The sequence below is a fragment of the Thalassotalea agarivorans genome, from assembly GCF_030295955.1.
Classification (GTDB): Bacteria; Pseudomonadota; Gammaproteobacteria; order Enterobacterales; family Alteromonadaceae; genus Thalassotalea_D; species Thalassotalea_D agarivorans.
Genome location: NZ_AP027363.1, coordinates 922,742 through 1,038,084 on the forward strand (window position 1 = coordinate 922,742; position 115,343 = coordinate 1,038,084).

Annotated in this window: 111 protein-coding genes, 3 tRNA genes and 4 pseudogenes (2 of these 118 running past the window's edge); 80 read left to right on the top strand and 38 right to left on the bottom strand. The window is 40.9% G+C overall.

Annotated elements, in window-relative coordinates:
• The 6 genes from QUD85_RS04315 to QUD85_RS04340 form a co-directional block, all read left to right on the top strand.
• Positions 1 to 874, top strand: partial view of an ABC transporter permease subunit gene (locus tag QUD85_RS04315; RefSeq protein WP_245732038.1) — the 3' end only. Its footprint begins 1,370 nt before the window's first position; the window shows 874 of its 2,244 coding nt (coding positions 1,371-2,244); the start codon falls outside the window, past its left edge; it ends in the stop codon at positions 872 to 874.
• Positions 875 to 895: 21 nt separating this feature from the next.
• A complete protein-coding gene (gene pstA, locus QUD85_RS04320; RefSeq protein ID WP_093327617.1) occupies positions 896 to 2,530 on the top strand; it encodes a phosphate ABC transporter permease PstA in 1,635 nt (544 codons plus the stop codon).
• Positions 2,531 to 2,568: 38 nt separating this feature from the next.
• The gene (gene pstB, locus QUD85_RS04325) at positions 2,569 to 3,393 is read left to right on the top strand and encodes a phosphate ABC transporter ATP-binding protein PstB (RefSeq protein WP_093327223.1); all 825 of its coding nucleotides are present in this window, start codon (positions 2,569 to 2,571) and stop codon (positions 3,391 to 3,393) included.
• Between the two features lie 23 nt (positions 3,394 to 3,416).
• The gene (phoU, locus tag QUD85_RS04330; RefSeq protein ID WP_093327224.1) at positions 3,417 to 4,109 is read left to right on the top strand and encodes a phosphate signaling complex protein PhoU; all 693 of its coding nucleotides are present in this window, start codon (positions 3,417 to 3,419) and stop codon (positions 4,107 to 4,109) included.
• Between the two features lie 182 nt (positions 4,110 to 4,291).
• Entirely contained in the window at positions 4,292 to 4,972 is a 681-nt protein-coding gene (locus QUD85_RS04335; protein ID WP_093327226.1) for a TIGR00153 family protein, read from the top strand.
• Positions 4,973 to 4,983: 11 nt separating this feature from the next.
• Positions 4,984 to 6,246: an inorganic phosphate transporter gene (locus QUD85_RS04340; protein ID WP_093327227.1), complete on the top strand. Its 1,263-nt coding sequence runs from the start codon at positions 4,984 to 4,986 to the stop codon at positions 6,244 to 6,246.
• An 83-nt stretch (positions 6,247 to 6,329) separates the two neighbouring features.
• Here the strand turns inward: QUD85_RS04340 and cobA are convergent, their stop codons facing one another.
• Positions 6,330 to 7,124 carry a uroporphyrinogen-III C-methyltransferase gene (gene cobA, locus QUD85_RS04345; RefSeq protein WP_093327229.1) on the bottom strand — a complete coding sequence of 265 codons (795 nt, stop codon included), beginning with the start codon at positions 7,122 to 7,124 and terminating at the stop codon, positions 6,330 to 6,332.
• Between the two features lie 354 nt (positions 7,125 to 7,478).
• Here cobA and csrA point away from each other — a divergent pair, with 354 nt between their 5' ends.
• From csrA to QUD85_RS04385, 8 genes and pseudogenes are all read left to right on the top strand, one after another.
• A complete protein-coding gene (csrA, locus tag QUD85_RS04350; protein ID WP_093327230.1) occupies positions 7,479 to 7,673 on the top strand; it encodes a carbon storage regulator CsrA in 195 nt (64 codons plus the stop codon).
• A 179-nt stretch (positions 7,674 to 7,852) separates the two neighbouring features.
• Positions 7,853 to 7,945: transfer RNA gene (locus QUD85_RS04355), tRNA-Ser, on the top strand.
• A 69-nt stretch (positions 7,946 to 8,014) separates the two neighbouring features.
• Positions 8,015 to 8,091 (top strand) — tRNA-Arg (locus QUD85_RS04360).
• Between the two features lie 63 nt (positions 8,092 to 8,154).
• A tRNA-Arg gene (locus QUD85_RS04365) sits at positions 8,155 to 8,231 on the top strand.
• 136 nt (positions 8,232 to 8,367) lie between these two features.
• Positions 8,368 to 8,451 (top strand): annotated as a pseudogene (locus QUD85_RS04370) (alkylphosphonate utilization protein); the annotation flags it as partial.
• A gap of 103 nt (positions 8,452 to 8,554) precedes the next feature.
• A complete protein-coding gene (locus QUD85_RS04375; protein WP_245732039.1) occupies positions 8,555 to 10,585 on the top strand; it encodes a hypothetical protein in 2,031 nt (676 codons plus the stop codon).
• A 341-nt stretch (positions 10,586 to 10,926) separates the two neighbouring features.
• Entirely contained in the window at positions 10,927 to 11,778 is an 852-nt protein-coding gene (locus QUD85_RS04380) for a hypothetical protein (RefSeq protein WP_093327232.1), read from the top strand.
• Positions 11,779 to 12,288: 510 nt separating this feature from the next.
• Entirely contained in the window at positions 12,289 to 12,777 is a 489-nt protein-coding gene (locus tag QUD85_RS04385; protein ID WP_093327234.1) for a hypothetical protein, read from the top strand.
• 211 nt (positions 12,778 to 12,988) lie between these two features.
• Here QUD85_RS04385 and QUD85_RS04390 read toward each other — a convergent pair whose 3' ends face one another.
• Entirely contained in the window at positions 12,989 to 14,842 is a 1,854-nt protein-coding gene (locus tag QUD85_RS04390) for a DUF5666 domain-containing protein (protein ID WP_093327236.1), read from the bottom strand.
• 506 nt (positions 14,843 to 15,348) lie between these two features.
• Here QUD85_RS04390 and QUD85_RS04395 point away from each other — a divergent pair.
• The 10 genes and pseudogenes from QUD85_RS04395 (at position 15,349) to QUD85_RS04440 (ending at position 24,024) form a co-directional block, all read left to right on the top strand.
• Positions 15,349 to 15,903 carry a LysR family transcriptional regulator gene (locus tag QUD85_RS04395; RefSeq protein ID WP_093327238.1) on the top strand — a complete coding sequence of 185 codons (555 nt, stop codon included), beginning with the start codon at positions 15,349 to 15,351 and terminating at the stop codon, positions 15,901 to 15,903.
• Positions 15,904 to 17,029: 1,126 nt separating this feature from the next.
• Entirely contained in the window at positions 17,030 to 17,617 is a 588-nt protein-coding gene (locus QUD85_RS04400; protein WP_093327240.1) for a hypothetical protein, read from the top strand.
• Between the two features lie 189 nt (positions 17,618 to 17,806).
• Positions 17,807 to 18,142 (top strand): zinc ribbon domain-containing protein YjdM, encoded by a 336-nt coding sequence (locus tag QUD85_RS04405; RefSeq protein WP_093327241.1) that lies wholly within the window; start codon positions 17,807 to 17,809, stop codon positions 18,140 to 18,142.
• A 208-nt stretch (positions 18,143 to 18,350) separates the two neighbouring features.
• Positions 18,351 to 18,602, top strand: a pseudogene (locus QUD85_RS04410) (zinc ribbon domain-containing protein YjdM); the annotation flags it as partial.
• Between the two features lie 18 nt (positions 18,603 to 18,620).
• Complete coding sequence (locus QUD85_RS04415) at positions 18,621 to 19,337, top strand: SIMPL domain-containing protein (RefSeq protein WP_093327243.1); 717 nt, start codon at positions 18,621 to 18,623, stop codon at positions 19,335 to 19,337.
• A gap of 471 nt (positions 19,338 to 19,808) precedes the next feature.
• The gene (locus tag QUD85_RS04420; RefSeq protein WP_093327245.1) at positions 19,809 to 20,066 is read left to right on the top strand and encodes a type II toxin-antitoxin system Phd/YefM family antitoxin; all 258 of its coding nucleotides are present in this window, start codon (positions 19,809 to 19,811) and stop codon (positions 20,064 to 20,066) included.
• Positions 20,054 to 20,353, top strand: coding sequence for a type II toxin-antitoxin system RelE/ParE family toxin (locus QUD85_RS04425; protein ID WP_093327247.1), 300 nt, complete (start codon positions 20,054 to 20,056; stop codon positions 20,351 to 20,353). Before QUD85_RS04420 ends, QUD85_RS04425 begins: the two co-directional genes overlap by 13 nt.
• Before the next feature lie 469 nt (positions 20,354 to 20,822).
• Positions 20,823 to 21,083 carry an OadG family protein gene (locus QUD85_RS04430; protein WP_093327248.1) on the top strand — a complete coding sequence of 87 codons (261 nt, stop codon included), beginning with the start codon at positions 20,823 to 20,825 and terminating at the stop codon, positions 21,081 to 21,083.
• A gap of 16 nt (positions 21,084 to 21,099) precedes the next feature.
• On the top strand, positions 21,100 to 22,881 hold the full coding sequence (gene oadA, locus QUD85_RS04435; protein WP_093327250.1) for a sodium-extruding oxaloacetate decarboxylase subunit alpha: 1,782 nt from the start codon (positions 21,100 to 21,102) through the stop codon (positions 22,879 to 22,881).
• 9 nt (positions 22,882 to 22,890) lie between these two features.
• On the top strand, positions 22,891 to 24,024 hold the full coding sequence (locus tag QUD85_RS04440) for a sodium ion-translocating decarboxylase subunit beta (protein ID WP_093327251.1): 1,134 nt from the start codon (positions 22,891 to 22,893) through the stop codon (positions 24,022 to 24,024).
• A 268-nt stretch (positions 24,025 to 24,292) separates the two neighbouring features.
• Here QUD85_RS04440 and pdxH read toward each other — a convergent pair whose 3' ends face one another.
• The 8 genes from pdxH to QUD85_RS04480 all read right to left on the bottom strand — a co-directional run bounded on the left by pdxH (position 24,293) and on the right by QUD85_RS04480 (position 29,993).
• Positions 24,293 to 24,946 (bottom strand): pyridoxamine 5'-phosphate oxidase, encoded by a 654-nt coding sequence (gene pdxH / locus QUD85_RS04445; RefSeq protein ID WP_093327253.1) that lies wholly within the window; start codon positions 24,944 to 24,946, stop codon positions 24,293 to 24,295.
• A gap of 151 nt (positions 24,947 to 25,097) precedes the next feature.
• Positions 25,098 to 25,277, bottom strand: a complete 180-nt coding sequence (locus QUD85_RS04450) for a PA3496 family putative envelope integrity protein (RefSeq protein WP_093327254.1) — start codon at positions 25,275 to 25,277, stop codon at positions 25,098 to 25,100.
• 156 nt (positions 25,278 to 25,433) lie between these two features.
• A complete protein-coding gene (locus QUD85_RS04455) occupies positions 25,434 to 26,033 on the bottom strand; it encodes a cytochrome c3 family protein (RefSeq protein ID WP_093327256.1) in 600 nt (199 codons plus the stop codon).
• Between the two features lie 9 nt (positions 26,034 to 26,042).
• Positions 26,043 to 26,534 carry a nitrate reductase cytochrome c-type subunit gene (locus QUD85_RS04460; RefSeq protein WP_093327258.1) on the bottom strand — a complete coding sequence of 164 codons (492 nt, stop codon included), beginning with the start codon at positions 26,532 to 26,534 and terminating at the stop codon, positions 26,043 to 26,045.
• 10 nt (positions 26,535 to 26,544) lie between these two features.
• Complete coding sequence (napA, locus tag QUD85_RS04465) at positions 26,545 to 29,040, bottom strand: nitrate reductase catalytic subunit NapA (protein WP_093327259.1); 2,496 nt, start codon at positions 29,038 to 29,040, stop codon at positions 26,545 to 26,547.
• A 20-nt stretch (positions 29,041 to 29,060) separates the two neighbouring features.
• A complete protein-coding gene (locus QUD85_RS04470) occupies positions 29,061 to 29,318 on the bottom strand; it encodes a chaperone NapD (RefSeq protein WP_093327261.1) in 258 nt (85 codons plus the stop codon).
• Positions 29,315 to 29,833 carry a ferredoxin-type protein NapF gene (gene napF / locus QUD85_RS04475; protein WP_093327262.1) on the bottom strand — a complete coding sequence of 173 codons (519 nt, stop codon included), beginning with the start codon at positions 29,831 to 29,833 and terminating at the stop codon, positions 29,315 to 29,317. The genes QUD85_RS04470 and napF overlap by 4 nt, the downstream gene beginning before the upstream one ends.
• Before the next feature lies 1 nt (position 29,834).
• Positions 29,835 to 29,993, bottom strand: a complete 159-nt coding sequence (locus QUD85_RS04480) for a periplasmic nitrate reductase, NapE protein (RefSeq protein ID WP_093327264.1) — start codon at positions 29,991 to 29,993, stop codon at positions 29,835 to 29,837.
• A gap of 188 nt (positions 29,994 to 30,181) precedes the next feature.
• Here QUD85_RS04480 and QUD85_RS04485 point away from each other — a divergent pair, with 188 nt between their 5' ends.
• The 4 genes from QUD85_RS04485 to QUD85_RS04500 are packed head-to-tail and all read left to right on the top strand — an operon-like array spanning position 30,182 to position 34,557.
• Entirely contained in the window at positions 30,182 to 32,254 is a 2,073-nt protein-coding gene (locus tag QUD85_RS04485; RefSeq protein WP_093327266.1) for a GNAT family N-acetyltransferase, read from the top strand.
• 30 nt (positions 32,255 to 32,284) lie between these two features.
• A complete protein-coding gene (locus QUD85_RS04490) occupies positions 32,285 to 33,169 on the top strand; it encodes an ABC transporter ATP-binding protein (protein ID WP_093327267.1) in 885 nt (294 codons plus the stop codon).
• A complete protein-coding gene (locus QUD85_RS04495) occupies positions 33,170 to 34,174 on the top strand; it encodes an ABC transporter permease (RefSeq protein WP_093327268.1) in 1,005 nt (334 codons plus the stop codon).
• Positions 34,174 to 34,557, top strand: a complete 384-nt coding sequence (locus QUD85_RS04500; RefSeq protein ID WP_093327270.1) for a YbaN family protein — start codon at positions 34,174 to 34,176, stop codon at positions 34,555 to 34,557. The genes QUD85_RS04495 and QUD85_RS04500 overlap by 1 nt, the downstream gene beginning before the upstream one ends.
• A gap of 335 nt (positions 34,558 to 34,892) precedes the next feature.
• On the opposite strand, the gene QUD85_RS04505 is transcribed toward QUD85_RS04500, so the two are convergent.
• Positions 34,893 to 35,477 (bottom strand): DUF4202 domain-containing protein, encoded by a 585-nt coding sequence (locus tag QUD85_RS04505; RefSeq protein ID WP_093327618.1) that lies wholly within the window; start codon positions 35,475 to 35,477, stop codon positions 34,893 to 34,895.
• A 175-nt stretch (positions 35,478 to 35,652) separates the two neighbouring features.
• Here QUD85_RS04505 and QUD85_RS04510 point away from each other — a divergent pair, with 175 nt between their 5' ends.
• Positions 35,653 to 37,290, top strand: coding sequence for a CTP synthase (locus tag QUD85_RS04510; protein WP_093327274.1), 1,638 nt, complete (start codon positions 35,653 to 35,655; stop codon positions 37,288 to 37,290).
• A gap of 95 nt (positions 37,291 to 37,385) precedes the next feature.
• Entirely contained in the window at positions 37,386 to 38,678 is a 1,293-nt protein-coding gene (eno, locus tag QUD85_RS04515; RefSeq protein WP_093327275.1) for a phosphopyruvate hydratase, read from the top strand.
• Positions 38,679 to 38,741: 63 nt separating this feature from the next.
• On the opposite strand, the gene QUD85_RS04520 is transcribed toward eno, so the two are convergent.
• Complete coding sequence (locus QUD85_RS04520) at positions 38,742 to 39,269, bottom strand: flavodoxin family protein (protein ID WP_093327277.1); 528 nt, start codon at positions 39,267 to 39,269, stop codon at positions 38,742 to 38,744.
• A gap of 189 nt (positions 39,270 to 39,458) precedes the next feature.
• Between QUD85_RS04520 and QUD85_RS04525 the strand changes: the two genes are divergently transcribed.
• The 10 genes from QUD85_RS04525 (at position 39,459) to rpoS (ending at position 46,851) form a co-directional block, all read left to right on the top strand.
• Positions 39,459 to 40,070: a hypothetical protein gene (locus QUD85_RS04525; RefSeq protein WP_093327279.1), complete on the top strand. Its 612-nt coding sequence runs from the start codon at positions 39,459 to 39,461 to the stop codon at positions 40,068 to 40,070.
• A 326-nt stretch (positions 40,071 to 40,396) separates the two neighbouring features.
• Positions 40,397 to 40,714 carry a cell division protein FtsB gene (gene ftsB, locus QUD85_RS04530; protein WP_093327280.1) on the top strand — a complete coding sequence of 106 codons (318 nt, stop codon included), beginning with the start codon at positions 40,397 to 40,399 and terminating at the stop codon, positions 40,712 to 40,714.
• Positions 40,714 to 41,418, top strand: coding sequence for a 2-C-methyl-D-erythritol 4-phosphate cytidylyltransferase (gene ispD, locus QUD85_RS04535; protein ID WP_093327282.1), 705 nt, complete (start codon positions 40,714 to 40,716; stop codon positions 41,416 to 41,418). Before ftsB ends, ispD begins: the two co-directional genes overlap by 1 nt.
• Positions 41,415 to 41,903 carry a 2-C-methyl-D-erythritol 2,4-cyclodiphosphate synthase gene (ispF, locus tag QUD85_RS04540; protein ID WP_093327284.1) on the top strand — a complete coding sequence of 163 codons (489 nt, stop codon included), beginning with the start codon at positions 41,415 to 41,417 and terminating at the stop codon, positions 41,901 to 41,903. Before ispD ends, ispF begins: the two co-directional genes overlap by 4 nt.
• Complete coding sequence (truD, locus tag QUD85_RS04545; RefSeq protein ID WP_093327286.1) at positions 41,903 to 42,943, top strand: tRNA pseudouridine(13) synthase TruD; 1,041 nt, start codon at positions 41,903 to 41,905, stop codon at positions 42,941 to 42,943. The genes ispF and truD overlap by 1 nt, the downstream gene beginning before the upstream one ends.
• A 7-nt stretch (positions 42,944 to 42,950) precedes the next feature.
• Positions 42,951 to 43,703, top strand: coding sequence for a 5'/3'-nucleotidase SurE (gene surE, locus QUD85_RS04550; protein ID WP_093327620.1), 753 nt, complete (start codon positions 42,951 to 42,953; stop codon positions 43,701 to 43,703).
• Entirely contained in the window at positions 43,700 to 44,356 is a 657-nt protein-coding gene (locus QUD85_RS04555; RefSeq protein WP_093327287.1) for a protein-L-isoaspartate(D-aspartate) O-methyltransferase, read from the top strand. The genes surE and QUD85_RS04555 overlap by 4 nt, the downstream gene beginning before the upstream one ends.
• Positions 44,353 to 44,931 carry a YqaA family protein gene (locus tag QUD85_RS04560; RefSeq protein WP_093327288.1) on the top strand — a complete coding sequence of 193 codons (579 nt, stop codon included), beginning with the start codon at positions 44,353 to 44,355 and terminating at the stop codon, positions 44,929 to 44,931. The genes QUD85_RS04555 and QUD85_RS04560 overlap by 4 nt, the downstream gene beginning before the upstream one ends.
• A 19-nt stretch (positions 44,932 to 44,950) precedes the next feature.
• Positions 44,951 to 45,781, top strand: a complete 831-nt coding sequence (locus QUD85_RS04565) for a peptidoglycan DD-metalloendopeptidase family protein (protein WP_407705092.1) — start codon at positions 44,951 to 44,953, stop codon at positions 45,779 to 45,781.
• A gap of 125 nt (positions 45,782 to 45,906) precedes the next feature.
• Positions 45,907 to 46,851 carry an RNA polymerase sigma factor RpoS gene (rpoS, locus tag QUD85_RS04570; protein ID WP_093327291.1) on the top strand — a complete coding sequence of 315 codons (945 nt, stop codon included), beginning with the start codon at positions 45,907 to 45,909 and terminating at the stop codon, positions 46,849 to 46,851.
• A gap of 42 nt (positions 46,852 to 46,893) precedes the next feature.
• On the opposite strand, the gene mutS is transcribed toward rpoS, so the two are convergent.
• Entirely contained in the window at positions 46,894 to 49,449 is a 2,556-nt protein-coding gene (gene mutS / locus QUD85_RS04575; protein WP_093327292.1) for a DNA mismatch repair protein MutS, read from the bottom strand.
• Positions 49,450 to 49,729: 280 nt separating this feature from the next.
• Between mutS and recA the strand changes: the two genes are divergently transcribed.
• Positions 49,730 to 50,755, top strand: a complete 1,026-nt coding sequence (gene recA, locus QUD85_RS04580) for a recombinase RecA (RefSeq protein WP_093327293.1) — start codon at positions 49,730 to 49,732, stop codon at positions 50,753 to 50,755.
• 58 nt (positions 50,756 to 50,813) lie between these two features.
• On the opposite strand, the gene fghA is transcribed toward recA, so the two are convergent.
• Both fghA and QUD85_RS04590 read right to left on the bottom strand, forming a co-directional pair.
• Positions 50,814 to 51,650 (bottom strand): S-formylglutathione hydrolase, encoded by an 837-nt coding sequence (gene fghA / locus QUD85_RS04585; protein ID WP_093327295.1) that lies wholly within the window; start codon positions 51,648 to 51,650, stop codon positions 50,814 to 50,816.
• Complete coding sequence (locus QUD85_RS04590; RefSeq protein WP_093327296.1) at positions 51,647 to 52,768, bottom strand: S-(hydroxymethyl)glutathione dehydrogenase/class III alcohol dehydrogenase; 1,122 nt, start codon at positions 52,766 to 52,768, stop codon at positions 51,647 to 51,649. The genes fghA and QUD85_RS04590 overlap by 4 nt, the downstream gene beginning before the upstream one ends.
• Before the next feature lie 159 nt (positions 52,769 to 52,927).
• Between QUD85_RS04590 and metA the strand changes: the two genes are divergently transcribed.
• From metA to QUD85_RS04620, 6 genes are all read left to right on the top strand, one after another.
• Positions 52,928 to 53,872: a homoserine O-acetyltransferase MetA gene (metA, locus tag QUD85_RS04595; protein WP_093327298.1), complete on the top strand. Its 945-nt coding sequence runs from the start codon at positions 52,928 to 52,930 to the stop codon at positions 53,870 to 53,872.
• Positions 53,873 to 57,571 (top strand): methionine synthase, encoded by a 3,699-nt coding sequence (gene metH / locus QUD85_RS04600; RefSeq protein ID WP_093327300.1) that lies wholly within the window; start codon positions 53,873 to 53,875, stop codon positions 57,569 to 57,571.
• Positions 57,572 to 57,959: 388 nt separating this feature from the next.
• Positions 57,960 to 59,042: a 3-deoxy-7-phosphoheptulonate synthase gene (locus tag QUD85_RS04605; RefSeq protein ID WP_093327302.1), complete on the top strand. Its 1,083-nt coding sequence runs from the start codon at positions 57,960 to 57,962 to the stop codon at positions 59,040 to 59,042.
• The gene (gene tyrA / locus QUD85_RS04610) at positions 59,042 to 60,175 is read left to right on the top strand and encodes a bifunctional chorismate mutase/prephenate dehydrogenase (RefSeq protein WP_093327303.1); all 1,134 of its coding nucleotides are present in this window, start codon (positions 59,042 to 59,044) and stop codon (positions 60,173 to 60,175) included. The genes QUD85_RS04605 and tyrA overlap by 1 nt, the downstream gene beginning before the upstream one ends.
• A gap of 11 nt (positions 60,176 to 60,186) precedes the next feature.
• Positions 60,187 to 60,672, top strand: coding sequence for a thioredoxin family protein (locus tag QUD85_RS04615; protein WP_093327305.1), 486 nt, complete (start codon positions 60,187 to 60,189; stop codon positions 60,670 to 60,672).
• Positions 60,653 to 61,102, top strand: coding sequence for a nuclear transport factor 2 family protein (locus tag QUD85_RS04620; protein ID WP_093327306.1), 450 nt, complete (start codon positions 60,653 to 60,655; stop codon positions 61,100 to 61,102). The genes QUD85_RS04615 and QUD85_RS04620 overlap by 20 nt, the downstream gene beginning before the upstream one ends.
• 8 nt (positions 61,103 to 61,110) lie before the next feature.
• On the opposite strand, the gene QUD85_RS04625 is transcribed toward QUD85_RS04620, so the two are convergent.
• The 3 genes from QUD85_RS04625 to QUD85_RS04635 form a co-directional block, all read right to left on the bottom strand.
• Positions 61,111 to 61,314 (bottom strand): helix-turn-helix transcriptional regulator, encoded by a 204-nt coding sequence (locus QUD85_RS04625; protein WP_093327308.1) that lies wholly within the window; start codon positions 61,312 to 61,314, stop codon positions 61,111 to 61,113.
• On the bottom strand, positions 61,311 to 61,724 hold the full coding sequence (locus QUD85_RS04630) for a hypothetical protein (RefSeq protein WP_093327309.1): 414 nt from the start codon (positions 61,722 to 61,724) through the stop codon (positions 61,311 to 61,313). Before QUD85_RS04630 ends, QUD85_RS04625 begins: the two co-directional genes overlap by 4 nt.
• 114 nt (positions 61,725 to 61,838) lie before the next feature.
• The gene (locus QUD85_RS04635) at positions 61,839 to 62,018 is read right to left on the bottom strand and encodes a hypothetical protein (protein WP_093327311.1); all 180 of its coding nucleotides are present in this window, start codon (positions 62,016 to 62,018) and stop codon (positions 61,839 to 61,841) included.
• A 146-nt stretch (positions 62,019 to 62,164) separates the two neighbouring features.
• Between QUD85_RS04635 and QUD85_RS04640 the strand changes: the two genes are divergently transcribed.
• Entirely contained in the window at positions 62,165 to 62,626 is a 462-nt protein-coding gene (locus QUD85_RS04640) for a hypothetical protein (RefSeq protein ID WP_143047905.1), read from the top strand.
• 30 nt (positions 62,627 to 62,656) lie between these two features.
• Here QUD85_RS04640 and QUD85_RS04645 read toward each other — a convergent pair whose 3' ends face one another.
• The 4 genes from QUD85_RS04645 to QUD85_RS04660 all read right to left on the bottom strand — a co-directional run bounded on the left by QUD85_RS04645 (position 62,657) and on the right by QUD85_RS04660 (position 67,419).
• Positions 62,657 to 63,256, bottom strand: a complete 600-nt coding sequence (locus QUD85_RS04645; protein WP_093327314.1) for a hypothetical protein — start codon at positions 63,254 to 63,256, stop codon at positions 62,657 to 62,659.
• An 11-nt stretch (positions 63,257 to 63,267) separates the two neighbouring features.
• The gene (pheA, locus tag QUD85_RS04650) at positions 63,268 to 64,470 is read right to left on the bottom strand and encodes a prephenate dehydratase (RefSeq protein ID WP_177168827.1); all 1,203 of its coding nucleotides are present in this window, start codon (positions 64,468 to 64,470) and stop codon (positions 63,268 to 63,270) included.
• 162 nt (positions 64,471 to 64,632) lie between these two features.
• Positions 64,633 to 65,025, bottom strand: a complete 393-nt coding sequence (locus QUD85_RS04655) for an MAPEG family protein (protein ID WP_093327316.1) — start codon at positions 65,023 to 65,025, stop codon at positions 64,633 to 64,635.
• A 9-nt stretch (positions 65,026 to 65,034) separates the two neighbouring features.
• Positions 65,035 to 67,419, bottom strand: coding sequence for a penicillin acylase family protein (locus QUD85_RS04660; protein WP_093327318.1), 2,385 nt, complete (start codon positions 67,417 to 67,419; stop codon positions 65,035 to 65,037).
• 113 nt (positions 67,420 to 67,532) lie between these two features.
• Between QUD85_RS04660 and QUD85_RS04665 the strand changes: the two genes are divergently transcribed.
• The 8 genes from QUD85_RS04665 (at position 67,533) to QUD85_RS04700 (ending at position 75,454) form a co-directional block, all read left to right on the top strand.
• Positions 67,533 to 68,759, top strand: a complete 1,227-nt coding sequence (locus tag QUD85_RS04665) for an aminotransferase class V-fold PLP-dependent enzyme (protein ID WP_093327320.1) — start codon at positions 67,533 to 67,535, stop codon at positions 68,757 to 68,759.
• Entirely contained in the window at positions 68,752 to 69,204 is a 453-nt protein-coding gene (sufU, locus tag QUD85_RS04670; RefSeq protein WP_093327321.1) for a Fe-S cluster assembly sulfur transfer protein SufU, read from the top strand. The genes QUD85_RS04665 and sufU overlap by 8 nt, the downstream gene beginning before the upstream one ends.
• Positions 69,197 to 70,147 (top strand): XdhC family protein, encoded by a 951-nt coding sequence (locus QUD85_RS04675; protein ID WP_093327323.1) that lies wholly within the window; start codon positions 69,197 to 69,199, stop codon positions 70,145 to 70,147. Before sufU ends, QUD85_RS04675 begins: the two co-directional genes overlap by 8 nt.
• The gene (locus tag QUD85_RS04680; RefSeq protein ID WP_093327324.1) at positions 70,148 to 70,759 is read left to right on the top strand and encodes a nucleotidyltransferase family protein; all 612 of its coding nucleotides are present in this window, start codon (positions 70,148 to 70,150) and stop codon (positions 70,757 to 70,759) included. It abuts the gene before it with no gap.
• Positions 70,756 to 71,220, top strand: a complete 465-nt coding sequence (locus QUD85_RS04685) for a (2Fe-2S)-binding protein (protein WP_093327326.1) — start codon at positions 70,756 to 70,758, stop codon at positions 71,218 to 71,220. The genes QUD85_RS04680 and QUD85_RS04685 overlap by 4 nt, the downstream gene beginning before the upstream one ends.
• A gap of 8 nt (positions 71,221 to 71,228) precedes the next feature.
• Complete coding sequence (locus QUD85_RS04690) at positions 71,229 to 73,481, top strand: xanthine dehydrogenase family protein molybdopterin-binding subunit (RefSeq protein ID WP_093327327.1); 2,253 nt, start codon at positions 71,229 to 71,231, stop codon at positions 73,479 to 73,481.
• Between the two features lie 76 nt (positions 73,482 to 73,557).
• Positions 73,558 to 74,106: a DUF2058 domain-containing protein gene (locus QUD85_RS04695; RefSeq protein WP_093327329.1), complete on the top strand. Its 549-nt coding sequence runs from the start codon at positions 73,558 to 73,560 to the stop codon at positions 74,104 to 74,106.
• A gap of 34 nt (positions 74,107 to 74,140) precedes the next feature.
• Positions 74,141 to 75,454 (top strand): tetratricopeptide repeat protein, encoded by a 1,314-nt coding sequence (locus QUD85_RS04700; RefSeq protein WP_093327330.1) that lies wholly within the window; start codon positions 74,141 to 74,143, stop codon positions 75,452 to 75,454.
• A gap of 30 nt (positions 75,455 to 75,484) precedes the next feature.
• Here the strand turns inward: QUD85_RS04700 and QUD85_RS04705 are convergent, their stop codons facing one another.
• Complete coding sequence (locus QUD85_RS04705; protein WP_177168828.1) at positions 75,485 to 76,186, bottom strand: DUF3313 family protein; 702 nt, start codon at positions 76,184 to 76,186, stop codon at positions 75,485 to 75,487.
• Positions 76,187 to 76,359: 173 nt separating this feature from the next.
• Between QUD85_RS04705 and QUD85_RS04710 the strand changes: the two genes are divergently transcribed.
• From QUD85_RS04710 to QUD85_RS04740, 7 genes are all read left to right on the top strand, one after another.
• On the top strand, positions 76,360 to 76,722 hold the full coding sequence (locus QUD85_RS04710; protein ID WP_093327333.1) for a glutaredoxin family protein: 363 nt from the start codon (positions 76,360 to 76,362) through the stop codon (positions 76,720 to 76,722).
• Positions 76,723 to 76,815: 93 nt separating this feature from the next.
• Entirely contained in the window at positions 76,816 to 77,817 is a 1,002-nt protein-coding gene (gene msrP / locus QUD85_RS04715) for a protein-methionine-sulfoxide reductase catalytic subunit MsrP (protein ID WP_093327335.1), read from the top strand.
• 11 nt (positions 77,818 to 77,828) lie between these two features.
• A complete protein-coding gene (gene msrQ / locus QUD85_RS04720) occupies positions 77,829 to 78,443 on the top strand; it encodes a protein-methionine-sulfoxide reductase heme-binding subunit MsrQ (RefSeq protein WP_093327336.1) in 615 nt (204 codons plus the stop codon).
• A 109-nt stretch (positions 78,444 to 78,552) separates the two neighbouring features.
• Entirely contained in the window at positions 78,553 to 79,932 is a 1,380-nt protein-coding gene (locus QUD85_RS04725; RefSeq protein WP_093327338.1) for an amidohydrolase, read from the top strand.
• A 15-nt stretch (positions 79,933 to 79,947) separates the two neighbouring features.
• Positions 79,948 to 81,165 carry an amidohydrolase family protein gene (locus tag QUD85_RS04730; RefSeq protein WP_093327339.1) on the top strand — a complete coding sequence of 406 codons (1,218 nt, stop codon included), beginning with the start codon at positions 79,948 to 79,950 and terminating at the stop codon, positions 81,163 to 81,165.
• Positions 81,166 to 81,297: 132 nt separating this feature from the next.
• Entirely contained in the window at positions 81,298 to 82,164 is an 867-nt protein-coding gene (locus tag QUD85_RS04735; protein ID WP_177168829.1) for a D-hexose-6-phosphate mutarotase, read from the top strand.
• A gap of 26 nt (positions 82,165 to 82,190) precedes the next feature.
• Positions 82,191 to 82,709: a TlpA family protein disulfide reductase gene (locus tag QUD85_RS04740; protein WP_093327343.1), complete on the top strand. Its 519-nt coding sequence runs from the start codon at positions 82,191 to 82,193 to the stop codon at positions 82,707 to 82,709.
• 2 nt (positions 82,710 to 82,711) lie between these two features.
• Here the strand turns inward: QUD85_RS04740 and mutH are convergent, their stop codons facing one another.
• Positions 82,712 to 83,386, bottom strand: a complete 675-nt coding sequence (mutH, locus tag QUD85_RS04745; RefSeq protein WP_093327344.1) for a DNA mismatch repair endonuclease MutH — start codon at positions 83,384 to 83,386, stop codon at positions 82,712 to 82,714.
• A 136-nt stretch (positions 83,387 to 83,522) separates the two neighbouring features.
• On the opposite strand from mutH, the gene rppH reads away from it, so the two are divergent.
• The 5 genes and pseudogenes from rppH to QUD85_RS04770 all read left to right on the top strand — a co-directional run.
• Positions 83,523 to 84,041 carry an RNA pyrophosphohydrolase gene (rppH, locus tag QUD85_RS04750; protein ID WP_093327346.1) on the top strand — a complete coding sequence of 173 codons (519 nt, stop codon included), beginning with the start codon at positions 83,523 to 83,525 and terminating at the stop codon, positions 84,039 to 84,041.
• 123 nt (positions 84,042 to 84,164) lie between these two features.
• Positions 84,165 to 86,435 carry a phosphoenolpyruvate--protein phosphotransferase gene (gene ptsP / locus QUD85_RS04755; RefSeq protein WP_093327347.1) on the top strand — a complete coding sequence of 757 codons (2,271 nt, stop codon included), beginning with the start codon at positions 84,165 to 84,167 and terminating at the stop codon, positions 86,433 to 86,435.
• Positions 86,436 to 86,437: 2 nt separating this feature from the next.
• Complete coding sequence (locus tag QUD85_RS04760; RefSeq protein WP_093327349.1) at positions 86,438 to 87,235, top strand: sulfite exporter TauE/SafE family protein; 798 nt, start codon at positions 86,438 to 86,440, stop codon at positions 87,233 to 87,235.
• A gap of 80 nt (positions 87,236 to 87,315) precedes the next feature.
• Positions 87,316 to 88,143, top strand: a complete 828-nt coding sequence (gene lgt, locus QUD85_RS04765; protein WP_093327350.1) for a prolipoprotein diacylglyceryl transferase — start codon at positions 87,316 to 87,318, stop codon at positions 88,141 to 88,143.
• Positions 88,140 to 88,631 (top strand): annotated as a pseudogene (locus tag QUD85_RS04770) (thymidylate synthase); the annotation flags it as partial. The gene lgt and the pseudogene QUD85_RS04770, both read left to right, overlap by 4 nt.
• A 335-nt stretch (positions 88,632 to 88,966) precedes the next feature.
• Here the strand turns inward: QUD85_RS04770 and QUD85_RS04775 are convergent.
• Genes QUD85_RS04775 through QUD85_RS04785 form a run of 3 tightly spaced genes read right to left on the bottom strand, consistent with a single transcriptional unit; the run spans position 88,967 to position 91,387 of the window.
• On the bottom strand, positions 88,967 to 89,293 hold the full coding sequence (locus QUD85_RS04775) for a hypothetical protein (protein ID WP_093327354.1): 327 nt from the start codon (positions 89,291 to 89,293) through the stop codon (positions 88,967 to 88,969).
• A 9-nt stretch (positions 89,294 to 89,302) separates the two neighbouring features.
• The gene (locus QUD85_RS04780) at positions 89,303 to 90,868 is read right to left on the bottom strand and encodes a DEAD/DEAH box helicase (protein ID WP_093327356.1); all 1,566 of its coding nucleotides are present in this window, start codon (positions 90,866 to 90,868) and stop codon (positions 89,303 to 89,305) included.
• Complete coding sequence (locus tag QUD85_RS04785) at positions 90,869 to 91,387, bottom strand: hypothetical protein (protein ID WP_093327358.1); 519 nt, start codon at positions 91,385 to 91,387, stop codon at positions 90,869 to 90,871.
• 121 nt (positions 91,388 to 91,508) lie between these two features.
• Between QUD85_RS04785 and QUD85_RS04790 the strand changes: the two genes are divergently transcribed.
• The 4 genes from QUD85_RS04790 to QUD85_RS04805 all read left to right on the top strand — a co-directional run bounded on the left by QUD85_RS04790 (position 91,509) and on the right by QUD85_RS04805 (position 93,314).
• A complete protein-coding gene (locus QUD85_RS04790; protein ID WP_093327359.1) occupies positions 91,509 to 91,757 on the top strand; it encodes a helix-turn-helix domain-containing protein in 249 nt (82 codons plus the stop codon).
• Between the two features lie 130 nt (positions 91,758 to 91,887).
• Positions 91,888 to 92,610, top strand: coding sequence for a hypothetical protein (locus tag QUD85_RS04795; protein WP_218139569.1), 723 nt, complete (start codon positions 91,888 to 91,890; stop codon positions 92,608 to 92,610).
• Between the two features lie 28 nt (positions 92,611 to 92,638).
• The gene (locus QUD85_RS04800) at positions 92,639 to 92,785 is read left to right on the top strand and encodes a hypothetical protein (protein WP_245732040.1); all 147 of its coding nucleotides are present in this window, start codon (positions 92,639 to 92,641) and stop codon (positions 92,783 to 92,785) included.
• 349 nt (positions 92,786 to 93,134) lie between these two features.
• Positions 93,135 to 93,314 carry a M48 metallopeptidase family protein gene (locus tag QUD85_RS04805; RefSeq protein WP_245732041.1) on the top strand — a complete coding sequence of 60 codons (180 nt, stop codon included), beginning with the start codon at positions 93,135 to 93,137 and terminating at the stop codon, positions 93,312 to 93,314.
• 107 nt (positions 93,315 to 93,421) lie between these two features.
• On the opposite strand, the gene QUD85_RS04810 is transcribed toward QUD85_RS04805, so the two are convergent.
• Positions 93,422 to 93,811 carry a Cd(II)/Pb(II)-responsive transcriptional regulator gene (locus tag QUD85_RS04810; RefSeq protein ID WP_093327361.1) on the bottom strand — a complete coding sequence of 130 codons (390 nt, stop codon included), beginning with the start codon at positions 93,809 to 93,811 and terminating at the stop codon, positions 93,422 to 93,424.
• Between the two features lie 79 nt (positions 93,812 to 93,890).
• On the opposite strand from QUD85_RS04810, the gene QUD85_RS04815 reads away from it, so the two are divergent.
• The 6 genes from QUD85_RS04815 (at position 93,891) to QUD85_RS04840 (ending at position 101,042) form a co-directional block, all read left to right on the top strand.
• Positions 93,891 to 94,547, top strand: a complete 657-nt coding sequence (locus QUD85_RS04815) for a cation transporter (protein ID WP_093327363.1) — start codon at positions 93,891 to 93,893, stop codon at positions 94,545 to 94,547.
• 12 nt (positions 94,548 to 94,559) lie between these two features.
• Positions 94,560 to 95,300: a transglutaminase-like domain-containing protein gene (locus QUD85_RS04820; protein ID WP_093327364.1), complete on the top strand. Its 741-nt coding sequence runs from the start codon at positions 94,560 to 94,562 to the stop codon at positions 95,298 to 95,300.
• The gene (locus QUD85_RS04825; RefSeq protein WP_093327366.1) at positions 95,281 to 96,168 is read left to right on the top strand and encodes a cation diffusion facilitator family transporter; all 888 of its coding nucleotides are present in this window, start codon (positions 95,281 to 95,283) and stop codon (positions 96,166 to 96,168) included. Before QUD85_RS04820 ends, QUD85_RS04825 begins: the two co-directional genes overlap by 20 nt.
• A gap of 79 nt (positions 96,169 to 96,247) precedes the next feature.
• Positions 96,248 to 96,589, top strand: coding sequence for a hypothetical protein (locus QUD85_RS04830; RefSeq protein ID WP_286219632.1), 342 nt, complete (start codon positions 96,248 to 96,250; stop codon positions 96,587 to 96,589).
• 65 nt (positions 96,590 to 96,654) lie between these two features.
• Complete coding sequence (locus tag QUD85_RS04835; protein WP_093327368.1) at positions 96,655 to 97,887, top strand: efflux RND transporter periplasmic adaptor subunit; 1,233 nt, start codon at positions 96,655 to 96,657, stop codon at positions 97,885 to 97,887.
• 11 nt (positions 97,888 to 97,898) lie between these two features.
• A complete protein-coding gene (locus QUD85_RS04840; RefSeq protein ID WP_093327369.1) occupies positions 97,899 to 101,042 on the top strand; it encodes an efflux RND transporter permease subunit in 3,144 nt (1,047 codons plus the stop codon).
• Between the two features lie 140 nt (positions 101,043 to 101,182).
• On the opposite strand, the gene QUD85_RS04845 is transcribed toward QUD85_RS04840, so the two are convergent.
• The 5 genes from QUD85_RS04845 to QUD85_RS04865 are packed head-to-tail and all read right to left on the bottom strand — an operon-like array spanning position 101,183 to position 108,731.
• Positions 101,183 to 102,007: a thymidylate synthase gene (locus QUD85_RS04845; protein WP_093327371.1), complete on the bottom strand. Its 825-nt coding sequence runs from the start codon at positions 102,005 to 102,007 to the stop codon at positions 101,183 to 101,185.
• The gene (locus QUD85_RS04850; RefSeq protein WP_093327372.1) at positions 102,004 to 102,477 is read right to left on the bottom strand and encodes a hypothetical protein; all 474 of its coding nucleotides are present in this window, start codon (positions 102,475 to 102,477) and stop codon (positions 102,004 to 102,006) included. The genes QUD85_RS04845 and QUD85_RS04850 overlap by 4 nt, the downstream gene beginning before the upstream one ends.
• A 4-nt stretch (positions 102,478 to 102,481) precedes the next feature.
• Positions 102,482 to 104,530: a site-specific integrase gene (locus QUD85_RS04855; protein WP_093327374.1), complete on the bottom strand. Its 2,049-nt coding sequence runs from the start codon at positions 104,528 to 104,530 to the stop codon at positions 102,482 to 102,484.
• Positions 104,527 to 107,520, bottom strand: a complete 2,994-nt coding sequence (locus QUD85_RS04860) for a site-specific integrase (RefSeq protein ID WP_093327375.1) — start codon at positions 107,518 to 107,520, stop codon at positions 104,527 to 104,529. Before QUD85_RS04860 ends, QUD85_RS04855 begins: the two co-directional genes overlap by 4 nt.
• Positions 107,520 to 108,731: a tyrosine-type recombinase/integrase gene (locus QUD85_RS04865; protein WP_093327377.1), complete on the bottom strand. Its 1,212-nt coding sequence runs from the start codon at positions 108,729 to 108,731 to the stop codon at positions 107,520 to 107,522. Before QUD85_RS04865 ends, QUD85_RS04860 begins: the two co-directional genes overlap by 1 nt.
• A 131-nt stretch (positions 108,732 to 108,862) precedes the next feature.
• Here QUD85_RS04865 and QUD85_RS04870 point away from each other — a divergent pair.
• Positions 108,863 to 109,225, top strand: a pseudogene (locus QUD85_RS04870) (thymidylate synthase); the annotation flags it as partial.
• A gap of 53 nt (positions 109,226 to 109,278) precedes the next feature.
• On the opposite strand, the gene QUD85_RS04875 reads toward QUD85_RS04870, so the two are convergent.
• From QUD85_RS04875 to QUD85_RS04895, 5 genes are all read right to left on the bottom strand, one after another.
• On the bottom strand, positions 109,279 to 109,797 hold the full coding sequence (locus QUD85_RS04875; RefSeq protein WP_093327378.1) for a hypothetical protein: 519 nt from the start codon (positions 109,795 to 109,797) through the stop codon (positions 109,279 to 109,281).
• Between the two features lie 143 nt (positions 109,798 to 109,940).
• Complete coding sequence (locus tag QUD85_RS04880; protein WP_093327380.1) at positions 109,941 to 111,698, bottom strand: sugar phosphorylase; 1,758 nt, start codon at positions 111,696 to 111,698, stop codon at positions 109,941 to 109,943.
• A gap of 10 nt (positions 111,699 to 111,708) precedes the next feature.
• Positions 111,709 to 112,935 carry a glycosyltransferase family protein gene (locus tag QUD85_RS04885; protein ID WP_093327382.1) on the bottom strand — a complete coding sequence of 409 codons (1,227 nt, stop codon included), beginning with the start codon at positions 112,933 to 112,935 and terminating at the stop codon, positions 111,709 to 111,711.
• The gene (locus QUD85_RS04890; protein WP_093327383.1) at positions 112,928 to 113,776 is read right to left on the bottom strand and encodes an HAD-IIB family hydrolase; all 849 of its coding nucleotides are present in this window, start codon (positions 113,774 to 113,776) and stop codon (positions 112,928 to 112,930) included. Before QUD85_RS04890 ends, QUD85_RS04885 begins: the two co-directional genes overlap by 8 nt.
• Positions 113,773 to 114,672 (bottom strand): hypothetical protein, encoded by a 900-nt coding sequence (locus tag QUD85_RS04895; RefSeq protein ID WP_093327385.1) that lies wholly within the window; start codon positions 114,670 to 114,672, stop codon positions 113,773 to 113,775. The genes QUD85_RS04890 and QUD85_RS04895 overlap by 4 nt, the downstream gene beginning before the upstream one ends.
• 117 nt (positions 114,673 to 114,789) lie before the next feature.
• Here QUD85_RS04895 and QUD85_RS04900 point away from each other — a divergent pair, with 117 nt between their 5' ends.
• Positions 114,790 to 115,343, top strand: partial view of a tRNA-uridine aminocarboxypropyltransferase gene (locus QUD85_RS04900; protein ID WP_286219633.1) — the 5' portion only. It continues 208 nt past the right edge of the window; the window shows 554 of its 762 coding nt (coding positions 1-554); it begins with the start codon at positions 114,790 to 114,792; its stop codon lies off the right edge, out of view.

Here is a 115,343-nt window from a genome sequence, read left to right on the forward strand (position 1 = left end):
GTTTGCGGTGCCTATCGCACTTGCAGCCGCAGTATATACTGCTTACTTCATGACACCAGCGCTACGTAAAAAAGTTAAACCTACCATCGAATTGATGGAAGCCTTACCTACGGTAATTCTTGGTTTCTTAGCAGGCCTTTGGTTAGCACCTATTATCGAGGACTATTTGCCAGCGATATTCATGATGCTGGTGATGTTGCCGATTACCATATTATTAACCGCTTACGGTTGGAATCGCTTGCCTAAAGAAATCAAATTCAAAGTGCCAGAAACAATGGCGCCACTTATTCTGATTCCTATGGTAATTTTGACCGTTTATCTTGCCTTTGCGCTTTCACCTGTAATGGAAGACGTGTTCTTCGGCGGCGATATTCGCCAATACATTACTAATGATCTTGGTATTAGTTTCGACCAACGTAATGCACTAGTAGTTGGTATCGCAATGGGCTTTGCTGTTATCCCTACCATATTCTCGATGGCAGAAGATGCAATCTTTGGTGTACCTAAACACTTAACAAGTGGTTCATTAGCACTAGGTGCAACGCCATGGCAGACATTGATTAAGGTCGTTATTCTAACCGCTAGTCCGGGTATTTTCTCTGCCGTAATGATGGGCTTAGGTCGCGCGGTTGGCGAAACAATGATCGTATTGATGGCAACGGGTAATACCCCAATTGTTGATTGGAGTATTTTCCAAGGTATGCGCACGCTTTCTGCAAACATTGCTGTAGAAATGCCAGAGTCTGAAGTCGGTAGTTCGCACTATCGTATTTTGTTCTTGGCAGCATTCGTTCTCTTTATTTTTACTTTTGTCTTTAACACGGTGGCTGAATTTGTTCGCCAACGTTTAAGAGAAAAGTACAGCTCGTTATAACAAGTAGGTTGTCTCATGAGTATGAAAACATGGTTTAAATCGGGCTCACCTTGGATCTGGATGTCTGCAGGTGGCGTAAGCTTGAGCTTAATTTCAGTAATAGGCTTGTTATGGCTAATCGCGGCAAATGGTTTATCGTATTTTTGGCCGTCAGATATTCATCAATTTGAATTGCAGGATAGCCAAGGTAATAAACAAACGGTAATAGGTGAAATCTATGACCGTGAGAAGATTCCACGTACGCAGCTAAGTGCACAGTTAAACTTGCCTGGCGACAGTGAAACCATAGAGCGCTTGCTTGTAAAAACAGGTAACCGTGAACTAGTTAGTTTAGATTTCAGATGGATTTTAGTGCCACAAATCGCAGCACAATCTACGCCTGAAGATATTGCGGTTATCGAACGTCGCACAAATGGTAATTTTTACGGCCGAATCAAGGCATTGTATTTAGATGGTGAAGAAGTAGGGCAAGAACGCTTAGACGAACTGCTTGACCGCGTTGACCAATTCCAAGCACAAATTTCTGATTTACAGAAAGTGGATATTGGTGCCATCAACTACAACCTAGAGCGTTTGCGTTTAAAACAACGTAAGTTGGAGCTAAACAACAAACTAACGCCTGCAGCGCAAGCGGAAATTGACACCGAAATTGCTTCGCTAAATGCTGAATATCAAACGTTAGAAGCTAACCTAAACAAGCTACGAGAAGAGGTTTCTCGCGACAAACTTGTTATGGTTGCGATGGGCGGCGAAGAAGTTACCATCGGCTTTGAGAAAATCTTAAATATCAGATTCCATAATGAATATGGCGTGTTCTCAAAGATTGGCGTGTTTATGTCACAAATTGGCGGCTTTATTTTTGACGACCCGCGTGAAGCAAATACGGAAGGTGGTGTATTCCCTGCTATCTTCGGCACCGTATTAATGGTGTTGTTGATGACGGTTATCGTGTCTCCATTTGGTGTAGTTGCAGCAATCTACTTGCATGAATATGCGGGTAACAATGCGGTGACCAAGCTTATTCGTATTGCCGTGATTAACTTAGCCGGTGTACCAAGTATTGTATATGGTGTGTTTGGTTTAGGTTTCTTCGTCTACATGGTGGGTGGCAGTCTCGATCAATTGTTCTACCCAGAAAATTTACCAAGCCCAACATTTGGTACGCCAGGTGTTATGTGGTCTGCGATTACGCTAGCAATATTGACCCTGCCAGTCGTTATTGTATCAACAGAAGAAGGTCTTTCTCGTATACCTTCAGCGATGCGTCACGGTAGTTTAGCGTTAGGCGCAACTAAGGCTGAAACCTTGTGGCGTATTATTTTACCTATTGCTAGCCCTGCTATTATGACAGGTATTATATTGGCAATAGCTCGCGCCGCGGGTGAGGTAGCACCTTTAATGTTAGTAGGTGTAGTAAAAATGGCGCCGAACTTACCATTAGATGGTAACTTCCCATTCTTGCACTTAGATAGAAAATTCATGCACTTAGGTTTCCACATATATGATGTTGGTTTCCAAAGTCCAAATGTTGAAGCAGCTAGACCGCTTGTATACGCAACGGCATTACTACTAGTGACCATTATTGTCGCTTTAAATATGACCGCTGTTTCAATCCGAAATAAATTACGCGAAAAATATCGCATGCTAGAACACTAGTATGTGCGCACTAAATTGAGAAATGATAGAGATTAATCATGATTAACGTAGCACCCGAAGTAAAAGTTAAGCAGGACGCGATATTAGATTTGAACAACTTACCACCAGAAAAAGTGGCGTTGCAAATCAATAACCTCAATTTGTTTTATGGTCAAAAACAAGCCCTACAAGACATTTCTATGTCTATTCCTAAAGGGCAAGTAACGGCATTTATCGGCCCAAGTGGTTGCGGTAAATCAACCTTGTTACGTTGTTTGAACCGTATGAACGATTTGGTTGATTCGTGTAAAATTGACGGAGAAATTAACTTAAACGGTGAGAATATCTATAATAAACAAGTAGATGTTGCTCAACTACGCAGAAACGTGGGTATGGTGTTTCAACGTCCTAACCCGTTTCCAAAAAGCATTTACGAAAATGTTGTATACGGACTGCGCATTGCAGGCGAAAACAATCGTCGCGTATTAGACGAAGCAGTTGAACGTTCTTTGAAAAATGCAGCCCTTTGGGATGAAGTAAAAGATCGATTACATGAAAGCGCGCTAGGCCTTTCAGGTGGTCAGCAACAAAGACTTGTTATTGCTCGCGCAATCGCAATTCAGCCAGAAGTGTTATTACTTGACGAACCAACCTCAGCGCTAGATCCAATTTCAACGCTAACGATTGAAGAGCTAATTAACGATCTTAAGAAACAGTTTACGGTTGTTATTGTTACGCACAACATGCAACAGGCAGCGCGTGTTTCTGACCAAACGGCGTTCATGTATATGGGTAGTCTAATTGAGTATTCAGACACCAATACGTTGTTTACAACGCCTAGCAAAAAGAAAACTGAAGATTACATTACTGGTCGTTACGGCTAAGCACTTACCAAACAGGAATTGATATGGACAACTTAAATATAGGACGCCACATATCGGGTCAATTTAATGAAGACCTTGAACGCGTTATCAATCATGTTATGCAAATGGGTGGTTTGGTACAAAAACAAGTCACAGACTCGTTGCAAGCCGTTAGTGAAGCGGATGAGGATTTAGCCAAGCAAGTATTGGCCAATGATTATCAAATTAACAATTTTGAAGTGTCAATTGATGATGAATGTACCCGTATTATCGCTAAACGCCAGCCTGCTGCCGGTGACTTAAGATTAATTCTTGCGATTATCAAAACGATTGCTGACTTAGAAAGAATTGGTGACGAAGCAGAGAAAATCGCTGAAGTAGCGACAGAAAGTTTTTCAAAATCGCAGCAAGACCTGCTAAACAGTTTAGAAAACTTGGGCAACCGTGTTGCAAGCTTTTTACAAGCAACGCTTGACTGTTTTACCCGTATGGATGCGGAAGCCGCGATTGAGGCTCATAAGATGGATAGCAAAATCGATAAGGAATATGAAGCACTAATGCGCCAGCTAATGACGTATATGATGGAAGATCCTCGCTCGATTCCTCAGGTTATGTCGGTTATTTGGTCAGCGCGCGCATTAGAGCGTATTGGTGATCGTTGTCAGAACATTTGTGAGTACATTATTTACTTTGTAAAAGGTAAAGTTGTGCGTCACACCAGCCCAGAAGACATGTAGATAAAGGCCTACAGCGCTTCAAAAGAATAACTTCGGATTATTTTAAAATTACTGTTACACTTGTGGTTACACATGTGTAACAGTTTAGCCTGTGTGTGGGATATTTTCGGTTGCTTATTATAGTAATTAAGGTAATATCCGCCGCGAATAAAAACGAGAGATTTAATCTCCTAGGAAATATTATGCCTAACAATAATATCCTTGGTGTATTTGCTAAATCACCAATAAAGCCGCTTGAACAACATATCGAAATTGTTGCTCAATGTGCCGGGAAACTTGTTCCATTTTTTGATGCATGTATTGCACAAGAGTGGGATAAAGCAGACAAGTTAAGAGTAGAGATCTCTACATTAGAGAAAGATGCTGACGCGATGAAGCGTAAACTTCGTTTGGAGTTGCCAGGTGGCTTGTTCATGCCATTTGATCGTGCCGACTTACTGTCACTACTTACCCAACAAGATAAAATTGCTAACAAAGCAAAAGATATTGCGGGCCGAGTAACAGGTCGTCAAATGGATCTACCACCAGCACTACTTACACACTTCTCAGACTACTTAAAGCGTTGTATCGACGCGATCGACAAAGCTGCAGAAGCTATCAACGAGTTAGGTGACTTACTAGAAACCGGTTTTAAAGGCCGTGAAGTTAAGCTTGTTGAAAAACTTATCAATGAATTGGATGCTATCGAAGACGATACTGACAGCATGCAAATTACAATTCGTAAAGAATTACTAGCGATCGAAAAGGACCTTCACCCAATTGATGCAATGTACTTGTATCAAGTAATCGAATGGGTTGGTGATCTCGCTGACTTAGCAGAGCGCGTAGGTTCGCGCCTAGAAATTTTACTCGCACGTAAATAGGGTCTTTCTCGATGGAAATTATTTTAGAACACGGCTCACTGCTGGTAATGATGGCAGCAGTGGTTGGCTTTTTAATGGCTTGGGGTATCGGTGCTAATGACGTAGCAAATGCTATGGGTACTTCAGTTGGTTCAAAAGCCTTAACAATTAAACAAGCGATTATTATCGCAATGATTTTTGAATTCGCGGGTGCATACCTTGCCGGTGGTGAGGTAACGTCAACAATTCGTAAAGGTATTATAGATGCCAGTTACTTTGTTGATACGCCAGAATTACTTGTCTTTGGTATGATTTCAGCCTTATTTGCTGCCGCAACTTGGTTAGTTGTAGCGTCAGCTCTAGGTTGGCCTGTATCTACTACTCACTCTATCGTTGGTGCAATCATTGGTTTTGCTGCCATTGGTGTAGGCGCTGATGCGGTTGCATGGGGCAAAGTAGGTGGCATCGTAGGTAGCTGGATTGTAACGCCGCTTATCTCAGGTATTATCGCCTTCCTTATCTTTAATAGTGCTCAAAAACTTATTTTTGATACAGAAGACCCAGTAGACAACGCTAAGCGTTATGTACCAATTTACATGTTCTTAGCAGGTTTTGTTTTATCACTTGTTACGATCAAAAAAGGCCTTAAGCATATTGGCTTAGACTTAGGTACAGTTGAAGGCTATTTATGGGCGATTGGTGTAGCTGCTATTGTTGCATTAATTGGTAAATACTTTATCTCTAAAATCAAATTCGATAACAAAGCACAGCGTCGTACACAGTTTGTAAACGTTGAAAAAGTCTTTGCTATCTTAATGGTTGTAACAGCATGTTGTATGGCATTCGCTCACGGTTCAAATGACGTGGCTAACGCTATCGGTCCATTGGCTGCGGTTGTAAGTATTGTTGGCAACGAAGGTGAAATCGTTAAGAAGGCTGCGCTAGAGTGGTGGATTTTGCCATTAGGTGGTGTCGGTATCGTGATGGGTCTGGCTGTGTTCGGACACCGCGTTATTGCGACAATCGGTAAAGGTATTACTCACCTTACGCCAAGCCGCGGTTTTGCGGCTGAGCTAGCGGCTGCATGTACTGTTGTTATTGCATCAGGTACAGGTTTACCTATTTCGACTACACAAACACTTGTTGGTGCGGTATTAGGTGTAGGTATGGCACGTGGTATTGCAGCTATTAACCTAGGTGTTGTAAGAAACATTGTTATCTCTTGGGTTATTACCTTGCCAGTTGGCGCAGGTCTATCAATCTTGTTCTTCGAGATTATGGTCAATGTGTTTTAATGACGCAGATTGAACAATAAAAAAAGCCGCTTACAGCGGCTTTTTTTATGTCTGTATTAAGTTGCTAAATTAAGAATGCTAACTTAAGGCGCTAGGTAACCTAAATTTTTTAAATGGTGTGGTTCAAACACATCAACAACCTTACCAACAACAATTAAGCTTGGTGGTTTAATCCCGGCAGCTTGCGCTAAACCTGGCAGTGTTGATAGCGTGCCGGTAACTACTTCCTGGTCTTTTCGTGTGCCGTGACGAATGATGGCAGCGGGCGTGTCTTTGTCGCGCCCTGCAGCAATAAGTTTCTCACTGGTCTGGTTTAAGGTTGTTACGCCCATATAAATAACGATAGTTTGTTCGTCGTTGGCTAATGCGTCCCATGGTAACACCAACTCACCACAGTCTTTAACATGGCCGGTTATCAGCGTGCAGCTTCTTGCCCTTTGGCGATGGGTGAGGGGAATGCCTGCATAGCTAGTACAGGCAGATGCGGCTGTTAACCCTGGAACGATGTGACAGGCGACGCCATTGTCTAGCAATACTTGTGCTTCTTCGCTGCCGCGCCCAAAAATGAGTGAGTCTCCGCCTTTTAAACGAACTACTTTTTTGTTTCGCTGCGCCTGCTCCACCAATATCTCATTTATGCCTGTTTGTGATACGCGGTGCTGCCCTTGCATTTTGCCGACATAAATACGCTCACAACCACTTGGCAGCAGCGCCATAATTTCATCGCTGACTAAACGATCGTAAACAACCACTTCAGCTTGTTGAATAAAGCGATACGCTTGAATGGTTAACAGCTCAGGATCGCCAGAGCCCGCACCTACTAGTGCAACCTCACCGGCTACAAAGGGTTGTTTATGGCTTTGAGAAGGAAAATTCATAAAAAGCACAACTTAAATAAAAAAAGAGTATATACAAGACTATGCTAAAGCACGATTGAATTTAATTAAATTATTATAGTTTTTTGCTATGAATAATTATTGTGACACCTGCAGACACCTTTATTTACCTAGGATTAAATTTTTTTACTATTTATTTCAATTATTTGGTCACAATTTATTGCAAATCAGTACAATTTTACTATGTTTCCTATTAACAAGGTTGTTAAAATATAAACAACTTGTTTCGAATGGCGATAAATCGCTCGAAAAAGTTTAGGACAAACTCAAATATAACTAGCTTAAATACATATTTAGTTGCCCGTTGTTAATCAAATGGAAAATAAGGACAAGATTATGTTGATTCTTACTCGTCGTGTCGGCGAAACGCTAATGATTGGTGATAATGTCACTGTAACCGTGTTAGGTGTTAAAGGTAACCAAGTTCGTATTGGTGTCAACGCGCCTAAAGAGGTTTCTGTGCATCGTGAAGAAATTTATATGCGCATCCAATCCGAAAAAGGTGATGGTGAGTCGTCGGGTAATGTATAACCTGATTTGAAGATGAAAAAAGTCGGCAAATATGCCGGCTTTTTTAGTTCTATTTAAGGCCGCTTACTGCATAATTAGCGTGAAAATCATACGTGTTGTTCGAATTCTCATCAAACAGTGAGAAAAGATAAAAAATCGTTTGACTTATTTCTAAGATCTATTAATATGCGCACCACATCGGTGAGGTGGCCGAGAGGCTGAAGGCGCTCCCCTGCTAAGGGAGTATACAGTTTGTAGCTGTATCGAGGGTTCGAATCCCTCCCTCACCGCCATTAGTTTCTAATGGAGCGAACATAATGTTCGCAAAATCTTTAAACAAGATTTAAAATAGTGTTTATTGCGGACGCGTAGCTCAGCTGGATAGAGTACCTGGCTACGAACCAGGCGGTCGCAGGTTCGACTCCTGCCGCGTCCGCCACTTTTCTCAAGTGGTTAAAAAAGAGAAATCCGGAAACTAGGATTTAAAAGACATGTTTACCGCGGACGCGTAGCTCAGCTGGATAGAGTACCTGGCTACGAACCAGGCGGTCGCAGGTTCGACTCCTGCCGCGTCCGCCACTTCATAAAAACCGACCTTAGGGTCGGTTTTTTGCTTTCTAAGCTTTTATTTTGTGCTAACCGTCAAATTTCTCGCTTATTGACGATGTCGGGCATACAATAAAAGCGTATCTATTTTCTTATAAGTGATTGTTTTATGTCGTTACCTCCATGCCCTAAATGCCAGTCTGAATATGTTTATCAAGATCAAAGTCAATTGATTTGTCCGGAATGTGGTCATCACCCATACACTTTTTTCACCAATCACTAACCATACACATTTGCAAAGTTGAGAATGACTACTAGTCTTATGTCTAAGACACACAGTCTCGATAGATTCTCTCATGACTATCTCATACGAGATAAAAACAACTGAAAATAAGCCATATACATACAAAACACCATTGATAGGTGTGGATGATAGTGGGGAACTATCGGTTGAGTATTCAAGACGAAATTCTACCCATATTAAAAAACTAACCCTGCTCAACTTAGTAGGCAGAGATGAAAGAGGGTCAATTATCTCTTATGAGCCACTAGAGCAAGTTAATAGATTCTTAATGGCGCACCATATTGATGGCGGTTTGCAAGAATCTGATCAATATAGCAAAGCCTTGGTTCATTTCTTCTCATTCTTGATAGAGTTACAACGATTATGGGATGACGAGTACGATGAAGATTTATATGATGAACTAGTAGATCTCCCCAGGCCTGCTTGGAACTCTTTCCCTATTCGTAAAAGCCAGCGTATAACGTATCAGTATCGCGAAGCCTTGAAAAACGCTGTTCTTAACGAGTCAAATCCAGAACGAAGAATCGCAAGAACAACAGCAACAGCTTATATGAATGCCGTTGTAAAGTTTTATTCTTTCCATATTAGAAACGGTTATCAATTCAATAACCCTCCTTTCGAACATGAAGTATTGACAATTTATTATCAGGCTGGCGGCTTCAGTATGAAGCCGTACATGTCTAAAGCGGTTCATACGACTGATTTACGCTTGAACTTTGGCAGATCTAAACGAAATGAAGGAGGAGCACTACCTTCAGCAAGAAGAGATTTAAAGCCATTGACTAACAAGGAGTGGAAGGAATTAAGTTCGACAGGTGTGAATTTAAGTAATGCAAATACAGTCTCACCATCATTCGTTGCGCCTAACTCTGTTGCAACAATTACTCTTGAAGTTACGGTTGTCGACTCAGAAAATGGTACTTCAACAGATACGGTTACTTACCATGTGCATGATAAAATATCCGTCACTGCTGGCTCGAATGTAACAATAGTTGAAGGTAGTAATGTCTCATTACTAGCTAGTACTCAAAATGCAGCTTCTACTGTTAATTACTCATGGTCAATACTTGATGATAATGGAACGGGGATTAGTACCTCTGACATTACTGACCCTTCAGCTCAATCACCAACGTTAAATATTGCTAATGTCAATGTTGCAGGGGATATTGCAATTAAAGTACAAGTTACTGCAAATGACGGTGCCAATAGCGCGAAAGCAATTTTACAAGTAACTATTCAAGATAGTCACTTACGAGTTGATTTGGGGGCAGATTACCCAATGCCTCCTTCCCAAGTTACATTTTTGCATGCGAATGTATCAGGTGGTAAACCACCATATAGCTTTAATTGGGTAGACAATACTACAGCTCCATTGAATAGCATAAGTATTGCAAACCCAAGCTTCACTTCACCTAGCTCTGCAAATACATTAGCTTATACAGTCTCTGTAACAGATTCGCTAGGAAACGTTGCAAAAGACACCATACATATCACAACAATGGTGCAACCATTAAAAATCGATGCAGGAGCAAATATTATTGCTCTTGAAGGCGGTAATGTTGACTTGTTTGCTCTAAACACAAATGGTTCTGTGAATGCATGGAGTTGGACACAAATAGCTGGGACAAATGTAACACTCACTAATGCCAATTCAAATGCGCCAAGCTTCATTGCTCCAAACGTTGCATTTCCGAGCATTGAAGAATTAATTTTTGAGGTTTCTGGTACCCCTGTAAGCGGTAAGACGGTTAAAGATCAAGTTAAAGTGTTAGTTAAATCATTACCAAATATCTCTGCGAGTGCAAATGATGTAATCGCAGCCCCTGGTGATACAGTCAAATTAACTGGTTCTGTTAATGATGTAGACAGCTCAAATCCTGGTACTGTTGACAATCTTAAGTGGGAACAGGTGTTATCAATTCAGAGCCCAAGTGTTGGCGCATTAAGTAATGCTAAAGTATCCGGTAATCAGCGTACTCTGACGACAACTTTCACTGCACCGAATGTGACTTATCGAACCGACTATAGTTTTGTTTTACTGCAACTGGTACGGGGAACATTGTACAAGCTCCTGTTGTCGTAACTGTGCTACCAACACCAACTGTGGTTATCCCAAGTCCTGTTGTTGAAGTTGATGGGGGGTCCACTTTGCAATTAAGCGCTTCAATTCAAAATGCTAGTAGTTATGTTTGGCGTCAAATATCTGGGCAAACTGTGTCACTATCAGGATCTGATACTGCAACCCCTACAGTATCTATTCCAATCGTTTCTATATGTGATGCGCAGTCTCTTCCCAACTCATGTATAGAATTAACATTTGAGGTATCTGCTACAAACAGTAGCGGTACAACATCAGCGACTGTGCTAGTGAGAGTGAAAAAGCCTCGGATCCAAATATTTAGTTCAACATCGGCAAGTCTCACGATGGAAGAGCAAGACACACGAACAATAAGTGTTGAATTTAGGCTACCTGATGGCTCTAAGGTTTTGCCAGCGGATGTTGATATTCAATGGTTTGCAGCGGGCTCCAAAACAAATAATATACAGTTGTCTGGAACTACATCTGAGACTGTAACAATTACAGCTGTTGGCGCCCTTGGAGTACACCCATTAGTTATAAGAGCAAGGCCTATAAACAATAATGAAGGTTTTACAAATGCGATTAAACAATTCAATATTGATGTGAAAAAAAGCAGCGTGCCGTCAATAACATCACAAAGTGTTTTTCAATCAGCTTTGACTAATAAAAACCTACAATTAACTACACTTCTAGATAAAAATAGTGGTGATAATGCTAGAGGTACACTTCAAGGGCCAGCTCTCACAGGTGGGGTACCACCATATACTTACAAATGGAGCTCACCAAACGGTGTATCGATATCAGACATAAGTTCAAAGAACCCTACATTCGAAATTACTCGGCCTAATAGTGACTGTACATTTGTTGACGGTACATTAACGTTTACAGCCTCAGACAGTGCAGGACAATCTGTTACTGGTCAATTGAGGTATAAATTAACTCGCCAAGCTGCGAATGTGGCTGTTGAACCTTCAAGCTGTCATCTGTGTAGAGGTCCTAAATTCATATGTGAACGTTCCTACATACCAAAAAAATGTGATAATGGTACACAACAGTATTGTGTTAACGATGTTGAGAACTTAATTGATGGTTCGCGTTATGTGACAAGACGTTGTGCCACTGCTGCCGAGGCTGAGGCGGCTATCTTAGGTGGGGGCAAACACCTGCTGGGTTTTCAGGGCCAAGTGCACCGTTAAAAGATACTCTCTGTTCGAATTATGATGTGCATGACCTGAAAGATAACCACTTTATTTGCTCATTTGTTTGTAAAGGGCCTAATTGCAATCTTGAAACTGTCCCAAGAACAATTTTAACTGAGAGTGACTTCCCATTGCCAGTTTCAGCATCAACTCAACCAGGAAGTTGTAATACACTCAAACGACAGTAGTGATATGGAAGTATATAGGTCGCTTCGGCGGGAAGCTAAGGCGACCTATAATCCTAATATTTTGTACTAAAATATCTGCTCTTACTACTATAGGTTGATGCTCATAATTTTTTGTAATGGCTCAAGTGGAGCACTCAAGACTCATTTAATAACTTCTTAAAATGGTATTATGTTAGATGTTCATTGGGAAGTTAGAGTTTAAAATTGTAGATAAATTTACGTAGGGTTTAAATAATGAATATGGCTTAACAATTAAATCTATATTATTCTAATCTCTATTATTCTAATCTCTATTAGAACTAATTATACATTCTTAATTATGCTAGTCCCCGTCACAAGAGAGATTCATTCTCGAATTTTAAATTACATAGTCTTTAATAAACCAAAAATCTATAGGAAAACCCAAGATAAAGAAGAATTTGGGCCGAAATACGAATCTATTGAAATTTCTGTTTCAAATGAAGACTCACATGAATTAAGTAGAATACTTTCTGACTGTCGTCTTCCTTTAAACTTGACTACTAAAAATATTCGCATAAGTAAATCTTATGAAAATGAAGCTTTTCTTGGAGGTATTTCAAACTTTATACAAAAAGGAGATAAATTAATTTTAGAGTCAACCGGTTGTATCACTCTAAGATTTTCATCAGATCCTGAACGTCTTCATCTCTCCGAATCAATAGATAAGAATCTAATTACGATTTATCCTGAGAATTCTTGGTATGATAATTTACACATGAATTTGGAGACCTTAGCAACACTTGCAATTCTGGTTTTTATATCAGTTGCTTCTAGCATTATTGGCTAGCTTTTAAATCAACCTAGTTTTAATGTTGAATAAAACATCATGATCACTTAGAGCTAGTCAAATATTAAGTGAGGCAAGTAACAAAATCATTTAATTTATAAACTGATTAGAATCAGAATAAGTTGAATATTAAATGCTAGAAAAATAAGAATGAGCTGGTATATTGCTCATTCTTACTTTGCACAAGGTTCAAAAAATGAATTTAGTGAAGCTATTCAGCTTCTAATTGAAGTTCGTTAGCGATTATTGTCGTGTTATTCAATGCGGATCCTTTTACCTCTACTAAATATCCAATATCCAAACCCGCTGCTACGGCAAGCGCAGCTTCTAGTTCAATGACAGACCAAAACTCAGACGCTGTAATTTCATTACTATTTCTATCTCTGAAGGTTTCCACATTAGTTGCGTCAATAGTTACACCAAGAACAGTAAAACCTGCTCTGTAACCAGGAGCGGTGGCTTCAGTAACTACACTTGTTGGATCTGTAAAACCTCGAATCGATGACTGTTCGGTCATAATGTTACGTTGGACGAGAGAAGCAATAATCTCACCGCCAGATTTCAATTTTCCTCTTATTTCTAGAGTGTCATTTACTTTGATATCAGCAAACGAAAATGTAGCATTTGCCTGAGATGTTGTATCAATAAATTGTGTAGTCACCGGGTCTGTGTTTACTATAATTTCAAACAATTTTAAAACACGATTACTAGTTGAAACCTCATTGACCTTACTTTTTATTACAATATCGATAGAAGGTTTAAATATAATGTTTGTTGCTTGAATTAAGCCGGCATTATTCATTTCACCTTCAACTTCTAATTTTGCTCCAATGCTTAGGTCCTCTTTTGCGCCGCCTGAAAAAAGAGTATTTTCATTGATTACAATTTGTTGCCTAAAAGGGCCAATAAATAGTTCAATTTGCTCAATCGAGATATTTTTTGTAAAACCTGTAACTTCATAATGATCTCCAAAACTTCCCTTGACGATATCGTCAGTATTTTTAATAGTTGTAGCTGTTAATGTAGGAATTTCCTCATTAAAGCTAGTTGCATCACCTTTAACTTCAACAGGTAAACCATCTCGCAATGTCGAATCTAAATTAATTGTGGCCTGCTGATAATTAATAAGCAGGTTGTTTATTTTGAATGTCGAGTTTACTTCATTAAGTTCTTGGATATGACCACTAAGCAAATAGAATTCAACATCATCAGATGTTTTACATGAAATACGTGTGGCAGTTATAACCCCCGTTGCGCTATAGCTTCCTGAAATAGTCAACGATGCAATATCTTGATTGTCAAGTGACGATGGGCAGCTATCATCTTTCAGGGTATTAAGATCAGTCAAAATAGATTGACCTAAAACTGTTATAGTCCCATATTCATTTATATTACTGATAGGCCCTTCCAAAATTGTCATGTACTCAACAGTTGTTGCAATTGCATTAGTATTATTGTCGTCTATTGAGCCTTTAATAATTACATATTCACCTGTTTTAAATTGTTCGATTGAAGACTGTTCACCATTTCGATAAAAAGAGGCGATAGTGGTGTTGTATTCAACCCCATTAACTAAGATTCCGTTTTCAAGGCCTGTAATTGCTCCAGCTGCTAGGGCGAAACCACTTCGCTCTATAATACTTGGCGGTGGTACCTCTTTTGCTAAGACATTAATGCTTACTGTATCGCTTGCACTTGCACTGCCATCGTTATCAACAACTACAAGCTCAAACGTCAGAGTCTGATCTTCATCCAGGCTGGGGGCTATAAATGTTGGTTTTGAAGGCTCTGTTGTGTTGAGAGAAACATCCGGCCCAGCTATTTGAGACCACTGAAAACTTGTGATTGTACCATCACTATCGCTAGATGCACTACCGTCAAGTGTTACAGTCTCAAGAGAGTTAACTGTCTGGTCGTCACCAGCACTTGAAACTGGCGCAACATTAGTTGGTGGACTTATTATTTCTGTACTGTTGCCATCACTGGATTCGCTTCCTCCACAGCCAGAAATGAAAAATAAAACCACAATATAGGTAATAACAAACCTTTTAGAGATTAAAGACATCAGAACCCCTTAAAATTAGCAAACAAGCACTTAAATACAATAATACAATATTTATTAGTTTAAGATAAGCAACTATGTAGTTTTTTTCAAACAAAAGAGGTCTAAATTAGAAATTTTTTAAGTAAAAAGAACAGTTAAAAGATCTCCATTGCTTTTATTAATACTCTTCCAGGGCACTACTGTTTGATGAAATGAATGTGCAAAGATATTGAAAATAGTTTCTATAACTTTATTTGTAAATGCATTTTTAAGGCAGTTTAGGATTTTGCTAACTTTATGTATTGATCATTAACTGACGCAATAATCTTTGGAGACCAATGTTCAGTTAATGTTTCTGCAAGATTAAAAATATTCATATATATTCCGAATTTCTGAGTTGATTTTACAAATTTTATTTCGAATTTTAATGTCATCACTAAAGCTGTAAATTTACGTAACAAGTCTACCTTGCTAGTATTCTTTTATTAACGTTGGTTTAGTTTTAACAGTTTTAACTGGGAGTTGTTTTGGACAGAATTGGAGCAATTGAGGTTTTTATTGCTGCATGCAAAGAGAAGAGCTTTACTAAAGTTGCTAGCAACTTGGATATATCATCTACTATGGTAAGTAAATATATAAACTTTCTTGAAAAAGAAGTTAATATAAAATTATTCAATAGATGCACGCGAGGTCTAAAACTTACCGAAGCAGGGGCGTTGTATTTGCGTAATGCTGAAAAACTATCTGCTCAGTATCAACAGTTAAAGAGTGAAATGGAGAATTTTTCAGGAGAGCCTCAAGGACGTATTAAAATAAATGCCCCAGTAACATATGGAACATATTGTTTAACGAAAATAATTAGTAAATTTATGGATAAAAATCCAAATATCGACATTGATTTAGAGCTTTCAGATTCATTGTCAGATGTATTTTTGGATGATTATGATGTTGTTTTTAGAATTGGTGCCTTAAAATACGCTTCTTATATTTCCAAGAAGGTTGATAAACAACAATTAATATTTAGCGCATCTCCCGAGTACCTAAAAAAAATTTGGTGTTCCAAAAAATATAAGCGAGCTTGAAGGACATCTTTTTTTGGGATTTAAAGTTTGGCAAACACATTCAAGGTTGAATAAAGAATTTCAAATAGATTCATTAAGAATTAACGATAGCAAATTTGTAAGTAATAGTGGGAACTGCCTAAGAGTTGCCGCTTGTGAAGGTAAAGCTATTTATAGATTTCATAGCCAACTATAAAAATAGAGATTAATAAATGGATTTTAACAAAAAGAATATATAACCTCAGGTATACCGATGAAGTAATGAACAAATTAAAAGATACGAAAATGTCACACAGACGCTCAGATTGAACAACTATAGTTTAAAAGGCTGAGCAACTTGCATATCTATATCTTTGTTATTACGATTCAGAAACTTGAATTATTAACTTTTCAGACTTTAATGTTTGGTGACTAACGAAAGTAATCCTGAATTTAATCATGCATTTGACAGAAATACCCCTTTTCGTTAGACATTTTTGCCACTTCTCGACTAAACAGATTCGATTGTTCTCAGCCTAACCGTGTTACCGTCGATTGTTCTTGAACTTGCTAAAACTCGGTGAGATTAACCGTTTAGGTAATTAAATTACATATAATCGACATAATATCTTTGCCTGAATGACGTAGTGCTCAGTTTAACTAGCATTTTCGCAGCCAATATCGCAACCGTACGTTAAAAACCTCGTCTCTCAAATAAGTCTTACATTCATAAACTGGTTTGCCAATTCTGTTTTGGAGTTCTAAATCACAGCACGAACACCATGAACTAGTGATGTGTATATACTGTTCACCACACTTACTGATTCATTCTAAACTAACGTTGCCTTTCTTAATCCAGGCTTCAAATTGGTGGCTAGAACTAAAGTGTTTTGCAGCATTAACAGTGGCGATAAGAAATGACAAATTTAGCACGGTGATAATTTAGTGATTTTATCTAAGAGTCTGTTTCTCTTGATAGTTTTACGAAAATTTCACTTGCGATGGTCACTACTAAATTGGATACTAACCACGTATTTAGCTAAATCGATGCCAACCACTTGAATAAATGGAACATGGACTCACCTCGTTTAGATTCAACACCGCTAGGGAACATTGTGGCTAAATGGTCAGTAAGTTCATATCATTCGTTATGTAAATAGAGGTAACTATGGAAATCGCTTCCGGTTTCACTGCTAAAGATTGGCATGCGCTTCAATTAGATCATTTGAAGAAAACTAATTGGGACGTTGCAATTGATGTTCTGAATAGACGAATAATGGAACGCTATATTGAATCAGTAGACATCCTGCTGGAACTAGAGCGTGATAAAGGCTTCAAAGAGCGTCGGTTTGGTTTTTCAGTTGTGTCTATAGATTGTATGTTAATAGAAACCCTCCAGGCGTTTATTGATGGTCGAAAAGAGACTAAGCCTCGCTTTGGGAAACAAGAATTCATTAATTATATGGCTAAAGGTGATGTTTTAGGGCGGTATTTTTCAGAAGAGTTGGCAGGTAGGTTCTATAAAGAGTATAGAAATGGTTTACTCCATCAAGCTGAAACTAAAAATAAAGCTTTGATATGGTCCGAATTTGAGGTGGTTAATCTATATCGAGATCAGATGATTATTAACAGAACTGAGTTACACCGTCTAATTAAACTGCAATTTGAAAAATACTTAGAGACTTTATCAGACACTTCACAGAAAAAATTAAGGCAGAACTTCATTAAGAAAATGAATCTTATTGCTAGGATATAATTTATGTAACTGGCGGCTAACGATAGATAAGCAACGGGTGGTATTTTCGCTAATCTGAATTAGTGCAGACAAGATCTGATATTTCGGTTTAATGCAGGCAGCGTTAATAGCTTTATTTAAAGCTAAAAATTCGCTTGAACAGTTAATAAATAGTAATATGTAAAAAATATTTTTTAGAAGTTGTTATTTATGTCATTTCCCCCTTGCCCAAGTTGTCAATCTGAGTACGTTTATCAAGATCAAAATAATTTAGTATGCTCAATGTGTGCTTTAGAATGGAACCCTGAAGAATTAGCAAATGAAGAAGCTATACATGTAAAGGATGCTAATGGAACTTTATTAGCCGATGGTGACAAAGTTACAGTGATTAAGGATTTAAAGATAAAAGGTAGTTCTCAAGTTATAAAGATTGGCACAAAAGCACTGGTGAGACGTGTTTTGGATAAGAAGGATCATGAACTTGATTGCAAAGTTGATGGGGTAGGTGAAATGATGGTAACGGCTAAATTTGTTAAGAAAGCATAGAGTGAAGCTATCTTCTCTGATTAATGCTAAGCGCTTACTTGTTTTCATCTTATTCTTTGAGACTTCGTTTCTAAAGTTGAGAATTAATAAGAAAATTCTCAACTTTTTATTACAAATATTTGAGAATTATTGATTTGCTCTTAAGTTATTGATATATAAATTTATTCTCACTTTTCACAGTTTTAGATGTGTAACGGTGAGCAAATAGTGGAACCCAGCCGAAGTCGCAGAAGAAGACCTAATATCGGTTAAAGACTCGAATGGTGCCTTGCTTGCTGAAGGCGACAAGGTCACGGTAATCAAAGACCTAAAGATCAAGGGCAGTTCGCAAGTGATTAAAATAGGTACCAAAGCTGTCATTCGTCGAGTGTACGACAAGAAAGACCATGAATTAGATTGTAAAGTCGATGGTGTTGGCGAAATGATGGTAACCGCTAAATTTGTCAAAAAAGCCAATTAACTGATAAGAGGAAAGCACATGAAAAATACAAACAGCTCAGCGATCATCTTTGGCGTATTTTTTGTCGTGGGGCTTTCCCTTTTTGCCACCTTGCTTGGCAAAGCGGCTATTGATTACAAACAGTTTGAACGAACGGTAACGGTAAAAGGCCTGTCGGAACGTGAATATCAAGCAGACATCGTCATTTGGCCGATACAATTTACAGCTGCTGGCAATGATTTGCAGGCGCTATACAACGCGGTTGATGAAAGCACGCAAAAAATTCAACGCTTTCTGGTTGATCAGGGAATAGCGTCCGAAGAAATTTCTTTCTCGACGCCATCAATCACAGATAAATCTGCTCAACAGTATGGTGGTAATGCCAGAGCTGAGTTTAGGTATACTGCGATTCAAACGGTGACGGTGTACTCAAAAAACATTGAGACAGCAAGAGATGTGATGGGCGCATTATCTGAACTAGGTAAGCAGGGCATTGTCTTTTCAGGCGACGGCTATCGTTCTCAAACGGAGTATTTGTTTACTCGCCTTAACGACGTTAAACCTGAGATGATAGAAGAGGCAACTCGCAAGGCGAGAGAGGTTGCTGATAAGTTTGCACAAGATTCTAATAGTCAGCTTGGTAAGATTAGGCAGGCATCGCAAGGGCAATTTAGTATTAGTGCTCGCGATAAGAATAATCCTCATATTAAGAAAATTCGTGTTGTTTCTACAGTTGAGTATTATTTGTCGGATTAATGGTAATTTGGCTAACTGCAATGGCTAGTTTGCCAAATCACTAAACAAAGGAATGTATTTTTCAATGCTTGGAATCACAAAGCTTTTTATTCTTTATATAGGTATGTCCTTTGTTGCCGCATTAGGTTGGTTAATTTTGAGCTACCCTAACATTCCAAACACACCTTCCGAATGGGCCCTCTATATTTATGTGTTTTGCGTGGATAAGAGCTACAAGTCTTGAATTGCACGACATTCTCTATTCTATAATTTGGTTTGCTGTAACGAGTTCTCTCTTATACTTACATATTGTTGAAATTAGTAAACGAAGCTTTAATAAATAGAGTTCTAAAAATAAAACAACCAAGCCACCCATTGTATCAATCGCACATTAATGCCGAGTGCAGAGCGCACATCATTCGTTAGTTATAAAGTTGAAAGTTTTATTATGAGTGATACTATAGTCTCACTCACCCAGTTAAGAGTTCGATTATGAAAGTTGAATTAGTTACTACCTTAAAGAGGCAAGCTACTAAAATATTAGCAGACCTCCATTCTTCTAAAGAACCGGTTTTAATTACTGAGCATGGCCAACCGTCTGCATATTTGGTAGATGTTGACGACTTTGAAATGATGCAAAAGCGTATGTCGATTTTAGAAGGAATAGCTAGGGGGGAACAGGCGATTAGAGATGAGCAAGTTGTTTCAAGTACGCGTGCCAAAGAGCAAATGAATAAATGGCTGAAGTAATTTGGACGCAACCCGCTCTAAATGACCTTAATGATATTGCTGAATACATTGCAGTGGCTAACTTGGTTGCTGCGAAAAAGCTAGTTCAAACCGTATTTAGCAAAATCGAAAGGCTAGAAGAACACCCCGACTCGGGCAAAGTTCCTTTGGAAATACCAACGCTTAATTATAGGGAGCTAGTAATCAAGCCATGTCGAGTTTTTTATAAAATTGACGGAAACAAGGTTTTTATATTGCATGTCATGCGTCAAGAACAAGATCTTAGACGTTTCTTGCTAATTTCGTAATCATATAGCTAATAGGTCGTTTAGAGGATGTATTTATCTTGGTTTACACTTCTTCATCGCAAAAATTAGCCAAGCCTGGTATGCCCATTAACAAGCGTAGGCGCTTTTTCGAATCAGATTTTCGACTATTTTCACTTTCTCTTATTCAATGCTTATTCATATTTGAGCAGATGAACTTTCTTGTTAGTTAACTCTTCCATCTTTCTTCTTTGAAGTTGCTAAATCGAGCTATACTTTTGTATACAAAATAATAAAATCGTTTGTTGCATAAGGTATTCATCGCTGTTTTTTCTGTATACAAAATGCTTTTATCGTATTTTGTATTGCATATTTATCTATTTTCGACGCAAATTGACCCATTTGGCGTATTGACAGCGATTTTTTTTTCTGAAACGGCAAGATTTTATTTGCATTTTACTAATTCGAGTGATTATTCTATTTTTTAGTTAAAAAACATACGAGATGTATTATGGAGAATTTAGCTGAGTCATTTATTGAAGCTGCTACACTAATGTTGCTTGGCATGGTGTTTGTTTTTGCGTTTTTAGGTTTGTTAGTTGTGTTTATCAACACAGTGATGGCAAAGCTTGCAAAAACGTTTCCAGATGCACCGACCCCGCAACGAGCGGTTAAGCCTGTACAAACTAAGATTTCTGATGGTGTTTCGCCGTCTATCGTTGCTGCAGTGTCTGCTGCTGTAAGTCAGTACAGAGCCAAGTATAAGAAATAAAGATAGGGGATATTTCATGTCTAAGCCATTAGGTATTACAGAAGTTGTATTACGAGACGGCCATCAATCACTTTTAGCAACACGCCTTCGTTTAGAAGACATGCTACCCATTGCCTCTAAGCTCGATGACATCGGCTTCTGGTCAATTGAATCATGGGGGGGGGCAACGTTCGACTCTTGTATTCGTTATTTAGGCGAAGATCCGTGGGAGCGTATTAGAGCGCTTAAAAAAGCGATGCCTAAAACAAAACAACAAATGTTGTTTAGAGGTCAAAATATCCTTGGCTATCGTCATTATGCTGACGACGTTGTCGAAAAATTTGTAGAGCGCGCGCATGTTAACGGCATCGATGTGTTCCGTATCTTCGATGCAATGAATGATACTAGAAACCTAGAAACAGCAATTAAAGCAGCGGTTAAAGTGGGTGCTCACGCGCAAGGCACATTAAGTTATACAGAAAGCCCAGTACATACACTTGATGGCTGGCTTGAAATGGCTAAAAAGCTTGAAGACATGGGTGCACATTCTCTGTGTATTAAAGACATGGCCGGTTTATTAAAACCATATGACGGCGCCGAGTTAATTTCACGTTTGAAAGAAACGGTAGCACTACCTATTTCATTACATTGCCATGCAACAACAGGTCTTAGTGTCGCAACTCACATGAAAGCGATTGACTCAGATGTTGATGTTATTGATACATCAATTTCTTCTATGAGTATGACTTACGGCCATTCACCAACAGAAACTATCGTGTCGATTGTTGAAGGTACTGAGCGAGACACTGGTTTAGATATGGCTAAATTAGCCGAAGTTGCTGCTTACTTCCGCGATGTTCGAGAAAAATACGCCAAATTTGAAGGCAGCCTTAAAGGTGTTGATGCGCGTATATTATTGGCGCAAGTACCGGGCGGTATGTTGACCAATATGGAAAACCAACTTCGCGAACAGGGCGCGGCAGATCGCTTAGATGAAGTACTACAAGAAATTCCAAGAGTCCGTGAAGACTTAGGTTATATTCCACTGGTAACACCTACATCGCAAATTGTGGGCACACAAGCGGTATTGAACGTATTAACGGGTGAGCGTTATAAATCTATCACCAAAGAAACGTCAGGCGTTTTAAAGGGTGAATATGGTGCAACTGCAGCTGACGTGAACAAAACCCTTCAGGATCGTGTTTTGGACGGTGCAGAAGCTATTACTTGTCGCCCTGCGGACTTACTGTCGCCAGAAATGGACAAACTTACTGGTGAACTTGAAGCGTTAGCTAAAGAGAAGTCTATTGAGTTAGCGGACGATGTGATTGACGATGTCCTTACGTATGCATTGTTCCCACAAATTGGTTTGAAGTTCTTAGAAAACCGAAACAACCCAGATGCATTTGAACCGGTACCGACCAAAGAAGTACCACAAGCAGCACCAGCTCAACAGCAATTAGTATCTCCATCAGCTACGGAAAGTTATTCTGTAAGTGTTGATGGCAAAGTATATGACGTAGTTGTTGCGCCTGGTGGTGAAATTAAAGAGATCCAAAAAGTAGCGGGTGATGATGCAATCAAACAGACTGCGTCGGTAGGTGCAGGCGAGAGCTTGAATGCGCCGCTGGCAGGTAACATCTTTAAAATCTTAGTAAATGAAGGTGATACTGTGGCAGAAGGTGATGTTGTGATCATCATGGAAGCAATGAAAATGGAAACGGAAATTCGCGCGACTGCTGCGGGTCAGGTATTAGGCTTGTTAGTTAGAGAAGGTGACGCCGTAGCCGTGGGCGACACTTTATTAAGCTTAGGGTAGTCGGTCGAAATGGAAGGTTTAATAACACTTTGGGACTCAACCGGTTTAGCCCATTTCGAGCTTGGCCAGATTATTATGATGTTAGTTGGCTTTGGCTTATTGTTTCTTGCTATCGGCAAAAACTTTGAGCCACTATTGCTATTGCCAATGGGCTTTGGTGCAATATTAACTAATATTCCCCTGGCCGGCTTTTCAGAAGTAGGCGGTCTACTGCACTATGTATACGATGTCGGTATAGACACAGGGATATTTCCACTGCTGATCTTTTTAGGCGTTGGTGCGATGACCGATTTCGGTGCATTAATTGCCAACCCTAAAATGTTGTTTTTAGGAGCAGCGGCGCAGTTTGGTATTTTCGCTACTTTGTTTGGTGCGATTGCATTAAATGCCATTCCTGGTTTTGAATTTACACTCCAAGACGCCTCTGCTATAGCAATTATCGGTGGCGCCGATGGCCCAACGGCTATTTTCCTAGCGTCACGCTTAGCGCCTGATCTGCTGGGTGCTATCGCGGTTGCAGCATATTCATACATGGCATTAGTACCAATCATTCAGCCACCAATTATGCGTGCCTTTACTAATAAAGAAGAACGCAAAATTGAAATGGCACAGTTACGCCATGTTACTAAGATTGAAAAAATTATCTTTCCGCTAGGCGTATTGATGATGACAATCTTCTTCTTACCAGCAGCTACGCCACTTGTGGGTATGTTCTGTTTAGGTAATTTGATGAAAGAAAGTGGTGTTGTAGATCGTTTAAGCTCAACAGCACAAAACGAACTGATTAACATCGTCACTATCTTCTTAGGATTGGGTGTAGGTTCAAAGCTGAGCGCAGACAAATTCTTAAACGTAGAAACCTTAGGTATTCTAGGCTTAGGTGCGGTAGCGTTCTCTATTGGTACAGCGTCTGGTGTATTGATGGCTAAGGTTATGAACAAGCTATCAAAAGAGAAGGTTAATCCGCTTATTGGCGCCGCGGGCGTATCTGCCGTACCAATGGCTGCAAGGGTAGCGAACAAAGTTGGTTTGGAAGCTAATCCTCATAACTTCCTATTGATGCATGCGATGGGGCCTAATGTTGCAGGTGTACTTGGTAGTGCAGTTGCTGCAGGTATATTGCTTGCGCTTGTAGGGCCATAACGAAGAGTTGCGAAGCGCTTTGAATTAGTGCTTCGTGCTGCGTGTTTCGAGCGGTGTGCGAAATGCGTTAAGGGAGGAGAACCTGTGTAAAGATATCACGGGATGACGGGGTTACTCGTCCCTCGTCCATTTAGCGCGTAGCACGCACCTTAAATACACGTCATCCTGAAATCTATTCAGGATCTCATCTTTATCTACGTCGTGCTATGTGCTTCAAGCCGTATGCTGTATGTTGAAAGGACTTCCCTAAAGTGAAGCGTATTTTCCGTTATGGATTGCGCTTAAATCGTTCCCAAACGTCGTCGTGTTTTTCGAAACAAAGTCTGTCATGCAACCTGCTTGCACGCCCTTGCCAAAATTCGATCATGTGCGGTTTAATGCGCCATCCTCCCCAAAATTCAGGGTAGGGTACCTCTTGTCCTTTAAACGCTTCCTCATATTCCTTTACACGTTGCGCTAGCTCTTCCTTGCTCGCCACTTTCTCACTTTGCTTAGACGCCCACGCACCTATTTTGCTGCCTCTATCGCGGCTATCAAAATACGCTTTTGACTGCTCAGCACTGACTTTCTCAACTACACCTTCAATACGCACTTGGCGCTGCAAAACGCCCCAGTGAAACAGTAATGCGATTTTCCCGTTGTGCGTCATATCTTGGCATTTTCTAGAGCCATAATTGGTATAAAAAACAAAACCTGATTGATCCCACTCTTTTAACAATACCATGCGTGTACTAGGTTGGCCTTGTTCAGATACGGTAGCAACTGACATGGCTTCTGGTAGCAAAATACCTGACTTTTTCGCATCCTCAAACCATTTACCAAACAATTCAAACGGATCGTCAATGTTATCTAACTCCGGCATTGGCATCGCAACACCTTGTCCAAAGGTAAATATAAGGCGTAGTTTTTCTAGAAAAGTCATGTGTTAAGGGTACCAGTGGTTTGTTGCCGATATGCTAGCATGACGTTGATTATTCTCAACTGTTTTTGCTAAAGCGCGTGTTTATGTTACGAGTGGGTTTTTCAGTAAGATCAAAAAGGGACGCTAAAAAGCGCCCCTAATACTTGTGGAATTAATCTAATTCCCAATCTTCTTCATCATCGAACATTGCCTTTAAACGCTTTTGTTCTAAGATTTCATCTAACCTTTTGCGAACTTGCTGATCATGCTCAGCTTGTTCCTTAGCGATTGGCTTTTCTGAATAACTAAAGTCATCGCTACCTCGCAAAATGTCACTTTCTTGATATGACATATTTAAGACCTCGACTAAATTAGTGAAAATTCACTGTTACATTGATTAAACTTTATACAATCAACATAGGAAAAGATGTGGCTATTTTCAAATGAATCTTTTGTTGATTCAGTACGATATCTGTAATAGTTTGTAAAAAAGTGTACAGAAGGCTGGTTAATCCCAGCCTTCAACCCCCTCCATATCAGGAAGTTGATGCGCGATGCCTTTGTGGCAATCTATGCATGTCTTCTCGCCGCTAGCCAAGTTGGTTGAATGCATGGCTGCTGCTCGAGGGCTCTGTTCGGTAAAATCCATATATTCAAAATCGTGACAATTTCTGCACTCTAATGAATCATTTGCGGACAGTCTTGCCCACTCATGTTCGGCTAATTCTCGACGCTTAGCTAAGAACTTTTCGCGGGTACTTATAGTGCCAAAAATCTTACCCCAAACCTCTTTAGAAGCTTGCATTTTACGTGCTATTTTATCTGTCCAATTGTGAGGAACATGGCAATCAGGACAAGTAGCACGAACGCCGGATCGGTTAGTAAAGTGAATCGTAGATTGAATTTCTTGGTAGACATTGTCTTCCATTTCGTGGCAACTAATACAGAATTCTTCTGTATTGGTTAATTCAAGCGCAGTATTAAAACCACCCCAGAATATGATGCCCGCTAGGAAGCCACCGATAACTAGGAAACCCAAACTATAATGCACGCTGGGCTTAGTTAGCGTTTGCCATCCTATGCGTATAATCTCGATAAGCTTTTTCATATCGAACCTCTATTTTTTGCTACTTTCTTGCTTTTGCTTAGACAGGGTATGCATGTCGACAAATTCGTTTTCAACTAAAGGTTTAACTTCGGTTTGAACGACGTGACATTGACTACAAAAATAACGTCTTGGGGACACTTCCGCCAAAAAGTTACCATCTCTGTCCATATAATGCGTAACACTTACCATAGGTGCCTGAGTCTGTTCAGTTTTTTGTCTACTGTGACAGGTCATACACTTATTCGTGTTAAGGTTCACCTCGTATCCTCGAATATCATGCGGTATCAATGGTGGTTGCATCGGATAATTTCGCGATTTTCTTATGTCGTCATTTGAAACCTTAGGAATTGCGCTTGGCTTCTTTTGGCTATCAATCGGCGTCGCATCTCTTAAGGTTGCAATGGAGTCATTGTCGGCGTAGGCAAGCCCTGCGATAGAAACAGTTACCGCAACGACAAGTAGCCCAATGGGTTTTGTAATGGCTTTGATTAACTTGTTCATGTCTGTCTCCTTATGCCTTCACTACTTTAACAGCACATTTTTTATAGTCTGTTTCTTTAGAAAGTGGATCGGTTGCATCTAACGTGACTTTATTCACCAAGCGACTGGCATCAAACCAAGGCATATACACCAAACCTTTAGGTGGTTTGTTACGCCCTCTGGTTTCTACACGTGTCTCAACTTCGCCTCGACGAGATTGCAGTTTAATTAAGTCGCCACGTCTTAAATTACGTTCTTTGGCGTCATCTGGATGCATATAAAGCACCGCATCCGGCATAGATTTGTATAACTCTGGAACACGTTGCGTCATAGAACCTGAATGCCAATGCTCTAATACACGCCCTGTGGATAGCCACAAGTCGTATTCTTTATCTGGCACTTCTGCTGCGGGCTCATATGGCAGAGCGAAAATTTTCGCCTTACCATCAGGGTTTCCATAGAAGTCCCAATCACTGCCTGGTTTGGCGTATGGATCGTACCCCTCTTTGAAGCGCCACAGCGTTTCTTTACCGTCAACTACCGGCCAACGAAGTCCGCGTGTTTGATGGTAGACATCATAAGGCGCCAAATCATGACCATGACCACGACCAAATACGGCATATTCTTCGAATAAGCCTTTATGCACGTAGTAACCAAAATGACGTGCATCATCATTTAGTTGATCATCAGCGATTTCAGACAGCGGGAATTTATCCACTTGACCGTTTTTGTATAAAACGTCGTATAAGGTTTTACCGCGATACTCAGGCTTTTTAGCAATCAGTTCTTCCGGCCATACATCTTCAACCGTAAAGCGTTTAGAAAATTCCATTAACTGCCATAAATCTGAATGTGCGCCTTCTGGTGGCTTAACCATTTGATGCCACGCTTGTGTGCGTCGCTCGGCGTTACCATAAGTACCTTCTTTTTCTACCCACATCGCTGTCGGTAGGATCAGATCTGCTGCTTGAGCAGTAACGGTTGGGTAGGGGTCAGATACCACAATGAAGTTGTCTGGGTTTCGATAACCAGGATATGCTTCTTGTGCGATGTTAGCGGCAGCTTGCATATTGTTATTACACTGCACCCAATAGAAATTGAGCTTACCGTCTTTCAACATTCGGTTTTGCAGTACGGCGTGATAACCAGGTTTCGGCGGGATTGTACCTTCTGGTAGTTTCCACACTTTCTCTGCTTTTGCGCGATGTTTTGGATTGGCAACAACCATATCCGCTGGTAAGCGGTGAGCGAAAGTGCCGACTTCGCGCGCAGTACCACATGCAGACGGCTGACCTGTCAGTGAAAATGGGCTATTTCCGGGAGTTGAAATTTTTCCGGTTAATAGGTGAATGTTGTAGCACAACTGATTAGCCCAAACACCACGAGTGTGTTGGTTAAAGCCCATGGTCCAAAACGAACAAACTTTTGTGTTCGGGTTAGCATAGACTTCCGCTAACGCCTGTAGCTGACTTTTAGGTACACCAGAAAGCTTGTGGGCATAGTCTAACGTGTAAGTACTAACAAATCGTTTATATTCTTTAAACGTGATTTCTTTATTGCCGCCAGCATTGGTCGCATTTTTAGCACGTTTTTCTAGTGGGTGTTCAGGACGAAGACCATAACCAATGTCATCATTGCCAATTCTGAACGTAGTATGTTTGTTTAAAAAATCGGTATTTACGTTACCTGTCTCAATAATGTGGTTGGCAATGTAATTGAGAATGGCTAAATCTGTTTGTGGCGTAAAGATCATCGAATTATCAGCAAGCTCAGAGCTGCGATGCGTGAATGTTGACAGTACGTGAACTTTCACATGGGGCGCACTTAAACGGCGGTCGGTAATACGCGTCCATAAGATAGGATGCATTTCCGCCATATTAGAACCCCACAGCACCATTGCATCTGTTTCTTCAATGTCATCGTAACAACCCATAGGCTCGTCAATACCAAAGGTACGCATGAACGCAACTACTGCCGATGCCATACAATGTCTTGCATTTGGATCGATGTTGTTCGATCTAAAGCCGGCTTTCATCAATTTCGACGCCGCGTAACCTTCATGAACTGTCCATTGACCAGAACCAAACATACCAACGTAAGTCGGACCTTTTTCTTTTAACGTGGTTTTAGCTTTGTCAGCCATGATGTCAAAAGCTTGTTCCCAGCTGATTGGAGCAAATTCACCATTTTTGTCATATTGCCCGTTGGACATGCGCAACATAGGCGTTGTTAGCCTGTCTTTGCCGTACATGATTTTGGACAGAAAGTATCCTTTAACACAGTTAAGCCCTTTATTTACCGGGGACTTAATATCGCCATGAGTAGCAACTACTTTGCCATCCATGACACCAACGTTAACGGAACAGCCTGTACCGCAAAAACGACAGGGTGCTTTGTCCCACTTAATTTTTGTTAACTCACTGCTTGTAATTAGATTGCTACTTGCCGCAGGCAGAGATACACCCGCAACCGCTGCCGCAGCAGCTACAGCATTAGCCTTCATAAACTCTCGGCGATTCATAGTCATGGCTTCACCTACAATTGTTGTTACTCTGTTAAAAATTCATGGTATACCGGGGCAATATTTAGCAAACCTCGGTGCTCGCGTATTAAATCTAGTCTGTTAGCAATATCTTTGTGATGTTCTGCTTCCAGGGTAAACACTATTTTTCCCATCTCACTGGTCGCGTGTATTTCAGCGCCAGGTGTTAATAAAATATGTTCTTGCACTAACACAAGTTGCTCAAGCATGGCATGAGCAACAAAACTTGCTATGTGATATTCAGTGTCTACAGCGGTTGTCATATTGCTTCTACCTCTACAACGGGAATTTGTTGGTTTACGGAAACGGCATCTTGCGGGCATGTGGACACACAGGCGCCACATTGAGTGCACAAAGATGTATCTAGTGTTGGTTGTGGAATGCTGGACGATGCAATGTCAAAGGTAATAGCGCGTGGCTCGCAAGCATCTTGGCAGCTTAGGCAAAAAATATCATTTTTCGCGAGGCACTTATCATTAATTTCAACAAGTGCTTGCCAAGGTTTGTCTGATTTGTCTGCTTTAAAAAGCGGTTGCGGGCATACGTCGATACATGCATTGCAGAAAGTGCATTCGTTTGAAGAAAAGTCAACTTTAGGGAAGCCATCGATATCTGGCTTGATAATCGATGTTTCGCAGGCGTCTACACACTTTCCGCATTGTTCACAATGCTCAAGAAAATGTTGTTCACTGATCACCCAAGGCAATCTTAAAGCATTATCAGCTTTAATTTTCCCTTTAAACAATCGGCGCCTAGAAAAGTTAACCGCTTGCGTCATGCTAGCTACCTGGTGGACCAAGAAGGATTTGGCTTATCCAAATGATAAAGCCATAGCTACCGACAATAGCTACAGAAGCCATTGGTGCTAGAAACACCATCAGGAATAAAATCATATTCCGTTCGCGTTTCTTTTCTTGGTCATTAGTTACATCATTCATACCGAGTCTCCTAATGATTACTTTATAACCAGAATTAACCTATGTTTGCACAAAAAACCACACGGGTTCAAGGGATTTGTTTAACATTTTTTTTACTTATTCTGGTAATTCATTGTTCTCTTATTTACAGTGTAGGATAAATTTATTTTATTGCTGTTTAATTAAGCATTTATCTATAGGTAATTTCCTTGATTCTCTATCCTTGGTTGTCTCAACTACACACTGATCTTGTGTCAAAACAGCAACGCCAATTAGTTGTAGTTGAAGGTGATAGTGACTGGTTAAAAGAAACACTATCGCGTTTAAAGAAAGATATTCTTGTTTCAGATCAATCTAATTGGTTATTTTATGCCGACGAATCCGACGATTCGGCGCAGGTTAATGGCAAGAATTTTCGCCAATATTTAGGGACTGAATATCAAGGTGTTATGTTCACATCTGAACAGTTTAATGCCGAAGCAATTGCTGCCCTTTCTGGCGTGCTGACCATAGGTGGCGTGGTTATTGTGCCCAAGCTAATCGAGCAAGATGGCCATAGCAGTTTGTTTATGGAGCGCTTTTATCAACTGGCGTTAGCACAAGAAGAAGTTATCGTGGTAACTCAGGGGCAAGCATTACCTAAACTTAGTTTAGAAGCGTTGCCTGAAATCGAAACAGCATCATTCGCTTATCACAGCATTACACAAGACCAGCAAGAAGCGGTTGAAGCAATAATGAAAGTTGCGACGGGTCGAAGACGCAGGCCGCTTGTATTGACTGCCGACCGTGGTCGCGGCAAGTCATCAGCATTAGCTCTCGCGTGCATGGCGTTGCAGTCGCAGCAAGATACGCCGCTAGAGGTGGTTATTACCGCGCCACATGTTAATGCGGTAAGTACTTTTTTTAAGTTGTTGTATAAACACTTAGATATAACGCCAAGTGAAAAAAGTAACCCCACGATAGAAGTGCCGGGGCTTCGCATTAGTTTCATGGCCGTCGATCAAATTCTGGCGCAGCGACCTACCGTTAATTTACTGCTAATTGATGAGGCTGCCGGTATACCGGTCTACTTACTTAAAAAACTCTTGAGCCACTATGCACGCGTTGTGTTTGCTTCGACCATTCATGGCTATGAAGGGGCAGGCCGCGGATTTACCGGAAAATTCTTTGGTTACCTGCGCGAGCAATATTCAGGTTGGCAACATTATTCGATGCACACGCCAATAAGATGGCGACACGAAGACGCGTTGGAACAATTTATTTATCGTGCGTTTTTACTTGATGCCGACATAAAGACTGTTGGTTATGATACAGAGCTACCAGCGGAGCTCCATTGTTTAAGCGTAGAAACACTTGTACGCAAAGAAGATATTTTAAAACAAGTATTTTCTATGTTAGTGATTGCGCATTATCAAACCTCACCAAGTGACTTGCAGCTGCTATTAGACAACCCGCAAGCAAAGCTTTTTGTTTACCGCCAAGGGGAACAAATTTTAGCGGTGGCTTTTGTGCTGATTGAAGGCAGTAATAATACAGTATCGCTAACCGCTATTAGCGAGGGTAAAAGGCGCGCTGCCAGTCAGTTTTTACCTCAGTCGTTGCTGACGCACCTAGGCCATAAAGAAGCCTTTGATTATCGCTATTGGCGCATTATGAGAATTGCTGTGCATCCTGATATTCAAAGTAAAGGGGTTGGTAGTGAGTTTGTCGACAAAATATGCCAGCAAGCAGAGCGCGAAGGCGTTGAGTTTGTTGGGTCGAGTTTTGGCGCTAATGCTAGTTTAGTTAACTTTTGGCATCAGTCTTCTTTTGCACTGGCTCGACTTGGCTTTACGCGAGATAAATCTAGCGGCGAGCACTCAGCGCTGATGCTAAAGCCGATGACGCTAGCCGCTGAACGTTTCTTTAAGCAAATTCATACTAATTTTTATAAACAGTTTTTGTATTTACTCACGCTTGAGTATGCTGATTTACAATGCAAGTTGGTGTGGCAAATATTGCATCGTATGCCGCTTGAGTATGTGCCGGCATTGACTAAATCTGACAGGCAGGCGGTTGAAGATTTTACTAGTAAACGCCGCCAATTAAGTCCTTGTTCTTATGGTTTGCGCCACTGGTTAATTCACCATTGCCAGCACGACTATCACAATGACATGGCACCTTTGATCGCTCGCTTACTGCAACGTAAAGCGATTGAAGATATTGCCACGGCATTTGACTTCACCGGACGTAAGGCAGTAATCACTGCATTTATCAACTATATTGAAGAGCAAGCTGAATAAGCTCGTTTTTAACACGTAAAGAAGACATTCATGACTAATCCTTTGTTGCAAGTTACCGATTTGTCGAAACACTACAAAGAGGTAAAGGCGGTCGACGAGATTTCCTTTTCTATTCAAGCAGGGCAATGCTTTGGTTTGCTTGGCCCCAATGGCGCAGGTAAAACCACAACTATTGAAATGTTGGAAGGCATTATTGCACCAACTAGTGGCAGTATTGTTTATAAAGGCAAACCTATTACTCGCGATATAGCCAATGAAATAGGTATTCAGTTTCAGCACACCGCACTGCAAGACTTTTTAACAGTAAAAGAAACGCTGCAGTTATTTGCGTCGTTTTACGAGCAAACGGTTTCGATAGAGTCGCTTATAGAAGTATGTGATTTAGCTGACTTTCTCGATCGTGACAACCGCCTGCTCTCCGGTGGTCAACGACAACGATTGTTACTTGCCATTGCTTTGATTAACGATCCTCAAATTGTGTTTTTAGATGAGCCTACTACCGGGCTAGATCCGCAAGCTAGGCGCAATTTTTGGACTTTAATAAAACGGATCAAGGCACAAGGTAAAACGGTGGTATTAACCACTCATTACATGGACGAAGCCGAGCAATTGTGTGATCACATTGTCATTGTTGATAAAGGTAAAATCATAGAATCTGGCAGTCCTCGGCAATTATTAAACCGCCACTTTGACAAAGTCTTTATGTACCTGCCAAGTGAACATATTGATCAAGCGCTTGCACAAGAGCATCAGTGGCAAGTGAATGGCGACAGTGTAGAAATTCAAACTCAAGATGTTGAAGAAACATTGTCGTTATTACTTAGCAAAGGCGCGTCACTAGAAGGTTTGCATGTAAAGTCTGCCAACTTAGACGATTTGTTTTTAAAATTAACTGGCCATTCGTTGAGGGAATAAGTGTTTAGTTTTAAGCGATTTTTAGCGGTTGTTAAGGCCCGAAATTTAGAATTCTTTAGAGATAGAAGTTCGCTCGGCTGGAATTTGATTTTCCCTGTACTTTTGCTGGCAGGTTTTTCGATTATTTTTTCTGGCGACGGTAAAAGTGTTTATAAAGTAGGCCTGCTTCCTCACACTGAGCAAAGCGCACTGCAAGAAACGCGCTTTATAGATTTTGTTGAATATCAGCAGATTGCTCAGGCCAAACTCAAACTAGAACAACATGCGATTGACCTAGTGGTTGATATCGACAATCAGCAATATTGGGTTAATGAAAATGCACCGAATAGCTATTTAGTAGAGCGCATTCTACTAGGCGTAAGTAGTGATTATCAGCGCAATGTCACGCAAGGAAAAGCGATACGTTATGTCGACTGGGTGCTACCGGGTATTCTAGGCATGAATATGATGTTTAGCTGCTTGTTTGGGGTTGGCTATGTCATTGTTAGGTATCGTAAAAATCATGTATTAAAACGGCTTAAGGCAACGCCGTTATCGGCCTTAGAATTTGTTAGTGCGCAGCTATTATCACGACTATTTATCGTTATGTTTATGTCGGTAGTGGTCTATGTTGGTTGTAATTTCTTTTTTGATTTCTACATGCTCGGCAGTTATTTCGACCTCTTTTTAATAGGCGTAATGGGCGCATTTAGTTTAATTGCCTTGGGATTATTAGTGGCCTGTCGCAGCAAAAGTGAAGAGCTTATTGGCGGATTACTCAACTTGACCTCTTGGCCGATGATGTTGCTCTCCGGCGTATGGTTTAGCTTAGAAGGTGCGCCAGGGGTTGTTAAAACTATCGCCGACTTTCTACCGTTAACGCATTTAGTTGCAGGTGCTAGGTTAATTATTACTGAAGGCGCAACCCTTGCTGATTTGTCTTATCACATCGGTGCTTTGGCAGTAATGACGTTAATATTTCTTGGCTTAGGTGCTTATTTCTTTAGTTGGAATACGGATAGATAATGAGCCGGCTGTTATACAAAATTATCGGGCTATTTTTTGTTGTTTTAGCCTGCTTAGGCGCTGTGTTTCCGCTATTACCTACAACACCATTTTTACTGGTGGCGGCCGCATGTTTTGCTAAGTCTTCGCCTTATCTGTACCAAAAGTTACTCGACAATCGGGTGTTTGGCCCGATGATTCGCGATTGGCAGGCACATCGTAGTATTGGAAAGCGTGCGAAAACTGTGGCGCTAATAACCATGGTCTTAGCTTATGCTTGGTCATTCTATTTGTTAGAGCCCTGGTATTTGCGCGCAATATTAACGGCTTTAATGCTTTGGCCGTTTATTTTTGTTGCGCGCTTGCCTTTAACAGAGCACCAGATAGTAGAGAAAAGGAATTAATACTAAGAATTAGTGCTACGTGCTAATTCATAGTGCTGCGTGCTGCGAGCTTCGGGCTGCGTATTGAAAAAACTACTCGTTCCACGTTTTTCGCACTTTAACAATCACGTCATCCTGAAATCTATTCAGGATCTCATCTCTTTTAGCGCTTGTTGACAGAGCTCCACGTTCCTTGTTCCCTGAAGCGAAGCTTTCCTTTAGAGAAGAGATCCCGTGTAAAGACATCACGGGATGACGGTTTTTTAACCCGTTCCTTGTCCCTGCATACTGCTGTTTCGCGTCCATGCTTTCGCAGTATGAGTAAATCCATTTACGTTTACACAGCCTTCAGCCTTCTAAGCCTGAAGCGCTTTACCTACTATCGCTGCTAGGTGCGCTGGTAAGGTTAGTGAAAGTGCAATCTCATGACCTTGCTCTGACATTTTACGCCAGGTTTTTTGCACAATATCGACTAACTTATCGTCATCGTATTTTGTGGCAAAGTCGTTGAAGTAATGCATCAAAAACACTAAGCACGCAACGTCTTCTAAAGTTTGACTGTCAGCATTAGATTTGAGCTTTTCCTTGCGCACTATGCTTGCCGTTTGCTGAATTTCATCGTCGTTATAACCGCTCTTTTCCATAAGCTCAACGACGATTTCTGCATGCATTACTGCTAATGCTTTGCGCCAAGCAAGGTAGCCTTTTTTGCCCAGTTCATATTCGTCCCTTGCGATTGCCCAACGTTTAACATGTTGCGCTCGAACGGCAATTTGTAAGTACTCGTTTGCGTTAGGCCAATAGGCATTAAGTACTTCGGTCATTTGATGACCATATAAAAGTGATTTTGGACGGGCTTCGCCATTAACCTCTAATGTATTTGGATCTTGTTCATTGATGGCGTCGATAGCCGTTAATGTTTGATTTAATTGTTCAGTCATAATGCTACACATGGTTTTTTTACGATATTTAAACAAAAAATGACAAAATGAGCTATTTTTCTTTAAGGGAAATGATTGAGCATAAACAGGGTTTTCAGTATAATACTTTCCCGTCTTGTTACTTGCTGGCGCATAGTAACGCAAATTTCTGATTCTCCTGATTTCTGGGCTATACATGACAACTAGATATATATTTGTTACGGGCGGCGTTGTTTCGTCTTTAGGTAAAGGTATTGCAGCAGCTTCTCTCGCCGCAATTCTTGAAGCACGTGGACTTAAAGTCACCATGCTTAAATTAGACCCTTACATTAACGTTGACCCGGGTACGATGAGCCCGATTCAACACGGTGAGGTTTTTGTTACCGAAGATGGCGCAGAGACAGACTTAGATTTAGGTCACTACGAGCGCTTTATCCGCACCAAAATGTCAAAGCGTAACAACTTTACAACCGGCAGAATTTATCAAGACATTCTTGCTAGAGAGCGTAAAGGTGAGTTCCTTGGTGCAACTATTCAAGTTATTCCGCATATCACCAATGATATTAAACGTCGTGTTATCGAAGGGGCTGAAGGCTCTGACGTTGCGATGGTTGAAATTGGTGGTACGGTAGGTGACATCGAGTCACAACCATTCTTAGAAGCTATTCGCCAGTTAGGTACAGAACTTGGTCGTGAACGAGCGATGTTTATGCACCTAACACTTGTTCCTTACCTAGCCGCATCAGGTGAAATTAAAACTAAACCAACGCAGCACTCTGTAAAAGAGTTGCGTTCAATTGGTATTTTCCCAGATATTCTTGTTTGCCGCAGCGAAGGCACAATTCCTGCCAATGAACGTGCAAAAATTGCATTGTTCTGTAATGTTGAAGAAAAAGCTGTTGTGTCGATGCGCGATGTAGACAGTATTTACAAGATTCCTGCGTTACTTAAATCTCAAGGTGCGGATGAATTAGTAGCACGTCGTTTTGGTTTAGACGTACCAGAAGCTGATTTATCTGAATGGGAACAAGTGCTTTATCAAGAAGCTAACCCTGTGGGTGAAGTAACCATTGGTATGGTGGGTAAATATATTGAATTACCAGATGCATACAAATCAGTTAACGAAGCGTTAAAGCATGCTGGTCTTAAGAATCAAGTAACGGTAAACATCCAATACGTTGACTCACAAGACGTTGAAACCAAAGGTGACGAAGTATTACAAGGCCTAGACGCAATACTAGTGCCAGGTGGCTTTGGTGAGCGAGGTGTTGAAGGTAAAATTAAAGCTGCACAGTATGCTCGTGAAAACAAAATTCCTTATTTAGGTATTTGTTTAGGTATGCAAGTAGCATTGATTGAATTTGCCCGTAACGTAGCTGGCATGAAAGACGCGCACAGTACCGAATTTAATGCTGATACTGAATATCCTGTTGTTGGTTTAATCAATGAATGGTTAGACGAAGAAGGTAAGGTAGAATACCGTAATGCCGATTCAGATCTAGGCGGAACAATGCGTTTAGGTTCACAATTGTGCCACCTTGTGAAAGGTACCAAGACGTGTGACGTATATGGTAGTGAAACAATTTATGAAAGACACCGTCACCGTTATGAGGTAAATAATAACTTCAGAGATCAATTAAGCGACGCTGGCTTAGTGTTTTCTGGATTGTCTACGGATAAGAATTTGGTTGAGGTGATTGAAATACCAGATCACCCATGGTTTATTGCAGGTCAGTTCCACCCAGAGTTTAACTCTACACCTAGGGATGGACACCCGCTATTTGAAAGCTTTGTTGGTGCTGCATTTGAGCACAGCAAAGAAGAAACTAAATAAAAAATCAAATAGAGCCGTAGTATGTCATGTACTGCGGCTTTTTTAATTTAACGTGATTTAGCAGCAAACGAACTGCTTATATTTGAGGAATAATAATGTCTAATATCGCTAAGGTAGTTGCTCGTGAAGTTATGGACTCACGTGGTAATCCAACTGTAGAAGCTGACGTTTATTTAGCGTCTGGTGCATGGGGTCGTGCATGTGCTCCATCTGGTGCATCAACAGGTTCTCGCGAAGCCCTAGAATTACGTGACGGTGATAAGTCTCGCTACTTAGGTAAGGGTGTATTAAAGGCTGTAGCCGCTGTTAACGAACAGATTGCACCAGCACTTATCGGCAAAGATGCACTAGCGCAAGCTGATGTAGACCAAGTAATGCTTGATCTAGACGGCACAGAAAACAAAGAAAACTTAGGTGCAAACGCAATTCTTGCGGTATCACTTGCAAATGCTAAAGCAGCTGCAATGGCTAAGAATGTTCAGTTGTTCGAACACATTGCTGACCTAAACGGCACGTCAGGCCAATATTCATTACCATTACCAATGATGAACATCTTAAATGGTGGTGAGCATGCTGATAACAACGTTGATATCCAAGAATTTATGGTACAACCGGTTGGTGCTAAAAGTTTTAAAGAAGCACTTCGTATGGGCGCTGAAATCTTTCATCAGTTGAAAAAAGAACTTTCTGCTAAAGGTTTAAACACAGCAGTTGGCGATGAAGGTGGCTTTGCTCCAAACCTTGCTTCAAATGAAGACGCATTAAAAGTAATTGAAGCAGCTGTTGCCGCTGCTGGTTACGAAATGAATAAAGACGTTACCTTAGCATTAGACTGTGCAGCATCAGAATTCTATAAAGATGGTGTGTATGATTTATCAGGCGAAGGTAAGCAGTTTGATTCAAAAGGTTTCGCTGAGTACTTAGCTGAGCTAAGCGCAAAATACCCAATTGTTTCTATCGAAGATGGTCTTGACGAGAGTGACTGGGATGGTTGGAAAGTCTTAACTGATATGATCGGTGAGAAAGTACAGCTTGTAGGTGACGATTTATTTGTAACGAATACAAAAATCTTAACGCGCGGTATTGAGCAAGGCATTGGTAACTCAATTTTGATCAAGTTCAACCAAATTGGTTCATTAACAGAAACACTTGCTGCTATCCGTATGGCACAAGACGCTGGCTTTACTGCTGTTATCTCACACCGTAGTGGTGAAACTGAAGATGCGACTATCGCAGATTTAGCGGTAGGTACTGCTGCAGGTCAGATCAAGACTGGTTCACTATGTCGTAGTGACCGTGTAGCTAAGTACAACCAATTGTTACGTATCGAAGAATTCTTAGGTGACAAAGCTGTATTTAATGGCCGTAGCGAAATTAAAGGTCAATAATTAAACGCTTATGTTGAATGCGAAAAGCCGGCAATTGCCGGCTTTTTTATTACCCTAATTTTGTTAGGCAAATGCTGTCGTGACGTAAGTAGATACATGTTTATCTAGATATTGTTGGTGAGATGCTATGTTTTCTATCTCGTCGGCATAAGTGCAGTAGAGCATGCCGATGTATGGCATGTGTAAGTAGTTAAACGTCGCGCGAAATATTTCCTCAAAACAGGTGTTGGGCTTGGACACCACGCCAGTTGCAATGACACCTGCAGACATGCCTTTAAGCTTTCGACCTAGCGGTTTATTGATCACCAATAAATCCGAAAGTCTGTCCATAAACACTTTCATTTGTGCACTTGGTGCATACCAATACACCGGACTTGCCAATATAATGGCATCGTAGTTTTCGATAATATTGGTGATTAAAGGCAAAAAATCATCATCTTGGTTGTTAAAGTTGTAGTCATAAGGTGCAATGTCATAATTTGATAGGTGAAACAAGGTACATTGTGCTGGATATTGTTCGATGAAATACTCCACCAAATTGGCTGTATTTCCATTGCGTCGACTTGTGCCTAAAACGATTGCTATCTTCATATTAGCTCCTTGATTATTGCTATTTATCACTAGGCTAATTCCTCAACTTAGGTTGAGGTCAATAGATAGTTTTGTTTCTTTTTTATTTTGGCCAGCGCCGCGGGAGAGTGAATAACTGGAAAAATTCCAATACTTTAAGTATGCTTGCCCTTTAAGCAGTTATTGAATGAATAGTATCCATTTATCCCTATGAGCCAAACCAGTTTGTGGCAAGGTCAGCAAAGTTTAAATCCTTATGCTGAGTTATGCAGTGCACTCTACGAAAGAGAAATCAGGCAATTAACCTTGCAGGAGCAGCTGTCTACACAAACGATTCAAGGGCGTCTAAAAAGCCTACCTTATTATGTTACTCGCTTAGCTAATATGATGGATAGGGCAGAAACACCACTAGATTTAGATAGCCAGAATGCAACCTGGCAAGCTAAACAAAGTGCCCATGTGCCGCTGTCTGGGCAAGATGACATTTGGGATTGGTATACCAAAGAAGGCTTGGAATTAGGCGCAATCATTCCTGTGTTGGAAGACAACAAGATAGTGCTTGATTCAATCGAACGTATCGATATCGAAGGTAAAGGAATTCGCACCAATGCTCATGGCTGGTTTAATGCGAATCAACTTGTTAGTGCTCGCGGAGCACGCCTATTAAAGCCCACTAAACGCGTGTTAATGTCTGCGTGTGCTGGCCACACCTGGACCAATAACCAAAAAGCGACACCAACGATTCCAACCTTACGTGAACTTTTACTTTCTTGTGTGATTAACTGGAAAAACTTCAGAAAACCCCTCAAATTATCGCAATAATTTTTTTCGCATATTTGGGGTCAGAACATGTTCTGACCCCAAATGGTTTTAATCTAAGGTTGTTGCCTTTGCATTTAAGCTAGGTCGGCATCTGTTATTTCATCTACAGAAACCCATTTATGGCGCTATCTCTCGCTATTTAGGCAATGACTCAAATTAGCTAGCAAGTGAAATCTTGCTAACTTCTTTAGTATCTATTTTGCGAATTTTTACACAATGGGGTCAGAACATGTTCTGACCCCAAATGTTTTGAGGGGTTAAAGGCTTTACACCGCTGATCAGCCTTTTATAATAGAGCCTATTCATCAGGGATTTATAAGCAATATATGCGTATTTTTACTGCTATCATGGCTGTGCTACTCATACTGTTCCAATACAGACTTTGGTTCGGTAAAAATAGTATTCCTGATTATCTCGATCTCCAAGAAGACGTTGCTAGGCAGCAACTTGCCAATGAAAAGCTCAAACAACGCAATAAAGTGTTGTATGCCGATATTGATGACCTCAAGGTGGGTATTGAAGCGGTTGAAGAGCGTGCAAGAAATGAATTGGGTATGATCAAAGAAGGCGAAACCTTTTTTCGCATCATTCCAAAAACACAAAGCGTTGAATCCTTAGATTATCCGCAACGAGAAGAACGTTAATGTCTACAAGTGCTAAACATAGCATTGCTGCAATAGTACCTGCCGCAGGCGTTGGCAAACGCATGCAAAGCGACACCCCAAAGCAGTACCTAACCATTGGGGGCAAATGTGTTATAGAGCATACTCTCGAAAAGTTACTGCAGGTTGCTGCAATCGAAAAAATAGTGGTTGTGCTAAGCAAACACGATGACGTTTTTGAAACCTTGGCTATTGCTAAGCATCCTCGTATCTCTACCGAAATTGGTGGCGCCGAGCGCGTTGATTCAGTGTATGCAGGGCTCACTTCTTTAAACGATGAATACCAATGGGCGTTGGTCCACGATGCTGCCAGGCCCTGCGTTGAGCCGGGTGATATAAAAGCGCTAATAGCTACATGCACAGAGTCGACTGAAGGTGGCTTACTCGCTTATCCAGCGAAAGATACGATAAAACGAGCAAATGCAGATGGAAATGTTGAAACTACGGTGTCTAGAGAATTGATTTGGCATGCTCTAACGCCGCAAATGTACAAAGTACATGATTTGGTTAAAGCAATTGATTTTAGCTTGGCTCAACAATTTACGATCACAGATGAATCTTCTGCAATAGAAGCGGTCAATAAACCTAGCCACTTAGTTGTTGGTTCAAGTTTGAATATTAAAATTACCAGCCCAGAAGACTTACATTTAGCAGAGATGATACTGCAACAACAGGTGAACACATGAGAATAGGTCACGGCTTTGACGTGCACAAATTTGGTGGTGAAGGCCCACTGGTAATTGGTGGTGTGGAAATCCCATACGAACAAGGCTTTATTGCACACTCTGATGGAGACGTTGCGATTCATGCACTTTGTGATGCAATTCTTGGCGCGCTTGCGCTAGCTGATATAGGCAATCACTTTCCTGATACCGACGATAGTTATGAAAATATATCAAGTCGCATATTACTGCGTCATGTTGTTGAGTTGATGCAAGGCAAGGGGTATAAGCTAGGGAACGCCGATATAACCATTTGTGCGCAAGCGCCTAAAATGGCGCCTCATTTACTTGCCATGCGGGAATGCTTAGCGCAAGACATGCAAGCAGATATCGAACAAGTGAATGTAAAAGCAACGACCACGGAAAAATTAGGTTTTGAAGGACGAAAAGAGGGTATTTCAGTTCATGCAGTAGTGCTGTTGGTCAATCATCAGCAGGAGTGTTGTTAATGAAAGATAGCTGGGCCTTTTTGCATGGCAAGCCGACAACTCAATGCCAAATGCGCAGCTCCATGGCCGATTTTCAAGTGGATGAATTATTGCCTTTCGAGCCTTGCGGCGAAGGCGAACACTACTTATTGCATATCGAAAAAACAGGTGCCAATACGGTTTTTGTGGCACGCCAGCTTGCAAAATTTTTCGACGTAAAAGAAAAGTTTGTTAGCTACGCCGGTTTAAAAGATAGATTTGCTGTTACGACCCAATGGTTTGGGGTGCATGTGCCCGGTAAACAAACGTATGATTTTGATGGGTTGCAAATCGAAGGCGTAAAGCTACTGCAAGCAAAGCGTCACAATAAAAAGCTAAAGACGGGTGCTTTGCTTGGCAATAAATTTACTCTAGTGCTTCGCAACGTGTCTGATGCAAACCTGCTTGCACAAAGGTGGGAAAAAATTTCGAAAACCGGCGTACCTAATTATTTTGGCGAACAGCGTTTTGGTATTGAAGGCAACAACATTGCACAAGCAAAAGCGATGTTTGATGGCAAACGCATTAAAGACAAAAAGAAACGCAGTATTTATTTATCAGCAGCGCGCTCTTTGATTTTTAATGATGTTGTGTCCAAGCGCATAGCGCAATCCCATTTTGAACAACCGATTCTCGGTGATGTGTTTATGCTATCGGGTACACAGTCGATATTTGCTGCCGAGAAAATTGACGATGACATCATCGATAGATTTAACCGTTACGACATAGATATAACCGCACCACTTTGGGGTAAAGGTGAATTAGCGAGTTTCGGTCAAGCCGCAGAAATAGAACAAATGGTTGCCGACGCGCATCAAGATTTTTGTGATGGATTAAAAAAATTTGGTTTAAAGCAAGAGCGCAGACGCATAAGATTAATGCCGGAGCAAACAAACATTGCAATTGCAGGTGACGATGTAACCCTAACGTTTTTTTTACCAGCAGGATGTTTTGCTACCACGATATTGCGAGAGTTAACGCAGTATGAAGATTTAACGCAGCGAGCACAGCACGATGGCTAACAAACAACTGAATATATTGCTAAGCAACGATGATGGCGTTAATGCGCTAGGCATAAAGGTGCTTTATCAGGCGTTATCTCAAATTGCTAATGTTACCGTTGTTGCCCCTGATCGCAACTGCAGCGGCGCCAGTAATTCTCTGACTTTGTTAAACCCGCTAAGGGCGGAAAAGTTAGACAACGGTTTTTATTCGGTTAATGGTACGCCAACTGATTCTGTTCATGTTGGTATTAGTCAAATTTGCCAAACGCCGCCTGACCTAGTTGTAGCGGGAATTAACCATGGCCCTAATTTAGGTGATGACACCTTGTATTCTGGCACTGTTGCCGCGGCAACAGAAGGCCGCCATATGGGGTTACCTGCGGTTGCAGTTTCGCTTGCGGGTAAAGATGAGCGTTTTTTTGAAACCGCCGCGGAAGTAGCGGTAAAAGTCATTAATAATTTGGCGAATCATCCGCTAGAAAAAGATCAAATATTAAATATCAATGTTCCTTGCTTGCCTATTGAAGCGCTTAAAGGCATTAAAGCAACAAGGCTTGGCAATCGCCACAAAGCTGAAGTCATGCAAAAAAGTACGGATCCATGGCAACGGGACATCTATTGGTATGGTAAGTTGGGCGATGAACACGATGGTGGCGAAGGCACTGACTTTCACGCAATTAAACATGGCTATGCTGCAATAACACCTTTAACGGTAGACATGACAGCACATAAAAGCCTGAACAATATGAAAAAATGGATAAGTGAACTTAAACTATGAATGTATCGAGCCGCATAAGTGGGAAGTCGAGTCGTAGCGGCGATATTTTAGCCCAAAAACTACATCAAGAAGGGATAAAAAACCCAACTGTGTTACAAGCGATAGCTAATTCACCTCGTCATATTTTTGTGCCTGAGATATTAGCGCATAAGGCGTATGACAATACGGCATTACCCATTGGCCAGGGACAAACGATTTCGCAACCATATATTGTCGCTAAAATGTCAGAACTATTGCTGCTTGACGGTAAGCCAGACAAGATTCTAGAAATCGGCACAGGCAGCGGTTACCAAACATCAATCCTAGCGCAGCTAACCAACAAAGTTTACTCAGTAGAGCGTATTAAAACACTCCAACTTCAAGCTAAGCGTAAGTTACAAACTATCGACCTGCACAATGTGCAAATGAAACATGGTGACGGTTGGCAAGGGTGGAAGAGTAAAGGCCCATTTCCTGCAATCATTGTAACTGCTGGCGCGACAAGTGTACCGCAAGCTCTATTAGAGCAGTTAAGAGACGGTGGTAGATTAATTATTCCTGTAGGTGATGGGCAGCAAATGTTGAAGCTTATTACTCGCCGCGGTGATGATTTTGATGTTCAACAAATTGAGGCAGTAAGATTTGTCCCCTTGATTCCAGGAGCCTTGTCGTGAAAATATTTTCGCCGTTATATGACTGGACGCTACGTTGGGCAAAACATAAATTTGCTCCGGCAATGTTAGGCTTTATTTCATTTATTGAATCGATCTTTTTCCCTATACCTACTGACGTAATGCTAGCGCCAATGGTATTGGCAGAACAGAAAAAAGCATGGCGGTATGCAGCTATTGCAACCGTTACCTCCGTATTGGGTGGCGCTGTAGGCTTTTGGTTAGGCTACTTTATGTTTGAGCCATGGATTCAACCGATTATTGCTGAAATTGGTTATCAAGATAAGCTCGACAAAGTAATGGCTTGGTTTAGCGAGTGGGGTTTATGGGTTGTCTTTATTGCCGGCTTTTCACCAGTACCTTATAAACTGTTTACTGTGTCAGCAGGCTTTTTACACATGGCCTTTTTACCCTTCTTTATTGCGTCGGCCATTAGCCGAGGTATGCGCTTTTACCTAGTTGCTGGTTTGATTAAGTGGGGTGGCCCAAACATGGAAGCTAAGTTAAGGCAGTGGATTGACGTGATTGGTTGGGCCGTTGTTGTACTTGTCATTATTCTGTACTTTGTTTTTAGATAGTGTCCGCGCCAATTGTATGATGAGTTCTACGTTTTACCGATTTGTTGTATCAATTTCTCTGCTAGCCATACTAGGTGCCTGTGCTCGTCATGAACCTGCGCCAGTGGTCGGTGGCTTTGCTGCTACGCCTTTGTCGCAACAGGTAAAAAATAGTATTACAGGTACTTACTATACGGTTAAAAAGGGGGAGACCCTGTACTCCATTGCATGGCGAGCAGATACCGACGTTAGAAGCTTAGCTAAGCTGAATAATATCTCAGCGCCGTACCATATTTACCCGGGTCAAAAAATATTCTTATCAGCTACTTCGCCCCAAGTCAGCAAAAATAAGGGGGTAACAAAAGCGCCTTCTCAAAATAATAAAACTGTCACAAAAAAATCACTTGCACAGAATTCTAAGCAGGCGTATGGTGGAGATGAGAATGCTCAAAAAACGAACGATAATCGAACATCATCTGACCGGTCATTTTCTCAGAAAATAGGGGAATGGCAGTGGCCAGCTAAAGGGAAAATTATAGGGACTTTTTCGAGCGCTCCTCAAGGCAACAAGGGAATTGATATTGCTGGCAGCATAGGAAATGACATATACGCCGCAGCAGATGGGCGAGTTGTATATGTGGGTGATGCGCTAAGAGGCTATGGTAAGCTCGTTATTATTAAACATAACGACGATTATTTAAGCGCTTACGCTCACAACGACAAGATACTTGTAAAAGAAAAACAGTCTGTCGATGCTGGTGATATCATTGCAAAAATGGGTGACACCGACGCGCAAAGAGTCATGCTTCACTTTGAAGTTCGCTTTCGCGGAAAATCGGTCAATCCTCTGAAGTATTTGCCAAGAAAATAACCCGAATAAACCCCACTAACAAATGCTTGGTGTGGTGTTTTTTTCGCTCTAAATAACAACAAAAACCATGGAGTTGACGTGAGGATTTAATTTTTAACCGCTTAGCTGAGAACGGGAGTGTTAGCATGAGCTTGGAAAAAGAATTAGAAGAAACAATCGTTGAAGGCACAACAACCAAGGCACCAAAAAAGTCCAGGAAGGTAGTGTCGAAACAGGACAGTGAAGTACCATCTAATTTTGACGCTACACAGTTGTACTTGAGTGAAATTGGATTTTCGCCGCTATTATCTGCGGAAGAGGAAGTATATTTTTCTCGCCTCGCCTTAAAAGGTGATGAAGCAGCGCGAAAACGAATGATCGAAAGTAATCTCAGGTTAGTTGTTAAGATCGCACGTCGTTATAACAATCGTGGTCTCCCCTTATTAGACTTAATCGAAGAAGGCAATTTAGGCTTGATTCGCGCGGTGGAAAAATTTGATCCAGAACGTGGGTTCCGTTTTTCAACCTATGCAACATGGTGGATTCGTCAAACGATTGAACGGGCCATAATGAATCAAACCCGTACGATTCGTCTTCCAATCCATGTGGTTAAAGAACTCAACATCTATTTACGTACAGCGAGAGAGCTTGTGCAAAAGCTTGATCATGAACCGACTGCAGAAGATATTTCTAAAGCGTTAGACGTACCGGTGGAAGACGTCAGCAAAATGTTGCGTTTAAATGAGCGTATTGCGTCAGTAGATACACCTTTTGCAGGGGATGGTGAAAAAGGTTTATTAGATATAATCCCTGACGAGAAAGCAGGCGGTCCAGAGAGTAAACTCCAATCGGACGATATCAAACATTCTATTGTCGATTGGTTAAATGAATTAAATCCAAAACAAAAAGAAGTACTAGCACGACGATTTGGCTTGTTAGGCTATGAAGCATCAACACTTGAAGATGTTGGTTCTGAAATAGGCTTAACGCGAGAAAGAGTACGTCAAATCCAAGTAGAAGCGCTAAAACGTTTACGCGATTTATTAAAACAGCAAAACTTGTCGATTGAATCTTTATTCCAAGAACATTAAGACAAGTAGCAAGAAAAGAAAAAGAGGCGAAAGCCTCTTTTTTTATACGTCTTTTTTCAGCAAATACAACCAATCAAGCGCTTGTCTTGGAGACAGATTGTCTACATCGAGTGCTTGCAATTTTTCTACCGCAGGATGGGTAAAGTCCATCAAAGGTAGTTGTTTGTCACTTTCCTTAGCGCTCGTCACTGTCGGTTGTTTATTTTGTTCCAGCTCCGCCAGTTTTTCTTTAGCGCGCAATATCGCACTGCGCGGTACACCTGCTAGTTGAGCAACTTGTAAACCAAAACTTTTGCTAGCAGGCCCTTCTGAAACGGCATGCATAAAGATAATTTCATCGTCATGTTCAACAGCGTCTAAATGCACGTTTTCCATGCCGTCGACTTGTTTCGCTAACATGGTTAACTCAAAATAATGGCTCGCAAACAAGGTAAAGGCTTTAATTTGTTGTGCCAGCATTTCTGCTGTTGCCCAGGCCAATGATAGGCCGTCGTAAGTACTTGTTCCGCGTCCTATTTCATCGAGTAAAACTAAACTCTTGGCGGTAGCATTATGTAGAATATTTGCTGTTTCTGTCATCTCAACCATGAAGGTTGAACGGCCGCTGGCAAGGTCATCGCTCGCGCCGATGCGGGTAAATATTCTGTCGACCATGCCTATAGTTGCGCTTTGCGCAGGAACATAACATCCAATATGTGCAAGCAATGTTATAAGCGCTGTTTGACGCATATATGTTGATTTACCGCCCATATTAGGGCCGGTAATAATAAGCATTTTTCTGTTGTCATTTAACACCACTGGGTTGGCAATAAACGGTGTTTGACTGACGTGTTCAACCACAGGGTGGCGGCCTTGATCGATATCGATACCTGGCTTGTCTGCAAGGGTTGGTTTGACATAATTAAGCGCAATTGCACGTTCGGCGAAAGTAGCTAAAACATCTATTTCGGCAAGCGCTTCTGCCAATGTTTGTAACTGTTCTAGATGTGGCAGAAACTGTTCAAAAAGTTGTTCGTATAGCTTTTTTTCTAGTGCTAGAAAGCGAGATTGTGCGGTAAGCACTTTTTCTTCATGCGATTTCAACTCTTCGGTAATATAACGCTCATTATTCTTGAGTGTTTGTCGCCTGATATAGTGGTCGGGCACTTGAGTGGCAGAAGCTTTGCTGACTTCAATAAAGAAGCCGTGCACTTTGTTATAGCCAACTTTAAGTGTGGCAATACCAGTTTGTTCTCGCTCTTTTAATTCTAAGTTCTCAAGATACTCCGTTGCACCTTGACTGAGCTGTCTAAGCTCGTCGAGTTCTTCATTGTAACCAGGGGCAAGCACTCCGCCATCACGAATCACAACAGGAGGGTTATCAACTATTGCCTCTTCCAACAAAGATTGCAGGGTTTCAATAGGTGACACTTGTTGTGCTAATGCTTTTAAATGACCTTGGCTGTCTTCTAACACGTTTGCTAATTGTGGCAACTGCTGTAGGCACTGACGTAATCTAGAAAAATCTCTAGGTCTTGCGCTACGCATGGCGATTCTAGAGACAATACGCTCGGCATCCCCGACATGTTTTAGTAGTAGCGCTATATCGCTATAACTTTCCTGGTCAATAATATGTGCTATTGCATCTTGTCTTCCCGACAATATTGTTAGGTCGCGCAGTGGAAAGTGAAGCCAACGTTTTAATAGGCGAGAGCCCATAGGCGATGCCGTTTGATCTAACACTGAAGCAAGGGTGTTTTCATATCCACCTTGCAGATTACTGGTTAGTTCCAGGTTTCGGCGTGTGGCGGCATCTAAAATGACCGCTCGGCTTTGTACTTCACATCTAATCGAACGAATATGAGGTAATGCTGTTCGTTGACTGTCTTTGACATATTGCATTAAACAGCCTGCTGCCATAAGTCCAGTTGCGTAGTCACTTACACCAAAGCCACTTAACTCTTTTGTACCAAATTGCTGATTTAACAGGCGGATACTGGTGTCTAGGTCAAACTCCCACTCAGGTCTTCTTCTACACCCTTTTTGGCTTTCAACAAGGGTAGGGTAAGCAAACTGCTCCGGATACAAAAGTTCTGCTGGAGATAGGCGTTGTAATTCCGCTTGCAGTTGTTCTTGTGTGTCTAACTCAGTGAGCATAAATCGGCCACTGGTTACATCTAAGTAGCTCAAACCGATTTTGTCTTCATGTGCATATACCGCAGCAATTAAGTTATCTTGCCTGTCGGTTAGCAATGCTTCATCACTTACGGTACCTGGCGTAACTATTTTGACAACTTTTCGTTCAACTGGACCTTTAGACGTTGCAGGATCGCCAACTTGTTCGCAAATTGCGACGGACTCACCTAGTTTAACCAACCGGGCTAAATAAGATTCGACAGCGTGATAGGGCACACCTGCCATTGGGATAGCATTGCCACCCGTTTTACCGCGCGCAGTTAACGATATATCAAGTAAGTCGGCAGCTCGTTTTGCGTCGTCAAAAAACAATTCATAAAAATCGCCCATGCGATAAAAAAGTAGAATATTGGGAAATTCCGCTTTAATGGTGAGGTACTGCCTCATCATTGGCGTATGTTGCGATAAATCTTGTGCGGTCATGGATAAACTGTACTGATTTTTAAGAACGTTATTGTTATAGCGGCTATTATGCCACAGCTATTTTTGTTTGGCGTTAAATTACAGTGTTTTCACCATTTTTACTGTATAAATCTTTCTTGATTAATTAATGAACGATTCTTTTGTTTTGTTTATTTCTTTTAATATCAATATCTTAATTGAATATTTGATAATAATTTTGAAAAACTCTTGATACTGTACAGTCATACAGTATACTGGTGTGCATTAGATGAATTACATGTTCCTTAATTGGGAGTTTTTAATGGATGCAAATAAAGAAAAAGCGTTAGCCGCAGCACTTGGTCAAATTGAACGTCAATTTGGTAAAGGTTCGATCATGAAGTTGGGTGAAAACCGCAGCATGAACGTTGAAACCATTTCTACAGGTTCAATTGGTTTAGATATTGCGCTTGGCGCTGGTGGTCTTCCAATGGGACGTGTTGTTGAAATTTATGGTCCTGAATCAAGTGGTAAAACAACCTTAACACTAGAGGTTATTGCCGAAGCACAACGTAACGGAAAAGTTTGTGCCTTTGTTGATGCTGAGCATGCTTTGGATCCAATTTATGCCGCTAAGCTTGGTGTAAACGTAGATGAGCTATTAGTATCGCAACCAGATACAGGCGAACAAGCGTTAGAGATATGCGACATGTTAACTCGCTCTGGTGCTATTGACGTTATCGTAGTCGACTCGGTAGCTGCGTTAACGCCAAAAGCTGAGATTGAAGGTGACATGGGGGATTCGCACGTTGGTTTGCAAGCACGTATGTTGTCGCAAGCTATGCGTAAACTTACGGGTAATCTGAAGCAGTCGAATACCATGATGATTTTCATCAACCAAATTCGTATGAAGATCGGTGTTATGTTTGGTAACCCTGAAACAACAACGGGTGGTAATGCACTGAAGTTCTATGCGTCAGTACGTTTAGATATTCGTAGAATTGGTGCAGTGAAGCAAGGCGACGAAATTGTTGGTAATGAAACGCGCGTTAAGGTAGTGAAAAACAAGATTGCACCACCATTTAAACAAGTTGAATTTCAAATTATGTATGGCGAAGGCATCAATAACTATGGTGAATTGATCGACCTAGGTGTACAAAACAAAATGGTTGAAAAAGCGGGTGCTTGGTACAGCTATAACGGCGACAAGATAGGTCAAGGTAAGGCTAATGCGGTTAACTTTTTGAAAGAGAACCCAGAAATTGCTAACGAAATCGACAGCCGTATTCGTGAAATTTACTTAAACAAAAACGTAGAGCAAGACGAAGAAGAAGCAGTAGCTGAATAAATCGTTAAGCTGGTTATACATTGAAACGCCGCTAATAATTAGCGGCGTTTTTTAATGCTTATTGCGCCAGGTATTTGGCGTGAAAGGCAACGTGTTCTTCAATAAAACTGGCGATAAAATAATAACTGTGATCATAGCCGGGTTGCATTCTTATGGTCACATCTAGCTGCTTCTCTTTAACAATGTCGGTAAGGCGTTCGGTTAACAGTTGTTCCTTGAGAAATTCGTCATCTAAACCTTGGTCAATTAAGCAGGGCAGTGTGTTATCACAAGCGCGCATAAGCTCACAGGTATCGTGCGCTTCCCAAATCCCACAATGGGCACCCAAGTAATGCGTGAATGCTTTTTGCCCCCAGGGACAGTTTATAGGGTTTACAATAGGACTAAACGCGGATATTGAAGTAAACATGTCTTTGTTTTTCAACGCTATTGTCAACGCGCCATGGCCACCCATTGAATGCCCACTAATCGCTTTTTTATTGGATACTGGCAGATGTTGCTCTACCAGTTGTGGTAATTCTTCGGTGACATAACTGTACATTTGGTAATGTGCTTGCCAAGGTGGCTGCGTTGCGTTGACATAAAAGCCTGCGCCTTGTCCAAGGTCGTAACTAGGGTCATTAGCGATATCTTCCCCTCGCGGGCTAGTATCGGGTGCTACAATGGCGATACCATGTTTTTCTGCGTATTGCTGTGCACCAGCTTTTTGCATAAAATTTTCATCCGTGCAAGTTAACCCTGATAGCCAGTAAAGTACCGGCACAGGTGTTGTTTTAGCTTTGCTCGGCAGGAACACCGCAAAAATCATATCGCATGCTAACGTCGATGAACGGTGCTTGAAACGAATATGTTCGCCACCAAATACCGTATTAGTTGAGAGTTTTTCTATAGTCACTCGTTTTCCTTATCGTAAAGTACAACAGAACGTATCGACTTACCTTCATGCATAAGATCAAATGCTTCATTAATGTTTTCTAGTGGCATGGTGTGAGTAATGAGTTCATCTATTTTTATTTTACCTTCCATGTACCAGTCTACAATTTTAGGTACATCAGTACGACCTCTAGCGCCACCAAATGCGGTGCCTTTCCATGACCGACCGGTAACAAGCTGGAAAGGGCGGGTTGATATCTCTTGGCCAGCACCAGCAACACCGATGATCCAAGATTCACCCCAACCTTTATGGCAACACTCTAACGCCTGTCTCATGGTGTTTACGTTGCCAATACATTCAAAACTATAATCTGCGCCACCGTCTGTAAGTTCGATAATCTTTGCTACGACATCATCGACGTCTTTTGGATTAATAAAATCTGTCATGCCAAATTCTGTCGCTAATGTTTTTTTACTGTCATTGAGGTCAACGCCGATGATTTTGTTCGCGCCAACCAGTTTAGCCCCCTGAATAACATTAAGCCCAATGCCGCCAAGACCAAACACAACAACATTGGAGCCTGGTTCTACTTTTGCGTCAAAAGCGACAGCACCGACGCCAGTAGTAACACCACAGCCGATATAGCAGACCTTATCGAACGGCGCATCTTTGCGAATTTTAGCGACGGCTATTTCAGGCAGTACGGTATGGTTAGCAAACGTAGAACAGCCCATATAGTGCAAGATAGGCTCGCCATCGATGGAAAAACGAGACGTGCCATCTGGCATCACACCCTGTCCTTGGGTTTCACGTATAGACTGGCAAAGGTTAGTCTTTGGGTGCAAACAAAACTTACATTCGCGACACTCGGGCGTATATAAAGGAATGACATGATCGCCGACAGCAACTGACGAAACACCTTCTCCAACCTCAATGACCACGCCTGCGCCTTCATGACCAAGTATCGCTGGAAAGGCACCCTCTGGATCGTCTCCCGATAGGGTAAAAGCATCTGTATGGCAAACCCCTGTCGCTTTAAGTTCTATTAATACTTCACCTGCTTGTGGTGGAGCGAGCTCTACCTCCATTATTCTTAAGGGTTCTCCTGCCTTAAAGGCTACTGCGGCTTTTGTTTTCATATGCAACTCTCGTTTATTTCACTTGTATAAAAATGTAGTTGTCTTTTTGTGGTTTCGAAAGAAAATATTTTGGACGTCTATACGTTTAGATGTTGACATATCTAGAAATCTAAGCGACATTTATAGCTAAGCTAGCACAAAACTATTTAAAAGATTTTTATGCCAATAAAAATACCTGACCAATTACCCGCATTGTCGGTACTTGATAAAGAGAATATCTTCGTGATGTCGGAGCATCGCGCGGTGAATCAGGATATTCGTCCAATGGAAGTGGCAATCTTGAATTTGATGCCCAATAAAATAGAAACGGAAGTTCAAATTCTCAGGGTATTAGCCAATACACCACTGCAAATAAATGTCGACTTAGTGCGGATTCACGCGAATGAATCTAAAAATACGCCTAAGCAACATTTAGATAATTTTTATCGTTTGTTTGACGACATAAAAGACAAGCAATATGACGGTTTGATAGTCACTGGAGCACCATTAGCACTAATGGACTACTCGCAAGTAAGCTATTGGGACAAGATTTGCGAGGTGTTTGATTGGGCGGAGAAAAATGTCACCTCTACCATGTATAGTTGTTGGGCAGCGCATGCCGCGTTGTATCATCATTACGGTTTAAAGCGCCACTTACGAGACACTAAGCTGTCGGGGGTGTTTACGCATAACACGTTAGATCCAACTGAGCAGCTAACACGTGGTTTTGATGAAACATTCAGTGTTCCTCATTCTCGCTATGGTTACATTGATAGATCAGATTATGAATCTGTGCCTGACTTGCGCATACTCGCAGAATCAGAGCAAGCAGGGGTGTATCTTGTCGCCAGTAAAAATAAGCAGCAGGTCTATTTAACCGGTCATCCGGAGTACGATCCGTTGACGCTACATGATGAGTATCATCGCGATTTAGCCGCAGATTTATCACCGCATATTCCTGAAAATTACTATCCAGATTCAAATGTTAGTAATAAACCCGTTACCAATTGGCGAAGTCATGGTAGTTTGCTGTTTACTAATTGGTTAAATTATTACGTTTACCAGATAACACCATATAAGTTAGACGCGGAAAATATCCAAGCGATCCATCCAGGAAAAAAGTAAATGACATTAGCAGTAGTAGAATCCCCCCTTTTTAGCACGATTAAACGTGCCTTGTCAGAGCGCATACTTATTTTGGATGGCGCTATGGGGACAATGATCCAAGGATATAAGTTCGAAGAAGAAGATTATCGTGGCGAGCGTTTTAAGGATTGGCATTGTGACGTAAAAGGAAATAACGACCTTTTGGTGCTGACCCAACCTGATGTTATCAAAGATATTCACAAAGAATATTTAGCTGCCGGCGCCGATATTATTGAGACCAATACCTTTAACGCTACAACCATTGCTATGGCCGACTATGACATGGAGTCGATTAGTGCCGAAATCAATTTGCAAGCAGCCAAGCTAGCGAGAGAAGCGGTCGATGAATTTAATGCAAAAACGCCAGATAAACCTCGATTTGTTGCCGGTGTACTTGGTCCAACAAACCGTACTTGCTCCATTTCGCCGGATGTTAATGACCCGGCCTTTCGAAACGTTAGCTTTAATGAGCTTAAAGACGCCTATATAGAATCAACCAAAGCGTTAATTGAAGGCGGTAGCGATATTATCTTAATCGAAACCATTTTTGACACGTTAAATGCAAAGGCCGCAATCTTCGCGATTGAAACGGTATTTGAAGAGCAGGGTGTGCGCTTACCTGTGATGATATCGGGCACAATTACAGATGCCTCTGGGCGTACATTGTCCGGTCAAACAACAGAAGCTTTTTACAATTCATTACGCCACGCTAAACCAATTTCTTTTGGTTTAAATTGTGCATTAGGGCCGGTTGAACTAAGACAGTATGTAGAAGAGTTGAGTCGTATCAGTGACGTGGCAGTGACGGCTCACCCAAATGCTGGTTTACCTAACGCCTTTGGTGAATATGACTTTACCGTTGAGGATATGAACGCCCATATTGAAGAGTGGGCAAACAGTGGCTTTTTAAATGTGATAGGTGGCTGCTGTGGTACCACACCAGATCATATACGTGGCATGGCTGAAACGGTTGCTTCTAAAGCGCCGAGAAAAATAGAGCCGCGTCCTATCGCTTGCAGGCTCTCTGGTTTAGAACCATTAACAATCGATGAACAAACCTTGTTTGTGAATGTTGGTGAACGAACCAATGTTACTGGCTCTGCGGTATTTAAGCGACTGATCACGGAAGAAAACTACGATCAAGCAATATCTGTTGCACTTCAGCAAGTAGAAAATGGTGCTCAAATTATTGATATCAACATGGATGAGGGCATGCTCGATTCTCAAGCATGTATGGTGAGATTCCTCAATTTGATTGCCGGTGAACCTGATATCGCTAAAGTGCCTATTATGATCGATAGCTCGAAATGGGACATTTTAGAAGCGGGTTTGCAATGTATCCAAGGTAAAGGTGTTGTTAACTCGATAAGCTTAAAAGAAGGCGAAGCAATTTTCCGCGAGCAAGCAGAGCTATTGCGCCGATATGGCGCGGCGGTTATCGTTATGGCGTTCGATGAAGTCGGACAGGCAGATACGCGAGAGCGTAAATTTGAAATCTGTCAGCGCGCTTATAACATTCTTGTTAACGAGATTGGCTTTCCTGCCGAAGATATCATCTTCGATCCAAATATCTTTGCCGTAGCAACAGGTATTGATGAGCATAATAACTACGCGGTAGATTTCATCGAAGCGACTGCAGGTATCAAACAACACCTGCCACATGCGATGGTTTCAGGTGGTGTGTCTAACGTGTCGTTTTCATTTAGAGGAAACAATCCAGTCCGCGAGGCGATACATGCCGTATTTTTATATCACGCTATTCGAAATGGCATGGATATGGGTATTGTTAACGCCGGTCAACTCGCTATATATTCCGACCTGCCAGCTAAGTTAAAAAAGGCGGTAGAAGATGTTGTGCTCAATAGCGATGACGGCGCAACAGAACGCTTGCTTGAAATAGCCGACGAGTATAGAGAGCAAGGCGCAACAAAAGACAATAAACAAGATCAAGCTTGGCGTGAGCTGCCTGTAGCTAAACGATTAGAACATGCTTTGGTTAAAGGTATTAACGAGTTTATCGTTGCAGACACGGAAGAAGCTCGCTTGTCCGTCGATAGGCCGCTAGAGGTTATCGAAGGGCCGTTAATGGACGGTATGAATACCGTTGGCGATTTGTTTGGCGCAGGCGAAATGTTTTTGCCACAGGTAGTTAAATCTGCTCGCGTAATGAAGCAAGCGGTTGCTTACTTGCAACCCTACATTGAGGCAGAAAAAACCGCGGCTAAATCTAATGGTAAGGTCTTACTCGCAACGGTAAAAGGCGACGTCCACGATATTGGTAAAAACATTGTTGGTGTTGTTCTGCAATGTAACAACTTCGAAATTATCGATTTAGGCGTAATGGTGCCTTGTGAAGAGATTTTAAAAGTCGCCAAAGCTGAGCAATGTGACATCATTGGCTTGTCTGGACTTATCACGCCGTCGTTAGATGAGATGGTCCATGTTGCCAAAGAAATGCAACGCCAAGATTTTGATTTACCCTTATTGATTGGTGGTGCGACAACTTCTAAGGCGCATACTGCGGTAAAAATTGAGCAGCAATATCAACACCCTGTTGTTTACGTTCCAAACGCGTCTCGCAGTGTATCAGTGGTTAACAGTTTGATGTCAGATGAACTTCGCCCGGCGTTTATGGAACGTTTGAATGATGAATATGAACGCACGCGCGCGCGACATTTTAATAAAGGGCCTCGTTCAGAACTTATTGATTTAGCAACAGCTCGAGCAAACGCTGCGCCAATTAGCTTCGATAATTACACACCGAAAAAGCCGAATAAATTAGGTGTCACTGTATTGGATGACATTGATTTAAATGTGGTTAGAAATTACATCGACTGGACACCATTTTTTATGACCTGGCAATTGTCAGGCAAGTATCCAAAGATTCTTGAACATGAACTTGTCGGAGAAGAAGCAACAAAACTGTTTAATGACGCCAACGCGATGATTGATGATGTTATTGCGCAAAATAAGTTAGCAGCAAAAGCGGTAATCGGTTTGTTCCCTGCCTATCGAGAAGGAGATGACATTCAAGTATTGGATGTTGCGGGTCAATCGCCGTTAATGAAATTGCAACAGCTAAGACAGCAAGGTAAGAAGAAAGTCGGACAGTTCAATCGCTGTTTGTCTGATTATGTTGCTGCCAAAGAAGACAATATCGACGACTATATTGGTGCCTTTGCAGTGTCTGCAGGTTTTGGTGCAGATGAACTAGTCGCAGCATTTGATGCCGAGCATGACACTTACAATAGTATTTTATGTAAAGCCGTTGCCGACAGACTAGCAGAAGCAACTGCTGAATACTTGCACGAGCAAGTGCGCAAACACTTCTGGGGATATGCACCTGATGAAGCGTTTGATAATGAAGCGCTGATTCGTGAGAGTTATCAGGGAATTCGACCTGCTCCTGGTTATCCAGCATGTCCAGAACATACCGAGAAAGGCTTGTTGTGGGAGCTGTTGGATGTTGAAAACAACATCGGCATGGAATTAACCTCAAGCTACGCTATGTGGCCAGGTGCCGCTGTCAGCGGTTGGTATTTTGCTCACCCTGATAGTAAGTATTTCGCGGTAGCGAAAATAGCAAAGGATCAAGTGGAAAGTTACGCTGCACGTAAAGGTTTTTCCGTTGAAGAAGCGGAAAAATGGCTAGCAAGTAACCTTGACTACGAACCTTAAGCTTTCACATCATATCTGGCATCGCCTACATGGATGTAGGCGTGTACACTTCTATTTTTTACATACTTTCTTAAACTCAGCATATAGCTTATCCAGTGTAAAAATTTATTTACATAGCACTATAATGTAAAAAATTATAAAAAAATGTTTTTTTATAAAAATAATGCTTGCATGAAAGGGGTATTACTTGTTAAAAAGTAGTCACTCTGGCGAGTAAATTTTTTATTAAACAGTTAAGTTTTAGGTAATGAAACAACTTAGTACACCTCATTTTCGATATTATCGCCACTACCCTCTTTATTGGTAAGTCTTACTTACTGATACCCTCTGCCTTTGCGCAATTTTTATAAAACACCTTTATTATTTTTACAATTTGATGGATTAGGCCATGACTACACAAGCAAGCGGTGCTTTGAATGATATTCACGTTAATGCTGAAGAAGTGCTTATCACCCCTGGACAATTAAGAGAAAAGTTACCCCTGTCGACACAAGGGCGAGCTTTCATTATCGATGCTCGCAATACGATCGCAGATATTATTCACAAACGAGACCCTCGCCTTTTGGTGATTAGTGGTCCTTGTTCTGTGCATGATGTCGAAGCGGCAAAGGCATACGCACTCAAGCTTAAAGAACTTCATGATCAGTATAAAGATACACTCTATATTGTAATGCGCGTCTACTTTGAAAAACCGCGCACAACCGTAGGCTGGAAGGGGCTTATCAACGACCCTAACATGGACGGCAGCTTCAATGTTGATGAAGGTTTATGGAAGGCAAGAGAGTTACTGTTGTTCCTAACGGAGCTTGGCTTACCACTTGCAACTGAGGCTCTCGACCCTATTAGTCCTCAATACTTGGCCGAGCTATTTAGCTGGTCGGCGATTGGCGCTCGTACCACAGAATCACAAACGCATAGAGAAATGGCTAGTGGCTTGTCGATGCCGGTCGGATTTAAAAATGGTACCAACGGCAGTTTGGATGTAGCGATTAATGCAATGAAGTCTGCAGCACATGCGCACAGATTTATGGGCATTAACCGTCAAGGACAAGTAGCCTTAATCAAAACCTCTGGCAACCCAGACGGTCACGTGATTTTGCGTGGTGGTAAACAACCTAATTACGATTCAGTAAACATTGCATTGTGTGAGCAAGAGCTTGCTCAAGCTAACTTGGAAGCGTCTATTGTCGTCGATTGCAGCCATGGTAATTCAAACAAGGACTATAAACGTCAGCCGCTGGTGGCTGATAATGTCTTCAATCAAATTGTCGAAGGGAATAAATCAATCATCGGTATTATGCTAGAAAGCCACCTAAACGAAGGGAATCAAAGTGCTGATCTGCCAAGAAATGAATTAGCCTTTGGCGTTTCGGTAACAGACGCTTGCATCGATTTTGAAACTACTTCAACATTAATTGCATCGGCAGCGGAAAAATTAAACACCGTGTTACCACAACGAATAGCAGATTAATGAAGGATTTCACTCAACAATTAAACAGCTTGCGCGCAGAAATAGACGAAATCGATAGCGCGCTAGTCGATTTGCTTGTAAAACGCAGAAAAGTCACCACGAAAGTGGGTGAATTAAAAACACAGGTAGGTATGCCTATTTTTGATGCGACAAGAGAAGCTGCATTAATTGAAAAACGTCGTTTTCAAGCGACCGAACATGGCTTGTCAGCAGATCTAATAGAAGATTTGCTGAGACGCATCATGCGTGACTCCTATGTCAGTCAAGACGAAAGTGGCTATCGCTGTGTTAATCCGAGTAGCAAAGATATTGTAGTAATTGGTGGTAAAGGGCAGCTTGGTCAAGTCTTTGTAGATTTGTTCACGCGCTCTGGTTATTCCGTCAAAATAATTGATAAGGACGACTGGGCAAATGCGTCAACAATATTTACTAATGCGTCGTTAGTCCTTGTTGCCGTGCCTATTCGCATAACTTGTCAGGTTATAGAAGAGCTAAAATCTCTGCCCAAATCATGTATTTTGGCTGATATCACCAGTATTAAACAAGAGCCTTTGGACGCTATGCTCAATGTCCATGACGGGCCAGTGTTAGGCTTGCACCCAATGTTTGGTCCCGATGTAACAGGCATGGTTAAACAAACGGTGATTGTTTGCCAAGGCAGGCAAACAGAGGCAGCCGCATGGTTTATTGAGCAGCTGGCTGTGTGGGGCGCTTCGATGTATCAAGTTGACGCGACAGCACATGATGAAGCGATGGCGATGGTTCAAGTGATGCGTCACTTCTCTACTATTGCATACGGCTATCATTTGATGCAGGAAAATGCTGACTTATCTCAGTTATTGGAGATGAGCTCTCCTATCTATCGTCTTGAATTAGTCATGGTAGGGCGTTTATTTGCACAAGACCCAGTGCTTTACGCCGATATTATCTTTTCAAATAAACAAAACCTTGTCATGATGAAGCGCTTCGGCGAACGATTCTTGTCATTGTTGTCTGATGTTGAAAAAGGCGACAAACAAGCCTTTGTATCAATGTTTGAACAGGTGGCGAATTGGTTTGGCGATTACGCACCGGCCTTTTTGGCGGAAAGCAAAGCAATGCTTCAAAAAGCAAATGAACTTAAAAAAGATTAAAGGGACTGAACATGTTGCGCAACGCGATAGTTATAATTTGTTTAGCAGTATTAACTGCGTGTGCTAGTACTTCTGGCAGTGATATCCACATTGGTGACATTAGCAAACGAACATTGATAGCGGACTACCCAAAGTTTTCTGCTACTTATGTTGATAAAAGGCTGACAGACAAGCAAACGGTGCAGCTTTTTTCGTGGCCAGAGGGTTTAAGAATTGACGTATTTTTTGGCACTTGGTGTCACGATAGTCAACGCGAAGTACCAAAATTTTTAAAAGCTATTGAAAAGCGTCCAATCGTTGCTTATCAATTAATTGGGCTAGATTACAATAAAACCGAACCTACAGGCAGGGCTGCAGCGGCTAACGTTAAGTTTACGCCTACCTTTGTTGTTTATGTTAATAATGAAGAAATTGGGCGTATTGTAGAGCGCACCAATAAAGGCTTTATTGAAGACATTACCGCGATGGTAAAACAGCATGAAAAAGAAAATAGTTAGTCTATTTGTTTTCTTGTTTGCGCCACTTGTATCAGCACAGCAACAGGCGCCAACCTTACAGCAGCAAATTCTTGCTGCTGATAATCAATTTTTTACGGCATTTAATCAGTGCGATATCGATACTATGGCAACGATGTTTTCGCAAAAGCTAGAGTTCTATCACGATCAAGGTGGTCTAAGCGACTACACGCAATCTATGCAAAATACTCGTGCATTGTGTGAAAGGAACTTGGGCTTGCAACGAACGCTACTGATAGACACGGTAGAAATCCATCCAATAACAAATTTTGGTGCCATTCAAACGGGCCAGCATCAATTTTGCCATGAGGTCGAAGGTAAGATGGATTGTGGCACCTTTAAATTTTTGCATGTATGGCATTTAAAAGGCGATACCTGGCAACTTCATCGTGTGGTAAGTTATGACCATTAAAAAAGCACTTATAGTGCTTTTTCTTCATCAATAAATATCGCCTCTATAGGCAGTTTAAACAACCTAGCGGCTTTAAACGCCAGAGGTAAACTTGGATCAAATTTACCTTTTTCAATCGCGTTAATCGTTTGCCTCGACACCTCTAACGCGTTAGCTAGATCTGCTTGCGTCCAGTCGCGCTCGGCACGTAATACTTTGAGGCGATTTTTCATGATAGTCTCGCTTTACCAATCAGCATAGATGTTAGGTAAGTGAGCGACATAATCATCACTAACACAGATATTTCAGCATCGCTTGCTATCACATTTGTGGTGTCTAACACTGAATAGGCTAAGCCTAATACTAAACCCGCTCCAAGGGTAATGGCCATTGCATCCATGTTTATTTTACGTTGCATTTCATCAAGGCTTTCTAAATGACGTTTGTTAGCAAGGATCATTGCAACGCCAAATCCAACATTAACCATAACCGCTAATAAAGTCAGGGCGACATGTTGCCAAATAAAAATAGGGCCAAAAGTTGCGATAGCTAAGGAAAAGACCCATGCAAATGTCCAAATAGCCAAAGACTTTATACGATTTACTTGGTTTGCTTTCCACTGGCTGTTTGATTCAATATTCATTTACACCTCCAAAAAGTAAAGTAAACTTTACCTTATGTTAGGTTTAAATTTTAAAAAGTCAAGTTTACTTTACTTGTAAGAGTGTAAAAAAAGCACCCAAGGGTGCTTTTAGTGCTACAGACCAAGCTTTTCCGTAATAGTTAGCGTTAATGCGCCAATTGCACCCCAAGTGGCACCAAAACGCAATGCGCCTTCAAAATTGTATCCATATACTAATAATTGCACCGCAAAAAACACCACTAGTAATGGAATAAACAAGCTTACAAATTGTTTGAGTAGTTTTATCGTATTCATTTGTTTTTCCTTTTTATTCAATACTCTAACCAAGTGTAGACAACATTTTAGAATCCACAAACTTCAGATAAAGTGATTTTATTCATTGATTTTACAATGCTTTTTCTTTTACCCTAGTGGCGTATATTTAATGCTTTGAGGAATTTATGAAAAGCTTTCGAATAATGTTTGGCTTCGTTGCGTTGCTTTCAATGTTTTCAGTCAACGCTAAGCAGCAAGAATTTAGACCTGTGGTCGATTTCTTTAATGCGTTAGCCAAAGTAGAAGGGTATTCGCTAGACACTGTCGTATCAGATGATTTCGTTTTATTAGAAAATGGAGAGTTATGGAATACGGCAAAGTTAAAAGAAGAGCTAGGTAAAAGTAAAATAAAGTCACGCCGTAACTTTTTTCACATCATTTCTACGGTAAAGAATGATGACATGGCGTTGGTTAATTATTGGAACAAGGCTATTGTTGAGCTAGAAGATCGCACAGTAACGCTTGTTTGGTTGGAAAGCGCTGTAGTGACCCATTCTGAGGGTGATTGGCATTTACGACAATTGCACTCAACGCGCATCTTGGAAAGTAAATTACCCAAAGATGTGACGTTAGAAGAAATGAAATAAAAAAAGGGCATAAGCCCTTTTTTTTCGTCTTTATTCTTCTCTAACTTTCACTAACACTTGTCGCAATGCTCTAAGAAAACTCTCTTCAACCGGTAAGCCGTTTGGTATTTCAGTTTTACTAATAGGCGCATTCTTTGCTGAAAGCGTCGTGGACAGGGCGCTACTACCTACTTTAGGCGCTGTGCCGCGCAGCGATACTCGCTTAATTGCTACTGTTGGTTGATATCCCGTCTGTTTGTTGTTTGCTAAATAGCTATCAATATTAGCAATCATTTGTTCAACGGTATCGTTGTTTCCGGTGTTGTCATAAACCGTATTAACCAATACAACTTCTTTCACAGTAATAACGTCTTCTTTCAAGCTGTCGACGTCAATTTTCATTTTAATATCATCAATACTCAATGCGACAGAGCCGTCATCATGACGAAACACGAGATGATATAAATTGGCTTTACCTTCAAATTCGTTGATATCAACGTTATCGATAGTAGCTGTTTTTCCCGTAGCTATCGGAGCTAACTCTGATATTCTTTTGGTTACATATGGGTTTAAAGAGCTACCCGCCAACCCCCAAAGTAGAAATGTACAAGCGAGTAATATTACCCCCGCTATTGCTGCCAATTTATTCATAAACCCTCTAATTACTCTGTCGCTATCGCACTACTTGGGACACTAGCGGGACTAATATGCTCTACAGGGTAACAGCCAAGGACTTTAATAAAGTTAGTGCTTTCCGTGAGCAAAGTTATCGCTTCTTGCATTGCAAGGTGTTTTACATTGGCTTCAACATCAATGTAGAACATTTCTTCCCAAGGACGACCTTGAATTGGTCTTGATTCTAGTTTGCACATATTAATGCCTTTTTCCTTTAGTACAAGTAGGCATTCAACTAATGCACCTGGTTTTTGACCTGTCGCAAAGATAAAGGTGGTTTTGGCCGGGATCTGCTGAGCAACCTCGACGGGCTTACGCGCAACTAATATAAAGCGGCTGTGGTTTTCATCTTGATTAGCAATCGATTTTTCAAGGGCATGCAATTGATAAAGCTTACCGCCTTCTTCGCTACCTATAACCGCAACATTTTCTTGCTGTAATTCGTACACTTTCGCCATAGCATCAGCGGTAGAGTCACAATACTCTATACGAATATTTGCCTGTTTATCCAAAAAGTTGCTGCACTGAGTAAACGGCTGGCCATGCGCGTAAATCGTATCTATTTTATCTAATGAGGTGTTCACAGCCGTTAATAAGCAATGCTCAATGGGTTGTGTAATTTCACCGACAATAGATAAGTTTGTGTGTTGCAGCAAGTCGTAGACTTCGTTGATACTACCAGAACTGGTGTTTTCTATCGGTAGCATGCCGTAATCTACGTGTCCGGCCTCAACTAATTGCATGATATCGGCAAAGTTTTGGCAACCTTGCTCGATAATTTCTTCTGCGCGTCTGGAAAAATAACGATGACTCGCTAAATAGCTATATGAACCTTTGTCACCTAGAAAGGCAACGCTAACGCGTGGCACTTGAATATTAGGGTTAGTGAGCGTTTGTAGATATGCCTGTTGGTTAAGCACAGAGTCTTCAATAATCGTTTGGAATACACTGGTGACATAGTGAGCATCAAGTCCCAATTCCTTTCCTTGTTTGATCAGTCGAATTAACAGCTCTTGTTCACGCTGCAGATCACGCACAGGCCTTACGTTTTCTACTTTACTTTTAGCCACTTCAAGCGTTAATGCACGTCGCTTTGCAAATAGCGTAAGTAACGACTGGTCTAATGCGGTTATTTCTTTGCGTATATCGTTTAAGTCGAGTTGATTGCTCACAATGTTTCCTTCTTCCATAATAAAAAACCTCCCGAGGGAGGTTTTTTGCTAAATTTCGCTCAGCACACACTCCCTCAGAAAGCTAAGGTAAAAAAGAGTGTAAAAATCGCTGAATTCATTTTTATCATAGTTTTAATTTACTGATGCCTTATTCAATGGTCAAGTGTTACTGAACAAAGCTTAAAGATTTAAAAGCACTAAGATATAAATAGCAAAACTACAGCCTATACCTACCGTCCATGAAAGCGAGCGCAGTGTGCTTTTGTTCGCTAAATATAGAAAGTTGTATGCTACGCGCGCCAGTACATGAATCACAGCCAACGTCACAATGGTTGGCGTTGCTAACTTAAACATGACTGCAAGCAAAACTGCAGGGGCAAAGACGATAAAGCTTTCAAACGCGTTATGATGTGCAGCAAGTGCTCTTGCGCCCATACCTTCTAGCTTCTTTTGTTGCTCTCTAGGAAACTTATTGTTGTAGCCTCCTAGTTTATTCATTTCAATAGCTACCGGTGCCTTTGCCAAAAATGGTAATAGTGCAGCGATGGTTAAACAAAGAATTAAAATAGTCATTTTATCGCCTTAATAACTCAGTAACGTTAATTTATAACGGGTTTCACCAGGCAAAAATGGTGATGCTTTACCTTCTTCCCAGTCACTGTGGCCAATACGATAATAAGGGCTCCAAGGGTGACCAGACTGGCTAGTTGGCATATGGAAAATACCATTTTCTTCATGCCCTGGTGCAACAATCATGCGTTGTGAGGCGCCGAAAGCTTTTCCTTGCACTCTTGGCATATAGCTGTCGCCAGCTAATTGCTTTTGAGGCATGTCTAAATAGCGACCAATAAATGGAATAGCGCTCGATAGTGGATGTTTGATATCCGAAGTGTTTTGCTGCCCCCATGTTGCCGCGCTTAATGGTTGTTCTTTGGTCATATCGCTTAGGGTTTTATCGAGTGTTTTTGCAAACATTGTTTGCCAGCTATCTTCCCCTAACCATAAAAAGTTTTCTGGCTGCGTATTTGCCATATGCCATAGCGGCACTTCAAGCTGGTGACGAATTGCATGCAGATTGAAATGTTCATCCATGTTGGATAGGTTTTCATTTAACAAACCAAAGACGTTGCTACGTAAATTCATTCTAAAATTACGCACAATGCGGTAAGCAACTGAGTCAACACTTGCACGAAGTGCATTGTCTTGTTCAACGATTTGCGCCGCCTCAGCCCAATGAGGATGGCTGATCAGATTCTCTTTAGTAAAGACGTGCTCTAGCATAAAAGACTGCCAACGCAACAAGAATACGGCTCTGTCATCTAGTGCTACGTCTAACAAGTCTTGTTCTGAAAACTGTGCTTTGGCAAATAAGTCGTCTCTGATCTGTTGAGAACGAGCACCGAGTGCATATCCACCATTACCAATTTTTGCTAACTTCTCGCCGCCAACAACACGAGAGTTGCCAGTCCATAATCGACCGTGAACGGGGTTTTTAACGCGCGGATAATCTGCTTTTGCTAAATAACCTGTCCAACCATTTTCACCTGATGACCAGCTCGCAGGTAGTTCGCCAATCTCGCCTTTTTTAATTGGAATTGGCCCCATAATTGACCAGCCAATATTGCCTTGGCTATCCGCCACCATTAAGTTCTGAGCAGGGACACCAGCGCCAGCGCCAATTTCAAACGCATCATCAACTGTACTTGCCGTTTCTAATGCAATTAAGTCGAGATTAACGGCATTTATATCGTGAGCAACCCAGCGATATGCTAACCATTGACCTTTGTGGTTTTTTCCAATGACAGGACCCCAAATAGTTTCCTTCACATCAAATTCAACTGATGGTTTGCCGCTTACTGCCAACACTTGCTTACTGATAGTGAATGGGCGATAGCCTTCAGGCGTTAGGTATTGCATTTGTGCATCATTTACCTCTAAAACGATAATATCGCTCCAGTCGCCATAACTATTGGTGAAACCCCAAGCAATGCTGCCATTACTGCCAACGACAATGTTCGGTGTGCCCGGTAGGGTAGCGCCGGTAACCTTGACGGTTTTACCTTGCTCAATATATTCAAATGACGCGCGGAACCAAGTGTTTGGTACGCGAATACCTAAGTGCATGTCGTCTGCAACCATCGCGCTGGTGTATGGTGTTTTATCACCGGCAACCGCCCAGTTGTTTGAACCAACAAGTGCTTCGCTCAGGTAATCGTCCTCGTTGTCTATGCGTTTTTGCATGGCTGCATTACTGGCAGCAGGCCAAGGTGTCGAAGGCATTGGAAATGAAGGTAAAAGGGTTGCATCAACCGCTGCATCCCATTCACTGCCTTTTGGATTTAAAAAGTTAAACGCAGATTCTGAAAATACATCATGCATAAGCGCCAATGTGCGCTCGCGTCGGCCGTCGTGATACTGCAAATCCAAATACATACTAAAGACAGCTAAAATCGTATCTTCTTCTCGCCACTCCACTGGATCTTGTCTTAATGCCAAATACTCAAAAGGTACCGCGCCTAAAAACATTAACCCTTGGTTAACGCCACGTGTGTAGGCTTGTAAAATATCTTGTTGCGCTTGTGGAAGCTGATTCAAAATTTTGCGCGCACGCTCACGGAACCTGTGCTGTCTGATCTCTTGGTCTTTTTCTAGTGCTATTTCACCAAACAAGCTAGAAAGTTCACCTGCCGAATTTCGGCGTAGTAAATCCATTTGGAAGAAGCGCTCTTGCGCATGCACAAAGCCGGTGGCTAGGGCAACGTCAGCTCTTGTTTTACCTTTTATCGTAGCAATGCCTTGCTCATCTCGCTCTACAGTAACGCTATCTTCAAGGCCTAAAAGCGTTTGTTTTCCGGAGATTAATGGTAAAGATTGATCGAGTTGTGAATAAAGCCACGTGAAAGCCGTAGCGACGACTAATATTAGGATTAATACTGCGCCAATAAAAATATTTTTTAATCGCTTCATTTAGTTGTATCTAGCATATTGTTATAGTGTTGCTAGAGTACCTTAATTTGTTACGCATTACAGTATCATTGTAATAAATGTTGAATATGAAAATAGAATCGTAAACGGCGAGTATGGACACACTAAAAAACTATAAAGCGCACTTTCCCGTTTTTACTACTCAGCCATCTCTAACCTATTTAGATAGCGCAGCAACAACGCTCATTCCTGATGTTGTCGCTAAATCCCACTATCATGCACAATGTCATCTCCATGCTAACGTTGGTAAAGGCATGTATCCGCTGAGTGAGCAAGGTAATCAACAAATCACTTCGGTGAAAGAAAAAGTAAAACAGCTCATTCAAGCAGGCCATATTGACCAAATATTGTTTACTGAAAATGCGACTACAGCCATTCACCTTGTTGCTCAAGGAGCGATAAAACCTGCTATTAAACCGCACCACAACATCGTAGTAAGTATCTCAGAGCACCATGCTAACTTTTTACCGTGGCAGCAACTATCACAAGTGTTTGGTATTGAATTAAGAACGATAGACGTTAATGAACACGGAAGAATCTGCCAGCAGCAATTACGAGCAAAGACCGATGAGAATACGTTGCTTGTCGCGCTTTGCCATGTCAGCAATGTGCTCGGGCAAATGAATGATGTAGCTACACTGACTAAAATTGCCAAGCAATACAATGCCACCGTATTGATCGACGGGGCACAAGCCATTGCGCATACAGAGGTAGATGTGCAACAAATTGGTTGCGATTATTATGTGTTTTCAGGACATAAAATGTATGCTGGCGCAGGTGTTGGAGTGCTTTATTGTCGTGACCAAACAGGTGAGTCTTTAGCGCCTGTTGTTTTAGGTGGTGGCATTGTCAATGCGGTAGCGGTGGATCAAACTAAATACATACGAGGCATTAGCAAGCTTAGAGCTGGTTCGGCTAACCTTGCCGCAATAGTAGCGCTTGGCAGTGCGATTGATTGGCTCGCGAGTATTGGCAATACCTCAAGGACTGCACGTAGTGCTTTTATTCATGACTATTGCCTTAAACGTTTAGTCGCACTTAAGGCAGTAAATCTATTGGTGGCAGCCGAATATCAAGATAGATTGGGACTGATATCGTTTACCATAGCAGGAGTACACAGCCACGATACTGCTTCTTTAATGGCGCAGCAAAACATAGCTGTGCGCGCTGGTCATCATTGTGCGCAACCATTGCATAGTGCGCTTAACATAAAAGATTCTGTGAGAATATCTATCGGTTTATATAACAGCACCGAAGATATTGATCGCATGATTACCGTATTAGAAGAAGCAATCGCCTTACTAGGATTAGCGAATGATTAAAATAGATAAGGCGCAACTATCCGATGTCGACCTATATCAAAACGCCTTGATTGACTTGCATAAATCGCCGTATGGTTTTGATGTGGTAATTGACGAAAACGCTCGAGCGGAAGGCGAAAATCAAACCTGTGGCGATGAATTGGTGTTATCGCTCAATATACAGCAAGGAAATATTGCACAAGCTAGTTTTTCTGGCCATAGTTGCGCGATTTGCAGGGCATCTGCTGCGATTATGTGTCGTGCGATAGAGCATCAGAAAATTTCAGCTGTGGACTCGCTCTTGGTCAATATAGAGCAATTATTTGATGAGCAAGTAACACAATTAGAGATACCCGAAACGTTTGAACCGCTATTGTCAGTAACAAAGTTTCCGGTAAGAATTCAATGCGCAGTATTGCCTTGGCAAACCTTGGAATCAGCGCTTAAAGAGTATCAACATGAATAGTGAAAATTGGCTGCAATGGCAACAACGCTTTGACGAGGACAAAGCCTATGTGTTGGCGAGTATCGCAGCTACAGAGGGCGCAACTTATCAAAAAACTGGCGCAATGATGCTGATCGACGAACAGCTACAATGCGTTGGTTTACTTAGTGGTGGCTGTTTGGAAGGCGATATAGCGTTGCATGCAGAAAAAGTGTTTGGCGATAAACGTAAACGAGTGATCACCTATGATCTGCTTAACGATGCCGACTTATTGTGGGGGTTAGGCTTAGGTTGCGAAGGCAAACTGGATATTGTATTGCAATACTTAGCGCCGAGTAATGGACACCTAGGCATAGCGCAAATGTTGTCTGCAATCGAACAAGGCCAAAGTGGCTATTTTTGGCAAAATATTACTGACGATGGCACAAGCAATGGGCAGTTTGTCACTACGCTACCAGCCAACCTCGCCGCTGGCATGGTTACGCCAATTTATCCGCTGCAGCATATACTTATTTGTGGAGCTGGGCCAGACGTTAAACCTTTAGTGGAAATGATGATGGTAATGCAGTGGCGCGTTACTGTTGTTGATCACCGCAAAGCACAGTTAGCGTCTATGCCTCAAGGTGCGACGACGATACATCAGCGACCAGAATTACTCGAACGAAACACATTAAATTGCTACAGCGGTATTGTTGTGATGACGCATAATTTAGCACATGACCAAGCATATTTAGACGCAGCGATTGCAGCCAAAACAAGTTATATCGGCGTATTAGGGCCACGAGCTCGCAAAGAAAAACTGTTAAAAGAGCAACCTAAACATCTCCATAATTCTATTTATGGCCCAATAGGACTCGATTTAGGAGGCCGCGGCCCGCAAGCCATCGCTTTGTCGATTGTTAGCGAAATTCAACAGCATTTTGCTGGCGAGAAAAAGATAGAAAAACCTTGGGTTGTAGCCTAAATGCATATCCATTTGATTTTACTTGCAGCGGGTGCATCAAAACGTTTAGGGCAACCAAAACAGTTAATTGACATCGGCAATAAAGCGCTTATTGTGTATCAAATAGAAAAATTGATTGCCGCTAAACGCAATGTGCAAGCGCAAGTGAGTATAAGCTGTGTTTTGGGTGCAAATCACGAGCTATGTCAGCCGCATATAACTGACCTAGCTGTGGATGTCGTTATAAATCAGGCGTGGCAACAAGGCATGTCTACGTCTTTGCAGTGTGGCATAAAGCATGCTCCCAAGGCAGATGCCTATGGCATAGTATTAGTCGATCAATATGCGTTGAAGAGTGCTCAAATTGAGGCATTGATAAAGGCTTATGTAGAGCAGCCAGAGCATATTCATCTGGCCGCCAGTGGTGAACAGTTTTCACCGCCTGCCATATTTAGCAACAGTTTTATTAAACATTTTGCTAGCGCGACAGGTGATAAAGGTGCTAAACCTGTCTTATATCAATTAAAAGACCTATTAGCGTTACATCAAATGCCAGAAGCATTTATAGACCTAGATACGAAACAACAATTAAAACAATTAGAACAATTTAAGGCCAAAGAGGGTAGATCATGACCATTCTTAAAATTAATGGTAAGACACATAAGTTTAACCAAGATCCTAGCATGCCATTGCTGTGGGTGTTGCGCGATATTTTAAAGTTTAAAGGGACCAAATATGGTTGTGGCAAAGGCCTTTGTGGCGCATGCACGGTGCATATAAACGGCCAGCCAACGCGCTCTTGCGTCTTACCGGTATCGGCTGTTGAAGGGCAGGAGATTACCACAATAGAAGGTCTATCAGAAAACATTGATCATCCTGTACAGCAGGCTTGGCAAGAACTAAACGTACCACAATGCGGTTATTGCCAGTCAGGTCAAATGATGGCGGCAGCTGCATTGCTTGAAAGTAATAAAGCGCCCTCAGAGCAAGAGATTGAAATGGCGATGAGTGGCAACATTTGTCGTTGCGGCACGTACCCTCGCATCAAAGAGGCGATTAACCGAGCGGCTGAACTAGCCACTGAAGTGAAGTAGGAGATAACATGAAAACGATTGAAAATGTAAGTCGCCGAAGTTTTCTCAAACGCGTTGGTGCAAGTTCTAGTGCATTAGTACTTGGTGTTCAGTTGCCGAGCTTGGGCATGTTGCCTAAAGCGTTAGCTGCAACCAATAAATCAGTGTTTGCGCCCAATGTATATGTACAAGTAACTGAGGACAACAAGGTTCAGGTGATCTGTCACCGTAGTGAAATGGGGCAAGGCATAAGAACCAGTATCCCGATGATTGTTGCTGATGAAATTGAAGCCGAGTGGCAACAAATTGAAGTTATCCAAGGCCTAGGTGACGCTAAATACGGTAGTCAAAATACCGATGGCTCTAGAAGTATCCGTGACTTTTACCAACCACTTCGTGAAGCTGGTGCTTCAGCACGTATGATGCTTGAACAAGCAGCGGCTAAAGTATGGAAAGTCAGTCCAACAAAAGTTCAGGCAATGAACGGTAAAGTCTACCTGGCTAAAAGCAATAAATCGCTTTCATATGGCGAGCTTGTGCCAATTGCAATAAACCAAGAGATTCCTGAAAAATCAGCGTTGGTGTTGAAGAAAAAATCGCAATTTAAATTCATTGGGAAAAAAGATATTCCACTAGTTGATGGCAAAGATATCGCGGCAGGTACGACAGTATTTGGCTTTGATGTGGAATTGCCAAATATGCGCTACGCGGTAATCGCAAGGCCACCGGTGCTAGGTGCTTCGGTGAAATCGTTAAATGCAGAAAAAGCCAATGGTATTGCTGGCGTTGTTGATGTTATTCAATTGGATGCATTAGAAGAGCCTGCGGCATTTAAACCGCTAGGTGGTGTTGCAGTAATAGCAACTAATACCTGGGCGGCGATGAAAGGCCGAGAAGCGTTAGAGATCGAGTGGAGCGAAAGTGAGCACGATGTCTATAACTCGCCAGCTTATAAAGAAGCGTTGAAAGAGTCTTGTATTACGGCAAACAATGTTTTACGCAAAAAGGGTGACGTAGAAGCTGCGCTAAAAGCGGCTACAAAAAGTCATACAGCAGACTATTTTGTACCGAGTCTCATTCATGTACCGATGGAACCACCGGCAGCAACAGCGCATTTCCATGATGGCATTATGGATATTTGGGCATGTACTCAAACGCCTCAGTCTTCGCAAGGTACCGTAGCTGCAATTACTGGATTAAAACCAGAAAATGTAAATGTGAATGTTACTTTGCTTGGTGGTGGTTTTGGTCGTAAATCTAAACCTGATTTTGTTGTTGAGGCGGCAGTGCTGTCAAAACAATTAGAGGTGCCAGTAAAGGTATGTTGGACGCGCGAAGATGAAGTTAAAAATGGCTACTATCAAGCGGTCAGTTATCAGCGTATGTCTGCAGGTTTCAACAATGAAGATAAGGTTACCGCATGGCATCATCAAGTTACCCAGCCACCTATTAGTGCGACTTTTGCTAAAGGCTCAGATATTATCGGCGGCGAATCGAATTTAGGATTGATTGATACACCTTTTGATATCGCCAATATCCAAGCTTCAGTGGGTAAGATAAAAGCGCATACTCGTATTGGTTGGTTGCGCTCGGTTAATAATATTAACCATGCCTTTGCAGCAAGCAGTTTTGCTGATGAATTAGCGCATGAAGCGAAAGCGGATAGTAAAGATTTTCTGCTAAGTCTGATTGGTCAGGATAGAAAAATTGACCTGAGCAAAGAAAATGCAAGCTATGGTAACTATGGCGAAACCATAGAAGAGTACCCTATCGATACGGCGCGTCATAAGGCTTGTGTCGAGAAAGTGGCAGCAATGTCGAAGTGGGGACAAACATTACCAGCGGGACATGCCTTAGGTATTGCCGTGCATCGCAGTTTCTGTAGTTATGTTGCTTGTGTCGTTGAAGTTTCAACCAACAAAGCAGGGAAAGTTAGGCTAGAAAACATTTGGATGGCCGCCGATTGTGGCACCGTAGTTAACCCAGAGCGTGCCGTTTCGCAAATGGAGGGAGCTGCTATCTTTGGTATTTCACTCACCTATTTTGGTGAAATAACCGCAGAAAATGGTGCTATTGTCCAAGGTAACTTTGATGACTACCCGGTTGCGCGTATGTCAGATGTACCGCCTATTCATGTTGAAATTATTGAAAACGATCAACCCCCAGGTGGTGTTGGTGAACCTGGTGTGCCACCGATTGCGCCAGCGATTTGCAACGCAATCTTTAAAGCAACAGGTGAACGTTATCGTGAACTGCCGTTGAAAAAATACGGTATTATATAGCTTAAATTTAGGCTAAACGAATGGCGCTCCTTAACCTGAGCGCCTATTTAATTCACTTATTAGAACGAGAGAAAAGATGTCTTCGTTGCAAGAACAGTTACTTAAAGCAGGTTTAACGACTAAGCAGAAAGCACGCCAAGCTAATAGCGATAAGCGTAAGAAGCAGAAACAAAAGCGCAGTGGCGCTAACGTTGAACAGTCGATGCAAGAACAAGTTAAACAAGAGCTCGCTAAATCTAAAGCGGATAAACTTGCAAAAGATGCCGCATTAAATGCTGAAAAACAGCAACAATTAGCTAACAAGGAAGCGCATCAGCGAAAACTACAAATTCTTGAGCATCACAGTTTAAAAGATATTGATGGTGACAAAGAATACAACTACAACTTTGAAGGCAAAATTAAAAAGTTAGCGTTAGATGAACAAACCTATCAGGCACTAGTCAATGGCCGCCTTGCAGTATGCGGATTAGCTGGCGTCAGTTACGTTGTTACGGCTGAAACAGCAGCAAAATTGCAGACGCTAGATAACGATATTGTGTTGGTACAAAACGACAAGCAGGAAACGGCTGTCGATGAAGAAGATCCATATGCAGATTATCAAATACCTGATGATTTGATGTGGTAACAACAAAAATTATAACTATTTTCTGGGGTTTATAATGGAAAACAAAACCTTTCTAGCACTCTCTTTTATAGCTAGCCTAGCTTTTTCGCATGTTGCGTACGCAGATTCCATGTTTAGTGATGAAGTTACTCAACGAGTGAATAAGGATATGCAAAAGCGCCTAGGATGTTATTCGTTCAAACAATGTAAAGCATTAGCCGAAGACGGCAGTGTGCGCCACCAATCTTTTATGTCAGAAGTCTATCTGATGGGTGAAGCTTATGGCATAAAATCTGACGAAGGCATGAGCCGCAAGAAAGTCTTTTTTTGGATGAAAGTTGCAGCGGAAAATGGTGCATTGTCCGAGCAAAGTTCATTGGCAAGGGCCTACTTATATGGTTCCTATGAAAATGAGGTTGACCTCGAAAAGGCTACCTACTGGGCAAATAAAGTCATTGCGGCGGAAAGCAAGAGTGGCTATTTTGTTTTAGGTGAAGTCGCTAAGTTAGAAAAACGATACAAAGACGCAATGAAAAACTATCGGCTTGCCGATGGGGCGACCGAAGCGGAATATCAGATCGCAGAGCTATATTTTCATGGGCATGGTGTTGAAAGAGACATTGAAAAAGCGAAAGGACACTATAAAAACGCCAACCGATTGGGCGACTCGGAAGCTAGTTACAAACTTGGTATTATCGCTAGGTATCATGACAAAGATGATAAAAAGGCTTTGTATTATTTTGAATCGGCCACACATAGGGGGAGAATTGCACTAGGTATTGGCGAATATCACCCACAATCTAAAGAACAAATTGCTTTAATGCGTTTAGATAAATTAAAGCCCGGTGATAATTACGAATATGTCGCCGAACTGTTTTTGTCTGGAGCTCGAAACAAGTTACCCGTAAGCACCCGAATCTATGGACAATTGCTGTGGGGTGGTAAAGGTGTTGATAAAAACCAAGAAATGGCAGTTAAATTTTTCAACGTCGCGGCTTCTATGAAAGATGGTCGAGCAGCCTATTTGTTAAGTGATGCATATCGAAACGGACTTGTTGTAGAAAAAGATGAAAAGAAGGCGAATGAGTTTCTTCGTTATGCAGCCAGTTTGAAAGATATCGCTTCAGTATCGCTTCTAGGTCGCTATTACCTTGCTGGTCAAGGTGGCTTTGAACAAAATTACGACAAAGCTTTTGAAGCGCTTATGTATGCTGGCCACAAAGGAGACGCTGAAGCGCTTTATGCATTGGGTTTCATTTATGAGTATGGTGCAGGCCGAGATATAGATAAAGCCAGTGCCAAAAAATACTATAACTATGCTGCTCAAAGGGGCGACCAAAGAGCTAAAGCAAAGCTAGAAAAAATGTAGTATATATTGTTAAGAAAAACGCTAACTGTATCAGTTAGCGTTTTTTTCATGATCTGCACTGACACGCATCAAGCCATTTTTAAAGGTGTTTAGCCAGCTATTAAAAATAGACTTTACGTCACCATAATTAAACACAGCGGTGTTTAAGTGCCATTGACTTACGCGTTGTCCTCTATCAATTGCTTGCGCCAATACTTCACCAGATTGTGCATCTTTTAACTGAGCAATTAAAACTAAGGAACCTGACGTTTCAGTGTAAGTTCTGCCGAATTGCAAACTGGTTCTTCTGCTATCTTCTCGTGGCGCAGCTAAACGGATGTCAGTTATCACAACATCAATTTGCAAAGTATTACCATCGGCTTTATCAACAATTTCCCAAGGTTGATGTTCATCAAACACATCGCCTACTTTTTCTCTAAAGGCTTGCTCTAATTTTCGTAGGTCTTTGTCTCGTAAATCGTAGGTGGCATTTAACCCTTCTGATTTAACATCTACTCTAGGCGGTTTATAATCGGCCGGGTGCTCGTTATTCGCCGTGACTGTAGCAAAGTATAGTTTTGTGTATTTGCGCCAATTAACATCTGGTTTCACAAATGAAATAGCCAGTGCCGAATTTTCGACTTTTGCCAGTCCAAGCTCGTTTGTTTGTTCTGACAAAGTGGGATCTGGTGTTGCACAAGCGACTAAAAAACAGCTAGCGAGTGCGGCACATAACATATGTTTAGATTTCATTCTTTCCCCTCGGTTTCTTTGCATCATTATTATCAACTCGTTCTAAAAACATACTGATAGCGTTTTGATTGAATATCAACCAACAAAAAGATTACGTTGCAACACAGATTTGCGATTAATCTTCGATAAAATATACGTTAGAATAGCGCACTTGCTAGATTTAAGAGGTAATTATGGCAGTTATTCGATGGATTATTGGAAGAATTATTTTATTCTTTGATTTTATCTTTTCACCATCAAAACCAAAGCGTACCCTAGATGACCAAAAGGCATTGGATGATGCTACAGCGCATTTGAGTTTGTATCAGTTACCGGCATGTCCTTTTTGCGTAAAAGTTAGAAGGGAGATGAAACGTCAGGGGTTGAATATTGCACTGCGCAATATCAATCAAAATGAATCGTATAGAGAGGAATTGATTCGAGAAGGCGGCAAGCGAACTGTGCCGTGCCTTAAGATTGAAGCACAAGGTCAGGAGACAAAGTGGCTTTATGAATCAAGTGATATAGTGCAGTATCTTGCGCAATTTACACGTTAACTAAAAAGGGCAATAGTAATATTGCCCTTTTTATTTGAATGATATTTTGCAAATGAGTGGTCTTTTTACAAAACAACCGGATATGAGAGTGCCATGTTGATCAAACATAAGAAGTCTAGCCATTTAACTGAAAACGATGTGACAGACGAAGCAATATACCATCAGCGCCGAACTGTTATTAAGCAACTTGGCTTTCTTGGTATGGGTTCGCTGTTGGCATCAAAGGCAAGTGCTTTTGACCTGTTTCCGAGCATTGAAGATAAAGAGCGCTTTGTACAGCGACCTTTGGAATATACAAAAGACACGACCAACAAAGAAGATCTCACACCTGAAGCTAAGGTTACTAGCCACAATAATTTTTATGAATTTGGTGCGCAAAAACATCAACCGGCAGAATTGGCACAAGGTTTTAAAGTCGACCCATGGCAACTAACCATTACCGGTGAAGTCGACGCGCCGTTAACCTTAGGCTATGACGAACTGTATTCTAGTTTTTCATTAGAAGAGAGAATTTATCGACTGCGCTGCGTAGAAGCCTGGTCTATGGTGGTTCCTTGGCTTGGCTTCCCGTTGGCAAGTTTGATCGCAAAAGCTAAACCGAACAGTAAAGCCAAGTATGTAGTGTTTAAAACGCTTTATGATCCAAAGCAAATGCCAGGACAGCGCAATAGACGAATTGGTGGCGGTATAGACTATCCCTATGTTGAGGGATTAACCATTGCTGAAGCAATGAACCCACTGACGCTAATGAGCGTTGGTGTATACGGAAAAACACTTCCGCCTCAAAATGGTGCGCCTATCCGCTTAGTTGTGCCGTGGAAGTATGGATTTAAGAGTATTAAATCTGTCGTTAGTATCGAGCTCACTGAAAAGCAGCCAAAAACCACATGGAACATACTTGCGCCACATGAATATGGTTTTTATGCCAATGTAAACCCTAATGTTGACCACCCAAGATGGAGTCAGGCGAGAGAGCGCAGAATTACAGGCGGCGGTCTTTTTTCACAAAAACGTATCGATACGCAACTATTTAATGGCTATGGTGAAGAAGTAGCCGACTTGTACACGCAGCTTAACTTAAAGAAATACTATTAGGCATTTACGTAATGGGCGCACAATCCAAACATAAAATCTGGATGTTAAAGGCAGCTATCCATGTCATTTGCTTAGGCTGTATTGGTTGGCTTTATACCGCGGCTGCATTTGATAAGCTAGGTGCAGATCCCGTCGAGTATGTGATTCATTATACTGGCATGGGAGCACTACATTGCTTGTTGTTAACGCTATTGGTTACGCCGCTCGCAAAAGGGTTTAAACAAGCATGGCTGATGCAAACGCGGCGTCTGATTGGGCTCTATAGCTTTACTTTTGCCTGTTTGCACATTCTCAACTTTTACTTTTTCGAATTAGGACAAGAACTATCATTATTCCTCAGTGAATTAATCGAGCGACCGTACATTACCATGGGGCTTGGTGGCTTCATTATTCTGTTTTTGCTGGCGGTAACTTCGCCGAATATCATTAAAAGGCGTATGAAAAAACGCTGGCAGCACCTTCATAATTGGGTTTATTTGGCGGCTATCTTGATCGGTGTGCATTTTTATTGGTCGGTTAAGTCGGAAATTATAGAACCAACGATCTACTTACTTATCATTGTCGTATTACTGGCCTTTAGGCGTAAAAAATTATTGTCTTTTAAACGCACAAAAACATCACTTTAACGCGTTTCATCCTCGTTTCGATATTTATCACTTGAGACAGGCGGTGATAGCTTATAATGTAACTTAATAAATAAAGTAGTATCACAATAACAGTCACAGGAATTAACACATGCGTAAACTCTACCCGTCTCTGACGATGGCGGCGCTTACCGTTGCGCTCGCAGGTTGTATGCAAGGCGAGCAAGATGCAAAAGTCACTATCAATAAAAACCCATACCCCAGTACTTACCAGCCCCTACCTCAAACCACGGTGTTAATAAATAACGCTACCGTGTTAACAGGTACTGGCACAAAAATAGAAAATGGTAGTGTATTGATTAAAGATGGCGTTGTTGCCGCTGTAGGAGAAAACTTTACGGCAGAAGGTGCCACAGTTATTGATGCACAAGGCAAATGGGTAACTCCTGGCATTATCGATGTGCACTCGCATTTGGGCGTTTATCCAAGCCCGTCAGTTGAATCGCATGCAGACGGCAATGAAATGACCGCACCGAATACATCAGAAGTTTGGGCGGAACACAGTGTATGGCCCCAAGATCCAGGCTTTGAAGCAGCGCGCGCTGGTGGTATTACAACGCTACAAATTTTGCCAGGCTCTGCAAACTTGTTTGGTGGCCGAAGCGTAACCTTGCGCAATGTGCCTAGCCATACCATGCAAGGGATGAAATTCCCTGATGCACCATACGGCTTAAAAATGGCGTGTGGTGAAAACCCGAAACGTGTCTACGGCAGCCGAAAAATTTTACCATCGACTCGTATGGGTAACATGGCGGGATACCGCATGGCATGGTCCGAAGCAACTGAATATAAACGTGCTTGGGAAAAATACGACGCAGATTACGCAAAAGGTTTGAACCCAACGGCACCTGCTCGCGACATCGAATTAGATACCTTACGTGGTGTGCTAGATGGCGAAATCATTATTCACAACCATTGCTACAAAGCGGAAGAAATGGCGATGATGATTGACCTTAGTAAAGAGTTTAATTATCACGCGGGCACATTCCACCACGCAATTGAAGCCTATAAAATCGCTGATGACTTAGCCGAAAATGGTAATTGTGCTGCCATGTGGCCAGACTGGTGGGGCTTCAAAATGGAAGCGTACGACATGGTGCAAGAAAATGTTGCAATCGTCGACGCAAAACCAGGTTCATGTGCTGTTGTACATTCAGATTCAGCAAAAACGATTCAGCGTTTGAACCAAGAAGCAGGCAAAATTATGTATCGTGCCAATGAAAATGGTTTTGATATTACTGAAGAAGAAGCGATTGTTTGGATAACGTTAAACGCCGCAAAATCTCTTGGTATTGAAGATAAAACAGGTAGTTTGGAAGTGGGTAAAGCAGGGGATGTCGTACTGTGGAACCAAAACCCATTTAGTGTATACGCACAAGCAGAGCAAGTATTCGTAGATGGCGCTAAAGTGTACGATCGTTTTGATGAAACGTATCAAGCGAAAAGCGACTTTTTGTTGGGCCAGGAATAGTTGAGGAATATGATCATGAAAAACTTTAAAACATCTATCATTGCACTTGCTTTAGCTACTTCATTGCCAGCGGCTGCAGAAACTATTGCAATCACAAACGCGACACTGCACACAGTTACTGAACAGGGCGTTTTAGAAAATGCCACTATCGTGTTTGATCAAGACAAAATTATTGCCATCAATCCTGCGAAAGTTGAAGCTGAAACGATTATTGATGCGCAAGGTAAACCGGTAACACCTGGCCTTATTGGTTCAATGAATCAAATCGGTTTGGTTGAAGTCGGTGCTGTTTCACGAACGCGTGATGCAGGCGATAAAAAAGCTGATATTACCTTTGATGCAAGTTTAGCATTCAACCCTAAATCAACGGTTATTCCTTATACGCGCAAAGGTGGAATTACGACTAATGTTGTCACTCCATATGGCGGCGACGATATGTTTAAGGGGCAAACATTTATCGTAGAGCTTAACGGTGAATTCGATAGTGTTGTTGCAGCAAACCAAGATGTATTGGTTGGTTTAGGCTCATCTAGCAATGGTTCGCGCGCAATCAACATGCAAAAGCTAGATAAGAAATTAGCGGCGGCGAAAGAAGCATCGGCTAAAAAAGATGATGCAAAAATTAAAGACGCAGACAAGGTATTGCATGCGTTGTTAGCGAAGGAAAAAACGTTATTTGCTAACGTTGATCGCGCTAGCGACATTATGCAGCTGCTTGCCCTTAAAGAGCGATACGACATAAATCTAGTGCTAGTTGGCGCTGCTGATGCTGTGGTCGTTGCGCAAGATATAGCAAAAGCAAATGTACCTGTTGTTATGGATGCTATGCGAAACCTACCGAATAGTTTTGATGCGCTGCATACAGGTTTAGACAATGCTGCGACACTTACTGCAGCGGGTGTAAAAGTTGCCTTTATGGTGACAGGTGATACACACAATGCGTATCAACTAAGGTTTAACGCAGGTAACGCGGTTGCTAATGGTCTTACAAAGCAGCAAGCACTTGAAGCTGTAACGGTTAATCCGGCACAAATCTATGGTGTAAATGCGGGGCAATTAGCGCCAGGTAAACGCGCTGACATTGTTATGTGGAGCAACGACCCATTTGAGCTAAGCACTAAAGTTGAGCAAATGTGGATTGATGGCGACGAGGTTTCAACACAAAGCCGCCAAGATAAACTGCGTGACCGTTATATTGCCGAATCAGATATGCCAAGATCTTATACTAAGTAATTAATTCTTAGCGCATATAATCCTAAGAAAAAAGAGCGACTTGTGTCGCTCTTTTTTTTTGATTTGGTTAAGATGAAAACAAGATACCTTAGGCATATATCTCATTTTGGTAGCTGAGACATGAAAAATATAATGACAAAATCAGATGTTGGTGAAATCGTTCAAACCACATTAGCAGAGGGCTTTGAAGCATTAGTAGTTAAACATCAACATTGTAATGCCACGATAAGCCTCTACGGTGGGCAAATTCTACAATGGCACCCAAGTGAGCATAAGCCTGTGCTTTGGCTGAGCGACACAGCTATTTATCAGAAAAACAAAGGTATACGTGGCGGGATTCCTGTTTGTTGGCCTTGGTTCAGTGGCACGCTGCCTAATGCCGGCGCACATGGTTTTGCTCGCACAGCTACTTGGCAACTTAAAAGTGCTGACATAAACAGTGACTGTGTTGAAATCGTGCTGACTTTAGCGGGAAATAGTGAAAATCCGCATTGGCCGCATAGCTATTCTCTTACGCAAACTATCATTCTAGGCAAAGAGTTATCCCAGCGTATAGACTTCACTGTTGAAGATGAAACGTCACACGCAATGGTACCTTTAAGCAATGCGTTTCATACCTACTTTTCGGTGAGCCATACCGACAATGTCACGGTTCCTGTATTAGACAATCAGCGATATGACTGCAAAGTAACGTGGCAAGACGGATTGGTAAACCCGCTGAAAAATGTCACAGGTTTTATTGACCGCATATACTATCAGCAAACCGCCGCAACGATTGTTGACCACAAGTGGCAGCGTAAGATCACGGTTGAGCCACTAAATACCCAGCAGATGGTATTGTGGAACCCTGGTAAAGAAAAAGTGGGTGAATTTAACGATATACACCCTAATGGCGAGACTGAATATGTATGCCTAGAACCGGCTAATGCATTTCTATCTGAAATTGAAGTAAACAAACGCTATTCAATAGGGCAAACTATTCGCGTTACAGCGATCTAAAAAAACAATAATAAAAAAGGGACTTTATGAATTTTTTCGCGATTATATTTAGCGGTTTTGTACTGCTATCCAATCTTGCTTATGCAAATGACGCGCTCCAACAAGGTGACACACCACCAGACTATTTGGGGCGAGATAAAAACGGTGATGAGGTAAATATTAGTGCCTACAAGGGAAAGTTGGTTGTTGTCTCTTTTTGGGCATCTTGGTGCGGTCCATGCCGTAAAGAGTTTCCCTTTTTAGTTAACCTACAGAAATCTGCACCTGATAAAGTGCAAGTAGTACTAATTAATTACAAAGAAGATCGCAAAATATTTCGAAAGCTAAGCCAACAATTTGGTGACAAGCTGTTAATTACCCATGATAGACGAGGCTCTATTGGTAAAACATTTAATGTGCAAGGGCTACCGAATATGTTCGTCATTGACCAACAAGGGCTGTTGGCATACCACAATGTTGGCTATGGCGAATCTTCAATTGAGAAAATCGTTGGTCAATTAAATCAACTGATTGTTGAACATTCGAGGGCACAAGAAAGCGAGTAAGGCTATAAGGGCAAATGCTGTTGTAATATTTGCGCAGTAAAAGGGGTTTTTAAATAGAATCCGCGTGGCAGCGCAAAAAAAGGTTTACCTTGTTTGTCATATGCTTTCGTTTTCGCCTGACTATTGGCGGCTTTTGGTCTAAGTTGCATTACCTGACCATGTTTTCCGGTAATATTTTCAACCTCCCCTAAGGCAATCATGTCGGTTAGCTCTTGCCAGTCATCACGCAGTAATTTTTCTTGTTCTTCGTCCATTTGCCAAAGAAACGGCGGAAAAACAATGCGATCGGTAATTGCTAAACTTGGCTCGGCAAGTATCGGCACCCAAAGCACATGATTAAGTTTTTGCCTTACATGCGACGATTGCCATGTTTGTCCCGTCATGCCTGTCAGCGGAGCAACGCATACAAAGGTTGTTTCTAGTGGTTTGCCAAAACGGTTAATAGGGATTGTTTTAAGTTCGATCCCCAGTAAGGTAAAGTCTGGCTCTGGTTTTGAACTGGCATCGGCGCCTAATACATACTCAAGTAAAACACCCATCCAGCCTTTTTCTTTGAGCAAATCTTCTGGTGTACCAAAGCCAAATCTTTCGGCAAGTTCACCTATGGTATGGCCCGCGATAGCGTTTGCCCTTTCCATTAATTCACCTTGTGTTGCAGGTGGTGAAGGTTTCAACATGATAAGAACACATTTTTTAACGAATACAGCATATTATCTAGTTGCCGATTGATAGTTACAAGGGAAAGTTTTATTTGCCCGAAAAGACGGTTTGTGGAAGAATGATTTCATCAAATAATATTTTTCAGGAGTTCCTGTGATCGATGCCGATGGCTTTAGAGCCAATGTCGGTATAGTAATAATGAATAATCGGGGACAAGTATTTTGGGCAAGAAGGTTTGGACAACATTCCTGGCAGTATCCACAAGGTGGCGTAGATAAAGGCGAAACTGCCGAACAAACCATGTATCGAGAGCTTTATGAAGAAGTAGGATTAAAGCCTGAACATGTAAAAATAGTTGCGCAAACAAAGCATTGGCTGAAATACCGATTACCGAAACGATTAATTAGGCACGACAGTACGCCCGTTTGTATCGGGCAAAAACAAAAGTGGTTTCTTTTACGTTTAACTGCAAAAGAAGCTGCAATAAACCTTATCCATAGTGATCATCCCGAGTTTGATGATTGGCGTTGGGTGAGTTACTGGTATCCAGTAAGACAAGTGGTCTCGTTCAAACGCGATGTGTATCGCAAAGTAATGAAAGAGTTCGCACAATATGCCATGCCTTTTCACCGCCATGACAAACGTCATGACCGACGTAGGCGTCGTAACTAGTTGTTATTGCTATACTAAAATACAAACGGCTTCACACCATAGCGCCTTTTATAAGCGCTAAATTTTTGGTGCAGAGGCCGTTTGCTTGTTTCTCACGCAAGGTGAGTAAAAATAAGGGAGTCTATGTTAAATACATTGCGCAGGATTGTATTGGAATTTAGTCAAGACGCTGAGTTAAATTCTGCGTTGTCTCGACTTGTTTCCCAAGTAAAAAGCGCAATGACAACCGATTGTTGTTCAATCTATATTGCAGACTACCAAAAACAGCATTTTTTATTGGTCGCCTCTGATGGTCTAGCTAAAGAGTCAGTTGGCCGCACAAGTATTGGTTTTAATGAAGGCTTGGTTGGCCTTGTTGGCCAGCGAGAAGAGCCGCTTAATATTGCCAATGCCCAGCAACATCCACACTTTATTCACGCCCCAGAAGTAAAAGAAGATGATCTAAATGCCTTTTTAGGTACACCGATTATCCACCAGCGCAGAGTGCTTGGTATTCTCTCCATCCAGCAACAAAATGCACGTAATTTCACCGAAACAGAAGAAGCGTTTTTGGTGACCTTATCGGCGCAGCTCGCTACAGCTATAGCTAATGCTGAAGCACGCGGTGTGATAGATCAAAACCAAGAGCAGGGCATTAAGCATATACAAGCTATTCCCGGTGCACCAGGTATTGCATTAGGCTACACCCATGTGTGTTACCCAAGAGCAGACATTGGCAATGTGTCTTTGCGAAAGCAAGACGACGTGGTTGTTGAATTGCAGCGTTTTAGTGACGCAGTAAAGGCAACTAAAGCTGATTTTGTTGATATGGCGAGCAAACTCTCACATGTGATTAGTGACAACAGCCTCGATATTTTTGAGGTATACAAACAACTGCTTGATAGTGAACATTTTGTCGCTGAAGTGGCAGAGCACATTCAGCAAAACTGGTCGGCCGAAAGTGCTTTGAAGCAAGTTATTGATAAGTATACCGTCCAGTTTGAAGCGCTAGAAGATGCTTATCTGCGCGAGCGCGCAAGTGATATTAGAGACCTAGGTAATCGGTTACTGCTTAACTTACAACAACTAGGTAACGAGACTGAAAAGTTACCAGAACAGTTTATATTGATTGCGGAAGAGGTAACGGCTTCTCTAATTGCTGAATATCAGCACCATGGCTTATTGGCCATCGTTTCATTGTCGGGTTCTAACAATTCCCATGCAGCAATTCTTGCACGTGCCATAGGTTTGCCCGCGATAATGGGCTTAGAAAATGTGCCACTAAACGTGCTGCAAGATAAAAAGGCAATTGTTGATGGCTATTCAGGGGAGTTTTTTCTTGCGCCAAGCGACTCGTTGCAGCGTGAATACCAATTATTAATTGATGAAGAAACGCAATTAGCAGATAAGGTACGCCAAGTAAAAGATTTACCGGCAATTACCCGTGACGGTAAAGCCGTAGAGCTAATGTTAAACGCGGGATTATCAACCGGTTTTGAGCACTCCAAAAGTGCTGGCGCTGTTGGTGTAGGACTTTACAGAACCGAAATTCCATTTATGAATCGTAGCTGTTTTCCTTCTGAATTGGAGCAGACACAGTTGTACGAGCAAGTGCTCGATGCCTTTCCTAAAAAGCCAGTCACTATGCGTACATTGGATGTTGGCGGCGATAAGTCTTTACCCTATTTCCCAATTGAAGAAGACAACCCATTTCTTGGTTGGCGCGGCATCAGAATTACGCTAGATCATCCGGAAATCTTCTTGCTTCAAGTACGTGCAATGATGCGTGCTAACGCCCACCATCAAAACTTAGAAATCATGCTACCCATGATCAGCAATGTCGGTGAAGTGGATGAGGCTAACCGCCTGATTAATCAAGCGTATTATGAGTTAAGTAGTGAGCTTGGCTCTGTTAATGGCAAGCCATTAACTAAGCCGAAAGTAGGTATCATGATTGAAGTGCCTGCTGTCATTTTTCAAATGAAAGAGCTTGCCAGCCGGGTAGACTTTTTCTCTGTAGGTAGTAATGACCTAACCCAGTATTTACTGGCAGTCGATCGCAACAATGCGCGTGTGTCAGAGCTTTATGATGCCTACCATCCCGCGGTATTGAGGGCGCTCAATGCTATTGCACAAGAATCCAGTGAATTGTTGGTACCGCTAAGTTTATGTGGAGAGCTGGCGAGTGAACCAGCAGGTGCTATTCTTTTATTAGCAATGGGTTATGACAAACTTAGTATGAACCCGCACAACATTGCTAGAGTGAAGTGGATTATTCGCCATATCGAATACCAAAGAGCAAAAATAATATTATCGCACGTAATGACTTTTTCAACAGCCAAACAGGTACATACATACTTAAATGAACAGCTAGAGCAAATGGGGCTTGGTGGCTTCGTTCGCGCTGGTATGTAAGTATGGTCGAAATATTTCTGATCTGTCTTGCCATAGGAAGCTTGGTAGGCTTTCTTGCGGGGCTTTTGGGAATAGGCGGTGGGCTAATCATTGTGCCCGCGCTAATCAAAATATTACCTTTTGTTGTTACCGATAAAGAGCTGGTGATGCCAATGGCACTGGCGACTTCGCTGGCAACTATCGTGGTCACTACGGTATCGGCAGCCATTGCTCATCACATCAATAAAAATATTCCTTGGAAAGAGACAAAACAGTTGATGTTTTTTGTTGGCAGTGGCGCATTATTAGGTGCCTTTATTGCCGACGGATTATCATCTAAAACACTAGAATACTTCTTTGCCTCTAGTGTCTTTCTATTGTCGCTTTATATGTTCTTTTCACTGCGCGCAGCAACAGAGCGTGAAGTAACTTCTACCGCTGTTTATCAAACTATCGCCTTTTTTACTGGTATTGCGGCCAGCTTAATGGGGATCTCTGGCGGCGCGATTTTGATTCCAGCTCTTACCTTTTGTGGTATGTCGATTCGTTTAGCTATCGGGATTTCCACCGTATGTGGCATGATGGTGGCCTTGTTTGGTTCGTTTGGCTACATTATCTCTGGTTTAGGGCACCCGAATTTACCGGCTTGGAGCTTAGGCTATGTTTATTTGCCTGCGTTGCTAGGAATATCGATTTCGTCAACGTTATTCGCACCAAAAGGCGTGCGACTAGCAGCAAGGCTTCCGGTACGTCGATTGAAAAAAATATTCGCTAGTTTTCTGATGTTAGTTGCTATCGAAATTGTCTTAACGAGCAGTTAGAAACCTTTAGCTATTATTGACTAAAAAGTGCATAATCTAGAGAGTAATTTATACCCCTTTTTTCAGGATAAAAATAACAAATGGCTGCAGACTATCTTCAGTTTCCAGTAATAGATCCCGTCATCGTATCTTTAGGTCCAATCGCATTGCGATGGTATGGCCTGATGTATTTGATTGGGTTTGTTTTTGCATTAATACTGGCCAACAAACAAGCAGATAATAGCAAGGGTCTTTGGACTCGCGATCAAGTGAGCGACCTACTATTTTACGGCTTTTTAGGTGTCGTCCTAGGTGGCCGCGTTGGTTATGTGTTGTTCTATCAGTTTGAACTCTTTGTTGCTGACCCACTGTACCTATTCAAAATATGGGAAGGTGGCATGTCGTTTCATGGTGGACTGCTTGGCGTTATTACTGCTATCTACTTATTTGCCCGTAAAACCAATAAAGGCTTTTTAGCAGTCGGTGACTTTGTCGCGCCATTGGTTCCTATTGGGCTTGGCTTAGGACGCATAGGTAACTTCATTAACAGTGAGCTTTGGGGGCGTCAAACAGACGTGCCATGGGCTTTTGTATTTCCAACCGACCCACTGCAAGTGCCAAGACATCCGTCACAACTTTACGAATTTGCCTTAGAAGGCGTTGTCCTGTTTGCTATTTTGTATTGGCTGGCACGCAAACCTCGTCCATTAGGCTTACTTTCTGGTGTGTTTTTAATCGGTTATGGCGCGTTCAGAATGTTCGTAGAATTGTTCCGTGAACCTGATGCACATTTAGGGTTCTATTTTGAATTTATTTCGATGGGGCAGTTGCTTAGTTTACCTATGGTACTTGCCGGTATCTTGGTGATATACCTAGGCCACATTGTTGAGGAAAAACAAAAGATTTCAGCTAGGAATAAAAAGAAATGAGGCAATATCTAGACTTATGTAAACGCATCGTTGAGCAGGGTGAGTGGGTTGAAAACAAACGCACAGGTATTCGCTGTTTAACCGTGATCAATGCTGAACTTGAATACGATGTTGCGAATAATAAATTTCCGTTGATTACCACACGAAAAAGTTATTACAAGGCAGCAATAGCTGAGTTACTTGGCTATCTTCGTGGTTATGACAATGCGGCACAATTTAGGGCGATAGGCTGCAATACCTGGAACGCCAACGCCAACGATAATGAAGCATGGTTGAACAACCCTAATCGCAAGGGTGAAGATGATATGGGGCGCGTTTATGGCGTTCAAGGGCGTGCGTGGCAAAAGCCAGATGGCACGCCACTTGACCAACTTAAAAAAATCATCGACAACTTATCTAATGGAGTAGATGATCGTGGCGAAATCCTTAGTTTTTATAACCCTGGAGAATTTGAGTTAGGTTGTTTACGTCCTTGCATGCATACGCATACATAATATAAGACTGGATTTCTGCACAACTCAGCGGTTAATAAGGATTATAACCTTTGTTTAGCTTTGTGCATAATTATTTTTGCACAATCTGTAAATTATCAACACTTTTCCTTCTTTTAATTTAACGCACTAAAATATAAATGTTTTAATATTTGGTTATGTCCTGAAACAGTTTTGTACGTTAGATATTCTAATTTTCCCATATACAAGAAATATTTTAATAAATCATTATTCATTGGTATCTACAAGCCGATTTTCACACCAAAATCTTTACAAAATTATCCCTAAAATTTCTATGTTTTAGAGAACAAGCCTGTAAACATGGAATTAAGTTAATTTAGTATTGAAGTTAACTTCACTCTTTCTATTGAAACATCATTTTCTCCAGACTGAATAAGAATGTTGCCTAAAACTTGAGCTGTAAAATGTGAACACCCATCTTCACCATTAATAGACAGGTGATAACAAGAGCCTGACACCTGCTCCCAAACCCAATAATTCCGGCATTCTGATAATGTGGGAGGTTTATCGGAGCCGGAGCTAAGTCGCCAAGAGTCTCCATCTAAGTAGCCACCGCGCCAACTGCTGAAGATTTTATAAAATGTATCAGCAGGTGTTGAAAACTTTAAAATTACCCAGCCTTGTGGTTTTACGATCATGATTCAGCCTTAATTTAGTTTCTGATTAAGTTCGGCCAACTTAGCTTTGGCAGCTTGAGATATTAGGAAGGGTTCTATATCAGCAACTTTTAACGTTTCTTGACGATATTTTCCGACAATGCCCATCGACCATTTAGCCTTAGGTATATTAGTACCGCTTTGGCTCGAACTTGGCTCTTTATAACTTAACCCTTTAGCCTGTTTTCCTTCAGATTCATCTAAGTAATGACTCGACAGCATATTCTGGATTTGGCGATGAATATCTTCGACACTGTGGTGACCTACAGTAATTTCATGCTTCTCAGGTAAAACGTGCGTATTGTTCCTAGCTGCTTCAACAGATGTCAGCTCCTCCGCATCTGTAACTACTTCTTCATCCATTTTTACGATTTGGACTTTAGCTACGTCATCAGGAATGTCTTGAACCATTCTCCTTGCGTAGCTCACCAGCTTAGGTTCTGCTGGCATGAACATATATGCTTCTTGGTTAGGGGCATTTGTTTTTCTAAGAACACGGCCAAATATCTGGCGAAAGTACATTTCAGTTGTGATGTTTGTCAGGTTACAGCAAACCTGTAAACGAGGAATGTTTGTACCCTCACTGACCATACCTACACTAATAAGCCATTCATCACTGCTTTTTCTAAAGTCTTTTATTCTATCAGAAGGTCTTGCCTCATTCGTTGTTACAACTACAGCACCTTTGTTGTAGTTTTTTATCATCAGTAGCTTAATTGCTTCGGCGTGCTCTATTGAAGATGCCACAACCAAGCCCCCTGAATTACTGTTTATTTTTCTTAGCTCATTTAACTTAATAATAGCTCTAGAAAGCACTTGCTCATTTACGGTCTCATTCAAAACGATGTGGGAATATGATGTTGCCTTGGCCGTCAGTAACGTATTGAAGCTATTATATACTTTTTGTTTTTTAGTTCTGGTTACTACTATTTTATTGTTGTCTACGGCAATGACCTGAGGAACCCTACAAACGCCATCAGCTATTGCTTGTTTCAAACCGTAAACATAGTCACATTGAATCCTATTGTCTTCACAATAACTTGAAAGAGCTATTGGCAACGAGTCCGAGCGCCACGGTGTACCTGTTAACGCGATGCTGTAGGCTGCTTTCTCACGAATGATTTCGATGATCGGAGCGCCCCAAGCATTTGCATCATGAGTTGAAGATCCTGCACAGTGATGAATTTCATCAAAGATCACGAACACCCTAAAACGATCAAATAACTTCCAAGTGTCATTATCGAGTGTGCCAAGTTTTTGGTAGGTGAATGCATCACCTAAAGAGCCTACTTTGCCATTAAACTCAGTTTTAAACTGTGTGGTGAGTTCATCACTAAAATCTGATGATACGATTGACGACGGTGAAAAACATAACACTAAGTCTATTAAACCAAGTTCATACATTTTTCGAGCTAACGTTGCCGCCATAATAGTTTTACCAGCTCCAGGTGTTGCGAGCGCTAGGAAGTGTTTTTTAAAATCACTGGAATCTGTTGAACTGGTAAATTTTGAAATTGCTGAGTTAATACAATCAGACTGCCAACTTCTTAATTTCATTTATTTTTTCTCTTTTAACTTTTTTAAAATCTCTTCAGTTGCAGCTATTTTCCCTTTTAAAATATGCTTCTGCTCTTTTGTAGAATGGATAAATTCTTTGAACTCGTCAGATAATTCTGGGTGTTGCTGTTTTAAATTTAGAAACGAATCTAGTGCCCCCATACATTGCAAAAGATCAGCATTTAACATGCTCAAATCAGAGTAGAGCGACTTAATTGTCTCACTCAATTTTCTGTTAGGTTCTTTAACAGATTGCTTTATTTCTTCGGCTATTATTGCTGGATCAAAAACTTCTGTTTTTGTGAAGCGACTCTCTTTTCCATTACTTGCGGTCTTTTTAATTAACCAGCCCTGTTTTACTAATTTATGTAAGTCATCATAAATAAATTGCCTAACCTTTTGACTATCCAACTCTTCATCACACATCAAAGCAAGATAGGCTGTTCGAATTTCAGTGACTGAAAAGCGATTAATGTTTTTCATGCAAATAATTTGTTTTAATAAAGAGTCAATCTTCATGAGTTGTTTTTACTTTTAAAGTTATTTAATTTACCTCTAAGGTAAAATTTTTGACATTATAGGTTATGGGTTAAACGTCTGCAATATGAGACCATTTTTCTTTTATCTGTGGACTGAATAAATGAAGCCTATAGAAAAGTTAATTGGGCTAAACATTAAGTTAGAAAGGACTAAACGTTCTCTATCCCAAATAGAAGTTGCAAACACTTTAGGTGTTGAATCCAGTTATTTAAGTAGAATTGAAAGCGGTACAAAAGGGGTTTCACTGGAGAAAGTTTATGAAATTATTCATGTTTTAGGTTGTAGAGCTTGTGACATATTCCCTGAATCAAACGAAGTAGAAACACAATTTAATCGTACAGAACAATAATCTTCTCCAAACAATAGGGATAGAAGTATTAAGGGTATTGAAATGAAAAATATCCAGATCAATCAATAGAGAAAATAGCTAATACGGCAAATATAATCAGGCAAGCGCTGAGTATAGGAATTAAATGATTATGGATGAGGTTAAAGGAAAACTGTTAAAAGCTAATGAGGATGGCAACTTTTTTGAGTTCATCCAAGAAATTTATTATCAGGACAGAAAAGATAAAAAGCTTCTAGCTAGTGCATTGGCTGAATTGCATAATGATGGGGATTTGAACCTTGTAGGGTTATTTAAGAACTTTAATAACACACCTGAAAATCATGATTTCTTTTCTGTACGACGAATTTTCGAAGAAGTTCTACCTTATTTAAACTCTCCAGTACAAGACATCGCAGACTGCGTTAAACACCTTACACTAGAAGCAGGCCAAGATATGGCCGCATATATGCTTTTGGCTCCTTTTAAAGAGTTCTGTATAAAAGATGACGATAGAGCCAAAGCACTTCTTGATATCGCTTTAACCAATATTGATGAAGATTTTGATCATTTATCTACTGCGATTGAGGCAGGAGCCAGTAAAGATGAAGTTGCTTACGTTAATCAAGCTGTTGAACTCCTTGCTCACAAAAATGAATTAGTCATACAAAGAGCTATTTTTGCACTAGGAAGAATTAACTACCAAGACAAAACGCTTTTGGAGCCAGTAGCGGTGGCTATCAAAAAATCATCTGAATCTTCTCCAACTGATATTATTGTGGCTACATCAATGAGAGCGCTGTTTGCTGTTGTATCTCAGTCTGATGAGCTAGAGGGTTTATTCTTAGATTTTTTAGACAGTCATACAGATCAATGAGTGTGACCAATCCAACAAAGTTTATGACATGACGGCTTTTAAATTTTCTTTTTGGCCGATTATTTTAACAGGCTGTAGGCATTACAGGTTACCTGTACCGATGCATTTCATCATCGATATTTATAAGCAAAGAACAGCAGGTCAAACTGAACTAGAAGGTGATATTAATGAATGATCACAAAGTAGTGAGAACGTTTCCCTAGTTGGACAAGGGGGGGGCAATAAAACCCTGCTTTACTTGGTAAGACGTTACGTTTTAAAAGTAGTTTTCGATGTTGAGCAAGTGCCCAATGTTAAGCTTCATCGAGGTAAATTAACCGTTACTCTGAAAAAAGATTGTGATGATCGGGTGGTTAAAGTTAAGGCACTTTTAGACCGTTGGTATGCACGAAAAGCAGAAACTATTTTTTATGAAAGACTACAAGCTATGCTGCCTAAAGCATCATGGGTAACGGGCTTTCCGCGATTTCGAATAATGGCGATGACTAAATAATTGGGGAAGCTGCTCAACTAAGGGAAACTTGATGCTCAACCCTCATCTTGTTAAAGCCCCAAAAGAGTGTATAGATTACGTGATTCTGCACGAGCTTTGCCATATTACTGAGCACAATCATTGCGACAAATTCTGGCGCTTATTAACGCAAGTAATGCCTCACAGGAAAGAAGTGAAAGCAAAACTAGATGACATGGCGGAGTGTATTTGAATGAGTAAATATGTCTATTAGAGAAGTCTTCAAAGCTAATTTATAAGCTTTTCTATTTAGGGAAAAGGATAAACTAAATTCAAGCCGCCCAGTCAATAAACGAATTATTAGGTGTCTAAAGATTTCATAATGCCGCATTGCTCAACTGTATTGCCTTTGGAGCAAGCTTTTTCCATAATTTGAAGCTCACTCTTTAAAGCTTTCATTTCTTTGATGCGCTTATTGACTAATGCTAGTTGATTACTAATCAAGTTATTCACTGATGAGCAACTTTCTCCTGGCTTATTTTTAAGTTCAACTAGGGTTTTAACATCTGACAACGGAATATCGAGGCTTCGACAATGCTTTACGAACTCTAACTCTTTCAGAGCTTTTTCATCATATAGCCGAAAATTTCCTTCGCTACGGCTCGGCGGATTAAGTAGCCCTTCTTTTTCGTAATACCTAATTGTTTGTATTGAACAGCCAGATACCTTGGCTAGTTGACCTATTTTCATAGTAATTCAATTTTAGCTTGACCCTATAGCAACTATAGAGTCTATGATTTAACTATACAAGCTAATAGGAGTTTGAAATATGAGCGGTTGTGGTTGCGAAGTCGAATTAAAAAATACAGAACAAAAGCATGTGCTTTATTGGTTGCTTGGTATCAATGCCCTTATGTTTTTTGTAGAGATTACCGTCGGTTTATATGCAAATTCGACAGCATTGATAGCAGACTCAATGGATATGCTTGCTGATGCTATTGTCTATGGCATTGCTTTGTATGCCGTGAGCAGAACTCTAAAGCATAAAACCAATGCAGCCCTTATCAGTGGTTACTTTCAGCTAACGCTCGGATTACTGATAATCTTTGACATAGTAAGAAGAATAGTCGGAGAAGGTGAGCCTCACTCTTGGTTCATGATCGGCTATGGGTTTGTAGCATTAATAGCAAACGTCATCTGTTTAGTTTTAATAAGAAAGCATAACAATGGTGAAGTGCATATGCGTGCAAGTTGGATATTTTCAGCCAACGATGTGATTGCAAATATGGGCGTTATTGCTGCTGGTGTATTGGTGATGCTGCTTGATACTCGCTGGCCTGACATTGTGATTGGTAGTGTGATTGCAACCCTAATTCTAAGAGGGGCTTATCTAATTATTACGGATGCGAAGAAAGAGCTTAGCAAGGCAGAGTCAACAAGCGAAAACAATAGCTGTAGTGGAAGTAAATCCAAATCATGTTCTTAAAGGGAATTGATAATGAGTGCTAATTATTTAGAGAAAACACAAATATTGGATTTTGATAATCACACCATCCAATCACTAATAGCGGAGCGAGATTGGCAAGCTTTAGATGATTACAACAAGATAGGTGCTGCTTACTCTTTTGTTAAAGACGAAATTCAGTTCGGCTATAACCGCAGTGATGATATTTCAGCAAGTGAAGTTTTAGCTGATGGCTATGGTCAGTGTAATACCAAGGGTAACTTGTTGATGGCTCTGCTACGGGCGCTCGGTATTCAATGTCGGTTTCATGGGTTCACTATCGAACAACAGCTCCAAAAAGGTGCTATTCCCGCTTACGTGTTTTGGCTTGCGCCTAAATATATTATCCATAGCTGGGTTGAAGTCCTTTTTGATGGTGTATGGATCAACTTAGAAGGTTTTATCCTCGACCAGGATTATCTAAGCTCAGTTCAAGCTAAATTCAGTCAAGATAAAGGTAGTTTCTGTGGATATGGTATCGCAACCACTTGTTTGGAGAATCCTCAGACAGAATGGACGGGAAAAAACACATACATTCAAAAGGAAGGCATTCATGATGACTTTGGTTTATACAACTCGCCAGATGAATTTTACAGCGAGAAAGGCACCAATCTGTCAGGCGTAAAGCGCTGGTTATATCAGTCGGTGATTCGTCATCTTATAAACATGAATGTTAATCGCTTGAGAAAAGCTAGCAACCAAAGTAGAGGTAAAAATGCACAGCCACAATCATAGCCACCACCATGCACATGATAAAAATGAGCGCATTGGTTGGACATTTTTTCTAAATGTTACTTTTACCATCATTGAATTCATCGGCGGCTGGCTAACCAATAGTACGGCAATCATGGCTGACGCAGTTCATGATTTAGGTGACAGCATATCCATCGGTTTTGCTTGGTTGTTGAGCCACTTTTCAGATAAACAAGCATCTTCGACGTACAGCTACGGTTATAAGCGCTTGTCACTGTTTGGTGCCTTAATCAATAGCGTTGTTTTAATTGCTGGCTCTATCTTTATTTTGGTTGAGGCAATTCCTCGATTATCTAACCCAGAAATGCCAATGGTAGAGGGAATGCTAGGATTGGCGCTACTTGGGGTTACAGTAAATGGTTATGCCGTATATAAACTTAAGGCGGGAACCACATTAAACGAAAAGGTATTAACATGGCATCTATTAGAAGATGTCCTTGGCTGGGTTGCTGTCCTTATCGTATCAATTATCTTGATGTTTGTGGATTGGCCTGTTTTAGATCCATTACTATCTATCGCTTTTACGTTGTTTATTCTGTTTAACGTTCTAAAAAATTTAAAGGCTACGTTAGCATTATTTTTACAAGCGTCACCTGATAAAGAAACACAAGACAAGATAACTAAAGCCTTACTTTCTAAACCTGAAGTGAGAGAAGTGCATCACTTGCACTATTGGTCTTTAGATGGTGAAAGTCATGTGCTAACAGCGCACCTTGTTTTGAATGCGCCGTACGATGTACCTAAGTTACAATCACTCAAGCAAGTAATTTCTGAAGACTTACGCGGTTTTGATTTGTCGCATACCACCATTGAGTTTGAATTTCCCAATGAAGTTTGCAGAGATGAATAACATTTACACTTATTAACTGGCTTAGATTTGTACTCAGAAACTTGTTATATTACCTACGTCTAACGAAGAGAATAGAATATTGAACACCAACATTGCTTTAAAAATACTACTGATTATATCGATTGTTTTGCAATCGTTCGTCGCTGTATCCACAAGCATGGAAAATCATCAGTTAGACGTTGAACATCTACAAACTATTCATGACCACGAAACAGATCATTCTCCTCAGTTAGATAAAGATAACGAACATGATATTGAGGACTGCCACCATTGCGGACACTGTAGTGGCAATCATACCAGTTGGATTTTGGTAAAAGCGTTTACACCAAACCTGTCTTTAAATCATTCACATAACTTCAACAAAATAACTTTATTGCCTTTAGGGATTTCCACTAGGCTTTATCGACCACCTATCGCTTAACTTTTACTCCATACAGTGCGCTTTAGCGCAAACACAATTTGGTTTAATAAAAGTTAAGAGTCATTATGAATAATATTTTTCGAACTACTGGCGTAGCGTTAGTAGTCATTCTTGCTGTGTTTTCAATAAACACAGCATTGGCTAATGAAAGTCAAAATAACACACAACACGATGAACATTCGCATGAGCATGAGCATGACAAGCCTATCAAGAAAGCTACTGATGAGCATGAACATGCAGAGGGTGAAGAACATGAAATCGAGAGTATCGTTAAAGAAGAGAATCATGAAGAAGGGATTTCTTTAAGTACGGAAAAAATTGAATTAGCAGGCATTGAAGTTGATGCTGTTTTTCCAAAGAAATACTTAAATTCGGTCTACGCTCCCGGAGAAGTGAAAGCAAACGGTTATAAAAGCTATCTGGTATCACCTCGCACAGATTCAGTGGTGATTAATCGCCATGCGAGCTTAGGAGAGCATGTAAAGTCTGGACAAAAATTAGTTACTTTATTCAGCGAAACAATGGCTCAAACTCAAGCTGACTTTTTAATTGCCTCTTCTAATTGGAAGCGAGCTAAAAAGCTAGGAAGTAACAACATAAGCGAACGCACGCTTGTTGAAGCAGAAAACATCTATAAAGGCGTTTATGGCAAGTTGATTGCTTTTGGTTTAACAAAACAAGCAATTGATAAGATAGCCCAACAAGATAGCGCTACGTTTGGGCAGTACGTGCTGATAGCTGAGCGGGACGGTGTTGTGCTGCAAGATGACTTCATGCAAGGTCAGCGCATTGAAGCGGGTGAAACCATTATGTTACTCGCCGATGAAAACGACCTTTGGGTAGAAGCAAATGTTCCCCCTAACAAAGAGTTAAATTTAGCCTTAGGCAGTCCGGCCTTAATTGATTTAAATGGAATTAAATACCAAGCCAACGTCATTCAAGAAGCTCATACTATCGATTCCGTTACACGAACCCGAACAGTAAGACTGTCGGTCACTAATACTGGACATAAGCTTCATTCAGGTATGTTTGTGAAAGTCTATTTTCAGTTCCAATCGAACAGCGAAATCATTGCAGTACCAGAAGAAGCGTTGATTAGAAGCAGTGATGGTGATTGGACTGTGTTTATTGAAGACCACCCAAATGAATTTAAAGCAGTCGAAGTAACAAGAGGTCGATCTTTTGGTGAATACCGAGAAGTTTCCGGCCTTGAATCTGGAACAAAAGTCGTTACCCGCGGTGCTTTTTTTGTCGCCTCTGAGATAGCTAAGGGCGGCTTTGACCCGCACAATCATTAAGGAGGCCAGTCATGTTTAATCGAATTATTGATTGGTCTATTAACAATAGATTGCTCGTGCTGATCGCACTACTTGCATTGATAGCAAGTGCTGTTATCACCATACCTAAGTTGAATTTAGATGCGTTCCCAGACGTTACAAACGTGCAAGTTGCTGTTAATACCGAAGCGCCAGGTTTAGCCGCAGAAGAAGTAGAGCAACTTATCACATATCCAATTGAAGCTGTGATGTACGCATTACCAGATGTAGAACAAGTGCGCTCTATTTCAAAAACAGGTTTGTCGGGTGTCACTGTAGTCTTTAAAGAAGGCACGGATATATATTTTGCAAGACAATTGGTATTTGAACGCCTACAGGCTGCAAAGGAACTCATACCTGCTGGGCTTGGGACACCAGAGATGGGACCAAACACTTCCGGCTTAGGACAGGTGTTTCAATATTTGCTGATATCAGATGATACAAGCAAGTATGACTCAATGGCGCTGAGAAGCCTGAATGACTGGATCATTAAACTGCTAATAATGCCTGTAGACGGTGTTACAGATGTGCTGTCATTTGGTGGTAACGTTCGTCAATACCAAGTTAATGTCGATCCTTCAAAATTATTATCTTACGAGTTAACCCAAGAGGATGTGGTATCCGCGCTTGAAAATAACAACGCCAATGTCGGTGGCTGGTACATGAATCGAGGCCAAGAACAACTTGTTATTCGTGGTACTGGTTGGTTCGAAAGTGGTGAAAAAGGTATTGAAAATATTCAACAGGTGCCTGTTAAAACACTTAATGGTGTAGTTGTTACTGTTTCTGATGTCGCCAACGTAGAGCTTGGTGCCGAGATCAGACAAGGCGCTGTCACTATGACTCGCAAAATCGATAATGGCAATGTTGAGAACTTAGGTGAAGTGGTCTCTGGCATTGTATTAAAACGCATGGGGTCAAATACCAAAGCGACGATAGATGGTATAAATGCTAGAACAAAGCTTATCAATCAGGCATTACCAGAAGGTGTGCGATTTGAGCCTTTTTATGATCAAGCTGACTTAATTGAAAAAGCTGTTGCAACCGTGGTTGAAGCCCTTACTTTGGCTTTTATCTTTATCACTGTTGTACTTGCTCTATTTTTAATGAATTTAAGAGCTACATTTCTAGTGCTTATCTCAATACCAATTTCCATTGGTATTGCACTAATGGTGATGGCTTGGTTAGGTATTTCAGCCAACTTGATGTCGCTTGGCGGTATAGCGGTGGCTATTGGCATGTTAGTCGATGGCTCAGTTGTTATGGTTGAAAATATGTTTAAACACCTAAACAGACAACTAGAAAGCGAAAGTGCTGATGAAAGTATTGAAGCTAAACAAAAGTTAAAATTGGCAGGCAAAGAAGTTGCTCGCCCTATCTTTTTTGCAGCTTCAATAATTCTCGTTGTTTTTACGCCACTGTTTAGTTTCGAAGGTGTTGAAGCAAAGCTATTTCAGCCAATGGCTATCAGCATTATGTTAGCGGTTGTGTCAGCTATTGTAGTTGCTTTGTTCATTGTTCCTGCACTTGCCACTTTTATGTTTAAGCGAGGGGTGAAAGAAAGGGAAAGTTTGATTTTAAAACCTATCGATATTTTGTATCGAAAGTTATTGAAAATCGCATTAAAGCAAACCAAGTTTGTTGTTTTTGTGTCAATAGCTCTAGTCGCTTCAGCAGCGGCAATCATTCCACAAATTGGAACAGAGTTCGTGCCAGAGTTAGAAGAAGGAACCATTAACCTGAGGGTAACGTTAGCGCCTTCTTCAAGTTTGGAAACAGCGCTATCTGTTGCTCCAATACTAGAAGAAAAGTTGATGGCATTCCCTGAAGTGACTTACGCGCTAAGCCGCATTGGTCGAGCAGAAATTGGCGGCGATCCAGAGCCTGTGAACAACATAGAAATTTACATTGGTCTTAAGCCTGTTTCAGAATGGACAAGTGCCTCTAATCGTTATGAGCTGCAAGATCAAATGGAACGCTCATTAGAAGAGTTTCCGGGATTGTTACTAAATTTCTCTCAGCCTATTGCTACTCGTGTAGATGAGTTGTTATCAGGGGTTAAAGCACAACTTGCCATTAAATTATTTGGCTCTGATTTACAGGTGCTAGCAAATAAAGGGCGAGAAATTGAAGCTGCGATTAAGTCAATTGAGGGTGCAAAGGACGTTGCACTTGAGCAGATTGCAGGTGAAGCACAACTTGTTATCGCTCCTAATAGGCTTGAGCTTTCTCGATATGGTTTATCCGTTGGTGATGTCATGGAAGTGGTTCAAGACGGTATTGGTGGCGTTGAAGCTGGACAAATTATCAATGGTAACGAACGTTATGATATTTACGTGCGCCTAGATGAGGAATTTAGAGCGAATAGTGAAGCAATAGCCGATATTAGACTGCAATCTCCTACAGGGGCTTGGGTGCGAATTGGTGATGTAGCTTCTGTGTCTTTTGAATCAGGCCCTCCACAGGTTAGGCGAGATGATGTACAGCGTCGGGTGGTTATTCAAGCCAACGTTCAAGGCCGTGACATGGGGAGTGTGGTAGAAGATATTCAAGCAAAGATAACCTCTGATGTAGAATTGCCAGCAGGTTATTCAGTATCGATTGGTGGACAATTCGAAAGTCAGCAGCGAGCGCAACAGCGCCTTTCTATTGTCGTACCGTTGTCTTTGGCTTTGATAGCTTTGCTCCTTTATTTTGCATTTGGTTCAGTAGGACAAGCGATGCTGATCTTACTTAATGTTCCATTGGCTGTAATAGGTGGCGTATTTTCACTATATATTTCGGGTCAGTACCTATCCGTTCCTAGCTCGGTTGGCTTTATTACCTTGTTTGGCGTGGCGGTACTTAATGGTGTAGTTATGGTGGAGAGCATTAATCAACGAATCACAGATGGACTTGCGACAACAGAAGCAATATTTGATGGTGCGACTTCACGGTTGCGTCCCGTGCTTATGACAGCTATCACATCAGCGTTAGGTCTAATACCTATGTTAATGTCAAATGGAGTCGGCTCTGAAATTCAACGACCACTTGCTAGTGTAATTGTTGGAGGGTTAATTACAGCGACGTTACTCACGTTATTTGTTGTTCCGAGCTTGTATAAGTTCTTTTCAATTAAGAAAGTAAGGTTACTTTAATGTAATAAGTTAGCCTCACGTAATACTCAATGAGGCTAGTTGAATTCCATTTACTTAATCTTTTTAAGTGAATTTAGTAAAGCACCTTGAACACTATATGCTGCTTTTCTTTAATACAAGCAGCATATTTAGTTCATTTATTAAATTGCTACTGGCGCTTTAATTGGAGGATGTGGCTCGTAACCTTCTAGTTCAAAATCCTCTAATTTGTAGTCGTAAATTGATGCTGGCTTTCTTTTTAACTTCAATTTAGGTAGCGCTCTAGGGTCTCGTGAAAGCTGCTCTTTTACTTGGTCTATGTGATTTGAGTATATATGTGCGTCGCCTATGCTCATGATCAATTCGCCCACTTCTAAATCACATTGCTGAGCTAGCATGTGAACCCACAAAGCAGCTTGAGCAGTGTTAAATGGATTTCCTAAGAAAAGGTCATTTGAACGTATAGTGCACATGAGGTTAAGCTTGTTATCCATTACTTGAAATTGATACAACAAATGACAAGGTGGAAGTGCCATTTTACCTTGGCGAGCATTTTCTTGTGGGCTTAGTTTTTCATCTGGTAAATATTCAACATTCCAACCATGAAACAGAATTCTACGAGATGTAGGATTGTTTTTTAGAAGGTCTACAACGTAATCAATTTGATTGATAGTTTTACCGTCTTTGGTTTCCCAAGCCGTCCATTGTTTTCCATAGACAGGGCCTAGTTCTCCGTCTTCTAATGCCCACTCATCCCATATAGTAGCTTCTAAATCATTAATATTTGTGCTGCCAGACAAGAACCATAAAAGTTCATTTACAACAGACTTAAAGTGAACCTTCTTTGTGGTTAGTAAAGGGAATCCTTCATTTAGATCACACCGAAATTGACGGCCAAAGACCGATATGGTGCCCGTGCCAGTTCTGTCGTCTTTTTTTGTTCCATTTTCAAGTACGTCTCTCAATAAATCTTGATATTTTTTCATTCTTTACCAACCGTGTTCAATAAATCTCGTAATCTTTCATTTTCTTGTTGTTGAGCTTTTAACTGAGTTTTAGTGAGTTCAAGTTCTGCACTGTAAGAATCCCTTGCTTTTCGCATTAACAAGAATGCCTCTTGTTTTGACTCGTATAGCTCTTTATATTCTGTGCTTTTGCCAAACCAATAAAGGATCTCTTTATTGGCTTTAGTTAACTTTACAGATGAATCTTTTTCGTCTGATTTATGTTTCGATTTTTTTTCTTTTTCAATTAGTCTAGCTTTTTGTATCTCTTTTAATCGAGTAATAGGCCAGTCTCTTTCATAAAGCGTATTTCTATGTACGCTCGCTAATTGGGCAATATTTTTTACTGTTGCTTTTAGCTTATAATCTTCTGCTACGCTAATAAGCGCTTTATTTAAACGCTCTGTAATAGCATCATAATCTTCTTGATTTTTCTTATCAAAGGGTTGCATTTGATTATACCTCTTCACCTAGATGATTTAAAACTAAAGCTGCTTCCTTTGTCGCTTCTATCGCACTTTCATAGCCAGTCGCTTCTTGACCCATGTTTACGACTATCATGTTATCTCGATATATTTCTCTCCATTTTGGAGCGTGAGCCTTTGTTACAACAGCATTCGAACACCTAACAGGGTTACAACGAAGACCTCCTATGCAAGGAAGGGAGCTGTCAAAATCTTCCATCTTTCCGCCATAACACATTCCATTTCCAACATTGACTATTGCCATACCTTGGTCAGCCATAGCTTCAAATATTTGCTCTTTTGAATAGCCCTGTGCCATATAACCAGAAAATAACTGCGTCATTTTTTCTTTATGTGCAGCACCGTTTTCTCCTGCGTAGTTTGCGTCAGGATCATAGGAGATTTTAATGGATTCAATTTCGGCTTTTTTGCGTAGTCCTTTTCTAAATTCAGCTTTACCGCTGAGTCTGTCACCTATATCTCCGTAACCAAGAGTTGACTCAGAGAAGCCTTTGTTGGACGCATTGTTTAGCCCGTGTGTTACGACATTACAAAAGTGCTTTAGCTGGTGGCTGATAAATGGCAACCCTAAATCTGCTTTGAATAATTGATAAGCTAGAGTATTACGAAGGGTATAACCATGAAAGGGGATGTTAGTCTCTGTACTCGAATTAAATAAAACTCGTTTAAAAACTCGACTGCCACTCATTAACGCTTGAGGGTTTTTGTGTGGTTTAGTAGTAACTCCTCCAGACATCATAAACGGGTTATTTGTTATCTTATAAATTATTCGTATCGCATTAATAGCGTCTGCCACTATCGGAATGCAGACCCATTTGTCATCAAATAATGAACGCTCAAAACTACGTTGTTTTTTAACTTTAGATGTTATTAACGATATCCCAAACTCCTCAACTATCTTGGTATCAACTCGCAGATTCATCATCTCAGAGCGACGCATACCAGTGAGTTGATTAATTAAATATAGTGAAGATGATTTGATCAAATCTAAATAGCGATATAAATCAGACGCTAAAACATCACCACTATTTAGTTTGGAAAGTTTTTTGTTTAATTGGTTCAGCGATGGTGGGGTAACAATATTTGTTGTAGCTATTATGTGCTCAATATTATAACCAGCCCTTTTTAAACGATAAGCTGCATATTGAGAAATTATCTCATCATTGACGTTTAACAAAGGCTCACTAAAAAAAGGAGTGTACTTTGAGAATAATTTGATGCTCTGGCTATCTTTTACATTCACATTTAGCTTTTGCAGAAAGTCTAAAACAATATACGAGGACGCACTTACGCATGACTCAAAGACATCATCCGGCATAACCGCATTTGGGTTTTCTTTGTCTTCTTTATTTTCGCTATTTTTACGTACATTGAAACCAAATGATTTAAGCGAAATAGGAACATAGCCTTCTGGTAATACGCTTTCTCTAATCTTCTTAGAATTAAAAAGCTTTTGAAACCTATTGAAATTGTATGCTGTATGATCAGCGATACAAGCATTGCTAAACATTAGTTTATGGTGTGCTTTTTTCAAATCTCCTAGAGATTCAAATTGGTCAAATATAGCGACATCGCCATATTCATTTACCAACGACGAGAAACCTTCATTTAAAGCTTTTAGCCAGCCTTTAAAATAGACAACAAGGGTAATTGTTTTAAGTGGAGCTGAAGTTCGTTTGCTGCCTGATAGCTCTTTAGACGGAAGTACCTTAGCTAATAAAAACGCCACCTTGCCTTCAAATAAAATAAAAGGTGGAATGCATGGGTAGTTAGTAAAATCAATTTCAAAATCGGACTTTGTATGGTGAAAGTCTTGTTTAGCTTTACGCTCTTGATTAAAACTCCACTTTATATCTTTGAATAAAGAGCAATCAGAGACCTGATAATTTAACAGAGTTAAGGCTTGAATATCGGGTGATATTTTATCCTTATGTATATCTTCCCAGCGGTATTTGTATTTAAATTCGGAAAATATCTTATTGTAATCTTTAAACGTTTGCACAGCTTGTTCTAGTTTCATGCTGTTACTCCGTCAATTAATATTGAAGACTCTATATGCGTTGATAGCTTTTGCGCTTTATTTAACTCTTCTTGAGAAAACTCAGACTCGCTACCAAGTATTGTTTCTAAAATTGCTAGGTTTTCTTGAATTACATGACCATAAGGTGTCGATGCAATACGCTGATGTGACAAGCTTTGAATATAATCTCGTTGTAATGCAAAAAGTTGTGGTAGGTGAGAAGTTGTTATGATCACATTTTCACACAGTAAACACTGATTATACTTATTACATGCCCCTCCTTTGTATAGACTTGATTGCTTTATAAAATCAGGAGGGTTCATTATATTTTTGCAACCACCAAGAGGGGTTTTGAAAATAATTTCACCTTCGGCCTTTTCCACTTCACCTATGGTTGGATGCTCTTTTTCGACTAGCGCATTTGAATATATTTGTTTGAGCTTTTCTTCTATTTTTTCTCTCGCTATCTTATTAAAGTCACATGTATCCAAATACTTAAGAGTCGTTTGAATAGAAGAATGTCCTAAGATGAGTTGGATTTCTCGAATTGAAACACCAGCTTCTACCAATTCACTGACTAAAGAGGGGCGAAAGCGAGTAGTAGTAATTGAAATAATTTCTCCGTTTTCATCTACTAAGGTGTTGTCCCAGTTGCCGTCCAACAATCCTAAGCTTTCATTTGCTCTTTTAGATACTCGACCTCGCTCAGAGCCATCTAGTGATTGAATCGTGTTAGTAACAACACCAGGGTTATTCTGATAGATGAAGAGGTGATCGCTGTAGTTGCCAGCTTCTACCCGAATGGAAGCTGTTAACTTTTTCATATCGGAGAAGATTTTCGATACTTCTTTGCACTGAGATGTTGATAGCCATGTTAGCTCTGCCGTGAATAGATCAAGAAGCATTGTTTTTTCACCATCACTTCTCTCTTTAAAGTACCTTATACACGGTCTTCCTGTTGCAGGATGGGCTTCTACGAAACTATTGATTGATAATTTACAAGCAGACTCAGCGTTCAAACCTGTTACCTGTAGTAATTTTAAGTAATAGGGAATTATTTCTAATAATGAAGGTGGTCGAGAGACACCCCATTCGTCATACAAATTCGTTATTTCTGAGTATGCGTCGTTGTTAACTCTTCGGTAGTTCATCCATGCTTTCCAGAATAGGCTTCTAGGATCATCTTTTGACAACTCGTTGTAGTGATGCCTGTAAACAGGCACTGAGTCTATTACATTGTCAAAATACCACTTCAAATTCTCTAGAGTGCAGTCGTCAGCTACGACACTTTTCACCTGTTTTCCAAGCTTGGGAACACCGATGAAACTTTTGCCACTGACAGCTTTTTTATATTCTTTAAAGTGAAGGGATCGAACCTTATCTATGGCTTCATCAACTACGCTGGCAATAATTATTCTATGCACTTTGACGTATGGCTTGTACCTGTCCGTAGATCTTGTTGCCCCTGTGAAGCCTGATACTTTTATAAACGGTTTAGATTTATCTACGTCTTCTAAGTCATAATAACTATCCAGAATCCGTTGAAATGAATGGATATAACTATGAGCGGTGTTGGCACTAATTGACTTACCTGCAATTTTATCTTCTAACCAAGTCCTAAATTGACACGCTGAATATTCACCAAATATTTCTTCTAGATGAGCGTTACCAGATATGCCTAGCTCTTCATAATAGTTTATCAAAAGTGTTTGGGTACACTTGTATTGGCTGATGGTGTCCTTTTCCCTTGATGTTATTGCCGCTATGTGAAGTAACTCATCAGATAATGAGTTTGAAATTATCTCAGCATACGTTGAGCTATTTGAATCACGGTATTCGTCAAATCGATCACTTCTCTCTTGGGTGATTTTGATTCTTTCATAGTCAATTGACTGGACTCGCTCTTTAACCGTTTTATATGAGCTAGAATCGAATACACCATGTTTTTTCATGTAAGATAAAACTGTCGGTTGAAAAGTTTCTTTCCAGTATTTTTTGAGCTTGGAATGAATCTGATAAGCAGAGGTTAAGTCGAAGTCAATTATTTCCGGGAATAACCTCTTTAAAGCTCGTTTACTTACTTTATTTCCAACTCTAAGCTTTGGACTGGAAAGCAGTGAAGGGTTTAGTTCAAACTCGTGTAAAACTAGTTTTAGTTTGTTGATTAAATTTAACGTTAAGCCACGTATACCCTTAATCCAGATCTTTTGGGCTTTTAATTCTTGCTCTAGAGCGGATAATGCACCGACATTATTTTTTATTGCTATTTCACTAATATCTCCCCATTGACTCTGATTCGACTGATTGATCTGATTAACAACCCATCTATGCCTGATAATACAGTCGTCCTTTCCTTGCGTTTGACCGAACTCCACTCTCAATAAAGCTTGTTTATCTGCTTTTTTCAGGAATGATTTTACAAACTTTTTGATATCTTTTGCTGCGTCACCAAGCCCACGACGGTATTTGGATTCTTTTCTTATCTCAGTTAAAGTTTTGTATTGAGAGTTATCGTAAATGTCATTATTTTTGAGTAGTTCAAAAACCTGAGGTTCGAATTCTTCCTTAAAATACTTGTATGCGTGCGAATACTCCTTTGTCACTCTTGTCCCACCATTGGCTAACTCATTTATTAGCTTAATATTGAGGTTGTTTCTTACGACTAAATTGTTTGTTTTTAGCAAGTCCATATTCGACTTCATATCGATAAATAACACTCGATGACGGCGTATAATATCTTGTTCTAATAATGGAATATCTGGTTGTAGCCAGTTGTTGTTTTCAAGCGCCTGAACTAAAGGCGATAGGTGCTCTGTATATCGCCCTAAGGTCTGAAGTGATATTCCTGTTGCCTCAGATATATACTTGTGTAGAAACGGACTCTTCTTTGAACTAGAGGTTAGTGGGATTTCTAGAAGCTTCTTGTCATCCAATAAAGTTGAATTAACCCACTCTTTTAAAATCCGAAGGTTTTTAGGGATACTATTCATTATTTCTTATCCCTCAATTTTATTTTTAGCCTTGTTTCGTCATAGACTCTTTGCATTTGTTCAATGGTGGTTTTTACTTGATCGTTTTCTGGGTTCAATGCGTCTATTACATCGTGCGGCATGTCGGTATAACGTTCACTCGTGCTGATAAAAACGTGACCCAAAGTTTTTTTAACATTAACAAGCCTTTCCAAAAAATCATTGCCTAGATTTTCATCTTGTAACGTCATCAAGGCTGACCCATGCCTAAATTTATGTGGGTACAAGTGTTGAATTTGAGCTTTGTTTTTAATGGCCTTTTTGTTTAATCTTTGGATTAGCTTTTGTATAGCTGCTTTTTTAAAGACATTACCATCACTGTTTAAAAAGGCGGGGCATTCACCTTTATCGCTATATTTCATTTGGTACTTTTTATATAAAGGAGATGAATGGTAGAGTGCCAGACGTTCAAGAGTTGGGCGCGAAACCAATGTAATTCTCTCTTTAATTGAATTTTCTCGACCTTTTGAGCCTTGAACTTTTAAAGGAGCATAAGAAGGGTGAAAGGTTTCATCATCATTTCTTTTACCGACCTGGCTGCGAGTGAAAGCGATAGCCTCTTTGATATCTCCAAATGTCACGCGTTCAACTTCACTGACACGTAAACCTGAATCAAACATAAATTGGAGCATTGCTCTTTCCCGCTCATAAGGAGAAAACTGAATTAATGTAATCAAGTCGTTTACGGTAGCACCAACTACCGCCTTTTGATCTGGTTTAGAGCTAAGCCACTTTGACGGGAAAGGTGAACGTTTTATTAGTTTGGTAATTAACTCACCGTCACTTATAAAATGGTAAAATGCTTTTATTGCAGTTTCCCTGTTTCTGATAGTTCCCTTATCTAAATCTTTTTGCTTTAGAGAATTAATCCACTTGATTAATTTATGTTTTGTTACGTGCAACAGCTTTTCATCAAGTGTTAATTCTTTTAGATCTTCTTCTTGATCTAGAAAATCTAAAAAATAAGTCATGTTTCTAGCGTAAGTTTCTGCCGTGCTATAACTCAGGTTTTCTACTTCTGTAATTTTTGATAGCCAAAGTGAAGGATACTTAATAACTTTATGCTCGTTATTAAAAAACACACACCCTTGAACGTATTGACCAACACCTAAAGTAACTTCGTTAATTAAGCTTTCTTTTATTATCTTTGGTTTAGTAATGTAAAATTGCATAATCAGTATTAATTTATTTGTGCATTTTTTTGGTCTTAAATATTTTTGAATAGTTTATGTTTCTGTTGAATATAAAGCTATTAAATTTAGACTTTGTTATACTGTGTTGTGCATAAATTACTGTCTTCTATTATACATTTTCATTGTTGGGCGATACCCTGTATTTAACTTCTTACCAACGCAGTTGTGACGTACCACTAGGACTTAATTTCAATCAAATTCAATGTTTCGTATTGTTAGCATTAGTAGCCCAAATTACAGGGCATAAAGCAGGCAAGGCGTATCACAAGATCGTTAATGCGCACATCTATGAAAACCAACTAGAGCTAATGCGTGACGTGCAGCTTAAGCGCGAACCATTTGAGTCGCCAAGCTTGACTATTAATCCAGACATCAAAACATTGGAAGATATAGAAACTTGGGTCAGTACTGACGACTTTGAAGTACATGGTTATCAGTGCCACGAAGCCATCAAGTATCCTTTTGCTGTATAACGATACAAGTTTAAAAATTAACAAGATAAAAAAAGCGCCTTTAGGCGCTTTTTTTATCTTAGAGAACCGTCTCTAAGTTGCAGTAAATCAAGTTTTAACGCGAGTACCGCTTCTTTGGTAAAGACCGCTTGAGGCTTTTGTAATTTGTCATCTGGGTCATACATGATTAGGTATGCCGTCTCCACATCAGTACTAACAATTTTATAAGCCATATTTGGCGAAAGGGCATGTGCAACTCGGTAAAGGTACTTATCCAATAGCTCACCTTGCTTTTGGGCATAAGATTCCCAAAACAAATAGCTATCCACAACATACATGATGTACTTGAAGTCACCAGTAGATACGGTAAACCAGACCTCTTTTACGCCCGTTGCATTACCTTTGTAATACAGTACATCTTCACCCAATATCTGGCGAATTTGCGTATTGGTTTCTGTTAACACGTATGTTTGTGTGTTGTTATTGTATGCAGACAATTGAACTTGAGATAGAAACGGCTGGGCCGGCAGCATGGTAACGCCGCATCCAGTGAGCATGAAAATAAAAGAAATGCAGATTAAAAGTTTTTTCATACTGCTTGATAGCCAGTCAGGCTGAAACCCCGAAAATATTTATACGTTTATAATTTGTTAATTCAACAATTGTACGCATAATTTTTTGAGGTTTCATCAATCTACGAAAATAATCTGTTAAAAATTGTTATTGTGCCTAAAAATCAGTCGATATCGATGTGATTTGTCAACCAAATAGTCTGGTATGGGGCTAGTGTCCACTCATCGCCCATATGACTAACCTGTTGTTCACTAATCAGATCTACCCAATTATTGGTATCGATAAGGTTTAAATCAGACATCGCTAACGAAATCGGTTCGTTGGTCACATTTGCGACGCAAAAGATGCTTTGGGTACGATCGATGCTTTGTCGCCAAAAACCAAAGAGTTTAGTTCCTAATTGCAGCGTGAATTGTGTCGCATTGGGATGAAAGGCCGCTTGCTGCTTGCGAATATTGATCAAATGCAACATACGTTCTAACACTTGATGATGCTGGCTATGAGGTGTCGAAAGCTGCTCGTTTAACTTATTGTAATCCCATCTGTGACGGTTGATAGCGCGATTATGTTGGGTGTTTTTAAGCTTTTCGTAGTCGTTACTGGTGCCAAGCAAACTATGAATATACAATCCCGGAATCCCTTCTAATGCCAACATGATGGCATGTGCACTAATAAACCTGTCTTGGCCGTATTTGTCTGGCCCTGCTGTGGTGCCTTGCAAAGCATCATACAAGGTAATATTCATTTCATAAGGTTTGACTTGTCCATTGTCTGCATTTCGCCAGGAAATTTTCCCGCCAAAGCTCTGCATGGTGTTAACCAAAACATTTATTTCTTGTTCAGACAAAAGACCTTCTGCAGGTCTTAATCCTATGCCATCATGAGAGGCGATAAAATTAAAATATGCTGTGCCATTTTGTGCCGGCGGCATACTCATCATCCATGTTTTAAGGTAGGTGCAATCACCTGTGATAAGCGTATTTACTAACAAGGGTGGCAAAGAAAAGTTGTAAATACAGTGCGCTTCGTTGGCATTGCCAAAATACATAAGATTTTGACGGTTTGGAATGTTTGTTTCGGTAATGATAATGGCATCACTACACGCGTATTCAATTAATGTCCTCAGTAAACGCACGGTTTCATGGGTTTGAGGTAAATTGATGCAGCTAGTGCCGACGATTTTCCATAGAAAGGCGATGGCATCAAAGCGAAATATTTTTACGCCTTGATCTAGGTATAACCGAATAATACTGACAAAACTTTTTAGTACTTCAGGATTTCTAAAATCTAGGTCGACTTGATCATGACTAAAGGTACACCAGACATGCTTCGTCCCTTTTTGCGTGTTGGTTTCTCTCAGCAGCGGTGAAGTGCGCGGCCGTACAACATCGCTTAGGTCATCGCTAGGCTCAGCAGTAAAAAAGTAATCATGGCCAACACCTTCACCTGCAATAAAATTCTCAAACCATTTGCTGCGACTAGAGCAATGGTTAATCACCAGATCGGCCATTAGCTTATAGTCTGACGATATCGCCTGTATATCCTGCCAATCGCCTAGTGCTTCATTCACACTAGAATAGTCAATGACAGAAAAGCCATCATCGGAACTATAGGGAAAGAATGGCAATATATGAACACTGTTAATCGCCTGTTTAAAATAGCGATTAAGCATGGTGTGAAGGGTTTTTAGCGGTTTTTCATTGTCCTTGATAATACTATCGCCATAGCTTATCAGGATAACATCTTGTTCATTCCATTGGTTTTGGTGCGGGCTAGGGCAATGGTCTTTATCGCTAATATTCATAATCGCCAGTAGGTCATCAGCGAGTTGCTCCTGACTACATGGTAGCGATACATCTTGATATATGGCGTCGAGATGATGACATATCTTTTGCCTTACGTTTTGCAAGGAATAGCTCATGACCTAGCTCCTATGATTGCGCGAATTCTGCTCTGTCTTCTTCTACCGCTGTTTTTAGTGCTTCAAGCACATCTGGTTTAGCTGATATCACTCTGTTCCAACTTGGAATGAAAGGCGTTTCCATTGGGTATTCAAGGAAGTTTTTACCCGCTTTCATGATGTTTTGCGCAAACAATTCAACCGCTTTTTCTTCTTGGTGAATATCAAGTGTTAAACCATTCATAATAGCGTCGTTGTAGTAGGTTTCGACAAAGTCTAAAGCAATCCTAAAGTAGGTGGCTTTCAATGAACGGAAGGTTTCAGTTGAAAACGTATGGCCTTTGGTGGCTAGTTTTCTAAATAATGCCTTAGTTATATCAATAGACATTTTAGATAAACCACCTTGATCGTTGTGAAAGCTTAGATCTTGATGTTTATGATCGTAAGTTTGTGCAATATCCACCTGACACAATCTGTTGTTGGCATAGTTACGTTGCATTTCTGAAAGCACGCCAATTTCTAGTCCCCAATCACTTGGGATACGGATATCGTTTAGCACATCTCTGCGGAAGGAAAACTCGCCTGCCAGCGGATAACGAAAACTGTCCATATACTCTAGATAGTCGTTATGACCAAGCACACTTTTGAGTGCACGAAGTAAAGGTGTAATAAGCAAACGAGATACGCGGCCATTTATTTTTCCATCGGCAACACGCGCGTAAAACCCTTTACAAAACTCATAGTTAAACTGCGGGTTTGCAACCGGGTATATCAATCGAGCCAATAACTCTCTGTCGTAAGTAAGAATATCGCAATCATGAAGTGCAACAGATTCCGCTCTTCCACTAGCTAAAATGTAACCCATGCAATACCAAACATTGCGACCTTTACCTAGCTCTTTTGGTGCCAGTCCCATTGCCTGAAGCTCTTTGTCGAGTGCTTGTAAACGAGGACCGTCATTCCACAAAATGCGATGGTGCTGCGGTAGCTCACCAAAAAATTCTATGGCATGTTGATATTGGGCTTGGTCAGCTCTATCTAAACCAATAACAATTTCCGATAGGTAAGGCACATCTTTTAAATGGCTCACTATATTGGCTAGCGCAGGGCCTTCTAACTCTGAATAAAGCGACGGTAAAATCAGTGACATTGGCCGTTTTTTACTAAAGGTAACAAGCTCTTGCTCAAGGCACTCTAGCGGTCTGTTTGATAGGTTATGTAGGGTCGTAACGATACCGTTTTGATAAAAATCAGCCATGCTTGCGCTCCTTAGCGTTGTCAATGTTTGGAATTGCTAGATGAACCACTTCTGCCCAACCTGCGGGGCCAAAGTGGTTACTTATTAGTACATCTTCGGTGCGTGAAAGCGTTGGCTTTTTATGGACTGGAGATTTAATGATACCGGCAATATCTGACATATTGAGCATGTCTACATCGTTTTCTCCGTCTCCTGTTGCCAAGGTAAAAAACGTTTCACCCGGATATTGATTTTTATACTCTTGCGCAAGCTTGAGCATGGCGCGGCCCTTATTACAGCGACCACTAACATGAATGAATCTGCCACCAATAAGCACATTTGCGCCGCGTTTGTTAATGTCTTCAATAAACTGGTTAAGTTGTCCTTTTGTGCCTTGCCAAAATACCGGCTCTCCATATCCTCGTTGCGAGGCTAATGCAGCTTTTTCATGACTTAACTCTGTAAGCATCGCAATGTTTTCAACAGACATTTGCGAAAATTGAGTAAACAGTTCTGGGTAATCAGGTGTCAGTTGCGACACAATATCGCGCCAAACTTCAGCCTGTTCCACCAGTTCTATTACCCAGTAGTTACCAACCGTTTTCGCATCTTGCGGCTTATTTGGGAAATAGCCTTCAGGCATGTAAATGGCAGCGCCATTTTCGATAATAAAAGGGCCAGAAAGTGAGAGTTCCCCCATTAGTTCTTCCAGTTCAGGTGCGGTTTTGCTCGTTGTTGGAATCACTGGTATATGCCTTGATTTAAGCGCGGAAAGCGTACTTTTAGCCGCGTCAAAGCTATAACTAAAGTGATCGAGCAAAGTGCCGTCAAGATCAGTGAAGATTAATGGGGTTTCATTCATGCGTTACTCGCTTTGTAGTCTATCTGTGTAATATTTCTATCGCTGTCTAGTGCGTAAACAACATCGCTGATTGCCGGCACCGCCTCTAAGCTATGTGTGGTGATGCGCTCAAAAAAACTAATAAAGTTGCAGACCTCTTGCTCAGACATAACCGCTCGTCCAATGTGCAGGCCTTCAATTTCATATTGTTTGGCCAGCTTTTGCTCTTGCTCTAAACGCCATGCAAAAACTGCGTCAAAAGAAGGCGCTTTTAACATCATTAAATAGTCGATTTGTTTAAACAATGTTTGATATTGATTGAGTTGCTGATTTACAAACTGGCGGTGTTGACCATCTTTGTCTTGTTCTTCTTCAAGCGCATTAATAGGTGTCGACAACATTGCGCTCTCTTGTGGCGGTGAAGCTACGCACCAACCTTCTAAAATAATGATGTCGTAAGCCTGAGATACAATAGCCCAGCTTGGTTTTGGAAACGGATTGTCAGCGGATTTGTCAAAACGCGGAATTCTTGTTGGTTGTTGTTGTTTTAGTGCAGTAATTGTTTTTACCGCTAGATTCAGATCATGCGTGCCAGGCACACCTCTTGTTGTTAATAGCGGGTGCACCGAACGGGCAAGTTTAGCTCGCTGTAATTTGCTGTAGTAGAAATCATCGAGTGACACGGTTATTGCAGACAACTGATATTGCTCTGCAAGCATGGCAACTAAATATTGTGCTAGCGTCGATTTCCCACTGCCTTGGCAACCATTTATTCCAATAACAAGTGCTCCTTTTGCACCTTTTTGGTGCGATGCTATTTCCTTCAGTGCACGGCTAAAATGTTTATCAGCTTGCTTGATGTAATCTTCATCTAATTGATTTTTATATAAAAAATCTTTAATTGTTGGGGTTTTCATAATACTAAATTGACCCTTCTTATAATGCTTGTATTAAGTGTTCCAAGTTTCGTTCCAAGTTGTCGATTTAGTGACAAACTTAAGCGAAAAACTCAGGTATAATGCCGTTATCTGAACATGTATAGCAATCAAAAAATGCACGCTATTCAGCAACTGTATGAAAAAAGAAAAGCGCAAAGTACGCGCCCCTTTAATGCCAGGGGCAAGAAGGTTAATAGGTGCCAACTCTGCTTAGTCGCTAAGAAAAATTGTATCTGTGAATTTCGCAAAACCTTGCCAATAAATGCAGCATTTTTGCTATTGATGTACGATGACGAAGTGCTGAAACCGAGTAATACCGGTAAGTTGATTGCTGATGTTGTTGCAGACACCTATGGTTTTATATGGTCGCGCACAGAACCAGACAAAGCATTGCTGGCATTACTTGAAGACGAACGTTATCAACCAGTGGTTATTTTTCCACAGCAGTATGCCGTGGAAAACCAACCTATGTTGGCGCGCAGCGAACTGTCAGATGCTAAAATTCCTTTGTTCGTGTTGTTAGACGCAAGTTGGCGCGAGGCAAAAAAAATGTATCGTAAAAGCCCCTATCTGCATCAATTACCAATGATGTCTTTTGATTTTGGCGATGATTACCGCAAGCAATATCAATTGCGCAATTCGATAAACGA

Excerpts from the sequence above, each read along its gene's own strand:
- pstA (WP_093327617.1), top strand. The coding sequence starts at position 896 with ATGAAAACATGGTTTAAATCGGGCTCACCTTGGATCTGGATGTCTGCA.
- pstB (WP_093327223.1), top strand. The coding sequence starts at position 2,569 with ATGATTAACGTAGCACCCGAAGTAAAAGTTAAGCAGGACGCGATATTA.
- phoU (WP_093327224.1), top strand. The coding sequence starts at position 3,417 with ATGGACAACTTAAATATAGGACGCCACATATCGGGTCAATTTAATGAA.
- QUD85_RS04335 (WP_093327226.1), top strand. The coding sequence starts at position 4,292 with ATGCCTAACAATAATATCCTTGGTGTATTTGCTAAATCACCAATAAAG.
- QUD85_RS04340 (WP_093327227.1), top strand. The coding sequence starts at position 4,984 with ATGGAAATTATTTTAGAACACGGCTCACTGCTGGTAATGATGGCAGCA.
- cobA (WP_093327229.1), bottom strand. The coding sequence starts at position 7,124 with ATGAATTTTCCTTCTCAAAGCCATAAACAACCCTTTGTAGCCGGTGAG.
- csrA (WP_093327230.1), top strand. The coding sequence starts at position 7,479 with ATGTTGATTCTTACTCGTCGTGTCGGCGAAACGCTAATGATTGGTGAT.
- QUD85_RS04375 (WP_245732039.1), top strand. The coding sequence starts at position 8,555 with ATGACTATCTCATACGAGATAAAAACAACTGAAAATAAGCCATATACA.
- QUD85_RS04380 (WP_093327232.1), top strand. The coding sequence starts at position 10,927 with ATGGAAGAGCAAGACACACGAACAATAAGTGTTGAATTTAGGCTACCT.
- QUD85_RS04385 (WP_093327234.1), top strand. The coding sequence starts at position 12,289 with ATGCTAGTCCCCGTCACAAGAGAGATTCATTCTCGAATTTTAAATTAC.
- QUD85_RS04390 (WP_093327236.1), bottom strand. The coding sequence starts at position 14,842 with ATGTCTTTAATCTCTAAAAGGTTTGTTATTACCTATATTGTGGTTTTA.
- QUD85_RS04400 (WP_093327240.1), top strand. The coding sequence starts at position 17,030 with ATGGAAATCGCTTCCGGTTTCACTGCTAAAGATTGGCATGCGCTTCAA.
- QUD85_RS04405 (WP_093327241.1), top strand. The coding sequence starts at position 17,807 with ATGTCATTTCCCCCTTGCCCAAGTTGTCAATCTGAGTACGTTTATCAA.
- QUD85_RS04415 (WP_093327243.1), top strand. The coding sequence starts at position 18,621 with ATGAAAAATACAAACAGCTCAGCGATCATCTTTGGCGTATTTTTTGTC.
- QUD85_RS04420 (WP_093327245.1), top strand. The coding sequence starts at position 19,809 with ATGAAAGTTGAATTAGTTACTACCTTAAAGAGGCAAGCTACTAAAATA.
- QUD85_RS04425 (WP_093327247.1), top strand. The coding sequence starts at position 20,054 with ATGGCTGAAGTAATTTGGACGCAACCCGCTCTAAATGACCTTAATGAT.
- QUD85_RS04430 (WP_093327248.1), top strand. The coding sequence starts at position 20,823 with ATGGAGAATTTAGCTGAGTCATTTATTGAAGCTGCTACACTAATGTTG.
- oadA (WP_093327250.1), top strand. The coding sequence starts at position 21,100 with ATGTCTAAGCCATTAGGTATTACAGAAGTTGTATTACGAGACGGCCAT.
- QUD85_RS04440 (WP_093327251.1), top strand. The coding sequence starts at position 22,891 with ATGGAAGGTTTAATAACACTTTGGGACTCAACCGGTTTAGCCCATTTC.
- pdxH (WP_093327253.1), bottom strand. The coding sequence starts at position 24,946 with ATGACTTTTCTAGAAAAACTACGCCTTATATTTACCTTTGGACAAGGT.
- QUD85_RS04450 (WP_093327254.1), bottom strand. The coding sequence starts at position 25,277 with ATGTCATATCAAGAAAGTGACATTTTGCGAGGTAGCGATGACTTTAGT.
- QUD85_RS04455 (WP_093327256.1), bottom strand. The coding sequence starts at position 26,033 with ATGAAAAAGCTTATCGAGATTATACGCATAGGATGGCAAACGCTAACT.
- QUD85_RS04460 (WP_093327258.1), bottom strand. The coding sequence starts at position 26,534 with ATGAACAAGTTAATCAAAGCCATTACAAAACCCATTGGGCTACTTGTC.
- napA (WP_093327259.1), bottom strand. The coding sequence starts at position 29,040 with ATGACTATGAATCGCCGAGAGTTTATGAAGGCTAATGCTGTAGCTGCT.
- QUD85_RS04470 (WP_093327261.1), bottom strand. The coding sequence starts at position 29,318 with ATGACAACCGCTGTAGACACTGAATATCACATAGCAAGTTTTGTTGCT.
- napF (WP_093327262.1), bottom strand. The coding sequence starts at position 29,833 with ATGACGCAAGCGGTTAACTTTTCTAGGCGCCGATTGTTTAAAGGGAAA.
- QUD85_RS04480 (WP_093327264.1), bottom strand. The coding sequence starts at position 29,993 with ATGAATGATGTAACTAATGACCAAGAAAAGAAACGCGAACGGAATATG.
- QUD85_RS04490 (WP_093327267.1), top strand. The coding sequence starts at position 32,285 with ATGACTAATCCTTTGTTGCAAGTTACCGATTTGTCGAAACACTACAAA.
- QUD85_RS04500 (WP_093327270.1), top strand. The coding sequence starts at position 34,174 with ATGAGCCGGCTGTTATACAAAATTATCGGGCTATTTTTTGTTGTTTTA.
- QUD85_RS04505 (WP_093327618.1), bottom strand. The coding sequence starts at position 35,477 with ATGACTGAACAATTAAATCAAACATTAACGGCTATCGACGCCATCAAT.
- QUD85_RS04510 (WP_093327274.1), top strand. The coding sequence starts at position 35,653 with ATGACAACTAGATATATATTTGTTACGGGCGGCGTTGTTTCGTCTTTA.
- eno (WP_093327275.1), top strand. The coding sequence starts at position 37,386 with ATGTCTAATATCGCTAAGGTAGTTGCTCGTGAAGTTATGGACTCACGT.
- QUD85_RS04520 (WP_093327277.1), bottom strand. The coding sequence starts at position 39,269 with ATGAAGATAGCAATCGTTTTAGGCACAAGTCGACGCAATGGAAATACA.
- QUD85_RS04525 (WP_093327279.1), top strand. The coding sequence starts at position 39,459 with ATGAGCCAAACCAGTTTGTGGCAAGGTCAGCAAAGTTTAAATCCTTAT.
- ftsB (WP_093327280.1), top strand. The coding sequence starts at position 40,397 with ATGCGTATTTTTACTGCTATCATGGCTGTGCTACTCATACTGTTCCAA.
- ispD (WP_093327282.1), top strand. The coding sequence starts at position 40,714 with ATGTCTACAAGTGCTAAACATAGCATTGCTGCAATAGTACCTGCCGCA.
- ispF (WP_093327284.1), top strand. The coding sequence starts at position 41,415 with ATGAGAATAGGTCACGGCTTTGACGTGCACAAATTTGGTGGTGAAGGC.
- truD (WP_093327286.1), top strand. The coding sequence starts at position 41,903 with ATGAAAGATAGCTGGGCCTTTTTGCATGGCAAGCCGACAACTCAATGC.
- QUD85_RS04555 (WP_093327287.1), top strand. The coding sequence starts at position 43,700 with ATGAATGTATCGAGCCGCATAAGTGGGAAGTCGAGTCGTAGCGGCGAT.
- QUD85_RS04565 (WP_407705092.1), top strand. The coding sequence starts at position 44,951 with ATGAGTTCTACGTTTTACCGATTTGTTGTATCAATTTCTCTGCTAGCC.
- rpoS (WP_093327291.1), top strand. The coding sequence starts at position 45,907 with ATGAGCTTGGAAAAAGAATTAGAAGAAACAATCGTTGAAGGCACAACA.
- mutS (WP_093327292.1), bottom strand. The coding sequence starts at position 49,449 with ATGACCGCACAAGATTTATCGCAACATACGCCAATGATGAGGCAGTAC.
- recA (WP_093327293.1), top strand. The coding sequence starts at position 49,730 with ATGGATGCAAATAAAGAAAAAGCGTTAGCCGCAGCACTTGGTCAAATT.
- QUD85_RS04590 (WP_093327296.1), bottom strand. The coding sequence starts at position 52,768 with ATGAAAACAAAAGCCGCAGTAGCCTTTAAGGCAGGAGAACCCTTAAGA.
- metA (WP_093327298.1), top strand. The coding sequence starts at position 52,928 with ATGCCAATAAAAATACCTGACCAATTACCCGCATTGTCGGTACTTGAT.
- metH (WP_093327300.1), top strand. The coding sequence starts at position 53,873 with ATGACATTAGCAGTAGTAGAATCCCCCCTTTTTAGCACGATTAAACGT.
- QUD85_RS04605 (WP_093327302.1), top strand. The coding sequence starts at position 57,960 with ATGACTACACAAGCAAGCGGTGCTTTGAATGATATTCACGTTAATGCT.
- tyrA (WP_093327303.1), top strand. The coding sequence starts at position 59,042 with ATGAAGGATTTCACTCAACAATTAAACAGCTTGCGCGCAGAAATAGAC.
- QUD85_RS04615 (WP_093327305.1), top strand. The coding sequence starts at position 60,187 with ATGTTGCGCAACGCGATAGTTATAATTTGTTTAGCAGTATTAACTGCG.
- QUD85_RS04620 (WP_093327306.1), top strand. The coding sequence starts at position 60,653 with ATGAAAAAGAAAATAGTTAGTCTATTTGTTTTCTTGTTTGCGCCACTT.
- QUD85_RS04625 (WP_093327308.1), bottom strand. The coding sequence starts at position 61,314 with ATGAAAAATCGCCTCAAAGTATTACGTGCCGAGCGCGACTGGACGCAA.
- QUD85_RS04630 (WP_093327309.1), bottom strand. The coding sequence starts at position 61,724 with ATGAATATTGAATCAAACAGCCAGTGGAAAGCAAACCAAGTAAATCGT.
- QUD85_RS04635 (WP_093327311.1), bottom strand. The coding sequence starts at position 62,018 with ATGAATACGATAAAACTACTCAAACAATTTGTAAGCTTGTTTATTCCA.
- QUD85_RS04640 (WP_143047905.1), top strand. The coding sequence starts at position 62,165 with ATGAAAAGCTTTCGAATAATGTTTGGCTTCGTTGCGTTGCTTTCAATG.
- QUD85_RS04645 (WP_093327314.1), bottom strand. The coding sequence starts at position 63,256 with ATGAATAAATTGGCAGCAATAGCGGGGGTAATATTACTCGCTTGTACA.
- pheA (WP_177168827.1), bottom strand. The coding sequence starts at position 64,470 with ATGGAAGAAGGAAACATTGTGAGCAATCAACTCGACTTAAACGATATA.
- QUD85_RS04655 (WP_093327316.1), bottom strand. The coding sequence starts at position 65,025 with ATGACTATTTTAATTCTTTGTTTAACCATCGCTGCACTATTACCATTT.
- QUD85_RS04660 (WP_093327318.1), bottom strand. The coding sequence starts at position 67,419 with ATGAAGCGATTAAAAAATATTTTTATTGGCGCAGTATTAATCCTAATA.
- QUD85_RS04665 (WP_093327320.1), top strand. The coding sequence starts at position 67,533 with ATGGACACACTAAAAAACTATAAAGCGCACTTTCCCGTTTTTACTACT.
- sufU (WP_093327321.1), top strand. The coding sequence starts at position 68,752 with ATGATTAAAATAGATAAGGCGCAACTATCCGATGTCGACCTATATCAA.
- QUD85_RS04675 (WP_093327323.1), top strand. The coding sequence starts at position 69,197 with ATGAATAGTGAAAATTGGCTGCAATGGCAACAACGCTTTGACGAGGAC.
- QUD85_RS04680 (WP_093327324.1), top strand. The coding sequence starts at position 70,148 with ATGCATATCCATTTGATTTTACTTGCAGCGGGTGCATCAAAACGTTTA.
- QUD85_RS04685 (WP_093327326.1), top strand. The coding sequence starts at position 70,756 with ATGACCATTCTTAAAATTAATGGTAAGACACATAAGTTTAACCAAGAT.
- QUD85_RS04690 (WP_093327327.1), top strand. The coding sequence starts at position 71,229 with ATGAAAACGATTGAAAATGTAAGTCGCCGAAGTTTTCTCAAACGCGTT.
- QUD85_RS04695 (WP_093327329.1), top strand. The coding sequence starts at position 73,558 with ATGTCTTCGTTGCAAGAACAGTTACTTAAAGCAGGTTTAACGACTAAG.
- QUD85_RS04700 (WP_093327330.1), top strand. The coding sequence starts at position 74,141 with ATGGAAAACAAAACCTTTCTAGCACTCTCTTTTATAGCTAGCCTAGCT.
- QUD85_RS04705 (WP_177168828.1), bottom strand. The coding sequence starts at position 76,186 with ATGAAATCTAAACATATGTTATGTGCCGCACTCGCTAGCTGTTTTTTA.
- QUD85_RS04710 (WP_093327333.1), top strand. The coding sequence starts at position 76,360 with ATGGCAGTTATTCGATGGATTATTGGAAGAATTATTTTATTCTTTGAT.
- msrP (WP_093327335.1), top strand. The coding sequence starts at position 76,816 with ATGTTGATCAAACATAAGAAGTCTAGCCATTTAACTGAAAACGATGTG.
- msrQ (WP_093327336.1), top strand. The coding sequence starts at position 77,829 with ATGGGCGCACAATCCAAACATAAAATCTGGATGTTAAAGGCAGCTATC.
- QUD85_RS04725 (WP_093327338.1), top strand. The coding sequence starts at position 78,553 with ATGCGTAAACTCTACCCGTCTCTGACGATGGCGGCGCTTACCGTTGCG.
- QUD85_RS04730 (WP_093327339.1), top strand. The coding sequence starts at position 79,948 with ATGAAAAACTTTAAAACATCTATCATTGCACTTGCTTTAGCTACTTCA.
- QUD85_RS04735 (WP_177168829.1), top strand. The coding sequence starts at position 81,298 with ATGACAAAATCAGATGTTGGTGAAATCGTTCAAACCACATTAGCAGAG.
- QUD85_RS04740 (WP_093327343.1), top strand. The coding sequence starts at position 82,191 with ATGAATTTTTTCGCGATTATATTTAGCGGTTTTGTACTGCTATCCAAT.
- mutH (WP_093327344.1), bottom strand. The coding sequence starts at position 83,386 with ATGTTGAAACCTTCACCACCTGCAACACAAGGTGAATTAATGGAAAGG.
- ptsP (WP_093327347.1), top strand. The coding sequence starts at position 84,165 with ATGTTAAATACATTGCGCAGGATTGTATTGGAATTTAGTCAAGACGCT.
- QUD85_RS04760 (WP_093327349.1), top strand. The coding sequence starts at position 86,438 with ATGGTCGAAATATTTCTGATCTGTCTTGCCATAGGAAGCTTGGTAGGC.
- lgt (WP_093327350.1), top strand. The coding sequence starts at position 87,316 with ATGGCTGCAGACTATCTTCAGTTTCCAGTAATAGATCCCGTCATCGTA.
- QUD85_RS04775 (WP_093327354.1), bottom strand. The coding sequence starts at position 89,293 with ATGATCGTAAAACCACAAGGCTGGGTAATTTTAAAGTTTTCAACACCT.
- QUD85_RS04780 (WP_093327356.1), bottom strand. The coding sequence starts at position 90,868 with ATGAAATTAAGAAGTTGGCAGTCTGATTGTATTAACTCAGCAATTTCA.
- QUD85_RS04785 (WP_093327358.1), bottom strand. The coding sequence starts at position 91,387 with ATGAAGATTGACTCTTTATTAAAACAAATTATTTGCATGAAAAACATT.
- QUD85_RS04790 (WP_093327359.1), top strand. The coding sequence starts at position 91,509 with ATGAAGCCTATAGAAAAGTTAATTGGGCTAAACATTAAGTTAGAAAGG.
- QUD85_RS04795 (WP_218139569.1), top strand. The coding sequence starts at position 91,888 with ATGGATGAGGTTAAAGGAAAACTGTTAAAAGCTAATGAGGATGGCAAC.
- QUD85_RS04800 (WP_245732040.1), top strand. The coding sequence starts at position 92,639 with ATGACGGCTTTTAAATTTTCTTTTTGGCCGATTATTTTAACAGGCTGT.
- QUD85_RS04805 (WP_245732041.1), top strand. The coding sequence starts at position 93,135 with ATGCTCAACCCTCATCTTGTTAAAGCCCCAAAAGAGTGTATAGATTAC.
- QUD85_RS04810 (WP_093327361.1), bottom strand. The coding sequence starts at position 93,811 with ATGAAAATAGGTCAACTAGCCAAGGTATCTGGCTGTTCAATACAAACA.
- QUD85_RS04815 (WP_093327363.1), top strand. The coding sequence starts at position 93,891 with ATGAGCGGTTGTGGTTGCGAAGTCGAATTAAAAAATACAGAACAAAAG.
- QUD85_RS04820 (WP_093327364.1), top strand. The coding sequence starts at position 94,560 with ATGAGTGCTAATTATTTAGAGAAAACACAAATATTGGATTTTGATAAT.
- QUD85_RS04825 (WP_093327366.1), top strand. The coding sequence starts at position 95,281 with ATGCACAGCCACAATCATAGCCACCACCATGCACATGATAAAAATGAG.
- QUD85_RS04835 (WP_093327368.1), top strand. The coding sequence starts at position 96,655 with ATGAATAATATTTTTCGAACTACTGGCGTAGCGTTAGTAGTCATTCTT.
- QUD85_RS04840 (WP_093327369.1), top strand. The coding sequence starts at position 97,899 with ATGTTTAATCGAATTATTGATTGGTCTATTAACAATAGATTGCTCGTG.
- QUD85_RS04845 (WP_093327371.1), bottom strand. The coding sequence starts at position 102,007 with ATGAAAAAATATCAAGATTTATTGAGAGACGTACTTGAAAATGGAACA.
- QUD85_RS04850 (WP_093327372.1), bottom strand. The coding sequence starts at position 102,477 with ATGCAACCCTTTGATAAGAAAAATCAAGAAGATTATGATGCTATTACA.
- QUD85_RS04855 (WP_093327374.1), bottom strand. The coding sequence starts at position 104,530 with ATGAAACTAGAACAAGCTGTGCAAACGTTTAAAGATTACAATAAGATA.
- QUD85_RS04860 (WP_093327375.1), bottom strand. The coding sequence starts at position 107,520 with ATGAATAGTATCCCTAAAAACCTTCGGATTTTAAAAGAGTGGGTTAAT.
- QUD85_RS04865 (WP_093327377.1), bottom strand. The coding sequence starts at position 108,731 with ATGCAATTTTACATTACTAAACCAAAGATAATAAAAGAAAGCTTAATT.
- QUD85_RS04875 (WP_093327378.1), bottom strand. The coding sequence starts at position 109,797 with ATGAAAAAACTTTTAATCTGCATTTCTTTTATTTTCATGCTCACTGGA.
- QUD85_RS04880 (WP_093327380.1), bottom strand. The coding sequence starts at position 111,698 with ATGAGCTATTCCTTGCAAAACGTAAGGCAAAAGATATGTCATCATCTC.
- QUD85_RS04885 (WP_093327382.1), bottom strand. The coding sequence starts at position 112,935 with ATGGCTGATTTTTATCAAAACGGTATCGTTACGACCCTACATAACCTA.
- QUD85_RS04890 (WP_093327383.1), bottom strand. The coding sequence starts at position 113,776 with ATGAATGAAACCCCATTAATCTTCACTGATCTTGACGGCACTTTGCTC.
- QUD85_RS04895 (WP_093327385.1), bottom strand. The coding sequence starts at position 114,672 with ATGAAAACCCCAACAATTAAAGATTTTTTATATAAAAATCAATTAGAT.